This is a genomic window from Streptomyces sp. NPDC025273 (assembly GCF_040638585.1).
Classification (GTDB): Bacteria; Actinomycetota; Actinomycetes; order Streptomycetales; family Streptomycetaceae; genus Streptomyces; species Streptomyces cinereorectus.
This window is the reverse complement of sequence record NZ_JBEZYP010000020.1, coordinates 1-113,698: the sequence shown is the minus strand read 5'-3', so window position 1 is coordinate 113,698 and position 113,698 is coordinate 1. Positions and strand designations below refer to the sequence as shown.

Sequence of the window (113,698 nt, the reverse complement as noted above, 5' to 3'; positions counted from 1 at the left end):
TTGTCCCCGGTATGGGTCAGGTCGTCGATGCCCGCGGACGCGGACGTCATCACGGCTTCGGTGCGCAGCGGATTGATCTCCGAAACGGCACCGACGAACGTGGTCTTGCCCACGCCGAAGCCGCCCGCCACGACGATCTTCGCCGAAGTGGTGGCGCGGCCCGTGCCGCCACTAGAGCTTGCGAAGTCCACTGAGCACCCTTTCGAGCAGTGTCACATCCGGCGCGCCGCCGGCCTCTCCGTTGCCCGGCTGGTGGATGGCCACCATGCCGGCTTCCGCCAGGTCCGCCACGAGGATCCTGGCCACGCCCAGGGGCATGGACAGCAGGGCGGAGACCTCGGCCACCGACTTCACCTCGCGGCAGAGGTGGCAGATCCGCTGATGCTCCGGGAGCAGGGTCCCGAGGTGAGCGGGGTCCGCTGTTGTGCTGACCAGCGCCTCTATCGCGAGCTGGTAACGCGGCCGGGTCCGGCCGCCGGTCATGGCGTACGGACGGACCAGCGGCTGGTCGCCTTCACCGTCGTACGACGCGTGGTGCAGTGCGCCGTACGGATCAGGTGAGGCGGGTGGCGGGGTCATGAATCCTCCGGGCGTGACAGCAGGGTGTCGCCTTGCCGTCGAAAGGGGCCGGTGAGGGGGCTGAAGCGGCCGGACGGGTGAGGGTTTTGAGTGGTACCTGGGGGGATCGTGTCGGGTGTCTGCTGCATGGCCGCCTAGTGGAGCAGACTGCCTTGTAGTTCAGCGCGGAGGTCGGGGGTGAGCACGGTCCCCGCACGGTCGACGAGGAGTGCCATCTCGTATCCGACCAGACCGATGTCCGCGTCCGGGTGGGACAGGACGGCCAGCGACGAACCGTCCGAGATGGACATGAGGAAGAGGAACCCGCGCTCCATCTCCACAACGGTCTGGCTCACGGCGCCGCCCTCGAAGATCCGGGAGGCACCCGCCGTCAGCGACGTCAGACCGGAGGCGACCGCCGCCAGCTGATCGGCGCGGTCGCGCGGGAAACCTTCGGACATCGCCAGCAGCAGGCCATCAGCGGAGACCACCACCGTGTGCGACACCCCTGGGGTGTTGTCCACGAAGTTGGTGATCAGCCAGTTCAGATTCTGCGCGGCCTGACTCATGGGGCTCAACTAACGCTCCTGCTGGTGAGTGGGGCCGAGTTGGAAACTGCCGGTAGACGGACCGTTGTTGGCCTGTCGTCCCTGCTGGATGCCCCGGCGGAGATTGGTCAGACGGCCGCGTACGTCATCGGGCGCACGCGAAACCTGGGGTCCGGACTGATGATTCTGCTGCTGAGCAGTGCCCGGCACCAAATTGGCACGTGGAACACGGCGGGGGAGTCCGGACGTGGTGATCCCGCCCGCAGCGGGCTTCTTGACGCGCTCCGCCTGCCGGACGAGTTCGTCGTTGGGCGAGGCGCGCCAGGAACTGGTGGCGGCGGTGTCGGCCGCACCGCGCCCTGGCAAGGACGGAGCGGTGGTGTCCGTCTCCTCCGGGGCACCCGGCGCCTGCGGCTCGGCAGCGGGCTGCTGCTGGGCGCCCTGCTGCACGCCGTGGAACCAGTTCGTCTCCAGCGTGTCGTACAGCGGCGTCCGCCCGTCGCCCGGACCGGCCGGCGGCAGCGCCTCGGGCTGCTGCGGCAGCGCCGGGCGGTACGGCGGCTCACCCGCGGCCGGAGCCGGCGGGCGCGGTGCGCCGAAGTCCGCGTCGTCGCGCTGCCGCGGTGCGGGCATCTGCTGGTGCTGGGAGCCGAAGCCCTGGTCCGGCGGCAGCGGGGAGTCGAAGTCGGGGCGGGCGAACTGCGCGGTGCTCACCGCGTCCGGCACCTGCGGTGCCGAGAAGTCCGGGCGGGCGAACTCGGCCGTCGCACCGGGGCCCTGACGGTCGTCCATCGGCGGACGCCGGGCGGGCGGCGCGTCGAAGGACTGGTGCGGAGCGGAGGTACCCGGGCGGGCGAACCTGCCGGAGTCCGGCTCCTCGTGACCGCGCGGGGCGTCCAGCGGCGTACGCCGGGGCGCACCCTGCTCCTCGACGCCCCAGCTCGTGCTCTGGGGACGCTGCGGCTGGGGGGCGCCGCCGGGCAGCTCGGCCCGCGGCGAGCCGGGCGCCGGCAGCTGGCGGCCGGGACCGCCAGGCTGCTGGAAGCCGCCCTGGTCACCCTGGCCGTGCTGGGCCTGCTGCGGCTGCGGAGCCTGCCGTGCGGGCGGACCGCTCTGCTGGCCCGGCCGGCCGGGCTGGCCCGTACCGGAGTGACCGAACAGGTTGGGCCGGTTCGGGTCCGTACCGGCGGGGTCCTGCTGACCGCGTGCGCCCAGCCGGGCGGCGCCGCCGAAGGCACCGGCGAGTCCGCCGCCCTGACGCGGGCCCTCGGGCCTGCCCTGGTTCGGCAGACCGGGAGCCTGCTGGCCCTGACCGCCCGGGCCGGGGAAGCCGGCACCCGGCTGCTGCGGCTGACGGGGGCCGCCGTCGCGCGAGGGCAGTGCCGCCCGCGGACCGGAGCCCGCACCGACCTGACCGCGCGGACCGGGGCCCAGGCCCTTGGCGGGGGCCGCCGGGCCACCGGAGAGGCCGGGACGCTGGCCGCCGCCCGCGCCGGGGGCGCCGCCGCCGGCGAGGAGCCCGCCGGGAGCACCGGCCTGCTGGCCCTGGCCCTGCTTGGACGGCGGCTGCTTGCCGCCGTGCGCGACCTCCATGGGCAGCATGACCAGTGCGGTCGTACCCCCGGAGTCGGAGGGGCGCAGCTGGATCCGGATGCCGTGACGCAGGGACAGGCGGCCGACCACGAACAGACCCATGCGGCGGGACACCGAGACGTCCACGGTGGGCGGCGAGGCGAGCCGCTCGTTGATCGCCGCCAGGTCCTCGGGGGAGAGGCCGATGCCGGTGTCGTGGATCTCGACGAGCACACGTCCGTCGGGCAGGGCGTGACCGGTGACCCGGACCTTCGTCTGCGGGGAGGAGAACGACGTGGCGTTCTCCAGCAGCTCGGCGAGGAGGTGCACGAGGTCGTTGACGACGCGGCCGGCCACTTCGGTGGCGGGCACCGCGGCCAGTTCGATGCGCTCGTACTGCTCCACCTCGGAGGCGGCGGCACGGAGCACGTCGACGAGCGGGACCGGACGGGTCCAGCGGCGGCCCGGCTCCTCGCCCGCGAGGACGAGGAGGTTCTCGCCGTTACGGCGCATGCGGGTCGCGAGGTGGTCGAGCTTGAAGAGAGAGGACAGCTGGTCCGGGTCGGCCTCGCGTGACTCCAGCTCGGAGATGAGCGAGAGCTGGCGCTGGATGAGGCCCTGGCTGCGACGCGAGAGGTTGGTGAACATCGCGTTGACGTTGCCTCGCAGCAGCGCCTGCTCGGCGGCCAGTCGGACCGCCTCGCGGTGCACGTCGTCGAAGGCCGCGGCCACCTGGCCGATCTCGTCCCGGGAGTGCACACCGACCGACTCGACGGAGGTGTCGACGTCCTGCGGGTCGGTCTCGGAGAGCTGCCGGACGAGCTCGGGCAGCCGGTCCTGGGCGACCCGGGTCGCGGTGTCCTGCAGCCGCCGCAGCGAGCGGATCATGGACCGCGCCACCACGAAGGCGCCGACCAGGGACACGCCGAGGACGATGAGGATGACCGCACCGTTGAGGAGGGCGTCGCGCTGCGACTCGTCGCGCAGCTCGCGGGCCTTGGTCTCCATCTCACCGAGGAGGGTCTCCTCGATGGTCTTCATGGCCTGGATCTTGTTGGAGCTCTGGTCGTACCAGTCCATGTAGGTACGGGCACTGCTGCCCTGCATGCCCAGCGGGCTGTCGAGCACCTTCTTCGCGTACATGTCCGCGGAGGTGATCTCGGGGTTGCCGTTGTCGAGCGAGGCCAGCAGCTCCGTGGCGTCGGCCCCGGTGCTCGCGTAGGTCGCCTCGAACGTCTTGCGCGTCAGGTCTTCCTTGTTGAGCGCGTTGCGTCCGAAGGTCTTGTCGTTCTCGTCGAGGTCCGTCTTGTCGCTGTCGCCGCCCGGCAGGGCCGCGGCGATGATCGCGCGCTGGACCGACGCGTACTCCTTGGAGGCCGAGAAGGCCGCCAGGGCGCGGGTGCGCTTGATCATGTCCGGGTTGCTGGTCGCCTGCGCCATGTCCTGCGAGAGGCTCAGCAGCGAGTTGATCAGCTGGCTGTACCGGTCGACGGTGTTGAGGCTGGGCGCGCCCTCGGCGTAGGCGTCCTTACGGATGCTGACGATGTCGCCCAGCTGGTTGCCGATCTGGCTGACGCTCGCGTGGATGCTGTCCAGCGCCTCGTCACCAGGCGTGTTGCCGATCTCGTCGGTGGCCTCGAAGAAGGCGTCCTTGGCCCGGTCCGTCCGCTTCCGGGGCTCGGTGACCTTGAAGTCGGTGGCCTTCACGCCGTTCGACAGGGGGCCCGCCGACTTGTCGCGCTCCTCCTGGAGCGCGTTAGCGAGGGCCGTCGCCTGCTTCGTCATGTCGGTGAGGATCCGCATGTGCTCCAACTGGTCCATGTCGTTCATGGACTCGTTGATGCGCATGCCGCCCAGGGTGGTCGCCGCGACCACGGGAAGGGCGAGCAGGGAGACCAGACGCGTGCTGATGCGCCAGTTGCGCAGGGCCAGACGTGAGCCGGTGCTGGTCGGACCGGAGGCATCGGCGGGCGCGGGGGTCTCCGCGCCGTTGCCGCTCGTGCCGCCCGATCGGTGTGCGCGGTCGCCGTTGTCGCCGGCCGCGGCCGGCCCGGGGTTCTGGGCGTGCTGGGGCGAGGAACCGCGGTCGGTCCCGCCGCGCGGCTCCTGTTCCGCCGGAGCGGTGCCATCCCTCTTGAAACGTCCCTGCACTAGCGTCGCAACCTCTGGACCAGGCGTCCCTCCGCGTACTGCGGGCGGGACGGTGTCGGCGTCGTGGGGCACTGGACGTGCCCCATGGTGGTCGTGAGTGACCGGCGTACTTCCCCCTCCCGCCGCCACTCGGCGCTGCGTTGCGCCCTGCGCGCCGGGCCTGAAACCCGCGGCGGTGCGTGGAATTCCAGCACAGTGGAGGATCTCCAACAAGGCCCACGTACCGGGCTGTGACCTGGATGACACGGTGTGATGGGCGAGTGACAAGCAGTGGAGCGTGTTCAGGGGTAAATCGGATGAATAGGGGCGGGTGTCCGGGGGGTGCCAGGTGTCCCAGACGGCATGATCGGGAGCGGAATAAGGGATTCAGTGCTGCATTGTCCGTTTTGCTTCACGTGCTCGACTGCCCGATATAGCGCATTTGTCGGCAACTTCGTGAGCAAACTCACATCATGATCGCCGTCTCTTCCCGGCTTGTACGGGGAAGCGGATGTTTAGCCTGACGCTTTACAGGGATAGCGAATCCGACCACCGGTGCCCCTCCGGGCGGCGCCCCAGCGACAAGGGTCCATACGGCAGATGAAGACGACGATGACGTTCCGCAACATTGCCAACCCCCGGCGCACCACCCTGGCACACCTCGAGAACGCCGAAACGCTGCAGAAGCCGGAGCAGCCGGAACACGCCGTCGACCTGCCCACCCAGACGGCCAATCCCCGCCGCACGATCCTCATGGAAGCCCCCGCCACGGCCGGGAGCTGATGCGCGAGGCTGTCCCCCTCCACCCGCGCTAGCCTGGAGCGTCAGTCTTCAGCCAGCCAGCAAGTGAGGGGCGACAGCATCCCGTGCGCATCGCCAGGTTCTCCATCGACGGCAATGTCGCCTTCGGCGCGGTCGAGGGCGACAGCCCTGACAGCCTCGTCCTCGACATCATCAAGGGCATCCCGTACGCCGACTTCGAACTCTCCGGTACCAAGGTCCCGCTGAGGAAGGTCCGGCTGCTGCCGCCCGTGCTTCCCAACAAGGTCGTGGCCATCGGCCGCAACTACGCGGAACACGCCGCCGAACTCGGCAACGAGGTCCCGGATGTCCCCATCACCTTCTTCAAGCCCACCACCTCGGTGATCGGCTCGGGCGACGCCATCGAGTACCCGTCCTTCTCCGACGACCTGCACCACGAGGCAGAGCTGGCCGTGGTGATCGGCCGCATGTGCCGCGAAGTCCCGCGTGAGCGTGTCAAGGACGTCATCTTCGGCTACACCTGCGCCAACGACGTGACCGCCCGCGACGTCCAGCAGCGCGAGAAGCAGTGGGCCAGGGCGAAAGGCTTCGACACCTCCTGCCCGCTCGGCCCCTGGGTGGAGACCGACCTCGACCCCGGCAACCTGGCGATCCAGGCCACGGTCAACGGCGAGCAGCGCCAGCTGGGCCGTACGAGCGACATGATCCGCTCCGTCGAGGACCTGGTCGTGCACATCACGGAAGCCATGACGCTGCTCCCGGGCGACGTGATCCTCACCGGAACCCCCGCAGGGGTCGGACCCCTGCACGTCGGCGACGAAGTCGCCGTCACCATCGAAGGCATCGGCACTCTCACCAACAAGGTGATCAAGCGTGGTTAACGGTCCTGTCCGTGTACGTTTCTGTCCCTCCCCGACCGGCAACCCCCACGTGGGCCTGGTCCGGACCGCTCTCTTCAACTGGGCCTTCGCCCGGCATCACCAGGGCACCCTGGTCTTCCGCATCGAGGACACCGACGCGGCCCGCGACTCCGAGGAGTCCTACGCGCAGCTGCTCGACTCGATGCGCTGGCTCGGCCTCGACTGGGACGAGGGTCCGGAGACCGGCGGCCCGCACGCCCCGTACCGCCAGTCGCAGCGGATGGACCTCTACAAGGACGTCGCCGAGAAGCTCCTGGCCGCGGGTCACGCGTACCACTGCTACTGCACCACCGAGGAGCTCGACGCCCGCCGCGACGCCGCCCGCGCGGCCGGCAAGCCGTCGGGCTACGACGGCCACTGCCGCGCGCTGAGCGCCGAGCAGACCGCGGCGTACGAGGCCGAGGGCCGGACCTCCATCGTCCGCTTCCGGATGCCCGACGAGGCGATCACCTTCACCGACCTCGTCCGCGGCGACATCACCGTCCAGCCGGAGAACGTCCCGGACTACGGCATCGTCCGCGCCAACGGAGCCCCGCTCTACACGCTCGTCAACCCGGTCGACGACGCGCTGATGGAGATCACCCACGTCCTGCGCGGCGAGGACCTGCTCTCCTCCACCCCGCGCCAGATCGCCCTCTACAAGGCGCTCATCGAGCTGGGCATCGCCAAGGACACCCCCGCCTTCGGTCACCTCCCCTATGTCATGGGGGAGGGCAACAAGAAGCTCTCCAAGCGTGACCCGCAGGCCTCGCTCAACCTGTACCGCGAGCGCGGATTCCTGGCCGAGGGGCTGGTCAACTACCTGTCCCTCCTGGGCTGGTCCATCGCCGAGGACCGCGACATCTTCAACCGGGACGAGCTGGTCGCCGCGTTCGACATCGCGGACGTCAACGCCAACCCGGCGCGCTTCGACCTGAAGAAGGCCGAGCACGTCAACGCCGAGCACCTGCGGATGCTCGACGTGAAGACCTTCACCGAGGCCTGTGGTCCCTGGCTGAAGGCCCCCTTCGCCCCCTGGGCGCCCGAGGCGTTCGACGCGGCGCAGTTCGCGGAGATCGCCCCGCACGCCCAGACCCGCGTCACGGTCCTCTCGGACATCACGGCCAACGTGGACTTCCTCTTCCTGGACGAGCCCGTCGAGGACGAGGCGTCCTGGGCCAAGGCCATGAAGGCGGGCTCCGACGCCCTGCTCGTCACGGCCCGGGCGAAGCTGATCGCCGCCGAGTGGAACGCCGAGGCGCTCAAGGCCGCCGTCCTCGCCGCCGGCGAGGAGCACGGTCTGAAGCTCGGCAAGGCCCAGGCCCCGGTCCGTGTCGCCGTCACCGGCCGCACGGTCGGCCTGCCGCTCTTCGAGTCCCTGGAGATCCTGGGCCGCGAGAAGACGATCGCCCGCATCGACGCGGCGCTCGCGAAGCTCGCCGCGTAACGGACGTACGTACGCCGGAGGCCGGATTCCCGCAGGGGAGCCCGGCCTCCGGCGGTTCACGGCACCGGAATGCGGACCATCGACATCCAGGCGCCCCGCAATGGGTAAGTTCTGGAGCATGGCGATTCGCGCGGTCCTCTGGGACGTGGACGACACGATCTTCGACTACGCGGGGTCGGACCGCACCGGTCTGCTGCGGCATCTGCGGGCGGAAGGGCTGGCCGACAGCGACGAGGACCACCACGACCGCTGGATGCGCATCGCCTCCGTCCACTGGGCGCGGGTCGCCGCCGGGGAGTCCGACTGGTACGCGCACTGCCGGGACCGGGTCAGGGAGTTCCTGGACGCGGACCTGAGCGACGCGGACGCCGACGCGTGGTTCACCCGGTACGTAGGGCACTACGAGAGCTCCTGGGAGCTCTTCCCGGACACCGTGCCGGCGCTCGACGCGCTGGCCGGCACGCACCGGCACGCGATCCTGTCGAACTCCTCCGTCGACCACCAGGAGCGCAAGCTGCGGGCCCTGGGGGTGCGCGACCGCTTCGAGGTCCTGCTGTGCGCGCGGGAGCTCGGGGTCTACAAGCCGGACGCCAGGGCTTTCCGCGCGGCCTGCGAAGCGCTGGAGCTCGATCCGCACGAGGTGGTCTACGTCGGGGACGAGCCGGACATCGACGCCGCCGGAGCCGTGGCCGCCGGACTCACCGGGGTCTGGCTGGACCGGCGCGGGCGGGGCGGACGGCCCGAACTCGTCCGGATCACGGGCCTCGCCGAGCTCCCCGGGCTGCTGGCGGGCCATACCCGTTTTGGAGCGCCGGACACCTTCGGGTAATGTTCTTCCTGCGCCGCCCGAGCGGGCCGAAAGATCCGGTCGGGAAGCGCAGACAGAAACAAACCCCCTAGGGGTTGCGTTTCAGTGGGCTATGGTGTAATTGGCAACACTACGGTTTCTGGTACCGTCATTCTAGGTTCGAGTCCTGGTAGCCCAGCGCAAGACCGAAGTAACAAGCCCCCGTTGTGTAGCGGCCTAGCACGCTGCCCTCTCACGGCAGTAGCGCCGGTTCGAATCCGGTCGGGGGTACAGATCCTTCTCGCGAGAACATCCGGGTCGCACCCACGTTCTTGACGCAGGATCGCTAGGGCCCCCGTTGTGTAGCGGCCTAGCACGCTGCCCTCTCACGGCAGTAGCGCCGGTTCGAATCCGGTCGGGGGTACTTGTCACACCATGGGCTATGGTGTAATTGGCAACACTACGGTTTCTGGTACCGTCATTCTAGGTTCGAGTCCTGGTAGCCCAGCGCAAGACCGAAGTAACAAGCCCCCGTTGTGTAGCGGCCTAGCACGCTGCCCTCTCACGGCAGTAGCGCCGGTTCGAATCCGGTCGGGGGTACAACAGATCGGTACGGAAAGGCCCTTCACCCCGGTGAAGGGCCTTCTTCGTGTCCCGCCTCACAGTCCGTCACCAATGAGCGGTGCACGGGGGAGTTCGCGGGCGCCTTCGCCGTTGACCGGCCCAATTCCGTCGGTTTCGCGGTCACTTCGCGCGTGCGGCGGCTGTTCGGTACGCGTACGCCGCGGCTCCCGCGAGGTTCCACCGCGGGGCGTGGGCGGTGATCGAACCGCAGGGCGCCGCGCGTCCTGGGAGCGGTCACCGGGACATCAGGGGCGGCGGAAGGGGCGTGCGTCGGGAGTAGGGGTAGGGGGCCGCCACGGCGCTGGGGCAGCCTTCGGGGAGGGTTGGGTGGGAGCGGTCCTCAGCCCGTGCGGCGCAGGGCCTCGCTCAGGCGGGCGGCCGAGTCGATGACCGCCTGGGCGTGCATCCGGCCCGGATGGCGGGTCAGCCGCTCGATCGGTCCGGAGACGGAGACGGCGGCGACCACCCGGTTCGACGGCCCGCGCACCGGCGCCGAGACCGAGGCGACGCCCGGCTCGCGCTCACCGATCGACTGGGCCCAGCCCCGCCGCCGTACGCCAGAGAGCGCCGTCGCCGTGAAGCGGGCGCCCTGCAGGCCGCGGTGCAGGCGCTCCGGCTCCTCCCAGGCCATCAGGATCTGGGCGGAGGACCCCGCCTTCATGGTGAGCGTGGAGCCGACCGGCACGGTGTCCCGCAGTCCGGACAGCCGCTCCGCCGCCGCCACGCAGATCCGCATGTCGCCCTGCCGGCGGTAGAGCTGCGCGCTCTCGCCGGTGATGTCGCGGAGGTGGGTGAGTACGGGCCCGGCCGTCGCCAGGAGGCGGTCCTCGCCGGCCGCGGCCGCGAGCTCCGCCAGCCGGGGACCGAGAATGAAGCGGCCCTGCATGTCCCTCGCCACCATGCGGTGGTGTTCGAGTGCCACGGCCAGTCGATGTGCCGTGGGCCGTGCGAGCCCTGTCGCCGCGACCAGTCCGGCGAGGGTGGCCGGACCGGACTCCAGGGCGCTCAATACCAGAGCTGCCTTGTCGAGAACGCCGACGCCACTAGAGTTGTCCATACGACGATACTCGCGTCTCACTCTGTGAAACGCAAGTTCAATTTTCCCCGGAAGTTGCGAACCTGTACGTGCGGCCACACAACGGCCCGTAGCCACCGCCCCGCTCGGGGGTCCGGACGGCGGCGCACCGAATCTCTAGTTGGGCCGGCGAAGACGCCGGCCGGAGGGAAAGCGATGGGTAGGACACTCGCGGAAAAGGTCTGGGACGACCACGTCGTCCGGCGCGCGGAGGGCGAGCCCGACCTTCTCTTCATCGATCTGCACCTGCTGCACGAGGTGACCAGCCCCCAGGCGTTCGACGGCCTGCGGCAGGCAGGGCGCCCCGTCCGGCGCCTCGACCTCACCATCGCCACCGAGGACCACAACACCCCGACCCTCGACATCGACAAGCCGATCGCCGACCCCGTCTCCCGCGCCCAGCTGGAGACCCTGCGCAAGAACTGCGCGGACTTCGGTGTCCGGCTGCACTCGCTGGGCGACGTCGAGCAGGGCGTCGTGCACGTGGTCGGCCCCCAGCTGGGCCTGACCCAGCCCGGCACCACGGTCGTCTGCGGCGACTCGCACACCTCCACCCACGGCGCGTTCGGCGCGCTGGCCTTCGGCATCGGCACCAGCCAGGTCGAGCACGTCCTGGCCACGCAGACGCTGCCCCTGGCCCGCCCCAGGACCATGGCGATCACCGTCGAGGGCGAACTCCCCGACAGCGTCACCGCCAAGGACCTCATCCTGGCGGTCATCGCCCGGATCGGCACCGGCGGCGGCCAGGGCTACATCCTCGAATACCGCGGCTCCGCCATCGAGAAGCTCTCGATGGAGGCCCGGATGACCATCTGCAACATGTCGATCGAGGCCGGTGCCCGCGCGGGCATGATCGCCCCGGACCGCACCACCTTCGACTACCTGCGGGGCCGCGACCACGCACCGCAGGGCGAGGACTGGGACGCCGCCGTGGCGTACTGGGAGACGCTGCGCACCGACGACGACGCCGTCTTCGACGCCGAGGTCGTCATCGACGCCGCCGAACTCGCGCCGTTCGTCACCTGGGGCACCAACCCCGGCCAGGGCGCGCCGCTGTCGGCCAACGTCCCCGACCCGGCTTCGTACGAGGACGCCTCGGAGCGCAACGCCGCCGAAAAGGCCCTGGAGTACATGGGGTTGACCGCCGGCCAGCCGCTGCGCGAGATCAGCGTGGACACGGTCTTCGTAGGTTCCTGCACCAACGGCCGCATCGAGGACCTGCGCAACGCGGCCTCGATCCTGGACGGCCGCAAAGTCGCCGACGGCGTACGGATGCTGGTCGTGCCGGGCTCCGTCCGGGTCGCACTGCAGGCCGTGGAGGAGGGCCTGGACAAGGTCTTCACCGCCGCCGGCGCCGAATGGCGGCACGCGGGCTGCTCGATGTGTCTCGGCATGAATCCCGACCAGCTGGCCCCCGGTGAGCGCTCCGCCTCCACCTCGAACCGCAACTTCGAGGGCAGGCAGGGCAAGGGTGGACGCACCCACCTGGTCTCCCCGCAGGTCGCCGCCGCCACCGCCGTGCTGGGCCATCTGGCCTCGCCCGCCGATCTGTCCGACGCCCGTACGCCCGCCGGAGTCTGAGAGCCATGGAAGCATTCACCGCACACACCGGCCGGGCCGTCCCGCTGCGCCGCAGCAACGTCGACACCGACCAGATCATCCCCGCGCACTGGCTGAAGAAGGTCACCCGCGACGGCTTCGAGGACGGGCTCTTCGAGGCATGGCGCAAGGACGAGAACTTCGTCCTCAACCGCCCGGAGCGCAAGGGTGCCTCGGTGCTGGTCGCCGGTCCCGACTTCGGCACGGGCTCGTCCCGTGAGCACGCGGTCTGGGCCCTGCAGAACTTCGGCTTCAAGACGGTCATCTCCTCCCGGTTCGCCGACATCTTCCGCGGCAACTCGCTGAAGAACGGTCTGTTGACCGTCGTCCTCGACCAGCAGGTCGTCGACGCGCTGTGGGACCTGACGGAAGCCGATCCGAAGGCCGAGATCACCGTCGACCTGGAGAAGCGGCAGGTTCTCGCCGAGGGAATCACGGCCGACTTCGAGCTCGACGAGAACGCCCGCTGGCGGCTGCTGAACGGGCTCGACGACATCAGCCTCACCCTTCAGAACGAAGCGGACATTGCGACTTACGAGGCGGCCCGGCCCTCTCACAAGCCGCGCACGATCAACGCCTGAACAGCGCTTTTCCCGAACTGCGCCCCCTGCCTCCCGGCAGGGGGCGCAGTCGCTTGTTGAGACCCCCTCGGGCGACAACTCGCCCCAGATGGCACAATCGGTGCATGGAACGCGACAGCCAACTCGAGCTCTATGGCCTCGTCGCCGACCGATTGAAGGAAGCGCACGCAAGGGTGCGCGCACTGCAAGTCCCGGAGGGCGTAAGGATGGCGCTGTCCCGGAAGCTGCTGGTCGTCACGGCCGCGGCTAAGCACGATCTCCCTGACGCGGCAAGGCGTCTGGACCGGTTGGTGAAGGACCTCGATGAGGGTCGATTCCCCGAAGGTGACTGACTCTGCGGAACAGCGCAGCGGTCGACTTCGTTGCGGCACTAGGGTGATTAGCCCGTTTCGTGTTTGATTTGCGGTATATATCTGCCTAACGTGCGAAAAGGCCTGAACAGTATCGTTCCGGCAATGTCTCCGAAGGGGAAGACGTGAACAAGGCGCAGCTCGTAGAAGCGATTGCCGACAAGGTCGGTGGCCGCCAGCAGGCCGCAGACGCTGTCGATGTGGTGCTCGACGCGATCGTCCGTGCGGTTGTCGCGGGGGATCGTGTCTCGGTCACCGGCTTCGGCTCGTTCGAGAAGGTCGACCGCCCCGCCCGGTACGCCCGCAACCCGCAGACGGGTGAGCGCGTCCGGGTCAAGAAGACGTCCGTGCCCCGCTTCCGTGCGGGACAGGGCTTCAAGGACCTGGTGAGCGGCTCGAAGAAGCTCCCCAAGAACGATGTCGCGGTGAAGAAGGCGCCCAAGGGCAGCCTCTCGGGCGGATCTTCCACGCGTACGACGGCGAAGGCGGCCGCCAAGAAGGCCACCGCCAAGAAGGCCACGGCGCGCAGGACCACGGCGGCGAAGACCACGGCCGCGGCCAAGAAGACCACGGCGAAGAAGACCACCGCCACGGCGAAGAAGACCACGGCGGCGGCGAAGAAGGCGGCGCCGGCGAAGAAGGCGGCGACCGCCAAGAAGGCCGTCGCCACCAAGACGGCGCCCGCCAAGAAGGCCACGGCGAAGAAGGCGCCCGCGAAGAAGACCACGGCACGCACGACCACAGCCAAGAAGGTCACCGCACGTAAGAAGTGAGACCGGGCACCGCTCGTTCCTCACACGCGCCGGGCCGGGCTCCCCGAGGGGAGCCCGGCCCGCGGGCTGTCAGGACACGGGGAAGCGGCTCAGAACGTCTGCAGCGTCACCAGGGTGATCCGCAGCGACGCGCCCTTACCCTCGGTCTCGATCCGCACCCGCTGCCCAGGACGCAGCAGCCGCAGACCACCCGCGTCGAAGGCGGGGGCGTCGAAGTCCACCGGGGTGCCGTCGTCGAGCAGGACACTGCCGGTGCGGGTCTCGGAGTCGTACGTGAACGAGGTCGCCTGCATGGGCGGAACCCTATCGGTCCGCGGCGGGCGCCATCGAAGCGCTCAGCCCCGCGGTGTACCGTCCCACGCCCAGCGCCAGTGCCACCCGCAGATCGTCGCCCGTGTCCACGTCCCTGCGTACCGAGTCGAGGCCGGAATGCGGGATCTCCACCGCGCCCGACGCCAGATGCCTGGCCCGGGACGGACCGCCGAAAGCCGGCCGCAATTCCGTACCCGGCGCCGCCGAAAGAAATGTGGTGCCGATTCCCTGTGCGTCGGTGACAAATGCGCGCGGAAATGTGGACGAGAAATCGAGCACACGCGCCAGTTCCTCGGGGCGCAGCGCGGGCAGATCGGCGTTGAGCGCGGCCACCGCGGCACCGGGACGCCGTGCGCGCACCGACCGCGCGCCGTGCTCCAGGGCCGCGTTGAGCCCTGCCGCCGGCGCGTCCGGCACCGTGCGCGCGCCGAGCGCGGCCAGCGCCGCACCGGCTGCCGGGTCGTCCGTGACGACCACCACATCCCGCACCGCCCGGCAGCACAGCGCGGCGTACACCGTGTCCTGGGCGAACGCCAGGGCCAGCCGCGGACGCAGATCCTGGCCCGCCGCCCGCCCCAACCTGCTCTTGGCACGAGCGAGCGGTTTCAGCGGGACGACCAGGGACCAGGAGCCGGTCGGGTCGGTGTTCGTGGAGATCTCCCCCCTCCGTACGCATCAGGACTCATTCTCGCCTGCCGGCGGACAACCCGGAGGTCCGCCCCCGCAGGTGAGGCGTACGGTGTTCTCCACACAGCAGGGCCTGGGGGCGCGACATCACCGCCGTAAGCCGGGCAGCAGGTCAGGTCCTAGAGAAAGGCGTCCGAGTGTCCCGCCGTAGAATCGGCTTCTGGTACCGGCTGGCGGCCGTCATCGCAAAACCGCCCCTGGTGGTTCTGTTCAAGCGGGACTGGCGGGGAATGGAACACATTCCGGCCGACGGCGGATTCATCACCGCGGTCAATCACAACTCGTACCTGGACCCGCTTTCGTATGCGCATTTCCAGTACAACACCGGCCGGGTGCCGCGGCTCCTCGCGAAGGCCGGACTGTTCAGGACGCCCTTTGTCGGAATGATGCTGCGTGGCACCGGGCAGATCCCCGTCTACCGTGAGACGACCGATGCCCTGGACGCTTTCCGGGCCGCCGTCGCCGCCATCGAACGGGGTGAATGCGTCGCCTTCTACCCGGAGGGCACCCTCACCCGCGACCCCGACATGTGGCCGATGGCAGGCAAGACCGGCGCCGCCCGTGTCGCGCTGATCACCAAGGCCCCCGTCATCCCCGTCGCGCAGTGGGGCGCCAACCTCGCGATGCCGCCCTACGCCAAGGAGAACAGGCTCCGGCTGTTCCCGCGCAAGACCCTCCAGGTGCAGGCGGGACCGCCGGTCGACCTCTCCCGTTTCCACGGGACCGAGCCGACGCCGGAGGTGCTGCGCGAGGCGACCGAGGTCATCATGGCCGCGATCACCGCCCAGCTCGAAGAGGTACGCGGTGAGAAGGCACCCGCGGAGCTCTACGATCACCGCAAGGCCCGTGCTGAACAGCGGCGCAAGGCAGAGGGAAAGGGACCCACGTGACGCACCCCGTAAAAGCGGCCGTCTTCGGAACCGGCTCATGGGGTACGGCCTTCGCCATGATCCTCGCCGACGCCGGCTGCGAGGTCATCCTCTGGGGCCGCCGTGCCGAGGTCGCCGAGGCCGTCAACACGACCCGTACCAACCCGGATTACCTGCCGGGAATCGAACTCCCCGCCTCGGTCCGGGCCACCACCGACGCCGCCGAGGCGCTGCGCGGCGCCGACTTCGCCGTCCTGGCCGTACCCTCGCAGACGCTGCGCGCCAACCTCGCCGACTGGGCCCCGCACCTGGAGCCCCGCACCGTGCTCGTCTCCCTGATGAAGGGCGTCGAACTCGGCACGGCCAAGCGGATGAGCGAGGTCATCGAGGACGTCACCAAGGTCACCCCCGACCGCATCGCCGTCGTCACCGGTCCCAACCTGGCCAAGGAGATCGCCGAGCGCCGCCCCGCCGCGGCCGTCGTGGCCTGCTCGGACGAGTCCGTGGCCCAGCGCCTGCAGGCCGCCTGCCACACCCCGTACTTCCGGCCCTACACCAACACCGACGTGGTCGGCTGCGAACTCGGCGGCGCCGTGAAGAACGTCATCGGCCTCGCCGTGGGCATCGCCGACGGCATGGGCCTCGGCGACAACACCAAGGGCTCGCTCATCACCCGCGGCCTCGCCGAGACGACCCGCCTGGGCGTCGCCATGGGCGCCGACCCGCTGACCTTCGCCGGACTCGCCGGTCTCGGCGACCTGGTGGCGACCTGCTCGTCCCCGTTGTCGCGCAACCACACCTTCGGCACCAACCTCGGCCGCGGGATGACGCTCCAGGAGACCGTCGCCGTCACCAAACAGACCGCCGAGGGCGTCAAGTCCTGCGAATCCGTACTGGATCTGGCGCGCAGGCACGGTGTCGACATGCCCCTCACCGAGACGGTCGTCGGCATCGTCCACGAGGGCAAGCCGCCCATGGTCGCGCTCAAGGAGCTGATGTCTCGCAGCGCCAAGCCCGAGCGGCGCTGACTCAGTCCTTACCAGCAGGTACGCTCATCGCGATATGAGCAGCCAGAACCTCCCCCAGAGCCCTGAGAGCTCCGAGCAGAGCTCCGAGCAGCGCCGCAAGCCGCGTGTGGCGGTCGTGTTCGGCGGCCGGAGCTCCGAACACGGAATCTCGGTCGTCACCGCCGGCGCCGTGATGAGCGCCATCGACCGGACGAAGTACGACGTCCTGCCGATCGGCATCACCACGGACGGCCGTTGGGTCCTCACGGCCGACGACCCGGCCCGCATGGCCATCACGGACCGCCGCGTACCGAACGTGGACCAGCTGGCCGGGTCCGCGCGGGGAGCCGTGGCGCTCTCGGTCGACCCCGGCAACCGTGAGCTCGTGTCGAGCGAACCGGGTGCGGTTCCCACGGTGCTCGGCGAGGTCGACGTCGTGTTCCCCGTGCTCCACGGCCCGTACGGCGAGGACGGCACGCTCCAGGGTCTTCTGGAGCTCTCCGGCGTGCCGTACGTCGGCGCCGGGGTCCTCGCCTCGGCGGTCGGCCAGGACAAGGAGTACATGAAGCGGGTGTTCACCTCCTTCGGGCTGCCGGTCGGCCCGTACGAGGTCGTCCGCCCCCGCGAGTGGGAGTCGGACCGCCCCGTCGCACGCAAGCGCATCATGGAGTTCGCGGCCGACCACGGCTGGCCGCTCTTCGTCAAGCCCGCCCGCGGCGGCTCCTCCATGGGGATCACCAAGGTCGACGACCCCTCCGGGCTCGACGAGGCGATCGAGGAGGCCCGCCGGCACGACCCCAAGTTCCTCGTGGAGTCCCTGCTGCGCGGCCGGGAGATCGAGTGCGGCGTGCTGGAGTTCGAGGACGGACCGCGCGCCAGCGTGCCCGCCGAGATCCCGCCGGTCACCGCGCACGACTTCTACGACTTCGAGGCCAAGTACATCGACTCGGCGGCCGGTCTGGTCCCCGCGCCGCTCACCGAGGAGGAGACCGCCGAGGTCCAGCGGCTCGCCGTCGCCGCCTTCGAGGCCACCTCCTGCGAGGGCCTGGTGCGCGCCGACTTCTTCCTCACCGAGGACGGCACGTTCGTCATCAACGAGATCAACACCATGCCCGGCTTCACGCCCATCTCCATGTTCCCGCGCATGTGGCAGGAGAGCGGAGTGGACTACCCGGAGCTGGTGGACCGGCTGATCCAGGCGGCCCTGGGCCGCTCCACCGGACTGCGCTGACCCCGACGCCCGCGCCCCTTCCCGCACAGCCCGCGGGGAGGGGCGACTAGAGGCTCTCGGGAACCGTCTCCTTGACGGGTACGGCGAACGCGGACAGCGGGGTGATGTCATGGGCGTACTCCACCCCGAGCGTCACCTCGACGTACGCCTTGCGATATGTGGTCGTGAACCGCGGACCGGCGTCATCCCGCTGCTCCAGCAGCCAGTTGACGCCGTCCGCGTCGATCCCCTCGGACTGGGCATCGTCCATCTTCGCGGGCCGGGGGACGCCGCAGCGCAGTACGATCGCCCCGTCCCCCCAGCCGGCGGTCAGCACCGAATCCGGTCCGGGATCACTCCGTTCCAGACCGGTGACCGACTTCGGCAGCTCCTTGTGAAGCTCCCGGCAGTACGCGGCGGCCTCCGACGACGGCGTGGGAACCGCGACCGGGGGCTGCGCGCCACTGGAGGAACAGCCCGCCGCGGCCAGGGCGGCCAGGGCGGCGGACGGACCGAGAAGTGCGGGGCGGCGGGACCGGCGGCGGGTGTGCGTCACCGGACCAGCGTAGACGGGGGTCAGAGGTGAACGACCGGGCAGGTCAGGGTTCGTGTGATGCCGTCCACCTGCTGGACCTTGGCGACCACCATGCGGCCGAGCGCGTCGACCGTGTCGGCCTGCGCGCGCACGATCACGTCGTAGGGGCCTGTGACGTCCTCTGCCTGGATCACTCCCGGAAGCTTGGCGATGGTCTCGGCGACGATCGACGCCTTGCCCACCTCGGTCTGGATAAGGATGTACGCCTGTACCACGGAACCTCCAGGGCGGCCACGAGGATCATGTGGGGGAAAGGGACGCCACGTTATCGCGTCGTCGAGGGCGGCGGGGAGACCTGCGGGCCGGTTGACGCCCCCAGCGTGGCGTCCGCACCACAGAAGTTGACGTATCTCTTGACGGTACCGACAGCAGTGAGGGCTCGCGACCGCAAGCCCGCCGGAGCAGAAGAGGGACCGTCCCGGGGCTGCCGGCTCCTGTCGTCAGCCCGTCCACGGTCCGGACCTCCGGCCGCTGAAGCAGCCCGGACAGCCGTCCGGTGCGATAGATGAGAGGTGTGACTCGGTGAAGGGAACCGTGGGCGAGTTGGGGGAGTTCGGGCTCATCAGAGAGCTCACCTCCCGGCTCACCACCACTCCGGCGGTGCGGCTCGGACCCGGCGACGACGCCGCGGTCGTGACCGCTCCCGACCGCAGGGTCGTGGCCAGTACGGACATCCTGCTGGAAGGGCGGCACTTCCGCCGCGACTGGTCGACGGCGTACGACGTCGGCCGCAAGGCGGCCGCACAGAACCTCGCCGACATCGCGGCCATGGGTGCCGTGCCCACCGCGCTGCTCCTCGGCCTCGTCGTCCCCGCCGATCTCCCGGTCACCTGGGCCGCCGAGCTGATGGACGGGCTGCGCGACGAGTGCCAGGTCGCCGGTGCGGCCGTGGTCGGCGGCGACGTCGTCGGCGGCGACACCATCACCGTGGCGATCACCGCACTCGGCGACCTGCGCAACCGCGAGCCGGTCACCCGGGGCGGCGCACGGCCCGGCGACGTCGTGGCCGTCACCGGCTGGCTCGGCTGGTCCGCCGCCGGATTCGCCGTACTCTCCCGCGGCTTCCGCTCGCCGCGCGCCTTCGTGGAGGCCCACCGGCGTCCCGAACCGCCGTACCACGCAGGCCCCGCGGCGGCCGGGCTCGGCGCCACGGCCATGACCGACGTCAGCGACGGGCTCGTCGCCGACCTCGGGCACATCGCCGAGGCCAGCCAGGTCCGGATCGATCTGCGCTCCGGGCTGATCGACATCCCCTCGCAGATGTCCGACATCGGGCAGGCCGTCGGCGTCGACCCGCTGCAGTGGGTGCTCACCGGGGGAGAGGACCACGCGATCGTGGCGACGTTCCCGCCGGACGTGAAGCTCCCGGCCCGCTGGAAGGTGATCGGTGAGGTCCTGAACCCGTCCGCGCTGCCCCAGGTCACCGTCGACGGGGCGCCCTGGACGAGCAAGGGCGGCTGGGACCATTTCGGCTCCATCGAGGACCCCCAGTAGATTCCGGGGCATGACCGCACCCACCGCCTCACCGCCCCGCGTGCTCACCGTCGCCGGATCCGATTCCGGCGGCGGTGCGGGCATCCAGGCCGACCTGAAGACGATGCTGGCGCTCGGCGCCCACGGAATGAGCGTGCTGACCGCGGTGACCGCCCAGAACTCACTGGGTGTGCAGGGCGCGTGGGAGCTCCCCGCCGAAGCCGTACGCGCCCAGTACCGCAGCGTCGTCGACGACATCGGCGTCCAGGCCGTGAAGACCGGGATGCTGGCGTCGGCCGTGCTCGTCGACACCGTCGCCGGACTCCTCGCGGAGACGGACGCACCCGTGGTCGTCGATCCCGTCGGGATCTCCAAGCACGGGGACGCGCTGCTCGCCGCCGAGGCCCTCGACCACGTACGCACACGACTGCTGCCCGTCGCCACCGTGGCCACCCCGAACCTCGACGAGGTGACCCAGCTCACCGGTCTCACGGTCACCGACGAGCGGGACATGCGGCGGGCCGCCGCCGGGATGCTCTCCTACGGACCGCGCTGGGTGGTCATCAAGGGCGGCCATCTGCCGGGCGAGGCCGTGGACCTGCTGACGGACGGCAGCGAGGAGCACTGGCTCCGCGCCCCGAGGCACGACAACCGGCACACCCACGGCACGGGCTGCACCCTCGCCTCCGCGATCGCCTGCGGACTCGCCGCCGGCCATGACGTACCGGCCGCGGTGCGGGCCGCGAAGGCCTACGTCACCGGCGCGATCGCGGCGGGATTCGCCCTGGGCGGCGGGATCGGCCCCGTGGACCACGGCTGGACGGCCCGCACCCGCTGACCGCGCAGGGCACAGCAAAAAGCCGGTCCACCGAGGTGGACCGGCTTTTTGGGCAACCGGAAGGCTGCGCTACGACGGGGACGTCAGCGCGCGACCTTGCCGGCCTTGATGCACGAGGTGCAGACGTTGAGCCGCTTCGGCGTCCGACCGACCACGGCACGCACGCGCTGGATGTTGGGATTCCAGCGACGGGACGTACGGCGGTGCGAGTGCGAAATGCTGTTGCCGAAGCTCGGCCCCTTGCCGCAAACGTCGCAGTTGGCAGCCACGGGTCACTCCAAAGACTTCAGATGCACTTACAGTGAATTCCGGCGCGCCTGAATCATTTTACTGAAGTGGCGACACCGGAGGAATGGCCCGACTCTCGCCGGGCAACCGAAGCAGCATACAACGCCTGCGTCGGGGATACGAAACTACCACGGGTCGCCGGTCCGCCCGTCCCACCCCTGTCCCCGCCCGGGGCACCGCGCGAGGACTACTCTGCGGTGCAGCCAGCCCCCCACGGCCGTCCCAAGGAGGACCAACGGTGCCGCAGCCCCCCGACGACCTGGATGCCGTCGTGGTGCGCACCTGGTGCTCACTGGCGCTGGAGGCCCTGGGCCGTGAGCGCGAGGCGATCGATGCGATCAACGTCTATCCCGTCGCCGACGGGGACACCGGAACCAACCTCTATCTGACCGTGGAGTCCGCGGCGGCGGCCGTCGAAGCCGTCTTCGCGGCCCACGAGACAGGCTCCACCGTGCCCGCCCCCGCCGATGCCGTACGCGCCATGGCGCACGGCGCCCTGATCGGCGCCCGCGGCAACTCCGGCACCATCCTGGCCCAGCTGCTGCGCGGCATGGCGGGCGTGCTGGCAGAGGCGGGTGACGCCGATCACCTGCGCACCGCCCTGGCCGAGGCCGCCGCCGCCGCCCGGCTGGCCGTCGCCCACCCCGTCGAGGGCACGGTGCTGACCGTGGCCACCGCGGCCGCCGAAGCAGCCGGGGCCACCGCCGCGACCGCCGGTCTCACGGCCGTGCTCGACGCCGCCTGCGAAGGCGCGCGCACGGCGCTGGCCGCGACCCCCGGCCAGCTCGCCGTCCTCGGCCGCGCGGGCGTCGTGGACGCGGGCGGACAAGGACTGGTGACCGTGCTCGGCGCGCTGCTGGAAGCGGTCGGCGGGCAGGCCCCGCCGCGCACGCCGCAGGTGACCCCCGACGTCCTGCCGCCGGCCGGTGACTGCGCCCCGGAAGGACCGGGCAGTGGCCCCGCCTTCGAGGTGATCTACCTGCTGGAGGCCGGCGACGACGCAGTCGACCGGCTGAAGAGCCGGCTGGACGCGCTGGGCGACTCCCTCGTCGTGGTCGGCGGTGACGGCCTGTGGAACGTCCACGTCCACGTCGACGACGCCGGGGCTGCGGTGGAGGCCGGGGTCGAGGCGGGCCGGCCCTACCGGATCCGGATCACCCACTTCGCCGCCGACCGCGTCCGGGCGCACCGGGAACCCGCCCAGCGCGCGGTCGTCGTGGTGGTCCCGGGCGACGGGCTCTCCGTCCTCTGCGCGGAGGCCGGGGCGACCACCGTGCTGGCCCGCCCCGGGGAGCCGCCCGCCAGCGGCGAGCTGGTCGACGCGATCCGCCGGGCCCACGCCCGCGAGGTGGTCCTGCTGCCCAACGACGCGGACCTGCGCCACACCGCCGCCGCGGCCGCGGAGCAGGCCAGGACCGAGGGCGTCCGCGTGGCCCTGGTCCCCACCCGCGCCGCCGTCCAGGGCATCGCCGCGCTCGCCGTACACGAACCGGACCGCAGCTTCGACGAGGACGTGGTCGCGATGACGGCGGCGGCCGGCGCCACCCGGTACGCCGAACTGGCCGTCGCCGAACGGCAGTCGTGGACCATGGCCGGCATCTGCCAGGCCGGCGACATCCTCGGCCTGATCGACGGGGACGTCGCCGTCATCGGTGAGGACGTCCCCGGCACCGCCCGCACGGTCCTGGACCGCATGCTGTCGGCGGGCGGCGAACTCGTCACCCTCGTCCTGGGCGAGGACGTCCCCGACGCCCTGGCCGACGCCCTGCGCGAACACGTCCGCGAGGGCTACCTGGCCGTGGACACCGTGGTCTACCGGGGCGGCCACCAGGCGGCACCCCTGCTGATCGGCGTCGAGTAGCCGGTGCCCGGTGCGGCGCCCGGCGACAGTGTCAGTGGCGTGGTGTGCAATGGACCACGTGTCCGCGTTCGATGAACCCCTCAAGAAACTGCTCGGCGGTGCCACCGCGAAGGTGATGGCCGAGCACCTCGGCCTGCACACGGTCGGTGACCTGCTGCACCACTACCCCCGGCGCTACGAGGAGCGGGGCCGCCTCACGGCCCTCACCGACCTTCCGACGGACGAGCACGTGACGGTCGTCGCCCAGGTCGCCGACGCGCGGATCATGATGTTCAACAACGGCCGCGGCAAACGCCTCGAAGTCACCCTCACCGACGGCACCGGCAGACTCCAGCTGGTCTTCTTCGGACACGGGGTCCACAAACCGCACAAGGAGCTGCTTCCCGGGCGGCGCGCGATGTTCGCGGGCAAGGTCTCCGTCTTCAACCGGAAGACACAGCTCGCGCACCCCACGTACCAACTCCTCGACGCGCACGACGAGGACGAGACCACCGAGGCCGTCGACGCCTTCGCCGGGCAGCTCCTGCCGATCTACCCCGCCTGCAAGCAGCTCGACTCCTGGCGGATCGCCAAGGCCGTCGACACGGTCCTGCCCAGTGCGCGGGACGCCGTCGACCCGTTGCCCGGGACGCTCCGGGAAGGGCGCGGATTCGTCCCGCTGCCCGAGGCCCTGCTCAAGATCCACCGCCCGCAGACCAGGGCGGACGTCACGGCCGCGCGGGAGCGGCTGAGGTGGGACGAGGCATTCGTCCTCCAGGTCGCGCTCGCCCGCCGCCGCTACGCCGACACCCAGCTGCCCGCGGTGGCCCGCGGACCCGTCCCCGGCGGACTGCTCGACGCCTTCGACGCCAAGCTGCCCTTCACGCTCACCGAAGGCCAGCTGAAGGTGACCGGAGAGATCTTCGGCGACCTCGCGACGGAACACCCGATGCACCGGCTGCTGCAGGGCGAGGTGGGGTCGGGCAAGGCGCAGCCGCTGGACGCGCTGGTTCTGACCCCCGAGGGCTTCAAGCCCATGGGGACCGTCGTGCGGGGCGACGAGGTGGTGGTTCCCACGGGGGAGTTCGCCGCAGTCGACGGGGTCTTTCCCCAGGGAGAGCGGGATGTCTGGCGGCTCGTCCTGACCGACGACACGGTGGTGGAAGCCGATGACGAGCATCTGTGGATCGTCGGGACCGGCCGTGCCTGGGCCCGGGGGGAAACACCCCAGGTGATGACGACCCGCGAGATCAGGATGGACACGTGCGAGGCCGACGGGTCGTCCAGGTGGTATCTCCCGTCCGCCGCACCGGCGGATCTCACCTCGGGGTCGGAACCGCCCTTCGACCCCTATGTGTTCGGACTGCTGCTCGGGGACGGCTCGTTCGGTCACGACCTGCGTCTGTCCACGGCCGACGACGAGATCCTGACGGCGGTGCGGTCGGCACTGGGACCGGACCGGGAGCTGGTACCCGCGCCAGGTCCGACGTGTGGCCACACCATCCGGACGACGGGGCCGAGGAGCGGATCGCGAAGGAACCCGGTCATCGGCGTGCCGCGTGCGCCGGATCCGTGGGGGGCTGCCTCGCACCACACATGCGTCCCACCGGTATTCAAGAACACGACGATCAAGCATCGGCTCGCTGTCCTGCAAGGGCTCATGGACACGGCCGGGACCGTGGACGCCCGAGGGACGTGTGTGTCGTTCCGCTCGGCCTCGCGGCGGCTGGCCGACGACGTGGCCTGGCTCGTCCGTTCACTCGGTGGGCGTGCCAGGGTGCATCCGGGACAGGCGGCCTTCGACGTGGCGATCGCCATGCCCGCCGAGTACGTGCCGTTCCGGCTCACCCGCAAGGCCTCACGCATGCGGACCGGGCCGCAGGACAACACGTTCCGGCGCGGAATCCGCTCGGTCGAGTACGCCGGGCGAAAGCCGGTCCAGTGCATCAGCGTCGCCCACCCGAGTCACGCGTACGTCACCGATCACTTCACGGTCACCCACAACACGATGGTGGCCCTGCGCGCGATGCTCACCGTCGTCGACGCGGGTGGCCAGGCCGCCATGCTCGCCCCCACCGAGGTGCTCGCCCAGCAGCACCACCGGTCCGTCACCGAGATGATGGGCGAGCTCGCGGAAGGCGGAATGCTGGGCGGCTCCGACCGGGGCACCAAAGTGGTGCTGCTCACCGGGTCGATGGGCGTCCCGGCCCGCCGCCGGGCGCTGCTCGACCTGGTCACCGGCGAGGCCGGGATCGTCATCGGCACGCACGCGCTGATCGAGGACAAGGTGCGGTTCCACGACCTCGGCCTGGTCGTCGTCGACGAACAGCACCGCTTCGGCGTCGAACAGCGCGACGCCCTGCGCTCGAAGGGCGAGCAGCCGCCGCACCTGCTCGTCATGACGGCCACGCCCATTCCCCGAACGGTCGCGATGACCGTCTTCGGGGACCTGGAGACCTCCGTCCTGGACCAGCTCCCGGCCGGCCGGTCGCCCATCGCCAGCCATGTCGTACCCGCCAAGGACAAGCCGCACTTCCTCAGCCGCGCCTGGGAACGCGTCCGCGAGGAGGTGGAGAACGGCCACCAGGCGTACGTGGTCTGCCCCCGCATCGGGGACGACGCCGACGAGGCCGCGGGGAAGAAGGGGAAGAAGCAGGCCACCCCCGGCGACGACGCCGAGAGGCGTCCGCCGCTCGCCGTGCTGGAGATCGCCGAAGAGCTCCGCAAGGGAGCGCTCGCCGGCCTCCGGACCGAGGTGCTGCACGGCAGGATGCACCCCGACGACAAGGACGACGTGATGCGCCGGTTCGCCGCCGGCCAGGTCGACGTCCTGGTCGCCACCACCGTGATCGAGGTCGGGGTCAACGTTCCGAACGCCACCGTGATGGTGATCATGGACGCCGACCGCTTCGGCGTCTCCCAGCTGCACCAGCTGCGAGGCCGTGTGGGACGCGGCTCGGCCCCGGGCCTCTGTCTGCTGGTCAGCGAAGCCCACGAGGCGAGCCCCGCCCGGGCCCGGCTCTCCGCCGTCGCCGCCACACTCGACGGCTTCGAGCTGTCCCGGATCGACCTCGAACAGCGCCGTGAGGGCGATGTCCTCGGCCAGGCGCAGTCCGGCGTCCGCTCCTCCCTGCGGGTGCTCAGCGTCATCGACGACGAGGAGGTCATCGCGGCGGCCCGCGAGGAGGCCGTCCGTGTCGTCGCGGACGACCCCGCGCTGGAGCGGCTCCCCGAGCTGCGCACCGCGCTGGACGCGCTCCTGGACAAGGACCGGGAGGAGTACCTCGACAAGGGGTGACCAGGGCCGGATCCGTGCCGACGCCATATCGTGGGGAGCACGGCACGCGTCCCGTCCTGTGTGCCGCCCACGACCCGAGGACCAGACACCCATGACCCGCGTGATCGCCGGCTCGGCCGGCGGACGCCGCCTGGCCGTACCGCCCGGCACCGGCACCCGCCCCACCTCCGACCGGGCGCGCGAGGGCCTCTTCTCGACCTGGGAGGCGCTCCTGGGCACCCTCGACGGCGTCCGTGTCGCCGACCTGTACGCGGGCTCCGGCGCCGTCGGCCTGGAGGCGCTCTCCCGCGGGGCGGCCCACGCGCTGCTCGTCGAGTCCGACGCCAAGGCCGTGCGCACCGTCCGTGACAACGCCCGCACCCTGGGTCTGCCCGGTGCCGAGGTCCGTGCGGGCAAAGCCGAGCAGATCGTCACAGGACCGGCTCCCGCGGACCCCTACGGAGTGGTGTTCCTCGACCCGCCGTACGCCGTCACCGATGGCGATCTTGGCGAGATACTGCTCACACTCCGTGCCCAGGGGTGGCTCACGGACGATGCCCTCGTCACGGTGGAACGGAGCACCAGAGGCGGAGAATTCAACTGGCCCGAGGGATTCGAGCCGCTGCGGGCCCGTCGCTACGGCGAGGGGACGCTTTGGTACGGTCGCGCCGCCTCTACGTGCGAAGACGCACGATGACCGCATCGGAGAGCGAGGGAACCACGTTGCGCCGCGCCGTCTGTCCGGGGTCGTTCGACCCCATCACCAATGGACATCTCGACATCATCGGACGAGCCTCGAAGCTGTACGACGTCGTGCACGTCGCCGTGATGATCAACCAGTCCAAGAAGGGGCTGTTCACGGTCGACGAGCGGATGGAGCTGATCCGCCAGGTCACCGCCGACTTCGGCAACGTCGAGGTCGAGTCCTTCCACGGCCTGCTGGTCGACTTCTGCAAGCAGCGTGACATCCCGGCGATCGTGAAGGGCCTGCGCGCCGTGAGCGACTTCGACTACGAGCTGCAGATGGCCCAGATGAACAACGGGCTCTCCGGGGTCGAGACGCTCTTCGTGCCGACGAACCCGACCTACAGCTTCCTGTCGTCCTCGCTGGTCAAGGAGGTCGCCACCTGGGGCGGCGACGTGTCGCACCTGCTGCCGCCGCCGGTCCACGCCGCCCTCGTGGAGCGCCTCGGCCGGAAGTGAGGTGCTGACCGTCCGTCACCAGGTGTCGGGCGGAAGGCGACTGGCCTTACAGTCGTCCCGTCCGTCTCCAACAGCAGCAGAGAGTGGCGAGCACACGGTGGACGTGCAGAAGAAGCTCGACGAGATCGTCGAAACGGTCGGGAACGCCCGTTCCATGCCCATGTCGGCGTCCTGCGTGGTCAACCGCGCCGAGCTGCTGGCGATGCTCGAGGAGGTCCGGGAGGCACTGCCCGGCTCGCTCGCCCACGCCCAGGAGCTCATCGGCGGCCGTGAGCAGCTCGTCGAGCAGGCCCGGCAGGAGGCCGAGCGGATCGTCGAGTCCGCACGGGCCCAGCGCGGTTCGCTGATCTCCGACACCGAGATCGCCCGGCAGTCCCAGGCGGAGGCCGAGCGGATCCTGTCCGAGGCCCGCAGGGAGGCCGAGGAGGTCCGTGGCGAGGCCGACGAATACGTGGACAGCAAGCTCGCCAACTTCGAGGTCGTCCTCACCAAGACCATCGGCTCCGTCGACCGCGGCCGGGAGAAGCTCCTGGGCCGCAGTGAGGGGCTCGACGCGCAGGGCTACGAGGACCCGGACTTCGCCGAGGCACCCGAGCGCAGCGCGGATCCCGAGACGCTCAAGCGGCGCGCGGACGACTACGTCGACACCAAGCTCGGCGCCTTCGAGGCCGTACTGGCCAAGACCCTGGAAGCCGTCGGCCGCGGCCGGCAGAAGCTGCACGGCCGGGTCGCCACCGACGACCTGGGCGCGCACATGGCGGCCCAGGACGCCGCGGGCGGGCACCTGCGCACCAGCGACGAGGACCACTGGGCGGGTCTGGCCGAGCTCTCCGCCCCGGAGCAGCGGCAGGCTCCCCGGCAGCCCCTGTACGCGGAGCCCGCGCAGCCGGACTACGCACCGGTGGCGGATTACCAGGACCCCGCGCAGGCAGGTTTCCCGGTGCGGACCGAGCAGGAGCCGCAGTACGCGCAGACGTACGCCTACCAGGACCGGCCGCTCCAGGCCGATCCCTATGCCGGCTACCAGCAGCAGCCCGACCCGTACGCCGGCTACCAGCAGCAGGGCTACGACCCGAACCAGTCGCAGGGGCAGCCCCAGCAGGAGTACTGGGGCCAGCAGGGCCAGGCACCCGCACAGCAGGGCGAGAGCGCCCTCGACGAGACCAGTCTGTTCGACACCAGCATGATCGATCTGGAACAGCTCCGCCGGTACGAACAGGAGCGCTGACGAGGCGGTCCGGAGGGCGGCAGGACCGGATTGGGTGCTGGGCGGTACGTCCAGTATCCTGGATCCTCGGTCGCGCGTATGTCCGCGATCCCGGCTGCCCGCTTTCCCTCAGGATCGGGGGCGGTCCCTCCGGAAGCCGCACATTGCACATGAGTTCGAAAGCAGGAAAAGCCCTGAACGGTCACCTCGACCACCGCAACCCCCTCGTGTTCGATACGCGCGAGCTGGGTCGGCGTCCCGGTGCCCTGAAGCGGCTCACCCGCTCGGTGGAAGCGCCGAAGGACCTCGGTATAGACGGGGTCATCGGTGTGCCGGAGAACGCGCCCCTGGCGCTGGACCTCCGCCTCGAATCGGTCATGGAAGGGGTGCTTGTCACAGGCACCGCCCGTGCAGCGGCCGAGGGGGAGTGCGTAAGGTGTCTGGAGCCGCTGCGCCTTGAGGTCGAAGCGGACTTCCAGGAGATGTTCTCGTACCCTGACGCCGATGACCGGAACCGCAGCAGGACCGCGGATCCGGTCGACGACGCCGAGGACGACGAGGACAGGTTCTTCCTCGAGGACGGCTTGTTCGACCTCGAGTCTGTGCTGCGTGACGCGGTGGTGCTCGCACTTCCGCTGCAGCCGGTGTGCAAGGAGACCTGTGCCGGTCTGTGTTCCGAGTGCGGAATCAGGCTGGACGAGAATCCGGGCCACCACCACGACGCCGTCGACATTCGTTGGGCGGCACTGCAAGGACTCGCCGATACCGTTCAGGCCGGCGAGAAGGACAACATGGGCGGCGCCGAACCTGGCGTCGACGAGAAGCAGGAGAAGTAGCCGTGGCTGTTCCGAAGCGGAAGATGTCGCGCAGCAACACGCGCCACCGCCGGTCGCAGTGGAAGGCTGCGGTCCCCACCCTGGTTTCGTGCGAGCGTTGCCAGGAGCCGAAGCTCCAGCACATTGCGTGCCCGAGCTGCGGCACCTACAACAAGCGCCAGGTCCTCGAGGTCTGAGCGGCTGGTGAGAGGCACGATGTCTGAGTTGTCCAGCGCCAAGAAGCAGGCAGACAACGTCAACACAGCCTCGTCCCACACGCTTCTGGAAGGGCGGCTCGGGTATCACCTCGAGTCCGCCCTTCTGGTGCGTGCGCTGACCCATCGTTCGTACGCATACGAGAACGGCGGTCTGCCCACCAACGAGCGGCTCGAATTCCTCGGGGATTCGGTGCTCGGCCTGGTGGTCACGGACACGCTGTACCGTACCCACCCCGACCTGCCCGAAGGCCAGCTGGCCAAGTTGCGGGCCGCGGTGGTCAACTCACGTGCACTTGCGGAAGTGGGCCGCGGCCTCGAACTCGGCTCCTTCATCCGGCTCGGCCGCGGTGAAGAGGGCACGGGTGGCCGGGACAAGGCTTCCATCCTCGCCGACACCCTTGAAGCGGTGATCGGCGCCGTCTATCTCGACCAGGGCCTCGGCGCGGCCTCGGAGCTGGTGCACCGGCTCTTCGACCCGCTGATCGACAGGTCCTCGAGCCTCGGTGCCGGCCTGGACTGGAAGACCAGTCTCCAGGAGCTCACCGCGAGCGAGAGCCTCGGAGTCCCCGAGTACCTCGTCACGGAGACCGGCCCGGACCACGAGAAGACCTTCACTGCTGCTGCTCGCGTCGGTGGTGTCTCGTACGGCACCGGCACCGGCCGTAGCAAGAAGGAAGCGGAGCAGCAGGCGGCGGAATCCGCCTGGCGCGAGATCAGCGCCGCCGCGGAAGCACGGGAGGCCACGGCGAGTGCCGCTGCCGACGGAGGGGCCGCCGACACCCCTGCCGACCCGTCGCCGCACGCGGACGCGGCTCCCGCCTGAACCACCCGAGAGCCCCCCGGCGCCTTGTGCACCGGGGGGCTCTCGCTGTCCTCCCCCCGTGCCCGAAGGAGTCACCGTGCCCGAACTGCCCGAGGTCGAAGTCGTACGGCGGGGGCTGGAGCGCTGGGTCGCCGGGCGCACCGTCGACGACGTCGAGGTCCTGCACCCGCGTGCGGTCCGGCGCCACCTCGCGGGCGGCGTGGATTTCGCGGCCCGGCTGCGCGGCCTGCGCTTCGGCACGGCGATGCGCCGCGGGAAGTACCTCTGGGTGCCGTTGGACGAGGCGGAGTCCTCACTGCTCGGGCACCTCGGCATGAGCGGCCAGCTGCTCGTGCAGAGCGCGGAGACCCCCGACGAGAAGCACCTGCGGATCCGGATCCGCTTCGACGACACCCTCGGCACCGAACTGCGTTTCGTGGACCAGCGGACCTTCGGCGGGCTGTCGCTCCACGAGAACACCCCCGACGGCCTGCCCGACGTCATCGCGCACATCGCCCGCGACCCGCTCGACCCGGACTTCGACGACGCCGCGTTCCACACGGCGCTGCGCCTGCGCCGTACGACGGTCAAGCGCGCCCTGCTCGACCAGTCCCTGATCAGCGGTGTCGGCAACATCTACGCGGACGAGGCGCTCTGGCGCAGCAGACTGCACTACGAGCGGCCGACCGGGACGCTGACCCGCCCGAGGACGGCGGAGCTGCTCGGTCACGTCCGGGACGTGATGCGCGAGGCCCTCGACCAGGGCGGCACCAGCTTCGACAGCCTGTACGTGAATGTGAACGGTGAGTCCGGCTATTTCGACCGGTCGCTCGACGCCTACGGCCGGGAGGACGAACCCTGTCACCGCTGCGGGACGCCGATGCGCCGGAGGCCGTGGATGAACCGGTCCAGCTACTTCTGCCCGCGCTGCCAGCGTCCGCCGCGCACGGGCTGACGGCTCCGGGGTGTGCGCGGGCTGTACGGGCTCAGGCCCCGCGGGCCCCGTCGTACCGCCCGCGGGCGTCGAGCACCTCGGGCATCCGGCCCTCCACCAGCCGGATGAGCCCCGCCAGCCGGCCGGCGACCTCGTGGCCCAGGGACGTCAGCTCGTAGTCGACGCGCGGCGGATTGGTGGGCTGGGCCTCGCGGTGCACCAGACCGTCGCGCTCCAGCGCGTGCAGGGTCTGGGAGAGCATCTTCTCGCTGACCCCGTCGACCCGTCGGCGCAGCTCGTTGAAGCGGAGCCTGTTCCCGTACAGCGCCCCCAGGGTCAGGCTGCCCCAGCGGCCGGTGAGGTGCTCCAGCGTTCCCCGGGAAGGACACAGCCGGGAGAAGACGTCGAAGGGTGGACCGCTGCCGTCGCGCTCCGCCGGTGCCTCGCTCATACGCGTCAGCTTACGCCTGTGCAGCGCTCACTTCGGGTGAGCGCTGCACAGGCGTAAGCGGGGGCGGCGGGAGGGGTCAGAAGCCGAAGTCCTGCGTCCACCAGGGGCCGCCGGAACCCATGTGCACACCCACGCCGAGCGTCGTGTAGTCGCAATTGAGAATGTTCGCGCGGTGGCCGTCGCTGTTCATCCAGGCGTCCATGACCGCCTGCGCGTCGGCCTGGCCCCGGGCTATGTTCTCGCCGCCGAGACCCTGCACGCCGGCCTTCGCGGCGCGGTCCCAGGGGGTCGCCCCGTCGGGGTCGGTGTGGTCGAAGAAGCCGCGGGCGGCCATGTCCTCGCTGAAGGCCTGGGCGAGCGCGGTCAGCGAGGCCCGGGCGGTGACCGGGCTGCAGCCGGCCTTCGCGCGCTCCTGGTTGACCAGGGCGAGCACGGCCGCCTGCGCGGAGGTGCCGGCCGGGGCCTCGGGCGTACGGCTCGGCGAGGGGGACGAGGTCTTCTTCAAAGGGGCCGGGGCCTTCGTGGCCGGACGCGAGCTCTTCCGCGCCCCGGTGGCCGGTGCCTTCGTCCGCTCCGGTGCCTCGGTCCGCTTCCCGGCCCGCTTCGAGGCGGTGGCTGAGGGCTTCTTTTCCGGGCCGGCCGAGGCGGACTTCGAGGGCGCCGCGGAACGCTCGCCACCCCGTGCGGCCTGCGCGGAGGCGGACGCGGAGGCCGAGGCGGACGCGGAGGCCGAGGCCCGGTCGGTCGGTTCGGCGGAGGAGCCGCCCTGGGTCAGCAGGTCGGGGGCGCCGCCGGCGCGGACCTGTTCGGCGGCGGTGCCGCCGCTGACGCTGTAGGTGTCGCCGCCGGGCAGCAGACCCGATGCGACAGCGACCGCGCCCACGGCCACCGCCGCGGACACGCCGAGAAGACCGGTGCGCAGGGGAGCGCCGGCCCGCTTCTTGCGGCGGACACCGCGGTGCCAGCCTGCCGCGCCCGCGGTCTGCTGCTCAGCGGCGGGGGCTGCGCCTGCGCGTCGATGGCGTCCCATGCGCTGTGCCTTCCTCGTGCTCGGCGGCGCCGCTGCGACGTCACCGTAATCCCGTCGATCTCACCCGTTCGGGTGAGGCTATTGCGACGGGACTGTACGCCATGACGTATTGGGCCGACGTGCTCCTCGAGCAATAGGCCCGTTAGCGTTCGAGCATGAACGAAGACGCACGACTCGTCGTATGGGTACGCGGCCGAGTACAGCAAGTAGGGTTCCGCTGGTTCACCAGGGCAAATGCTTTGGAGATCGGAGGCCTCACCGGCTTCGCCCTCAATCTCGACGACGGCAGGGTGCAGGTGGTCGCCGAGGGACCGCGTGAGAATTGCCACCGTCTGCTCGACTGGCTCGCATCCGATGACACACCCGGCCGCGTGGACGGCGTGACTGAGATCTGGGACACGCCGCGCAGGGTTTACGAGGGATTCGCGATCCGCTGAGGCCTGCCGGGAAATGGGGCGCGGATCCGCTCCGTATCCGGGGTGCCGCGAGGGGTGACGGAGAAGGTTCCGAGGGCCACGCACCCAAAATGACCTGCGAAAGGACCCGGCAGAGGGGCATGGTTGCCAAGAGGCGGATGTCGTGCCAGGCTGCGGAATTGACGAAGATCTCCACGCCCTCCGGGACCCCGCAGGAGAGTCGCGCCGCATGATCATCCGGCCGCGCGCCCCGGGACACCCGCCTCCACGGCGTGTGATCGTGTTGACCGTCAAACTTTTTGGTGAGACGCTGAAAACCCCGCGCACCCTAGCTGTTTGGCAGAGCTGGTTGGCAGCAGAACCGCAGTGGTGAAGAGCACTGCCGAGCACGCGGGTGCGATTCCCTCACGACCCACACCGCATCGGTCGGTCACTCAGTGTGGAGGACCATCCATCATGGCAAAGGCGCTTCTCGGTTACGTCGGCGGTTCCGACCCGCGACTCCTCGCCGAGATGCGACGGCTCCAGAAGCGCGTCCAGGACCTGGAATCCGAGCTCGTACGGATCCAGGACGAGAACGACGCGCTCAACGCCGCCGCTCAGCACCAGGAGTCGCTGCTCGACAGCATCGACATCGACGTACCTCAGGCGGAGCCCGCGCTGACCTGACCCATTGCCCCACCGGGGCCGGTCGGGCTGCTCGTGTCAGCCGCTCGGGATCACCACCGGAATGTCTTCGTCACGGATCGCTGTCCTTGAACACGCCGCCGCCCTCGAAAGCCGGGGACTGCTCGTGATCAGGTCCGTTCGCGATCCGTCACGCAGGACTGTGTGAGATTCAACTGTGCGAGAACCCAAGGGACGCTTCGGCGTCCCTTTTTCTTTCCCCCGGCCCGCCCCCGATGTATCGCTCTTCGCTTACCGTCTGATGTGCCCTGCGCCTTCATCAGCGAAACCGAGAGTGAAAGGTAGAGTCCGGCGGCGTGCACCTCAAGGCCCTGACCCTGCGTGGTTTCAAATCATTCGCCTCCGCCACGACCCTGCGGTTCGAACCGGGGATCACCTGCGTCGTCGGTCCCAATGGGTCCGGAAAATCCAATGTGGTGGACGCGCTCTCCTGGGTCATGGGCGAGCAGGGAGCCAAAAGCCTGCGCGGCGGCAAGATGGAAGACGTGATCTTCGCCGGCACCACCGGCAGACCACCGCTCGGCCGGGCGGAAGTGTCGCTGACCATCGACAATTCCGACGGCGCGCTGCCCATCGAGTACGCCGAGGTGACGATCACCCGGATCATGTTCCGCAACGGTGGCAGCGAATACCAGATCAATGGCGACACCTGCCGGCTGCTCGACATCCAGGAACTCCTCTCGGACTCCGGTATCGGCCGCGAGATGCACGTCATCGTCGGCCAGGGCCGGCTGGACTCCGTACTGCACGCCGATCCGATGGGGCGCCGCGCGTTCATCGAAGAGGCCGCGGGCGTGCTCAAGCACCGCAAGCGCAAGGAGAAGGCGCTGCGGAAGCTGGAGGCGATGGGGGCCAACCTCGCCCGCGTCCAGGACCTCACCGACGAACTCCGGCGCCAGCTCAAGCCCCTGGGCCGGCAGGCGGCCGTGGCCCGCCGGGCCGCCGTCATCCAGGCCGATCTGCGGGACGCCCGGCTGCGGCTGCTCGCCGACGACCTGGTGCGGCTGAGGGAGGCGCTGCGCAGCGAGATCGCCGACGAGGCTGCCCTCAAGCAGCGCAGGGAGGCGGCGGAGGGCGACCTCAAGGCGGCGCTCGCCCGTGAGGCGGACCTGGAGGAGGAGGTACGGCGGCTGGCGCCGCGGCTGCAGCGCGCCCAGCAGACCTGGTACGAACTCTCGCAGCTGGCCGAGCGCGTGCGGGGCACGATCTCACTCGCCGACGCCCGGGTGAAGAGCGCCACCGCCGCGCCGGAGGAGGAGCGGCGCGGACGGGACCCCGAGGACATGGAGCGCGAGGCCGCCCGGATCCGCGAGCAGGAGGCGGAGCTTGCGGCAGCGCTGGAGGCGGCGGAGCACGCGCTGGAGGACACCACCGCGCACCGGTCAGATCTGGAAAGGGAGTTGGCGGCGGAGGAGCGCAGGCTCAGGGACGCCGCCCGTGCCATCGCGGACCGGCGCGAAGGGCTCGCCCGGTTGAACGGGCAGGTCAACGCGGCCCGCAGCCGCGCCGGTTCGGCACAGGCCGAGATCGACCGGCTGGCCGCGTCCCGGGACGAGGCGCGGGAGCGGGCGTTCGCGGCGCAGGAGGAGTACGAGCAGCTCAAGGCCGAGGTCGAGGGACTGGACGCGGGCGACGCGGAGCTGGCGGAGCGGCACGACGCGGCCAGGCGGGAGCTCGCGGAGGCGGAGTCGGCGCTCGGCGCCGCGCGGGAGGCCGTCACCACCGCGGAACGCAAGCGCGCCGCGGTCGCCGCCCGCCATGAGGCTCTCTCCCTGGGACTGCGTCGCAAGGACGGCACAGGCGTACTGCTCGGTGCGCGGGACCGGCTGCCGGGGCTGCTCGGGCCGGCGGCCGGACTGATCACGGTGGCTCCCGGGTACGAGGTCGCGGTGGCGGCGGCGCTGGGAGCGGCTGCCGACGCGATCGCGGTACGGGATCCCGCCACGGCTGCCGACGCGATCCGCCTGCTGCGCAAGCAGGACGCGGGGCGTGCGTCGCTGCTGCCGGCGGGCCCGGGCGGCGGTCAGGTCCCCGCACAGGGCGCCGAGCCGGATCCCGCGCCCGCCGTGGGCCAGGTGCCGGTGCCGGGCTCGATCGCCCCGCACGGTGCCACGGACGGGGAGGCGCCGCCGCAGCGACCGGTGCCCGCCGTGGCCGCTCCGGCTGTCGCCGCCGAAGGACCCCGGGCCCCCGCGGTCTCCTCCCTGGTGCGGGGTCCCGCCGAACTGATGCGGGCCGTACGGCTGCTGGTGCGCGACATGGTCGTCGTCGGCACCCTGGAGGACGCCGAGGACCTGGTCGCCGCCCATCCGGCGCTGACCGCGGTGACCGGCGAGGGTGACGTGCTGGGCGCGCACTTCGCGCACGGCGGATCCGCCGGGGCGCCCAGCCTGCTGGAGGTGCGGGCCTCCGTCGAGGAGGCCGCCGCCGAGCTGGCCGAGCTCGCCGTACGGTGCGAGGAGCTCGCCGGGGCCCAGCAGCTCGCCGCCGCGCGGCGCCGTGAGGGGGCCGCCCGCGTGGAGGAACTGGGGGACCGGCGCAGGGCCGCGGAGCGGGAGAAGTCCGCAGTGGCCCAGCAGCTCGGCAGGCTGGCCGGGCAGGCCCGGGGCGCCGCCGGGGAGGCCGAGCGGACGACCGCCTCCGCGGCCAGGGCCCAGGAGGCCCTGGAGCGGGCCACCGAGGAGGCCGAGGAGCTCGCGGAGCGGCTGCTGGTCGCGGAGGAGACCCCGGTCGAGGAGGAACCCGACACCTCCGTACGGGACCGGCTCGCCGCCGACGGCGCCAACGCGCGCCAGACCGAGATGGAGGCGCGCCTCCAGCTCCGTACCCATGAGGAACGCGTCAAGGGGCTCGCCGGGCGGGCCGACGCTCTCGACCGCGGGGCCCGCGCGGAGCGCGAGGCCCGCACCCGCGCCGAGCAGCGCCGCGCCCGGTTGCGTCACGAGGCGGCCGTGGCCGCCGCCGTGGCGTCCGGCGCCCGTCAGCTGCTCGCCCATGTGGAGGTCTCCGTCGTACGGGCCGGGGAGGAACGGGCCACGGCCGAGGCCGCGAAGGCCGCACGCGAACGGGAGCTGGCGGCCGAACGAGGCCGGGGCCGCGACCTCAAGAGCGAGCTCGACCGGCTGACCGACTCGGTGCACCGCGGTGAGGTGCTCGGCGCCGAGAAGCGGCTCCGTGTGGAGCAGCTGGAGACGAAGGCGCTGGAGGAGTTCGGTGTCGAGCCGGCCGGTCTGGCCGCCGAGTACGGCCCCGGCCGGCCGGTGCCTCCGTCCCCGGCGGTGGAGGGGGAGGAGCTGCCGGAGGCTCCGGAGCACCCGCGCAACCAGCCGACGCCCTTCGTCAGGGCTGAGCAGGAGAAGCGGCTCAAGGCGGCCGAACGGGCGTATCAGCAACTCGGGAAGGTGAATCCGCTCGCCCTCGAGGAGTTCTCGGCGCTGGAGGAACGGCACAAGTTCCTCTCCGAGCAGCTCGAAGACCTGAAGAAGACCCGGGCCGACCTGATGCAGGTGATCAAGGAAGTCGACGAGCGGGTGGAGCAGGTGTTCACCGAGGCCTTCCGGGACACCGCCCGTGAGTTCGAAGGCGTCTTCTCACGGCTCTTCCCCGGAGGCGAGGGCCGGCTCATCCTCACCGATCCGGACAACATGCTGACGACGGGGCTGGACGTCGAGGCCAGGCCGCCCGGCAAGAAGGTCAAGCGGCTCTCGCTGCTGTCGGGCGGCGAGAGATCCCTTACGGCCGTTGCCCTCCTGGTCGCCATCTTCAAGGCCAGACCGAGCCCGTTCTACGTCATGGACGAGGTCGAGGCGGCGCTCGACGACACCAATCTGCAGCGCCTGATCCGGATCATGGAGGAGCTCCAGGAGAGCTCCCAGCTCATCGTGATCACCCATCAGAAGCGGACGATGGAGGTCGCGGACGCGTTGTACGGCGTCTCGATGCAGGGCGACGGGGTCTCCAAGGTGATCAGCCAGCGGCTGCGCTGAGGGCCGGCCGTGCCCAGTGAGGCGTGGTCACTTACCTTTCACAAAATCTTCAACACTTAAACGCACCTGCTGGGCGACCCCGGGTACACGTGAGTCCGGTCCCACTCCGCCCCGAGTGTTGACTTCGAAACTTGAACGCATAACCTCAGCAATGTTGTTTTTACCTTCAAGTGGTGGTCGGCCTTGAGTTGTGCGCCACTGGGAGGGCTCACCCCCCACGCCTGACGTGCGGCCAGGCATCAGGAGTTTCATGTGACCAGCACACCGCGCGGACCGGAGTCCGGAGCCCGGGAGGCCCACCCGGACCATCTCGGCCATGTCATCTTCATCACGGCAGCCGCGGCCATGGGCGGCTTCCTCTTCGGCTACGACAGTTCCGTGATCAACGGTGCTGTCGAGGCCATCCGTGACCGGTACGACATCGGCTCCGGAACGCTGGCCCAGGTGATCGCCATCGCTCTGATCGGCTGTGCGATCGGGGCGGCCACGGCGGGACGCATCGCCGACCGGATCGGCCGCATCCGCTGCATGCAGATCGCCTCGGTGCTGTTCACCATCAGCGCCGTCGGTTCCGCACTGCCGTTCGCCCTGTGGGACCTCGCCATGTGGCGGATCATCGGCGGCTTCGCGATCGGCATGGCCTCGGTCATCGGCCCGGCCTACATCGCCGAGGTCTCGCCGCCCGCCTACCGAGGCCGCCTCGGATCCTTCCAGCAGGCCGCCATCGTCATCGGCATCGCGATCTCGCAGCTGGTCAACTACGGCATCCTGCAGATCGCCGACGGCGACCAGCGCGGCGACATCGGCGGCTTCGAGGCCTGGCAGTGGATGCTCGGCGTCATGGTCGTGCCCGCCATCCTGTACGGGCTGCTGTCCTTCGCGATCCCCGAGTCGCCGCGCTTCCTCATCTCCGTCGGCAAGAAGGACCGGGCCCGGAAGATCCTGGAAGAGGTCGAGGGCAAGAACGTCGACCTCGACGCGCGGGTGAACGAGATCGAAACGGCCATGCGCCGCGAGCACAAGTCGAAGTTCAGCGACCTGCTCGGGAGCCGCCTCGGCTTCCTGCCGATCGTCTGGGTCGGTATCGGTCTGTCCGTGTTCCAGCAGCTCGTCGGCATCAACGTCGCGTTCTACTACTCGGCGACGCTGTGGCAGTCCGTCGGCATCGACCCGACCGACTCCTTCTTCTATTCCTTCACCACGTCGATCATCAACATCATCGGCACGGTGATCGCCATGATCCTCGTGGACCGGGTGGGCCGCCGGCCGCTCGCGCTCGTCGGTTCGGTCGGTATGGCCGTGGCGCTGGCCTTCGAGGCCTGGGCCTTCTCCGCGGACCTGGTGGACGGCAAGCTCCCCAGCACCGAGGGCACCGTCGCCCTGATCGCCGCCCACGTCTTCGTCCTCTTCTTCGCGCTGTCGTGGGGTGTCGTCGTCTGGGTCTTCCTCGGCGAGATGTTCCCGAACCGCATCCGCGCAGCCGCCCTCGGCGTCGCCGCGTCGGCGCAGTGGATCGCCAACTGGGCGATCACCGCGAGCTTCCCGAGCCTGGCCGACTGGAACCTGTCGGCCACCTACATCATCTACACCTGCTTCGCCGTGCTCTCGATCCCCTTCGTGCTCAAGTTCGTGAAGGAGACCAAGGGCAAGGCGTTGGAGGAGATGGGCTGATCCCCGCTGCCCCTCTCCTCGGCACCGGGTGCTGCCCCGGTCCGGCCCGTGCCGGACCGGGGCAGCACCGCGTCGTGGCCCGTGCGGTGTCAGAAGCCGGCGAGTCGGCCGCCCGTGACGTCGGCCGCGCCGTCGGCCGGGCGCGGCAGCAGCGTTGAGCGTCCCGGCGGGCCACCCGCGGCAGGGCGCCGGGGAAGAGGTGGTCGTGCTGGCCGTGCTGTCCGGAAACCGGCCGGGAGAGCGCCATGCCCGGGCGCCGGCACGCTTCCAGGTGGCCGGCGTGTGGGCCCCGGACCGAACGACAGCACGGGTGCCGGGGCCCCGCCTGCCGGAAGTTCGGCCCGTCGAGGACGGTGAGCCCGGCGCCCACCCCCGGCAGCGGCACCGTCATGCCGGCTGTCACCCCTGATGGGGAAGAGGCCGCGGACCCGGCGGTGCGCTCGGCCTCGGGAACGAGATCCAGGCCGTGGTCCTCCAGGCACGGAAGCGTATCCCTACCCCCAAAAGGCGCATTACGCCCTCATGTCCGTCCGTACGGTCCTCCGGAACCGCGCCCGGACCACGGCCGTGGCCGATACTGGACGGGTTATGGAAATCGTCATCCTTGCTGTCATCATCGCCCTGGTCGCGGTCGGCCTGATCAGCGGGCTCGTGGTCAGCAGCCGCAAGAAGAAGCAGCTGCCGCCCTCGGCGCCGTCGAGCACGCCGACCATCACTCCTCCCGCGGAACCCCGCGCCGGCGAGGAAGCCGAGGCGCCGCGCGACGAAACGCGGCGCACCATCGAGGAGGTCGGTCCCCCCACCGACGGGACCCCCGTCGGCGAAGCCCCGGTCGTCATCGAGCCGGAGACCCCCGCGCTCGAAGTCCCCGAGCCCACCGCGGGCCGTCTGGTGCGGCTCCGCGCCCGGCTCGCCCGCTCGCAGAACTCGCTGGGCAAGGGGCTGCTCACGCTCCTGTCGCGCGACAACCTCGACGAGGACACCTGGGAGGAGATCGAGGACACGCTCCTCACCGCCGACGTCGGTGTCGCCCCCACCCAGGAGCTGGTGGAACGGCTCCGTGAGCGGGTCCGTGTCCTCGGCACCCGTACACCCGAAGGGCTGCGCGCGCTGCTGCGCGAGGAGCTCATCGCCCTGCTCGGCCCCGACTTCGACCGTGCGGTCAGGACGGAGGGCGGCGCCGAGACGCCCGGCGTCGTGATGGTCGTCGGGGTCAACGGCACCGGCAAGACGACCACGACGGGCAAGCTCGCCCGGGTGCTCGTCGCCGACGGCCGCAGCGTCGTGCTCGGCGCCGCGGACACGTTCCGGGCCGCGGCGGCCGACCAGCTCCAGACCTGGGGCGAGCGCGTCGGCGCCCGTACGGTCCGCGGGCCCGAGGGCGGCGACCCCGCCTCGATCGCCTTCGACGCCGTCAAGGAGGGCATCGCCGAGGGCGCCGACGTGGTGCTCATCGACACCGCCGGCCGGCTGCACACCAAGACGGGGCTCATGGACGAGCTCGGCAAGGTCAAGCGGGTCGTCGAGAAGCACGGGCCGCTCGATGAGATCCTCCTCGTCCTGGACGCCACGACCGGGCAGAACGGACTTGTCCAGGCGCGGGTGTTCGCCGAGGTCGTCGACATCACCGGCATCGTCCTCACCAAGCTGGACGGCACCGCCAAGGGCGGCATCGTCATCGCCGTCCAGCGTGAGCTGGGCGTACCGGTGAAGCTCATCGGCCTCGGTGAGGGACCGGACGATCTGGCGCCGTTCGAGCCCGAGGCCTTCGTCGACGCGCTGATCGGCGACTGACGGCACCTGCTCCCGTGTACGGGGGAAGGGCGGCGGACCCGGAGAGGGTTTGCCGCCCTTCCCCCGTCACGAGCGGTGGCATATGTAGGCCAGGGTGCCGAGCAGCAGCCGCGCCTGCGGGGGAGTCACCGCCGTGCCCGGAACCGGCGGACGCAACCAGCGGACCGGGCCGAGGCCGCCGAGGTCGGAGGGGGGAGCGGTGATGTACGCGCCCGCGCCGAACGCCCGGAGATCCAGGTCCGCGTCGTCCCAGCCCATCCGGTAGAGCAGCCCGGGCAGACCACTCGCGGCCCCGGGGGCGACGAAGAACTGCGTCCGGCCCGTCGGCGTCACCGTCACCGGTCCCACCGGCAGGCCCATCCGCTCCATCCGGACCAGCGCGTGCCGGCCGGCGGCCTCGGCGACGTCGAGCACGTCGAAGGTCCGGCCCGCCGGCAGCAGCATCGAGGCGCCCGGCACCTCCTCCCAGGCGTCCTCGGCGATGTCGGGGGAAGCGCCCGCCGGCACCTCACGGGCGAAGTCCAGCGGATGCGCGCCGGGGGCGACGCACCGGGCGTCGCCGCACGAACAGGATCCGGCCGTGGCTCGCGCACCCGGTGCCACCGCCCAGCCCCAGAGTCCTGTGTACTGCGCCACCGCGGTCGCCCCGGCCGCCGCACGGCCGCGCCGCCGCGAGCCGGAACGCATCTCGCGGATGCCGCCGATCGTGAAGCCCATGCCCCCTCCAACGGGTCCGACTCACCGGTGGTTACGACCCGGAGTCCCCGAGCGTCCCCCGTCGTCGCCGCGGACCGGCGGCGCACGGAGCGGGCCTCGTGGGAGTGCGCGACTCGCTCGCGCGCCCCTGAATGCTTCACTCCGCTCACCCCTGACCGCGGCATGTCAAGTGAATCGCGCGCCGCGCCGAGCGGGTTCATCCGAAGGGGTGGCGAATGGTGGCGTTTCCGCGATCGCCCTCGCCGGAGCGGTGATCGTAGGATTACCGTCGGTACCCGAACCCTGCAATTGCATGTGCGCCCACGGGTATGCCCCAGGCAATCCGTTTCTCTGTTCGATGGCGCGCAACGTCCGTTCGGGCAGCACCGATGCACGGCATTCTGATAAAGGTTCGCGCGACAGGTTTCAGCGGGATGGGGGCGTTCCAGTGAGTGGCAGCGGCGCAGGGACGAGTGCCGGGAAGCGCCCCAACGGGCCATTGGGATCCTGGTTCGTGCGCAGCGGCTGGTCCAAGGGCGAGCTCGCACGCCAGGTGAACCGGCGGGCGCGCCAGTTGGGCGCCCACCACATCAGCACCGACACCTCACGGGTGCGGCGCTGGCTCGACGGCGAACAGCCCCGCGAACCGATCCCGCGCATCCTGTCCGAACTCTTCTCCGAACGCTTCGGAGCCGTCGTCGCCGTGGAGGACCTCGGGCTGCGCGCCGTCCACCAGTCGCCGTCGGTGGCCGGGGTCGACCTGCCCTGGGCGGGCCCGCAGACCGTCGCACTCCTCAGCGAGTTCTCGCGCAGCGACCTCATGCTGGCCCGGCGGGGTTTCCTCGGCAGCTCCCTCGCCCTGGCCGCGGGCCCCACCCTCATCGAGCCGATGCAGCGCTGGCTGGTGCCCGTCGCCCCCTCGGGGCAGTCCGAGCCGGCACAGGCGTCCGCCGGGAACCGGCCCTCGCGGCTCTCCCGGCCCGAGCTCGACCTGCTGGAGTCCACCACGGCGATGTTCCGCCAGTGGGACGCCCAGTGCGGCGGCGGGCTGCGCCGCAAGGCCGTCGTCGGCCAACTCCACGAGGTCACCGACCTGTTGCAGGAGCCCCAGCCCGGGCAGACCGCCCGGCGGCTGTTCCGGTGCGCGGCCGAACTGGCCGAACTGGCGGGCTGGATGAGCTACGACGTGGGCCTCCAGCCCACCGCCCAGAAGTACTTCGTGCTCGCCCTGCACGCCTCCAAGGAGGCCGGGGACAAGCCGCTGGGTTCCTACATCCTGTCCAGCATGAGCCGCCAGATGATTCACCTCGGGCGGCCCGACGACGCGCTCGAGCTCATCCATCTCGCCCAGTACGGAAGCCGGGACTGCGCCACCGCGCGCACCCAGGCCATGCTGTATGCGATGGAGGCCCGCGCCTACGCCAACATGGGCCAGCCGAGCAAGTGCAAGCGAGCGGTCCGGATGGCCGAGGACACCTTCGCCGACGCCGTCCTCGACGACGGGCCCGAGCCCGACTGGATCCGCTTCTTCTCCGACGCCGAACTGCACGGCGAGAACGCCCACTCCTACCGTGACCTGGCCTACGTCGCGGGCCGCAGTCCCACGTACGCCTCGCTCGCCGAGCCCGTCATGGCCCGTGCCGTCGAGCTCTTCGGCGACGACGAGGTGCACCAGAGGTCCTACGCGCTCAATCTGATCGGCATGGCGACCGTGCACCTCCTCAAGCGTGAGCCCGAGGAGTCGACCGTGCCGGCCGCCCGGGCCCTGAGGATCGCCAAGAAGATCAGGTCGGAGCGTGTCAACACCCGGCTCCGCAAGACCGTCGACACCGCTGCCAGGGACTTCGGCGACATTCCCGAGGTCGCGCGGCTCACCGACCTGCTCACCGAGCAGCTCCCGGAGACCGCCCAGGCGGTCTGACCGGCACCCCTGTCACCGGCCACGACAGCCATCCCGTACATCCCGACTCGGCTCCCCCATCGCCAGGTCAGCGGGTGGCTGTCGTGGCCGGTTCACGTTTTCGGGGTCCCGAACCGCGCCGTATGCGGCGCAGGCAGCAGGGTAGGCAGCACACCGGGTCCGACACCCGTGGTTCATTCGGACGTAACACGTCACGCCCCTTCGTCACTGCGGCGAAACATCGTGCGGCATTCGTGGAAACCGCGCTGCGCGAATCTCATGGCGCATAACCGGCCCGCACCTTTTCACCGTGGTCCCGCACCCCCGCACGTGGCCGCACCGACGACGAGGAGACGCCGATGCCCCCAGGCATCACGACGCTTGCCGCAGACGCCCCCGAGCTGTCTGCCGCCAACACAGGGTTCATGCTCATCTGCTCCGCGCTGGTGATGCTCATGACCCCGGGTCTGGCCTTCTTCTACGGAGGCATGGTCCGCGTCAAGAGCACCCTGAACATGCTGATGATGAGCTTCATCAGCCTCGGGATCGTCACGGTCCTGTGGGTGCTCTACGGATTCAGCCTCGCCTTCGGCACCGACGTCGGCTCCGTCATCGGCTGGAGCTCGGACTTCGTCGGTCTCAGCGGGATCGGCGTGACCGAGCTCTGGGACGGTTACACCATCCCGACCTATGTCTTCGCGGTCTTCCAGCTGATGTTCGCCGTGCTCACCCCGGCTCTCATCAGCGGTGCCCTCGCCGACCGGGTCAAGTTCACCTCGTGGGCCCTGTTCATCACCCTGTGGGTCACGGTCGTCTACTTCCCCGTCGCCCACTGGGTGTGGGGCGCGGGCGGCTGGCTCTTCGAGCTGGGTGTCATCGACTTCGCCGGCGGTACGGCCGTCCACATCAACGCGGGCGCGGCGGCCCTCGGCGTGATCCTCGTCATCGGCAAGCGGGTCGGCTTCAAGAAGGACCCGATGCGGCCGCACAGCCTGCCGCTCGTCATGCTCGGCGCCGCCCTCCTGTGGTTCGGCTGGTTCGGCTTCAACGCCGGCTCGTGGCTCGGCAACGACGACGGTGTCGGCGCCGTCATGTTCGTGAACACGCAGGTCGCCACCGGTGCGGCCGTCCTGGGATGGCTCGCCTACGAGAAGATCCGCCACGGTTCCTTCACCACCCTGGGTGCCGCCTCCGGCGCCGTCGCCGGTCTCGTCGCCATCACCCCCGCGGGCGGTGCGGTCAGCCCGCTGGGCGCCATCGCGGTCGGCGTCGTCGCCGGTGTCCTGTGCGCCATGGCGGTCGGCCTGAAGTACAAGCTCGGCTACGACGACTCCCTGGACGTCGTCGGCGTCCACCTCGTCGGCGGCATCATCGGCTCCCTCCTCGTGGGCTTCTTCGCCACCGGCGGAGTGCAGTCCGACGCCAAGGGCCTCTTCTACGGCGGCGGCCTCGACCAGCTCGGCAAGCAGGCCGTCGGAGTGTTCGCGGTCCTCGCGTACTCTCTGGTCGTCTCCGCGGCCCTCGCCTTCGTCCTGGACAGGACGATCGGGATGCGCGTCCCGGAGGACGACGAGATCTCCGGTATCGACCAGGTCGAGCACGCCGAGACGGCCTACGACTTCAGCGGCGCCGGCGGCGGCGCGGTTACGCGCACCGCACCTCCGGCGCCCGGCGCCACGGCAGCCCCGACGAACAAGAAGGTGGACGCATGAAGCTCATCACCGCAGTCGTGAAGCCGCACAGGCTGGACGAGATCAAGGAGGCACTCCAGGCCTTCGGCGTCCAGGGCCTCACGGTCACGGAAGCCAGCGGCTACGGGCGTCAGCGCGGACACACCGAGGTCTACCGGGGCGCCGAGTACACCGTCGACCTCGTACCGAAGATCCGCATCGAGGTCCTCGTCGAGGACGAGGACGCCGAACAGCTCATCGACGTGGTCGTCAAGGCCGCCCGGACGGGCAAGATCGGTGACGGCAAGGTCTGGAGCGTCCCGGTGGAGACCGCGATCCGTGTACGGACCGGCGAACGCGGTCCCGACGCACTCTGACCGACGGTTCCCGCGAACGGAAAGGCAGCTGGGTGACGAGCACCGAAGTGACCACCGAATCCGAGGACTCGGGACCCAGCGGCTACGCGGCGGCCCGGCTGCGTCTCCTCCAGGAGGAGACGCGGTCCGGGCCGCCGCGCCGTGCGGCCCTGGCCCGCCTCACCGACGACTGGCTGAGCGCGCTGTTCACGGCGGCCTCCGAGGAGTCGGGCGTCCGGGGCGCGGCCCTCGTGGCGGTCGGCGGGTACGGCCGCGGGGAACTCTCCCCGCGCAGCGACCTCGACCTCCTGCTCCTGCACGACGGCAGCGCCGACGCCGGCGCGCTCGCCGCGCTCGCCGACCGCATCTGGTACCCGGTCTGGGACCTCGGCCTGGCCCTCGACCACTCCGTACGCACCCCCGGCGAAGCACGCGGGACCGCGGGGGAGGACCTCAAGGTGCAGCTCGGACTGCTCGACGCACGCCCCGTCGCCGGAGACCTCGGCATGGTCGCGGGACTGCGCACCGCGATCCTCGCCGACTGGCGCAACCAGGCCCCCGCACGCCTCCCCGCCCTCGACGAACTCTGCCGGGAACGGGCCGAACGCATGGGCGAGCTCCAGTTCCTCCTGGAGCCCGACCTCAAGGAGGCCCGCGGCGGCCTCCGCGACGCCACCGCGCTGCGCGCCGTCGCCGCCTCCTGGGTCGCCGACGCCCCCCGCGAAGGACTCGCCGAAGCCCGGCGCACCCTCCTCGACGCGCGCGACGCCCTCCACCTCACCACCGGCCGGGCCACCGACCGCCTCGCCCTGCAGGAACAGGACCAGGTCGCCGGAGCCCTCGGTCTCCTCGACTCCGACGCGCTGCTGCGCCAGGTGTACGAGGCCGCCCGGACCGTCTCGTACGCCACCGACGTCACCTGGCGCGAGGTCAATCGCGTCCTGCGCGCCCGCTCCGTACGACCCCGGCTGCGGGCGATCCTCGGCGGCGGCGCCAAGGCCGCCCCGGAACGCACCCCGCTCGCCGAAGGCGTCGTCGAGGCCGACGGCGAAGTCGTCCTCGCACGCACCGCCCGCCCCGAGAAGGACCCCGTCCTCACCCTCAGGGCCGCCGCCGCTGCGGCGGAGTCCGGACTGCCGCTCTCCCGCCACCTGGTACGCCACCTCAGGACCGCCGCCCAGCCGCTGCCCGTGCCGTGGCCCGCGGAGGCCCGCGAGGAGCTCGTCACCCTGCTCGGTGCCGGCGAGTCCACCGTCGGCGTCTGGGAAGCGCTGGAAGCGGAAGGCATCATCACCCGGCTGCTGCCCGACTGGGAGCGGGTCCACTGCCGTCCGCAGCGCAACCCCGTCCACACCTGGACCGTCGACCGGCACCTCGTCGAGACGGCCGTACGCGCCGCCTCCCTCACCCGCCGCGTCGGCCGCCCCGACCTGCTCCTGGTCGCGGCCCTGCTCCATGACATCGGCAAGGGCTGGCCCGGGGACCACTCCGTCGCCGGTGAGGTCATCGCCCGCGACATGGCCGCCCGTATCGGCTTCGACAAGCAGGACGTGGGGACCGTCGCCACCCTCGTACGCCACCACCTGCTGCTCATCGAGACCGCCACCCGGCGTGACCTGGACGACCCCGCGACCGTGCGGTCCGTCGCCGACGCCGTGGGCAGCGCCTCCACCCTGGAACTCCTGCACGCCCTCACCGAGGCCGACGCGCTGGCCACCGGCCCCGCCGCGTGGAGCTCCTGGCGTGCCTCCCTCGTCACGGACCTGGTCAGGCGGGTCGCCGCGCTCCTCGCGGGCGAGGAGCCCGCCGAACCGGAACCGCTCGCGCCCAGCGCCGAGCAGGAACGCCTGGCCGTCGAGTCGCTGCGCACCGGTGAACCCGTCCTGTCCCTGCACACCCAGCCGGAACCCGTCCCCGAGGACGGCGAACCGGAACCCGTCGGTGTGGAACTCCTCATCGCGCTGCCCGACCGCCCCGGGGTGCTGCCCGCTGCGGCCGGGGTCCTCGCCCTGCACCGCCTCACCGTCCGCGCCGCCGATCTGCGGGCCGTCGAGCTCCCCACCGAGCTGGGCGGTTCGGCCGGCCTGCTGGTGCTCAGCTGGCGGGTCGCCGCCGAGTACGGTTCACTCCCGCAGGCAGCCCGGCTCCGCGCCGACCTCGTACGCGCCCTGGACGGCTCCCTGGACATCCGGGCCCGCCTCGCCGAGCGCGAGGCCGCCTACCCGAGGCGGCGCGGGGTCAAGGCGCCACCGCCCAGGGTCACTGTCGCGGCGGCGGGCTCGCGGCTCGCCACGGTGATCGAGGTGCGCGCCCAGGACGCCCCGGGGTTGCTGCACCGGATCGGCCGGGCGCTGGAACAGACGGCCGTACGGGTCCGCAGCGCCCATGTCTCGACACTGGGAGCGAACGCGGTGGACGCCTTCTACGTCACTGGTCCGGACGGTGAACCGCTGCCCAGGGAGCGGGCGGCGGAGGTGGCCAGGGAGGTGGAGAAGGCGCTGGGGTGACCCCCGGCGCCGGGCCGTTCGTCACGAGCGGTGACGTCCGGCACCCGGTCGTTCGTCACGAGAAACGGGCGAGGTCTTCGCGTTCGGCGGGGTCCGGATACCCTGGAGGGCGATTGACCCGCCACCACCCCCGACCCTGAGGACCGACGAGCGCCGTGTTCGATACTCTCTCCGACCGCCTTGCCGCGACTTTCAAGAACCTCAGGGGCAAGGGCCGCTTGTCCGAGGCGGACATCGACGCCACGGCTCGCGAGATCCGTATCGCCCTGCTCGAGGCCGACGTCGCGCTGCCTGTCGTCCGTTCCTTCATCGCCAACGTCAAGGAGCGCGCGCGGGGGGTCGAGGTCTCCCAGGCACTGAATCCGGCGCAGCAGATGATCAAGATCGTCAACGAGGAGCTCGTCGGCATCCTCGGTGGCGAGACCCGGCGGCTCCGGTTCGCCAAGACCGCGCCGACCGTGATCATGCTCGCGGGTCTGCAGGGTGCCGGTAAGACCACCCTCGCCGGAAAGCTCGGTCTCTGGCTCAAGGGCCAGGGCCACTCCCCGCTGCTCGTCGCCTGTGACCTCCAGCGTCCGAACGCGGTCAACCAGCTGAGCGTCGTCGCCGACCGCGCCGGTGTCTCGGTGTACGCGCCGGAGCCCGGCAACGGCGTGGGCGACCCGGTCAAGGTCGCCAAGGACTCCATCGAGTTCGCCAGGGCCAAGGTCCACGACATCGTCATCGTCGACACCGCCGGCCGCCTCGGCATCGACCAGGAACTGATGCGGCAGGCCGCCGACATCCGCGACGCCGTCAGCCCCGACGAGATCCTCTTCGTCGTCGACGCCATGATCGGCCAGGACGCGGTCAACACCGCGGAGGCCTTCCGCGACGGCGTCGGCTTCGACGGCGTGGTGCTCTCCAAGCTCGACGGCGACGCCCGCGGCGGCGCCGCCCTGTCGATCGCCCATGTCACGGGCAAGCAGATCATGTTCGCGTCGAACGGTGAGAAGCTCGAGGACTTCGACGCCTTCCACCCCGACCGCATGGCGTCCCGCATCCTCGACATGGGTGACCTGCTCACCCTGATCGAGCAGGCGGAGAAGACCTTCAGCCAGGAAGAGGCCGCCAAAATGGCCTCCAAGCTGGCGTCGAGCAAGGGCAAGGACTTCACGCTCGACGACTTCCTGGCGCAGATGGAGCAGGTCAGGAAGATGGGCTCCATCTCCAAGCTGCTCGGGATGCTGCCCGGCATGGGGCAGATCAAGGACCAGATCAGCAACATCGACGAGCGGGACGTGGACCGCACGGCCGCGATCATCAAGTCGATGACCCCGCACGAGCGCGCCGAGCCCACGGTGATCAACGGCTCGCGCCGGGCCCGTATCGCCAAGGGTTCGGGTGTCGAGGTCTCCGCCGTGAAGAACCTCGTCGAGCGGTTCTTCGAGGCCCGCAAGATGATGTCGAAGATGGCTCAGGGCGGCGGGATGCCGGGGATGCCGGGGATGCCGGGCATGGGTGGTGGCCCCGGCCGTCAGAAGAAGCAGGTCAAGCAGGCCAAGGGCAAGCGCAAGAGCGGCAACCCGATGAAGCGCAAGGCCGAGGAGCAGGCCGCCGCGGCCCGTCGCGAGCAGGCGGCGGCGCAGGGCGGGGCCTTCGGGCTGCCGGCCCAGGAGGACAAGAACTTCGAGCTGCCGGACGAGTTCAAGAAGTTCATGGGCTGACCGGCCGGCGAACGGCTGACCAAGGGGCGCCCCGCTCGGCGGGGTGCCCCTTCGTGGCCTCGCGCCGGCCGCGTCAGGTCACGCACACCAGGTAGCGGAAGACGTTCGGCATCCACACCGTGCCGTCGGGCCGCACATGCGGATGCAGCGCCTCCGCGACCTCCTTCTCCGCCTGGGAACGGTCCGTCGCCCGGATCGCCGCGTCGAACAGCCCGGTCGACAGCAGACCGCGCACCGCGCTGTCCACGTCCGCGTAGCCGAACGGGCAGGACACCCGGCCCGAACCGTCCGGTTTCAGCCCGGCCCGCGCCGCCACCTCCTCCAGGTCGTCCCGCAGCGCCGGGCGCCAGCCGCTCCCGGAGCGCGCGGTACGCGACGACCCGGCGAGGCGCGCCGCCACCCGGAGCACCGGGGCGGTGGCGCAGCGCTCCGGTGGGCCCCAGCCGGTCAGGACCACCGTGGCCCCTCGCGCGGCCAGCGGGACGGCGGCGGCGAGGGCGGGCGCGAGCCCTTCGGAGTCACCCTCCGCGCAACCGATCGGACTGAACGCGGTGAGCAGGTTGTACGGCGCCTCCCCGGCCGCGGCCGCCGCCGACGGGGCACCCTCCACGAGTGTCGCCCGTGCGGACGGCGCCCCCGCCCCTTCCCGCCCCGGACCGGACGCGAGGCGCTCACGCGCCAGCGCAAGCCGTTCACGGTCGGTCTCGCAGCCGGTGACGCGCGCCCCGCGGGACGCGGCGATCAGCAGCGCCAGCCCGGAACCGCAGCCGATGGAGAGCATCCGGGTGCCGGCTCCGACTTCGAGCCGCTCGAACACCGCTTCGTAGAGCGGCGCCAGCATGCGCTCCTGGATCTCGGCCCAGTCACGGGCACGGGCACCGGCGTCCACCGTGGCGGACGAGTCCGCATACCTGTGGTGCCGGACGAGCGTTGGTGTCATGGAATGCGCCCCAATCCGCCGAGAGGTCGGTCGTGCCCGAGTGAGGTCCCCCGAGTCTGCAGGTACGCCCTGCTCCGTGCGGCACGTGGTGCGTGTGCCGCGCTCCGCGCGACCACGGCCCCCGTATGTCAGGGAACCCCGCATCCGCGGTCCCGTCCAGGGGCTGGATGGCATTGCTCGCGTGCTCCGGTCGTGCGCCCCCGGCTCAGGTCATGGTGGCGGTGGCCGGGAGCGGCACGCCTGCCGTTCGCTCCTCACAGTCTTACCCGACACGCGGAGCGCAGCACGTCGAGGGCTCGATGCCCGTTCGGGCACGGGTTCGTGGCCCCTCCTTCGTGCCGGGTACTGTCGCTCGCAGCGGCCCCGGACACCGTCTGACGCGTACGACACGCTACGTACCGTCTTGGTGTGAGCTGTGTGACTTCTCCGCAGATCTGCGCACCCGCCCTCGTCCGGCCGCATCAGGGGCAACTGACTGGTACGTGCAAATTAATTGGGATGGCCCGGAATAGGAACACCGGAGCCCTCAGGCTCGTTGTCACGACGTGAGCACGACACCACCTGTACTTGCCGCAGAGCTGGCACAGGCGTGGGCCGACATTCAGCGGTACCACCCCGAGCTGCCCGATCTTGCCGCGCCAGAGTCCCTGATCGGAGAGTCCTCGTCCGCCTGTGGCGCCGAGCTCTCCTTCGAACGACTGCTCCACGAGGCAGTCCACGGCATCGCCGCCGCACGAGGTGTCCGGGACACCTCGCGGGCCGGCCGCTACCACAACCGACGCTTCCTCGCGATCGCCGAGGAGCTGGGCCTCGACCATGCCGAGGAGCCCCACCCCAGCAGCGGATTCTCGTTGGTGACGCTGAATCCCGAGGCCAAACGCAGATACCGCCCGACGATGGAACGGCTCCAGCGTGCGCTCAAGGCGCACACCGTGGCCACCGCCGCCGACACCAAGCGCTCCTTCCGCGGCCCCGCCGCCCGGCACGGCTCCTCCGGGGGAGGTGTGCGGGTCAAGGCCGTCTGCGACTGCGGACGGAACGTTCGCGTCGTCCCCTCGGTCCTCGCCCAGGCGCCGATCGTCTGCGGCGGCTGCGGCAAGCCGTTCCGTATCCCCGAAGCGGCGGTCGCGGTGGGGTGACCCGATGTGGTGTGGCACAATGGCTAGCTGTACTCGACAGTCGCATAGGACCCCTCTCTCCTCCGGCTGACGCGTCCATCGGGCACTCCGAGTACCGCAACCCCACGTGGCATCTAGTTGTGCCCAACCACGTCAGAGACCAGGAGACACCACTTCCGTGGCAGTCAAGATCAAGCTGAAGCGTCTGGGCAAGATCCGTTCGCCTCACTACCGCATCGTCGTCGCCGACTCCCGTACCCGCCGTGACGGCAGGGCCATCGAGGAGATCGGCCTGTACCACCCGGTGCAGAACCCCTCGCGCATCGAGGTCAACGCAGAGCGCGCGCAGTACTGGCTGTCCGTCGGCGCCCAGCCGACCGAGCCCGTCCTCGCGATCCTGAAGCTCACCGGTGACTGGCAGGCCCACAAGGGTCTTCCGGCCCCCGCGCCGCTGCTGCAGCCGGAGCCCAAGGCTGACAAGCGCGCCCTGTTCGAGGCCCTGACCACGGACGGCGACGAGGCCAAGGGTGAGGCCATCACCCCGAAGGCCAAGAAGTCGGACAAGAAGGCGGACGAGGCGGCCGACGCTGCTGCGTCCACCGAGTCGACCGAGGCCTGAGCATGCTCGAGGAGGCTCTTGAGCACCTCGTGAAGGGCATCGTCGACAACCCCGACGATGTGCAGGTCGCCTCGCGTGACCTGCGCCGTGGACGCGTACTCGAGGTCCGGGTTCACCCCGACGACCTCGGCAAGGTGATCGGCCGCAACGGCCGCACCGCACGCGCCCTGCGTACCGTCGTGGGTGCCATCGGCGGCCGTGGTATCCGTGTCGACCTCGTCGATGTGGACCAGGTTCGCTGAAAGAGTTGAACACCGGCCGGGGCCGGGGAGGGCTTTCGAGCCGTCCCCGGCCTTTGTCGTCCCTACATCACCACCGGGAGAAGTAGCGTGCAGTTGGTAGTTGCGCGGATCGGTCGCGCCCACGGCATCAAGGGCGAGGTCACCGTCGAGGTGCGCACCGACGAGCCCGAGCTCCGGCTCGGGCCCGGGGCCGTCCTGGCCACCGAGCCGGCGGAGACGGGGCCCCTGACGATCGAGGCCGGCCGGGTGCACAGCGGCAGGCTGCTGCTGCGGTTCGCGGGCGTACGGGACCGTACGGCGGCCGAGGCACTCCGCAACACCCTGCTGATCGCCGACGTGGACCCGGCGGAACTCCCCGAGGACCCCGAGGAGTTCTACGACCACCAGCTGATGGACCTCGACGTGGTCCTCGCGGACGGTACGGAGATCGGCCGGATCACCGAGATCACGCACCTGCCCTCCCAGGACCTGTTCATCGTGGAGCGCCCGGACGGCAGCGAGGTGATGATCCCGTTCGTCGAGGAGATCGTCAGCGAGATCGATCTGGAGGAGCAGCGGGCCGTCATCACACCGCCGCCCGGCCTGATCGACGAGAGCGAGGCCGTCGTCGTGTCCGCGCGCGACACGGAGGACGGCGACGGGACCGCCGGGACGCCGGACGACGCCGCCGGCGACGGGGCGACGAAGGGCGACGCGTGATGCGGCTCGACGTCGTCACGATCTTCCCCGAGTACCTGGAACCGCTGAACGTCTCGCTCGTGGGCAAGGCGCGCTCCCGTGGCCGTCTGGACGTGCACGTCCACGACCTGCGCGACTGGACGCACGACCGGCACAACACGGTGGACGACACCCCGTACGGCGGCGGCCCCGGGATGGTCATGAAGACCGGGCCGTGGGGCGAGGCCCTGGACGAGGCGCTGGCCGACGGCTACGAGGCGGGGGCGCGTTCCCCCGTGCTCGTGGTGCCCACCCCGAGCGGGAGGCCGTTCACCCAGGAGCTGGCCGTCGAGCTCTCGGAGCGGCCGTGGCTGATCTTCGCCCCCGCGCGGTACGAGGGTATCGACCGCCGGGTGACGGAGGAGTACGCCACCCGGATGCCGGTCGTGGAGGTGTCCATCGGGGACTACGTCCTGGCCGGCGGGGAAGCCGCCGTCCTGGTGATCACGGAGGCGGTGGCCCGGCTGCTGCCCGGCGTGCTCGGCAACGCCGAATCACACCGGGACGACTCCTTCGCGCCCGGAGCCATGGCCGACCTGCTCGAAGGACCGGTGTACACGAAGCCGCCCGAGTGGCGTGGGCGCGGTATTCCGGACGTCCTGCTCAGCGGCCACCACGGCAGGATCGCCCGCTGGCGCAGGGACGAGGCCTTCCGCCGGACCGCGCTGAACCGGCCGGATCTCATTGAACGTTGCGACGCGGCAGGCTTCGACAAGAAGGACCGCGAGATCCTCTCCATCCTCGGCTGGTCCCCGGAGCCCGACGGACGATTTTGGCGCAGGCCCGAGGCCGTGGAAGAATAGGTCCGCTGTACGTCCGGCGTGCGCCCCTGCCACAGGGGGAAAGACGCCCGCCCGATGTGATCAGCATCCGAACTTCACCCTCTCCCGTCGATGACCTGTGGCATCGGCGAAGAAAGCAGACAACATGGCTTCCCTGCTCGATGGCGTCAACGCCGCCTCGCTCCGTACCGACCTCCCGGCGTTCCGCCCCGGTGACACGGTCAACGTCCACGTGCGCGTGATCGAGGGCAACCGCTCCCGTATCCAGCAGTTCAAGGGCATCGTCATCCGCCGTCAGGGCTCTGGCGTCAGCGAGACCTTCACGGTCCGCAAGGTCTCCTTCAGCGTCGGCGTCGAGCGCACCTTCCCGGTGCACAGCCCGATCTTCGAGAAGATCGAGCTCGTCACCCGCGGTGACGTCCGTCGCGCCAAGCTGTACTTCCTCCGTGAGCTGCGCGGCAAGGCCGCGAAGATCAAGGAGAAGCGCGACCGCTGATTCACCTCCGGCGTTCACAGCGGGGCCGGATAGAATCCGGCTCCGATGGACACGGAAGCACAGCACATGGAGCGCGATCGCTCCTCCGCCCCCGCAGACGGGACGGAGGAGGGGTCGCGCTTCACGCATGTCACGGACCGTTCCGCCGACTCGATGTCCTGGGGGCGGGCCGTCTCCCTCGGGATGCTCTGCACGGTCGCCCTGCTGCTGTTCAGCGCGTTCGTGCTGCAGCCCTTCCTCATACCCAGCGGCTCGATGGAACCCACGCTGAAGGTGGGGGACCGGGTGCTCGTCAACAAACTGGCGTACCGTTTCGGCTCCGAGCCACGGCGGGGCGACGTGGTGGTCTTCGACGGCACCGGCTCCTTCGTGCAGGAGACGCCCGGGGAGAACGCCGTGACCGCGCTCCTGCGCGGGGCTGCCGCCTCCCTGGGGCTGGCCGAACCCGCCGAGACCGACTTCGTGAAGCGGGTGGTGGGCGTGGGGGGCGATCGCGTGGTCTGCTGCGACAAGCAGCGGAGGCTCGAGGTGAACGGCAGTCCGGTGGACGAGGATTACCTGCATCCGGGCGACAGACCGTCCGAGGTCGCCTTCGACATCGTGGTGCCCGACGGCACGCTGTGGGTGATGGGCGACCACCGCAGCAACTCCCGTGATTCCCGCGACCACCTGGGGCAGCCCGGGGGCGGCATGGTGCCCGTCGACCGGGTGATCGGACGCGTGGACTGGCTGGGCTGGCCGCTCGGCAGGCTCGGCTCCCTGGAGGGCACCGGCGCCTTCACCGGCATCCGGCCGGCGGGCGCCTCGCATGGGTAACCGGGGGCGCAGGCGCGGAGATCCGGACACGGACGTTCCGCTGCCCACCGGGAGCCGGCCGGCCGCGGCCCGCTCGCTGCCGACCCGGGCCGAACGCCGGAAACTGGCCCGCAAGGTGAAGCGCCGCCGGCGCAGGTCCGTGATCAAGGAGATACCGCTCCTCGTCCTGGTGGCGCTGCTGATCGCGCTGGTGCTCAAGACCTTCCTCGTCCAGGCCTTCGTGATCCCGTCCGGATCGATGGAGCAGACCATCCGGATCGGCGACCGGGTCCTGGTGGACAAGCTGACACCGTGGTTCGGCTCCGAACCGCAGCGCGGTGACGTCGTCGTCTTCAAGGACCCCGGCGGCTGGCTGCAGCAGGAGAACGCCGACACCCAGGACCCGCCGGTCGGCGTCAAACAGGTCAAGGAACTCCTGACGTTCATCGGGCTGCTGCCCTCCGACGACGAGCAGGATCTGATCAAGCGTGTGGTGGCCGTCGGGGGCGACACCGTGAAGTGCTGCGGTACGGACGGCAAGGTCACGGTCAACGGCACGGCGCTCGACGAGCCCTACCTGCATCCCGGCAACGAGCCGTCCACGCTCCCGTTCGAGGTGAAGGTTCCGCAGGGCCGCATCTTCGTGATGGGCGATCACCGGTCCAATTCCGCGGACTCCCGTTTCCACCTCGACGAACCGGGCAAGGGCACGGTCTCGCAGGACGAGGTCGTGGGACGGGCCGTCGTGATCGCCTGGCCGTTGGGTCACTGGCGGGGACTGGAGGAACCCGGGACGTTCGCCTCGGTCCCCGACAGGAGCGCCGGGACGACGGCGGAGGCCGTCCCGTCGAATAGTGTGTCCTCCCAGGATCGCAACGGAATGGTCCTGCTCCCGACCCCTGCGGAACTCCCGCTCGTTATGGGAGTGGTGGGCCTGCGCCGAATCACGCGCGGGCGGTGGCACGGAGTGAGGAGTGGATGTGGGGGATTTGGCGGTCGGCGCACGATCCGGACACGACGAACCCGAGGACCGGCCTTCGAGCGGCGGGATCCCGGTGGCGGCGGAGGGTGACGACGACTCCCGGGGCGGTAGTACGGCGCAGAAGAAGCCGCGCTCCTTCTGGAAGGAATTGCCGATCCTCGTCGGCATCGCGCTCATTCTCGCGCTGCTGATCAAGACGTTCCTGGTGCAGGCGTTCTCGATTCCCTCGGACTCCATGCAGAACACGTTGCAGCGGGGCGACCGGGTGCTGGTCGACAAGCTGACGCCGTGGTTCGGCTCGGAGCCGGAGCGCGGCGAGGTCGTCGTCTTCCACGACCCGGGCGGCTGGCTCGAGGACACCGCGACGCCCGAGCCGAACGCGGTGCAGAAGTTCCTGAGCTTCATCGGACTGATGCCGTCCGCCGAGGAGAAGGACCTGATCAAGCGCGTGATCGCGGTCGGCGGCGACACGGTCCAGTGCAAGAAGAACGGGCCGGTGACGGTCAACGGCAAGGCGCTGGACGACAAGTCGTTCATCTTCGCGGGCAACAGCGCCTGCGACGACGAGCCCTTCGGGCCGATCCACGTGCCCGAGGGCCGGATCTGGGTGATGGGCGACCACCGTCAGAATTCGCTGGACTCCCGCTACCACCAGGAACTGCCCGGGCAGGGAACGGTGTCCACGGACGAGGTCGTCGGACGGGCCATCGTCATCGCCTGGCCGGTCAACCGCTGGTCGACCCTGCCGGTCCCCGGCACCTTCGACCAGCCGGGGCTGAACGCCGCGGCCGCCGTGGCGCCGGGAGCACTGGGTGTAGCCGGAGCGCTGCCCCTCGTGTTCTGGCGTCGCCGGAGGCTGACCAGCGGGCGTACCGCCGGGTAGGGTGCCGACTCGGATCAGCGATTGTCGATCTCCGATGGGGGAGCGCTGGGATGAGCGGAACAGGACGTACGGATGGCGGCCGCGGCCGGTTCGGCAACGCGTTGTCGAACCTGGCCGTGGCCGTCGGCTGTGTGCTCTTCCTCGGCGGCTTCGCCTGGGGAGCGGTGGTGTACAAGCCGTACACCGTGCCGACCGACTCGATGTCCCCGACGGTGAACGCCGGTGAACGGGTGCTCGCGCAACGGATAGAGGGCGCCGACGTACGGCGCGGTGATGTGGTCGTCTTCACGGATTCGGCCTGGGGCGACGTGCCGATGGTGAAGCGGGTCGTCGGAGTGGGCGGCGACGAGGTCGCGTGCTGCGACGAGGACGGTCGGCTGACCATCGACGGCAAGCCCATCGAGGAACCGTATCTGCAGGCGAAGGGGGCCACGCTCGCTCCGGCCGACGGCGGAGGTCCGGCCTCCGTCCAGGACTTCACGGCCGCCGTGCCCGAGGGACAGATCTTCCTGCTCGGGGACGAGCGCGCGACCTCGTTGGACTCCCGGGTCCACCTGGAGGACCCGGGGCAGGGGTCGGTTCCGCGCGGTGCCGTGGAGGCACGGGTGGATGCCGTGGCATGGCCCATGAAGGGCATGCTCGACCGGCCGGCGGCCTTCGCGGCCCTGCCCGGCGGGGTGTCGTCCAGCGGGCCGCTGCCGCTGCAGATCGGGGCTCTGGTGGCGGGTGTGCTCCTGATCCTCGGAGGGGCCGCCTACGGGCCGCTCGCGGCCCGCTCCGCCCGCAGGACCCCGCCGAGGGTGCCCTCCGGTGACCGCTGAGACACGCAAGGTCGCACGGATCGTGCTCCTGGACCCGGACGACCGGATCCTGCTGCTCCACGGATTCGAGCCCGCGGACCCGGCGACGAGTTGGTGGTTCACGCCGGGCGGCGGTCTGGAGGGCTGCGAGAGCCGGGAGGAAGCGGCACTGCGCGAGCTCGCCGAGGAAACGGGGATCACGGACGTCCGGCTCGGCCCCGTGCTGTGGACGCGGATCTGCTCCTTCCCGTTCGACGGGCGGCGCTGGGACCAGGACGAGTGGTACTTCCTGGCTCGAACGGCACAGACCGTCACGGACCAGAAGGGCCTCACGGAACTGGAGCGGCGCAGTGTTGCCGGTCTGAGGTGGTGGACTTCCGCCGAACTTCTCACGACGCGTGAGACGGTGTACCCGACCAGGCTCGCCGGGCTGCTGCGCACGCTGCTCGACGAGGGTCCCCCACGCGTTCCGCTGGTTCTCGCCCCCGAAATCGTCTAATCGGCCAGGGGTGCGGGCGGTTGACGCACAATGGGGGGACGCACGGCTGAAGGGGAACATGCCATGAGCGCCGAGGACCTCGAGAAGTACGAGACCGAGATGGAGCTGAAGCTCTACCGGGAGTACCGCGATGTCGTCGGTCTGTTCAAATACGTGATCGAGACCGAGCGGCGCTTCTACCTCACGAACGACTACGAGATGCAGGTGCACTCGGTGCAGGGCGAGGTCTTCTTCGAGGTCTCCATGGCGGACGCGTGGGTCTGGGACATGTACCGGCCCGCCAGGTTCGTCAAGCAGGTTCGCGTGCTGACCTTCAAGGACGTGAACATCGAGGAGCTCAACAAGAGCGATCTCGAACTTCCGGGCAGCTGATCGCCCTCCCCCGGTCGGGGCCGTTTCGCTCGTCCGGGTGGCCGGGTTATCCACAACGGCCGGGTTATCCACCAAGATCCAACAGATCGGGCGGGGCGCGTCAGAGTCGGTGCCGGAGGTGGTGCCGATATGAACGCACGGGGCGCACTCGGGCGGTACGGCGAGGACGTGGCGGCGCGGCTGCTGGCCGACGCCGGCATGTCCGTACTGCAGCGCAACTGGCGCTGTCGCACGGGAGAGATCGACATCGTGGCCAGGGACGGCGACGCGGTGGTCGTCTGCGAGGTGAAGACCCGCAGGACGGGCTCCTTCGAGCATCCGATGGAGGCCGTCACCCCTGCCAAGGCGGACCGGCTGCGCCGGCTCGCCGAGGTCTGGCTCGACCGGCACGGCGGGCCGCCGCCGGGCGGGGTCCGGATCGATCTGGTCGGCGTGATCCTGCCCCGGCGCGGGGCGCCGGTCGTCGAGCATGTGCGGGGCGTGGCCTGATGGGGTTCGCGCGGGCGTGTTCGGTGGCGCTGGTGGGCGTCGAGGGCGTGGTGGTGGAGGTCCAGGCCGACCTGGAGCCGGGCGTGGCGGCGTTCACGCTGGTCGGGCTGCCGGACAAGAGCCTGGTGGAGAGCCGGGACCGGGTCAGGGCTGCTGTGGTGAATTCCGGGGCGGAGTGGCCGCAGAAGAAGCTCACGGTGGGGCTGTCCCCGGCCTCCGTGCCCAAGGCCGGCTCGGGTTTCGATCTCGCTGTCGCGTGTGCGGTGCTCGGCGCGGCGGAGCGGATCGACCCGGCGGCGATCGCCGACGTGGTGATGATCGGGGAGCTGGGCCTCGACGGCCGGGTGCACCCGGTGCGCGGGGTGCTGCCGGCGGTGCTCGCGGCGGCGGAGGCGGGCTACCGCCAGGTCGTCGTTCCCGAGCACACCGCGGGGGAGGCGGCCCTGGTGCCAGGCGTCTCCGTGCTGGGCGTGCGGAGTCTGCGCCAGCTCATCGCCGTGCTCGGCGACGAACCCGTGCCGGACGAGCCGGCCGCCGACCGGGGCCGTCCCGACGCCGTACCGTCCGGGCTGATGGTGCCCGGTGCGGGAGTCGGCGCAGGACTGGCTGCGCTGGGTGCCGCGGGCACGGGACACCGGCCCGATCTGGCGGACGTCGCGGGCCAGGCCAGGGCGCGCAAGGCACTGGAGGTCGCGGCGGCGGGCGGTCACCATCTGCTGCTCTCGGGGCCGCCCGGTGCGGGGAAGACCATGCTGGCCGAACGGCTCACGGCGATCCTGCCACCGCTGACCCGGCAGGAGTCCCTCGAAGTGACGGCGGTGCACTCCGTGGCGGGAATCCTCCCGCAGGGCGAACCCCTGGTGACCAGGGCGCCGTACTGCGCACCGCACCACTCGGCGACGATGCAGTCGCTCGTGGGCGGCGGCAACGGCCTGCCGAGGCCCGGAGCGGTCTCCTTGGCCCACAGGGGTGTGCTCTTCCTGGACGAGGCGCCGGAATTCTCGGGGCGGGCGCTGGACGCGCTGCGCCAGCCCCTGGAATCCGGGCACGTGGTGGTCGCCCGGGCTGCTGGGGTGGTGCGGCTGCCCGCCCGCTTCCTGATGATCCTGGCCGCGAACCCCTGCCCGTGCGGTCGGCACACACTGGCCGGTGCGGGCTGCGAATGCCCGCCCTCGGTGGTCCGCCGGTACCAGGCCCGGCTCTCCGGCCCGCTGCTGGACCGGGTGGACCTGCGGGTCGAGGTCGAGCCGGTCGGCCGGGCGGACCTGATGGGACGCGGGGGCCGGGGGGAGTCCTCCGACGAGGTCGCCGCCCGGGTGCGGCAGGCCAGGGTACGGGCCGCGGACCGGCTGGCAGGCACTCCGTGGACCACCAACAGCGAAGTGCCGGGCCACGAGCTGCGCACCCGGCTGCTCGCGGCGCCCGGAGCGCTGATCGCGGCCGAGCGGGACATGGAGCGGGGCGTCCTCACCGCCAGGGGCCTGGACCGGGTCCTGCGCGTGGCATGGACGGTGGCCGACCTACGAGCCGCCGACCGCCCGGACGCCTCCGACATCGCGGTGGCCCTGGAGCTGCGGACCGGCATCCACCGAGGCGTCCCGATGCAAGCGGGTGCCCGGTGAACGGCCCGCCGGCCGACGACGGCGGGCCGGCCGTCGGCGACGGCGAGCGGATGGCGCGGGCCGCCCTGACCCGGGTGTTCGAGCCGGGGGACGAACGAGGAGGCCGCTGGCTCCGCGAGATCGGCCCCGTCGAGCTGATACGGCGTCTCACCAGCGGGGACGGCACGGCGCGGACGCTGGGGGGAATGACCGCCGCACGTCTCGCCGGCTACCGGTTGCGGGCCGCGACGGCCGACCCCGGCCGGGACCTGGCGGACGCGGCCGCGATCGGCGGGCGGTTCGTCTGTCCCGGCGACCGGGAATGGCCCACCCAGCTCGACGACCTGGGTGACGCGCGGCCCATCGGGCTCTGGGTGCGCGGGCGGCCCGACCTGCGGCGGTGGGCGCTGCGTTCGGTCGCCGTGGTGGGTGCCCGGGCCTGCACACCGTACGGGGCGCACATGGCGGCGACCCTCGGTGCCGGATTGGCCGAGCGGGGCTGGGTGGTGGTCTCCGGCGCGGCGTTCGGGGTCGACGGCGCCGCCCACCGTGGGGCGCTGGCCGCAGGCGGGGCGACCCTGGCGGTGCTGGCCTGCGGGGTGGACGTCCCCTATCCCCGGGGGCACGCCGAGCTCATCGGACGGATGGTGGAACAGGGTCTGGTCATCGGCGAGTTGCCGCCTTCGGAACATCCGACACGCAGCAGATTCATCCTCCGGAACCGGGTGATCGCCGCGCTCACGCGAGGCACGGTCGTGGTGGAGGCCGAATATCGCAGCGGTTCGCTGGTCACGGCCAGGAACGCGCAGCGGCTGGGCCGTTTCACCATGGGGGTGCCGGGGCCCGCCACCAGCGGACTGTCGGCCGGAGTCCATGAACTCCTGCGGGGCGAGGGTGTCCTCGTCACCGACGCCGCCGAAATCTCCGAACTGGTGGGAGAGATGGGAGACCTCGCCCCCGCGGGCAGGGGCCCCGTGCTGCCCCGGGACCTGCTCGACGACGCCTGCGCACGGGTCCTGGAGGCGCTGCCCGGGAAGGGGACGATGTGCGGGCGGGACGTGGCCCGCGCCGCGGGGACGTCGACGGATGAAGCGCTCGGACGGTTGTACGAACTGCACTCACTGGGGTTCGTCGAACGTGAGGGCGACGGATGGCGGTTGACGCCGGGGCCGACACGCGATGAGGACGCGCGGCGAGGCGGTACTTGACCCGGGGCATTCGGGTGAAAAGGTGATGCAGACGACCTCGGCGGTGCCTGGTCGTGCCTCCGGAGCCGGTGAACGGCGAGCGACCGGGGGCCGGCCATGTCCGACGACGCGGGAAATGAAACGGAATCACACAGCGCGGATCCATTGTCCAGCGCGCACCGCAACACTTCGGTCACGCTACGCTCACAAGGAATCCGCCCCAGAGACACGTCCCAGCACTTCACGGCAGAACGGCTCAAGGCACCACATGCCCCAGCACACCTCCGGGTCTGACCGCGCGGCAGTACCACCGGCTGCGCGTGGCACTGTGCGCCCTCCAGCCCCTTCCTCGCTCGACGAGTTGTGGCGTTCCTACAAGTCCACGGGGGACGAGCGGCTGCGGGAGCAGCTGATCCTGCACTACTCACCGCTGGTCAAGTACGTGGCGGGGCGGGTCAGTGTGGGTCTGCCGTCCAATGTGGAGCAGGCGGACTTCGTCTCCTCGGGGGTCTTCGGACTGATCGACGCCATCGAGAAGTTCGACATCGAGCGCGCCATCAAGTTCGAGACCTACGCGATCACCAGGATCCGCGGCGCGATGATCGACGAACTCCGGGCACTGGACTGGATCCCGAGGTCCGTGCGGCAGAAGGCGCGCAACGTCGAACGCGCCTACGCCACCCTGGAGGCACAGCTGCGGCGTACACCCTCGGAGGCCGAGGTCGCCGCCGAGATGGGCATCGCGCTGGAGGAACTGCACGCTGTTTTCAGCCAGTTGTCGCTTGCCAATGTGGTGGCACTGGAGGAGCTGCTGCATGCCGGCGGCGAGGGCGGCGACCGGCTGAGCCTGATGGACACCCTTGAGGACACCGCGGCCGACAACCCGGTCGAGGTCGCCGAGGACCGCGAGCTGAGACGGCTGCTCGCCCGCGCCATCAACACACTTCCGGAGCGGGAGAAGACCGTGGTCACCCTCTACTACTACGAGGGCCTCACCCTCGCCGAGATCGGAAACGTCCTCGGGGTCACCGAGAGCCGCGTCAGCCAGATCCACACGAAGTCGGTGCTGCAGCTCCGGGCGAAACTGGCCGACGCCGGACGCTGATCCGGGGCGGCTTCGGCCACCCGGCCGCAGACACGCACATCCCGTCGGACACCCGCCGCCGTAGAGTGGAGGCGTGCCCAGGATTCGAGCGGCCTCCGTGGCCGAGCACCGGACCATGCAGCGCGGCGCCCTCCTGGACGCCGCGCGCTCCCTGCTGTCCGAGGGCGGTACGGAGGCGCTCACCTTCCCCGCCCTCGCCGAGCGCACGGGCCTCGCCAGGTCCTCCGTCTACGAGTACTTCCGCTCCCGCGCGGCCGTGGTCGAGGAACTCTGCGCCGTCGACTTCCCCCTCTGGGCGGCCGAGGTCGAGAACGCCATGGACCGGGCCGGTACACCCGAGGAGAAGATCGAGGCGTACGTGCGCCGGCAGCTCGGTCTGGTCGGGGACCGGCGGCACCGTGCCGTCGTCGCGATCTCGGCGAGCGAGCTGGACGCGGGCGCGCGGGAGAAGATCCGGGCGGCGCACGGCGGACTGATCACCATGATCGTCGAGGCCCTGGGCGATCTGGGCCACACCGAGCCCCGGCTCGCCGCGATGCTGCTGCAGGGCTCCGTGGACGCGGCGGTGCGCCGCATCGAGCTGGGCGCGGAGGAGCCGGGCGTGGTCGCCGACGCCGCCGTGGCCATGGTCCTGCGCGGCGTACGGGGCTGAGCAGGCCACCACGCCACGCGGCCGTGGCCACGAGCAGCGCCGCGAGTGGTCCGTACGCCGCCCGTCCGTACCCTGTCACGTCGTACCCCGCCGTTCCGTATCCCCTCGCGCCGTACTCCGCCGTGCCCTGACCGGCCGTCCGCCGGGCCGGAGCTGCCCGCGGCAGCGGAACGCCGAACACCGGGAGCAGCCGGGACGGCCCCCTGCGCAGCAGTGACGGCGGGAGCATCGACAGCGGATCCAGGTAGACGTCGCCGCGCCGCAGTCCCCAGTGCAGACAGCCGGACGCGCAGTGGGACGGGCCCGGACCGGCCACTCCCACCGCCTGTCCCGCCACCACCTCGTCGCCCTCTTCGACCCGCGCCCGGACCGGCTCGTACGTGAAGCGCAGTGCGGGCTCCCCGCTCCCGGCCACCTCGACGGAGAGCACCCCACGTCCTGCCACCTGCCCCGCGAACGCGACCCGGCCCGAGGCCGCCGCCCGCACCGGAGTCCCCGGCGGGGCGGCGAGGTCGACGCCGCGGTGGCCCGGCCCGTACGGACCGGCGGGCGGCTCCCAGCCCCGGACGACGAGGGGCCGGCCGGCGAGCGGCCACGCCCGGTCTCCGGCCGGTGCCTCGATCCGCGGTGCGGCCCCGGCGCAGTGTCCTCCCAGGAACACCGTGAGCAGTGTCGCCAGCACGGTCATCAGTGCCGTCGAGACCTGCCGCGCAGGCGGGACGGCGCGGGGCCGGTGCGGGGTCGCTCCAGGTGTGCGGTGCATGACGCAACGATCTCCCGGCGGCCCGTCCTGCGGGGATCATGGTCCCGATCTGTGGAAAGCCGACCGGTTGTGGATATCGCCGTCACCCGGCACCCGACGGGTCCCGTACACTTCTTCTGGCGATCCGGGTCACCGGGTCGACTTCGCACGCCCCGCCACCTCCCTCTCTGCGGAGGTGGCCGCGCTCCTCGGTCCCTCGTGGCACGGCGCGTCGGGGCGTCAGGCGCGACAGCAATCCTGCGGTCGCGATAACCGAGCACCTCAAGGAGTACGGCCATGGCCGTCGTCACGATGCGGGAGCTGCTGGAAAGCGGCGTCCACTTCGGTCACCAGACCCGTCGCTGGAACCCGAAGATGAAGCGCTTCATCTTCACCGAGCGCAACGGCATCTACATCATCGACCTGCTCCAGTCGCTGTCGTACATCGACCGCGCCTACGAGTTCGTCAAGGAGACCGTCGCCCACGGCGGCTCCATCATGTTCGTGGGTACGAAGAAGCAGGCCCAGGAGGCCATCGCCGAGCAGGCGACGCGCGTCGGCATGCCGTACGTCAACCAGCGTTGGCTCGGTGGCATGCTCACCAACTTCTCCACCGTCTACAAGCGCCTTCAGCGTCTGAAGGAGCTCGAGCTCATCGACTTCGAGGACGTGGCCGCCTCCGGCCTCACCAAGAAGGAGCTCCTGGTCCTCTCCCGCGAGAAGGCCAAGCTGGAGAAGACCCTCGGTGGTATCCGCGAGATGCAGAAGGTGCCGAGCGCCGTCTGGATCGTCGACACCAAGAAGGAGCACATCGCCGTCGGTGAGGCGCGCAAGCTCCACATCCCGGTCGTCGCGATCCTCGACACCAACTGCGACCCCGACGAGGTCGACTACAAGATTCCGGGCAACGACGACGCGATCCGCTCCGTCACCCTGCTCACCCGCGTGATCGCCGACGCCGTCGCCGAGGGCCTCATCGCCCGTTCCGGTGCCGCCACCGGTGACTCGAAGCCGGGCGAGAAGGCCGCCGGCGAGCCGCTCGCCGAGTGGGAGCGTGACCTGCTCGAGGGCGAGAAGAAGGACGACGCCGAGGTTCAGTCCTCCGCCGAGACCGAGAAGGCCGCCGACGCCGAGCCGGCCACCGCCGCTGCCGAGCAGGACGAGGCCCCGGCCGCCGAGGCCCCCGCCGCCGAGGCCGAGGCTCCGGCCGCGGACGGCGAGCAGGCCTGACCCCGTCAGTCACGGCTGAAGACGGCGGGGGCCGGTGCGCAGGCACCGCCCCCGCCGTTCACCCGTAGATCTTTCAGACTTCGAGAGAGAAAACAGACTCATGGCGAACTACACCGCCGCTGACGTCAAGAAGCTCCGCGAGCTCACCGGCGCCGGCATGATGGACTGCAAGAAGGCGCTCGACGAGGCCGACGGCAACGTCGACGGCGCCGTCGAGGCGCTCCGTATCAAGGGCCAGAAGGGCGTCGCCAAGCGCGAAGGCCGTTCTGCCGAGAACGGTGCCGTCGTCTCCCTCATCTCCGAGGACAAGACGTCCGGCGTCCTGCTCGAGCTGAAGTGCGAGACGGACTTCGTCGCCAAGGGCGAGAAGTTCCAGACCGTCGCCAACACGCTCGCCGCGCACGTCGCCGCGACCTCCCCGGCCGACATCGAGGCGCTCCTCGCCTCGGAGATCGAGGCCGGCAAGACCGTCCAGGCGTACGTGGACGAGGCCAACGCCAACCTCGGCGAGAAGATCGTCCTGGACCGCTTCGCGCAGTTCACCGGCGGTTACGTGGCTGCGTACATGCACCGCACGATGCCCGACCTCCCGCCGCAGGTCGGCGTCCTCGTCCAGCTGGACAAGGAGAACGCCGAGGTCGCCAAGGACGTCGCGCAGCACATCGCCGCCTTCGCCCCGAAGTACCTCAACCGCGACGAGGTCCCGGCCGAGACGGTCGAGAACGAGCGTCGTGTCGCCGAGGCCACCTCGCGCGAGGAGGGCAAGCCCGAGGCCGCCCTCCCGAAGATCGTCGAGGGTCGCGTCAACGGCTTCTTCAAGGAGGTCGTCGTCCTCGAGCAGGCCTTCGCCAAGGACAACAAGAAGTCGGTCCAGAAGGTCCTGGACGAGGCCGGTGTCAGCCTGACGCGCTTCGCGCGCATCAAGGTCGGCATCTGAGTCCGTCCGCGAACAACGGTGGACCCCGATAGGGTCTGGTGCAGTCGTCGGCCGCACTCAGCCGGACGACCGCAGAACTGACGAGGAGGCCATTGCCGCTGAGGGACAGCAGACCCACGGCAATGGCCTTCTTCGTATGTGCACGAGGAGAATCTCCATGAACAAGGGCGCGGACGCCACACACGGTGACCACAAGCGCGACGACGGCACGATTTCCGGACGCTTCATGCTGAAGCTGTCCGGCGAGGCGTTCGCCGGCGGCGGGGGTCTCGGTGTCGACCCCGATGTCGTGCACGCCATCGCCCGCGAGATCGCCGCGGTCGTACGCGACGGCGCGGAGATCGCGGTCGTCATCGGCGGCGGCAACTTCTTCCGTGGCGCCGAGCTCCAGCAGCGGGGCATGGACCGGGCGCGGTCCGACTACATGGGCATGCTCGGCACGGTCATGAACTGCCTGGCGCTGCAGGACTTCCTGGAGAAGGAGGGCATCGACTCGCGCGTCCAGACCGCCATCACCATGGGCCAGGTCGCGGAGCCCTACATCCCGCTCCGTGCCGTACGGCACCTGGAGAAGGGGCGAGTCGTGATCTTCGGTGCCGGTATGGGCATGCCGTACTTCTCCACCGACACGACGGCCGCCCAGCGTGCCCTGGAGATCGACGCCGAGGCGCTCCTGATGGGCAAGAACGGGGTGGACGGGGTCTACGACTCCGACCCGAGGACCAACCCCGGCGCGGTGAAGTTCGACGCACTGGAGTACGGCGAGGTGATCGCCCGCGACCTCAAGGTCGCCGACGCCACCGCGATCACGCTCTGCCGCGACAACCAGCTCCCGATCCTTGTCTTCGAGCTGACCACGGAAGGCAATATCGCCCGCGCGGTCAAGGGTGAGAAGATCGGCACGCTCGTGAGCGACGAGAGCACCCGGGCCTGACGGCCCAAAGGATGGACAACGGCCTGCCGGTCGGACACCGTGCAGGTGAGGACGCGACGCAGGATCCGCAGGGCCCGACGACGCCGGGCCCACTCAAGACACGCAGGAGCACGTGGTGATCGAAGAAATCCTCCTCGAGGCCGAGGAGAAGATGGAGAAGACCGTCGTGGTCGCCAAAGAGGACTTTGCCGCGATCCGTACCGGCCGTGCGCACCCGGCGATGTTCAACAAGATCGTCGCCGACTACTACGGCGCGCTGACCCCGATCAACCAGCTGGCCTCGTTCTCGGTTCCCGAGCCGCGGATGGCCGTGGTGACTCCGTTCGACAAGACCGCACTGCGCAACATCGAGCAGGCGATCCGCGACTCCGACCTCGGCGTCAACCCGAGCAACGACGGCAACATCATCCGAGTGACGTTCCCGGAGCTCACGCAGGACCGCCGCAAGGAGTACATCAAGGTCGCGAGGACCAAGGCCGAGGACTCCAAGATCTCGATCCGGGCCATCCGCCGCAAGGCCAAGGAGACGCTCGACAAGCTCGTCAAGGACAAGGAGTCCGGCGAGGACGAGGTCCGCCGCGCGGAGAAGGAGCTCGACGACACCACCGCGAAGTACGTCGCGCAGGTGGACGAGCTGCTCAAGCACAAGGAAGCCGAGCTGCTCGAGGTCTGATGAACGACTCTTCCTGGGGCGCCCCGCAGGGAGCCGGTTACTGGGGCGCGCCCGAGATGGGGGCCGCTCCGGCGGGTCCTGCTCACGATGTGTACGGCGCCCAGCAGACTCGGCCCATGCCCATCGTGCCGGACGTTCCCGACGCAGGTAGAGACGCTGACGACCGGAACAGGGACGCCGCGGCGCGTGTCAGCGGCCCCCTGTTCCGTGACGAGAAGCCGCAGGAGCCCATGTCCACCCCGTTGCCGTCGCCCCCGCCGCACAAGAAGCGTGCGGGGCGTGATCTGCGTGCTGCCATAGGGGTAGGCCTCGGGCTCGGCGCGGTCGTCGCCGGGTCGCTCTTCATCGTGAAGGCCGTCTTCGTCGGCGTGGTCGTGCTCGCGGTGGTGGTGGGGCTCTGGGAGCTCACCTCCCGCCTCGAGGAGCGCAAGGGGATCAACGCCCCCCTCGTGCCGCTCGCCGTCGGCGGCGCCGCCATGGTGGTCGCCGGCTACGTGCGGGACGCGGAGGGCGCCTGGGTCGCCATGGCGCTCACAGCTCTCGCGGTCCTCGTCTGGCGGATGACGGAGTCACCGGAGGGCTACCTCAAGGACGTCACGGCCGGTGTCTTCGCCGTGTTCTACGTGCCGTTCCTGGCGACGTTCGTCAGCATGATGCTCACCGCGGACGACGGTTCGTGGCGGGTGCTGACCTTCCTGCTGCTCACGGTGGTCGCCGACACGGGTGCGTACGCCGTCGGCTGGCGCTTCGGCACGCACAAGCTGGCACCTCGCATCAGTCCCGGGAAGACCCGCGAGGGCCTGTTCGGCGCGATCGGCTTCGCGATGGCCGCCGGTGCGCTGTGCATGCAGTTCCTGATCGACGACGGCAGCTGGTGGCAGGGACTGCTGCTGGGCCTCGCCGTAGCCGCCAGCGCCACGCTCGGCGACCTGGGCGAGTCCATGATCAAGCGGGATCTCGGCATCAAGGACATGGGCACGCTGCTGCCGGGCCACGGCGGCATCATGGACCGGCTCGACTCACTGCTGCCGACCGCGCCGGTCGTCTGGCTGCTGCTGGTGCTGTTCGTCGGATCCGGCTGAACAGGTTCCGTGGGCATGCTGCCTGACCTGCGGTTTTTCGAGTGAGGGTCCGTTGTCCACAGGGCGGCGGGCCCTCACTCGTATGTCTGCGACACTTGAAGAACCATGCCTAAGCCCGGAGAACTCCAGTTTGTCGCGCCCCGCGGAGCCAAGCAGCCGCCGCGGCACCTCGCCGACCTCACCCCCGACGAGCGCAAGGAAGCAGTCGCCGCGACCGGCGAGAAGCCCTTCCGCGCCAAGCAGCTGTCGCAGCACTACTTCGCGCGGTACGCGCACCGGCCGGCCGAGTGGAGCAACATCCCGGCCGGTTCACGGGACAAGCTCGCCGAGGCGCTGTTCCCCGACCTGATGTCCGTGGTGCGCCACATCAGCTGTGACGAGGACACCACCCGTAAGACGCTCTGGAAGCTGCACGACGGGACGCTCGTCGAGTCCGTCCTCATGCGCTATCCGGACCGGGTGACGATGTGCATCTCGTCGCAGGCCGGGTGCGGGATGAACTGCCCGTTCTGCGCGACCGGGCAGGCCGGCCTCGACCGCAATCTGTCGACCGCCGAGATCGTGCACCAGATCGTGGACGGGATGCGGGCGCTGCGCGACGGCGAGGTCCCGGGCGGACCCGCGCGGCTGTCCAACATCGTCTTCATGGGCATGGGCGAGCCCCTGGCCAACTACAAGCGGGTGGTCGGGGCGATCCGACGGCTGACGGATCCGGAGCCGGACGGCCTCGGACTCTCGCAGCGCGGGATCACCGTCTCCACGGTGGGCCTGGTGCCGGCCATGCTGCGCTTCGCCGACGAGGGCTTCAAGTGCCGCCTCGCCGTCTCGCTGCACGCCCCGGACGACGAGCTGCGCGACACCCTCGTCCCCGTCAACACCCGCTGGAACGTCCGTGAGGTCCTGGACGCGGCGTGGGAGTACGCGGACAAGTCCGGCCGCCGCATCTCCATCGAGTACGCGCTGATCCGCGACATCAACGACCAGGCCTGGCGGGGTGACCGGCTGGGCCGGCTGCTCAAGGGCAAGCGGGTCCATGTCAACTTGATCCCGCTGAACCCGACGCCCGGCTCCAAGTGGACCGCCTCGCGGCCCGAGGACGAGAAGGCGTTCGTCGAGGCGATCGCCGCCCACGGTGTGCCCGTCACGGTCCGGGACACCCGCGGCCAGGAGATCGACGGAGCCTGCGGCCAGCTCGCCGCCTCCGAGCGTTGAGACTCCGGTCCGGCCCGGTGGGCCCGGGCCGTACCGGCCGGGCGGAGCCCGGTGCGCGGGGCCGGTACGGCCGGTGCACCGGGCTGATCCGGCCGGTGTAGCCTGGTCCGAAAATCAACTTCATATTCCGACAGGGGAGCGCCACAGCGCTGAGAGTGCGGCACCGAGGACAGGTCGGCCGCAGACCCTCTGAACCTCGCCCGGGTCATTCCGGGTAGGAAGTTCGGACCTTACTCAAGCTGTTGCGCCCTGCCCGCTCACCGAGTGGGCGGGGCCGCGTCTCTTCCTGGTCACGCCCAGGAGGAATCACACATGAACACCACCACGAAGTACGCCGCGACGGCGCTCGCCGCCGCGCTCGGCGTCACCGTGCTCGCCGGCTGCGGCGGCTCCGACGACGAGCCCGAAGGCTCCGGGCGCTCCCGGACCGTCACCCTGGTCAGCCATGACTCCTTCAACGCCTCGGACTCCGTCCTGAAGGCGTTCACGAAGGAGACCGGTTACAAGATCAAGGTGCTGAAGAGCGGCGACGCGGGCGCCGCGCTCAACCAGGAGATCCTGACCAAGGGCTCCCCGCGCGGTGACGTCTTCTTCGGCGTCGACAACACGCTGCTCTCCCGCGCGCTGGACAACGGTCTGTTCACGCCGTACGAGGCGAAGGGCCTCGACCGTGTCGCGGCCGACGCCCAGCTCGATGCCACCGGGCACCGGGTCACGCCCGTGGACACCGGCGACATCTGCGTCAACTATGACAAGAAGTATTTCGCGGACAAGAAGCTCGACCCGCCGCAGTCCTTCGAGGACCTGCTGAAGCCCGCGTACAAGAACCTCCTCGTCACCGAGAACGCCGCGACCTCCTCGCCCGGCCTCGGCTTCCTCCTCGGCACGGTCGCCACCTACGGCGAGACCGGCTACCAGGACTACTGGAAGAAGCTGAAGGACAACGGGGTCAAGGTCGTCGACGGCTGGGAGCAGGCGTACAACGAGGAGTTCTCCGGCTCCGCGGGCGGCAGGAAGACCAAGGCGGACCGGCCGCTCGTCGTCTCCTACGCCTCCAGCCCGCCCGTCGAGGTGCTGTACGCCGAACCGCAGCCCACCGAGGCCCCCACCGGGGTCTCCACCGGCACCTGCTTCCGTCAGATCGAGTTCGCCGGCCTGCTGGACGGCGCGAAGAACGAGGCGGGCGGCAAGGCGCTGCTGGACTTCCTGATCAGCAAGCAGTTCCAGGAGGACATGCCGCTCAACATGTTCGTGAACCCGGTCGCGAAGGACGCCGAGCTGCCCGAGCTCTTCACGAAGTTCGGTGAGACCGTCGGCAAGCCGGCGACGGTGGCGCCGGAGAAGATCGCCAAGAACCGTGAGCAGTGGGTCCAGTCATGGTCCTCGCTCGTCGTGAAGTAGCCACCCCGCCCGCGGTCAGGGGCAGGGGCGACGCGCGTGGGAACGCGGTGCGGTTCGGCCTGATGGCCGTGCCCGTCGCGTTCTTCGCGCTGTTCTTCGCCTACCCCGTCGTCGCGATCGTCGGCCGGGGTCTCAGGACGGACGGCGTCTGGCAGTCCGGCCGGATCGGCGAGGTGCTGAGCCGGCCGGACATCCTGGACGTCCTCTGGTTCACGACCTGGCAGGCCCTCGCCTCGACCGGGCTCACCCTGCTGATCGCGTTGCCCGGCGCCTACGTCCTCGCCCGGTTCGACTTCCCCGGCAAACACCTGCTGCGTGCCGTCGTGACCGTGCCGTTCGTCCTGCCGACGGTCGTCGTGGGTACGGCGTTCCTGGCGGTGCTGGGGCGCGGCGGGTTCCTCGACGAGCTATGGGGCGTCCGGCTCGACACGACGGTGTGGGCGATCCTGCTCGCCCACGTGTTCTTCAACTACGCGGTCGTCGTACGGACCGTCGGCGGCCTGTGGGCGCAGCTCGACCCCCGCCAGGAAGAGGCCGCCCGGGTGCTCGGAGCCGGACGCCTCACCGCCTGGCGGCGGGTGACCCTGCCCGCTCTGGCCCCGGCCGTGGCAGCCGCGGCCCTGATGGTCTTCCTCTTCACCTTCACCTCCTTCGGAGTCGTCCAGATCCTCGGCGGCCCCGCGTACTCCACGCTGGAGGTGGAGATCTACCGGCAGACCGCCCAACTGCTGGACCTGCCGACGGCCGCCGTGCTGACCCTGGTGCAGTTCGCCGCGGTCGGCGGGGTCCTCGCCGCACACGCGTGGACCGTGCGGCGCAGGGAGACGGCGCTCAAGCTGGTCGACCCGGCACAGACCGCCCGCCCGCCGCGCGGCGCAGGGCAGCGGGTGCTGGTCGGCGGGGTGCTGCTGACCGTCCTGCTGTTGATCGTGGTGCCGCTCGGCGTGCTGGTGGAACGCTCCCTGGACACCTCCGGCGGCCACGGGTTCGGCTTCTACCGCGCCCTGCAGTCCGCCGAGGCGAGCGGCTCCACCTTCCTGGTCCCGCCGCTCGATGCCATCGGGAACTCGCTGCGGTACGCCGTCGTCGCCACCCTCATCGCCCTCGTGATCGGCGGTCTCGCCGCAGCGGCCCTGACCCGGCGGGCGGGACCTCTGGTGCGCGGCTTCGACGCGCTGCTGATGCTGCCGCTCGGGGTGTCCGCGGTCACCGTCGGCTTCGGCTTCCTGATCACGCTCGACGAACCGCCGCTCGATCTGCGCACGTCCTGGATCCTCGTACCGCTCGCACAGGCGCTCGTGGGCGTCCCCTTCGTCGTACGCATCATGCTGCCCGTCCTGCGGGCGGTCGACGGCCGGCTGCGGGAGGCGGCGGCGGTGCTCGGTGCCTCGCCGCTGCGGGCCTGGCGCGAGGTCGACCTGCCGCTGGTGCGCCGTGCGCTGCTGGTGGCCGCCGGCTTCGCGTTCGCCGTGTCGCTCGGCGAGTTCGGCGCGACCGTGTTCATCGCACGTCCCGACAACCCCACCCTGCCGGTGGCGGTCGCGAGACTGCTGGGACGGTCCGGCGAGCTCAACTACGGACAGGCGATGGCCCTCAGCACGATCCTGATGATCGTCTGCGCGGTGTCGCTGCTCCTGCTCGAACGTATCCGCACCGACCGATCCGGGGAGTTCTAGAGATGCTGGCACTGGAGTCGGTCACCGTCCGCTTCGGGGAGCGGACCGCCCTGGACTCGGTGGACCTGGAGGTCGCCGACCACGAGATCGTCTGTGTCCTGGGACCGAGCGGCAGCGGCAAGTCGACACTGCTTCGGGTCGTCGCCGGGCTCCGGCGGCCGGACGGCGGACGGGTGCTCCTGGACGGTGCCGACCAGGCCGCGGTGCCCGTGCACCGGCGCGGGCTCGGCCTGATGTTCCAGGACCATCAGCTCTTCCCGCACCGGGACGCCGGCGCGAATGTCGCGTTCGGACTGCGGATGCGCGGGGTCTCCCGCGCGGAGCGCGACCGCAGGGCCGACGAACTCCTCGACCTGGTCGGCCTGCCCGGCGCCGGACGGCGGGCGGTCGCCGCCCTGTCCGGCGGCGAGCAGCAGCGCGTGGCCCTCGCCCGGGCGCTGGCACCCCGCCCGAGACTGCTGATGCTGGACGAACCGCTGGGACAGCTGGACCGGAGCCTGCGCGAACGGCTCGTCGTCGAACTCCGCACCCTCTTCGGCCGGCTGGGTACGACGGTGCTCGCCGTCACCCACGACCAGGGCGAGGCCTTCGCCCTCGCCGACCGGGTGGTGGTGATGCGGGAGGGCCGGATCGCCCAGGCGGGCACCCCGCTGGAGGTCTGGCAGCGGCCCGCGTCCGCTTTCGTCGCCCGTTTCCTCGGCTTCGACAACGTGGTGGAGGCGACGGTGACCGGCACGGCCGCCGACACCGTCTGGGGCAAGGTGCCGGTGCCGGACGGTTCGCCCGGGGGCCGGTGCGAGCTGCTGGTGCGGCCCGCCGGGGTGCGGATCGGCGGGCCGGAGGACGGGCTGCGCTGCACCGTGGGCCCGCGCGTCTTCCGGGGCCACCATGTCGCCGTGACCCTGTACCCCGGCGGCGGGCCCGCCCTGGAGGCGGAGTGCGGACTGCGAGAGACCCCGCAGGAGGGCGCCGTGGTCGGCGTGACGTTCGACGCGGCGGAGACCGTGGTCCTGCCCCCGGCCGGCCCGCGCTGACACGACGCCGGGTGCGCACGCGTGGTCCACGCGGCCCTGGGGCGCATCGGCCGACAGGGCCGTCACCTCGTCAGCGGCAGCGCCGCCAGCTCCGCGATCACCCAGGTCAGCGGGGCGAACACGATCAGCAGCACTGCCGCGCGCAGGGCCGTGGCGGTGCGCAGGGCGGAGGCGGGAGCGCCCATACGCCACAGGGTCTCGGCCGTGCGGGCCCGGGCCTGCTTGGCCTCCAGCGCGGAGGTCAGCAGCGTCGCCGTGGTGCAGCCGAGGACGAGTACGGCGCCGAGCGCGGTGAGCGGGCCGAAGGGACGCGGGCCGCCGGTGTACAGCACCGAGGCCGCGATCACCCCGGACACCACCGCGCAGACCACTCCGAGCGGGCGCCCGACCCGGGACGCCTCGTCCATCAGGACCCGGCCAGCCAGCAGCCGCACGCCCCCGGGGCGCACGGCCTGGAGCAGCCGCCCGCACAGGTGGGTGAGGCCGGGACCGGCCATGGCCAGACCGATCGCGGTGAGGGTCCAACCGGCCAGCACGCTCGCCGGGGTGGAGTCGAGCCGCCCGGGCAGCGGGAAGGGGCTGCCCGCCGAGCCGCGGCTCGCGTACGCCTCGACCGCCAGGCCGGCCGCGGTGAGAGCCACGCCCCACGGCAGTCCCGTGGGCGAGGGAGCCGGGGCGAGCAGGTCCTCGGTCTCCTGGGTCGCGGAGGGCGCGGCCGGCCGGGAGCGCAGCGCGAACGCACTGGCCGCCGCCGAGACCAGCGGTACGAGGGCGAGCAGGGTGAGCGCCGCGGCGAGCGGCAACGGCGTCCCCGCGCCGAGGAATTCGGCCGCGCCGCCGTCGAAGGGCAGTCCGGTCAGATCGCCGCGGAGGTGGAGGAAGAAGAGCAGCGCCACCATCGAACCCAGCGTGGTGGACACCGCGGTGGACGCCGCGGCGAGCGCGGTCAGCCGGACCGGCCCGAGGCCGGCGGCGAAGAGTCCTGGGCGCGGTCGGGTGCTCGGGTCCGTACGTGCCACCGCGACCGCGAACTGTACGGTCGCGGCCAGCGGCACGGCGCACCACAGCAGCCGCAGGACGGAACCGGTGGCGTGCGCCGGGTGCCCGGAGGCGTATCCCAGGGTGCACAGCAGCAGGAAACCGACGCCGGCCGACGCCGCGGCGAGCAGCAGCCGCCGCATCAGGACCAGGGGATGGGATCCGCGGGTCAGACGGAGAGCGAGCACGCCGAGCGGCCTTCCGGATCGGACGCGGCGGGCAGGGCGACGGTGGTGACACGGCGGCCGTCGAGCAGCGGGACAGCACGGTCGGCGAGGGCGGCGACCTCCGCGTCATGGGTGGCGAGCACGACCGTGATGCCGTGGGACCGGGCCGCCGTGGTGAGGGTACGCAGCAGCTGTGAGCGCTCCGCCCGGTGCAGCGTCGCCGTCGGCTCGTCCGCGAAGAGCACGGTCGGCGCGGCGGTCAGGGCCCGGGCCACGGAGACCCGCTGACGCTGCTCCTGGAGCAGGGTGTGCGGCCGTTTCCTGGCGAGCGCGCCGATGTCCAGACGCTCCAGCCACTGCGTCGCCGCCTTCTTCGCCGCCCGGTGCGAGACGCCCCGCAGCAGCAGCGGCAGGGCGGCGTTCTCCCAGGTGGTCAGCTCCGGCACGAGCTGGGGCTCGGCGGCGATCCAGGCGAACCGGTCGCGGCGCAGGCGTTCGCGCAGCCGGGGGCCCATGGTGTGCACGGGGACACTGTTGAACCAGACCTCGCCCTGCTGGGGCACCAGCTGGCCGGAGAGGCAGTGGAGCAGCGTCGTCTTGCCGCTCCCGCGCGGACCGGTCACGGCGAGGACCTCGCCGTCGCGGACACCGAGGGAGACTCCGCCGAGCCCCGGGGATCCGTTGTGGGAGTGGTGCAGGGAACGAGCCCAGATCACGTCGTTGTCCGGCGGGGCCACCATGGCGTACACCTCGGTTCAGATCAGATTTCCCGTCCCCCGAACGGGGGAACCAGGACAGGGCCGATCGGTCACTCGGCACGCTAGGGAGTCGGACCGGGGTGTCGGGACAGCACGCGGCCCGGAGCCGCCCCTTCTCACTCGAACGGGTGGATCCGGGCCGTGTGGACCGTATGAAATGACTGCTGGAAGCGCTACCGGCGGTGGCCGGAGCGCCGGTCAGAGCTTGGTCCAGGCCTCTGTCAGGACGGCCCGCAGGATGCCCTCGATCTCGTCGAACGTCGACTGGTCGGAGATCAGCGGCGGCGCCAGCTGGACGACCGGGTCGCCGCGGTCGTCGGCCCGGCAGTAGAGGCCGTTGTCGTAGAGCGCCTTGGAGAGGAAGCCGTACAGGACGCGCTCGGTCTCCTCGTCGGTGAAGGTCTCCTTGGTGGCCTTGTCCTTCACCAGCTCGATCCCGTAGAAGAAGCCGTTGCCGCGGACGTCGCCGACGATCGGCAGGTCGTGCAGCTTCCGCAGCGTGGTGAGGAAGGCGTTCTCGTTGTCCAGGACGTGCTGGTTGAGGCCCTCGCGCTCGAAGATGTCGAGGTTGGCGAGACCGACCGCGGCGGACACCGGGTGGCCGCCGAAGGTGTAGCCGTGCAGGAAGGTGTTGCCGCCCTCGTAGAACGGTTCGGCCAGCCGGTCGGAGATGATGCAGGCGCCGATGGGGGAGTAGCCCGACGTCATGCCCTTCGCGCAGGTGATCATGTCCGGTACGTAGCCGAACTTGTCACACGCGAACATGGTGCCGAGGCGGCCGAAGGCGCAGATGACCTCGTCGGAGACGAGCAGCACGTCGTACTTGTCGCATATCTCGCGCACCCGCTGGAAGTAGCCGGGCGGCGGCGGGAAGCAGCCGCCGGCGTTCTGCACGGGCTCCAGGAAGACGGCCGCCACGGTGTCGGCGCCCTCGAAGAGGATCTCCTGCTCGATCTGGTCGGCGGCCCAGCGGCCGAAGGCCTCCGGGTCGTCGCCGAAGAGCGGCGCGCGGTAGATGTTGGTGTTCGGCACCTTGTGCGCGCCGGGCACCAGCGGCTCGAACGGGGCCTTGAGCGCGGGCAGTCCGGTGATCGACAGGGCTCCCTGGGGGGTGCCGTGATAGGCGACCGCACGCGAGATGACCTTGTACTTGGTCGGCTTGCCCGTGAGCTTGAAGTACTGCTTGGCCAGCTTCCAGGCCGTCTCCACGGCCTCGCCGCCGCCCGTGGTGAAGAAGACCTTGTTGAGGTCGCCCGGGGCGTGGCCCGCGAGCCGCTCGGCGAGCTCGACGGCCTTGGGGTGCGCATAGGACCAGACCGGGAAGAAGGCCAGCTCCTGCGCCTGCTTGTACGCCGCCTCGGCGAGCTCGTGGCGGCCGTGTCCGGCGTTGACGACGAACAGGCCGGAGAGGCCGTCGAGGTAGCGCTTGCCCTTGTCGTCGTAGATGTAGGTGCCCTCGCCACGCACGATGGTGGGAACGGGCGCGTTCTCGTAGTCCGACATGCGGGTGAAGTGCATCCACAGGTGGTCGTACGCGGTCCGGCTGAGGTCCTTGCTCACGGCTATCGGGTTCCCCACATATAGGTCTGCTTCTTGAGCTTGAGGTAGACGAAGCTCTCGGTGGAGCGCACACCGGGTACGGCCCGGATGCGTCTGTTGATCGTCTCCAGCAGGTGGTCGTCGTCCTCGCAGACGATCTCCACCATCAGGTCGAAGGAGCCCGCGGTCATCACCACGTACTCGCACTCGGTCATCGCCGACAGGGCATCGGCGACGGGTTCGACGTCGCCCTCGACGTTGACGCCGACCATGGCCTGGCGCCGGAACCCCACCGTCAGGGGGTCCGTGACGGCGACGATCTGCATCACGCCCTGGTCGAGCAGCTTCTGTACGCGCTGGCGCACAGCGGCCTCGGACAGGCCCACCGCCTTGCCTATCGCGGCGTACGGCCGGCGGCCGTCCTCCTGGAGCTGCTCGATGATCGCTAGGGAGACGGCATCGACCGCTGGTGACGATCCGTTCCCGGTCCTGGAGTCTGCGCTACGACTGGCCACGCGCCCACTCTGCACCGCGACTCGTCTGTCTGGCAAGCCTGAATCAATGAAATTCGTTGTCTGGGCACCTCTATGTCACTGAATCCGAAGGTGGCGTCAAGTGGGTATGTCGAAAGCGTCACCGGAGCGTCTAGGGTGGACGTCTCACCCATCGGACAGCTGACAGGAGGGGTGGTTGTGACCACCGAGGTGCGCCGTCTGCGCAACTACATCAACGGAGAGTTCCGGGACGCCGCGGACGGGCGGACCATCGACGTGGTCAACCCGGTGACGGAGGAGGTCTACGCGACCTCGCCGCTCTCCGGGCGGGCCGACGTCGACGCCGCCATGGAGGCCGCCGCGGCCGCGTTCCCCGCATGGCGTGACGTGACGCCCGCCGAGCGTCAGAAGGCACTGCTGAAGATCGCGGACGCCTTCGAGGAGCGGGCCGAGGACCTCATCGCGGCCGAGTCGGAGAACACCGGCAAGCCGCTGGAGCTCACCCGCACCGAAGAGATCCCGCCGATGGTGGACCAGATCCGCTTCTTCGCGGGTGCCGCCCGGCTGCTCGAAGGACGCTCGGCCGGCGAGTACATGGAGGGCCTGACCTCGATCGTGCGCCGGGAGCCGGTGGGCGTCTGCGCGCAGGTCGCCCCGTGGAACTACCCCATGATGATGGCCGTCTGGAAGTTCGCCCCGGCGCTCGCCGCGGGCAACACCGTCGTCCTCAAGCCGTCCGACACCACCCCGGCGTCGACCGTGCTGATCGCCGAGATCATCGGACAGATCCTGCCCAAGGGCGTCTTCAACGTCATCTGTGGCGACCGGGAGACCGGCCGCGCGATGGTCGAGCACCCGACCCCGGCGATGGCTTCCATCACCGGCTCGGTGCGGGCCGGCATGCAGGTGGCCGAGTCCGCCGCCAAGGACGTCAAGCGTGTTCACCTGGAGCTCGGGGGCAAGGCGCCCGTCGTCGTGTTCGGTGACACCGACATCGCGAAGGCCGTCGAGGGCATCTCCGTCGCCGGCTACTTCAACGCCGGCCAGGACTGTACGGCCGCGACCCGTGTCCTGGTCCACGAGTCCATCCACGACGAGTTCGTCACGGCGCTCGCCAAGGCGGCGGCCGACACGAAGACCGGCCTTCCGGACGACGAGGACGTGCTGTATGGCCCGCTCAACAACGCCAACCAGCTGGCGCAGGTGAGCGGGTTCATCGAGCGGCTCCCCGCGCACGCCAAGGTGGAGGCGGGCGGTCACCGGGTCGGCGACAAGGGGTACTTCTACGCTCCGACGGTCGTCTCCGGCCTCAAGCAGGACGACGAGATCGTCCAGCACGAGGTCTTCGGCCCCGTCATCACCGTCCAGTCCTTCACGGACGAGGCCCAGGCGCTCGCGTACGCCAACGGCGTCGAGTACGCCCTCGCCTCCTCGGTGTGGACCAAGGACCACGCCCGCGCGATGCGGATGTCCAAGAACCTCGACTTCGGCTGTGTGTGGATCAACACCCACATCCCGCTCGTCGCGGAGATGCCGCACGGCGGTTTCAAGAAGTCCGGCTACGGCAAGGACCTCTCGGCGTACGGCTTCGAGGACTACACGCGGATCAAGCACGTCATGACGTCGCTCGACGACTGACCGGCGCGCAGCCCGTGAGAGGCCCCGGGCTCACGCCCGGGGCCTCTCGTGTTCCCGGAGCTCGTGCCGCCGCAGGTCATGGACGGACCGTGCGGGGCAGGGCACTTCCGCTCGCTGGAGTGGTGAGGCACGTCGCCGGCCCATGGGCCGGCGAGGAGCCGGCCCGAGCCGCCGACGCGTGTCACCCCCAGCTTTTGAACGTGTTCATGATGGGCGTACGCTGCGGACATGAGCGAGCGAGCCCTCTTGCGGCGCATACGCGTGTGGTTGGTCGTCTTCATCGTCTGCCTGGTGCTGAGCGGTCTGACCGCCTTCCCGCTGGTGCACGAACTCCGCTGGACGGAGGGCCTGTTGCAGTCCTCCGCCTCGCCCGTCCCCGAGCACTTCCCGGCCCTGATGGAGTGGATCACCAGGGTGCGGACCGGCCTCGACGAGGCCGACGCGAGGTACCCCTTCGTGCTCTACGGAACCGACTGGCTGGCCTTCGCCCACCTGGTCATCGCGGTCGCCTTCTACGGCCCCTACCGTGATCCGGTCCGCAACATCTGGGTCGTCGAATTCGGCATGATCGCCTGTGCCGGGATCATCCCGCTGGCCCTGATCTGCGGGCCGATCCGGGACATCCCCTTCTGGTGGACCGTCATCGACATGTCCTTCGGGGTCTTCGGCGTCATCCCGCTGCTCCTCGTCCGCCGCATGATCAAGCGGCTGGAAGCGGTGCAGGGGACGCCGCTCCCGGTGCCGGCGTGATGCTCATCCGCCCTGCCTGCGCGGGCCGCCGTCACGCCGCCGCCGACGGCCCGGGCCCGGTGCGGAGACCGCCGGCTGCCCGGTATCCGCGTCAGGGCTTCCGGCCCACCGCACCGAACTGGGCGACCGGGGCCGGCCGGAGGCCGCCGTCGGGGCGCCACCGCGCGCACGACACGATGCCCGGGTCCAGGATGTCGAGTCCGTCGAGGAACGAGGCGAACTCGGAGCGGCCGCGGGCGGTGATCGGCGGGGTGGCGTTCCTGTTCCAGAAGCGCATCGCGGCCTCGTTGCCCTCGCCGCCCAGCTCCAGCGTGGGGTGGGTGAGCACCAGATGGCTGCCGGACGGCAGCGCGTCCATCAGCCCGCTCACGACGGACCGCGCCTCGTCCGTGTCCAGGACGAAGTTGAGGATGCCGAGCATCATCACCGCGACGGGGCGCCTCAGGTCCAGGGTCCGTTCCACGGCCCGCAGGATGCGCTCGGGATCGCGGGCGTCCGCGTCGAGGTACTCGGTGGCTCCTTCGGGGGAGCTGGTGAGCAGGGAACGTGCGTGCGCGAGCACGGTCGGGTCGTTGTCGACGTAGACGACGCGGGCATCGGGCGCCGTGTGCTGGGCGACCTCGTGGGTGTTGTTCGCGGTCGGCAGGCCGGTGCCTATGTCCAGGAACTGGCCGATGCCCACGTCCCCGGCCAGATGGTGCACCACCCGGCCGAGGAACGCGCGGTCGGCGCGCGCCACTTCGCCGATGCCGGGGTACATGCCGGTGACCCGGTCACCGACCACCCGGTCCACGGGGTAGTTGTCCCGGCCGCCCAGCCAGTAGTTCCACACCCGGGCGTTGTGGGCGATATCGGAACGGATGCGGGTGGGTTCCGTGCGGGGGCCGGTCACATCTGCTCCTGGCGCCGGTCCGGACATCACGTGTGATGCGGTACCCATGATGCCGGACCGATCAAGAGGAGCCGCGGGACGGTGACTTGGCCAGCTGGGCGCGCAGGGTGTCGATCCGGTTGGTGGTGATCGAGTCGACGCCGCACGCGACCAGCCGGCGCATCGTGCGCCCGGTGTCGGCCGTCCAGGCGGAGACGAGCAGGCCGTCCCGGTGGATACGGTCCGTCAGTTCGCGGCTCACCAGGCCGAACCGGTAGTTCAGCCAGTGCGGCCGCACCGCGTCGAGCAGGACGGGCCGGGGCGGGGCGAGCGTCGTCCAGGTCAGCGCGATCTCGGCGGACGGGTCCGCCGCGCGCACCCGCAGCATCGCGTCCGTGTCCGCGCAGTAGTACACGCGCCCGCCCGCCCCGCACTCGCGGACCACGCCCGTGACCGCCCGGACGGACGCGTCCGTCGAGCCCGGGAGGTCGATCATGAGCCGTCGGGCACCGGCGGCGGCCAGAGCCTCCCGCAGGGTGGGAACCCCGCCGGCGGTCATCTCCACCAGGTCGCGGTGGTCGACGCGGTCCAGACGCACCTCATGGCCCCACAGGCGCTCCAGGGTGGAGTCGTGGAGCAGGACGGGCACCTTGTCACGGGTGACGCGGACATCGATCTCGACCGCGTCCGCCCCCCGCTCCACGGCGGACCGGATCGAGGGGAGCGTGTTCTCGCGGGCACGGTACGGATCGCCGCGGTGGGCCACGGCGGTGACGGTGAGGGCCATGGGTTCATTGTGACCGCGGGGTCACCGGGCGGGGGGAGTCTCCAGCCAGTTCGTCGTGTACGTGTCGATCTCGGCGGCGAGCATCCGCTTCCCGGCCGGATCGAGGAAGGACGCCTCGACGGCGTTCTTCGCGAGGCCGGCCAGACCGCGCTCGTCCAGACCGAGGAGCCGGGCCGCCACCGCGTACTCGTTGTTGAGGTCGGTACCGAACATGGGCGGGTCGTCGCTGTTGATCGTGACGAGGACGCCCGCCCCGGCCATCTCCCTGAGCGGGTGCCGCTCGATGTCGGCGACGGCGCGGGTGGCGATGTTCGAGGTCGGGCACACCTCCAGCGCGATGCGGTGCTCGGCGAGATGCTCCAGCAGCCTCGGGTCCTGGACGGAGCTCGTGCCGTGGCCGATCCGCTCGGCGCGCAGTGCGGTCAGCGCGTCCCAGACGGTCTGGGGGCCCGTGGTCTCCCCGGCGTGCGGGACGGAGTGCAGACCCTCGGCGAGGGCCCGGTCGAAGTAGGGCTTGAACTGCGGGCGGTCCACCCCGACCTCGGGTCCGCCGAGGCCGAAGGAGACGAGCCCCTCGGGCCGCAGGTCCACCGCGAGCCGGGTGGTCTCCTCGGCGGCTTCGAGACCGGCCTCGCCCGGGATGTCGAAGCACCAGCGCAGGACGACGCCCAGCTCGGCCTCGGCGGCCTTGCGGGCGTCCTCGACGGCCTCCATGAAGCCCTGCTCGGGGATGCCCCGGCGGGTGGAGCTGAACGGGGTGAGGGTCAGCTCCGCGTACCGGATGTTCTGGCGCGCCATGTCCCGGGCCACCTCGAACGTCAGCAGCCGGACGTCCTCGGGGGTGCGGATCAGGTCCACCACCGAGAGGTAGACGTCGATGAAGTGCCCGAAGTCGGTGAAGGTGAAGAAGTCCGAGAGCGCCTCCGGGTCCGTGGGGACCCTGGAGTCGGGGTGGCGGGCCGCGAGTTCGGCCACGATGCGGGGCGAGGCGGAACCGACGTGGTGGACGTGGAGCTCGGCCTTGGGCAGCCCCGCGATGAAGGGGTGCAGATCGTTCATCGGATTCTCCCGGATCTCGGATACAGGCCGGGCACACCGGCTGCACCGGTCATCGTAGGCGGGGCCGGGCGACCCGAGGGCGGGCCGTAGCATGGCGGGACCACGATGGGGGAGGCCCATGTCAGACAACACGCAGCACACCGGGGGCGGGGCCGCGCCACGCGATCCATGGGCGCCGCCGGACAGCAGGGTGGAGCTCGGCAAGCAGTCCGGGACCCGCCCGCCGACCGTGCACGACCAGCCGACGGTCACGTCCATGCCCAGCGCCGAACCGGGCACCGGGCCGATACCGGGGGCGTCCGGTGGGTTCGGCCCGCCGCAGGCGGACGTGCCGCCGCCGCCCGTCGCGCCGAACGGACCGGGCATGCCCGCCGCTCCGCCCGCCGGCCAGTACGGCTACCCGGCGCCCGCCCCGCCCGCAGCCCCGTACGGCGGGTACCCGGGGTACCCCGGCTACGGCGGCCAGCCCGCCTGGGGCAATCCGGCGCCCGCCAACGGTCTCGGGACCGCGGCGATGGTGCTCGGCATCATCGCGGTGGTCGGCTTCTGCATGTGGGGCGTCGGCGTCGTGCTGGGCCTCCTCGCGCTGATCTTCGGCATCATCGGCCGTGGCCGGGCGAAGCGGGGCGAGGCGACCAACGCCGGCATGGCGCTCGCCGGGATCATCCTGGGCTCGATCGCGATGGTGATCAGCGCCGTGTTCCTCGGATTCCTCATCTGGGCCGTCGCCAACGAGGAGTCGGGAAGCGACTACGACTACGACGACCCGTACTCCACCTCGCTGGTGGCCGACGCCACGCGCTGACCGCAGGGGAACCGTCGCCCGTGGCGGGGCCGGGACACCGTCCCGGCCCCGCCACGGGCCGCTTCACGGCGCGCGCAGCCGCGTACGCGCCTCCATGAGCGCGAAGCCCAGCAGGTTCCGCCCCCGCCAGGCAGCGGGGTCCGCGGTCCGCGGATCGTCCTTCGCCAGCCCGATGCCCCAGATCCGGTCCATCGGGCTCGCCTCCACGAGCACCCGCTCCCCCGTGCCCAGCAGGTACGCCCGCAGCGCCGGGTCCTGCCCGAACTTGTGGACGCTGCCCGCCACCACCAGGCCGAACCGTTCACGCGTCCACACGGCGTCGTCGAAGCCCCGGACCAGCCGGCCCACCTTCTTCGCCACCGCCGGGCTGCTCGCGGCCACAGCCTGCGCCTCGGCCTCCGTGTCGCCGAAGAGGCGGGCCTTGCCGGCCATCATCCAGTGCTCGGCCGACGCGTAGGTCACCGAGTCCACCGTGAACGGCGCCGGCCACCACTGGCTGAGACAGCTCTCCCCGAGCCGCCCGTCCGCGCGGGGCCTGTGCCCCCAGAACGGCAGGTACTTCAGGCTCTCGCCGCGGGCCGCCCGAGCGAGAAGTTCGTCCATGCAACGCTGCTCCATGGCAGCCGAGTCTGGCATCCACCACGGACGGTCCGTCCGGGGATTTCCGTGACCGCCCGACACATCGTCGACAGATTTCGTCGCGTAACCAAAAGGAAACAACGGAATCACTTGTTGGTAGAGGTCCTCTCTGTCAGGATCGGCACTCAATTCGAGAAGAAGCTACGCCGCCCCGGTCTGCGGGAACGGCGGAGGAGAGTGTCATGGGCAACGGCTTCCAGGTGCGGGACCGCTTCGCCGACGGTGCGCAGTACATCGGCGGACGGCTGCGGCCCGGCACGTCGGGGCGCCACCAGGAGGTGGTGAACCCCGCCACGGGCGAGACGGTGTACCGCTACGAACTGGCCGGAACCGATGAGGTGGACGCGGCCGTCGCCGCCGCCCGCGAGGCGTTCCCCGGCTGGTCCGGCGCCACCCCGGCCGAGCGGTCGGAGCTGCTGCACCGCTTCGCCGCCGTACTCGCCGGGCAGGCCGAGGACTTCGCGTACGCCGAGTCCCTGCAGTGCGGCAAGCCCCTCAAGCTCTCCACCGAGTTCGACGTGCCCGGCACCGTCGACAACACCGCGTTCTTCGCGGGCGCCGCCCGTCACCTGGAAGGGAAGTCGGCCGCCGAGTACAGCGGCGACCACACCTCCTACGTACGCCGCGAGCCCCTCGGGGTCGTCGGTTCCGTCGCACCCTGGAACTACCCGCTCCAGATGGCGGCCTGGAAGATCCTGCCGGCCGTCGCGGCGGGCAACACCGTCGTGCTGAAGCCCGCCGAGATCACCCCGCTGACCGCGCTGATGTTCGCGCAGGCAGCCACGGAGGCCGGCCTTCCCGACGGCGTGATCAACATCGTCTGCGGAGCGGGCAAGGACGCGGGGGAACACCTCGTCGGACACCCCGACGTCGTGATGACCTCCTTCACGGGGTCGACCGCGGTCGGCAAGCGGGTCGCCGAGATCGCCGCCACCACCGTCAAGCGCCTCCACCTCGAACTCGGCGGCAAGGCGCCGTTCCTCGTGTTCGACGACGCCGACCTCGACGCAGCGGTCAACGGAGCGGTGGCCGGAGCCCTCATCAACACCGGCCAGGACTGCACGGCCGCCACCCGTGCCTATGTGCAGCGCCCGCTGTACGACGCGTTCGTCGCGGGCGTCGCCGGTCTCATGGAGACCGTGCGCCTGGGCGACCCCTTCGACCCGTCCACCGACCTCGGTCCGCTGATCAGCCGTCGGCAGCGCGACCGGGTAGCCGGATTCGTCGAGCGCGCCCGGGCGTACGCCACCGTCGTCACCGGCGGCGAGGCGCCCGGCGGCGACCTCGCGGACGGGGCGTACTACCGGCCGACCCTGATCACGGGCGCCGCCCAGGACAGCGAGATCGTGACCTCGGAGATCTTCGGCCCGGTCCTGGTCGTCCTGCCCTTCGACACCGACGACGAGGGAATCCGCCTCGCCAACGACACCCCCTACGGGCTCGCCGCCTCCGCGTGGAGCCGCGACCTGTACCGGGCGAACCGCGCCACCCGTGAGCTGAGAGCGGGCTGCGTGTGGATCAACGACCACATCCCGATCATCAGCGAGATGCCGCACGGCGGGTACAAGGCCAGCGGCTTCGGCAAGGACATGTCGTCGTACTCGTTCGAGGAGTACACGCAGGTCAAGCACGTCATGTACGACAACACCGCGGTGGCCGCGAAGGACTGGCACCGCACCGTCTTCGGGGACCGATAGCAGGCTGCCGCCCGGCGGCCCCACCCACCCGGAAGGGCAACGCGTATGCAGGAGTACGAGGCCGAGAGCCTCTCCGCGCCACAGCTGGCCGCCATGAGGCGCAGCCTGGCGGGCGGCAGGGGTGCCCTCACCCGCCGTTCACTTCTCCGTGCTTCGGGCATGGGCGCGCTCGCGCTCGGCGGCCTCGGCACGCTCGGCGCGTGCGGCATCCCGCCCGCGAAGCGGGACGGGGGCGCCGCGGCGGCCTCGGACGACCACTCGGCCGAGGAGAAACGCGTCACCTTCTCCAACTGGACCGAGTACATGGACGTCAGCGAGGACGAGAAGAGCCGTCCGACCCTGGAGGCGTTCACCGGACGCACCGGGATCACGGTCAAGTACACCGAGGACATCAACGACAACGTCGAGTTCTTCGGGAAGATCAAACCGCAGCTCGCCGCGGGCCAGGACACCGGACGGGACCTGATCATCGTCACCGACTGGCTCGCCGCGCGCATCATCCGGCTCGGCTGGGCGCAGAAGCTCGACCCGGCGAACCTGCCGCACGCGTTCGCCAACCTCTCGGCCCAGTTCCGCAGCCCGGACTGGGACCCCGGACGCGCCTACTCCTACCCCTGGACCGGCATACCCACCGTCATCGCCTACAACGAGAAGGCGACCGGCGGCCGGAAGGTCGACTCCGTCACCCAGCTGCTCGACGACCCGAAGCTCAAGGGCAGGGTCTCCTTCCTCTCCGAGATGCGCGACTCGGTCGGCATGACGCTCCTCGACATGGGCAAGGACCCCGGCTCGTTCACCGACGCCGACTACGACGCGGCGATAGGCAGGATCCAGAAGGGCGTCGACAAGAAGCAGATCCGCCGCTTCACCGGCAACGACTACACCGCCGACCTCAGCAAGGGCGACATCGCGGCCTGCGTCGCCTGGGCCGGCGACATCATCCAGCTCCAGGCCGACAACCCGGACATCAAGTTCAGCATCCCGGCCGCCGGCTACATCACCTCGAGCGACAACATGCTGGTCCCGGCCAGGGCCCGGCACAAGACCAACGCCGAGAAGCTCATGGACTACTACTACGAGCCCCCGGTCGCCGCCCAGCTCGCCGCGTACATCAACTACGTCTGTCCGGTGGACGGGGTCGCCGCGGAACTCGCGAAGATCGACGAGTCGATGGCCTCGAACACACTGATCCTCCCGGACAGGGAGATGGCAGCGAAGTCGCGCTCCTTCCGCTCGCTCAGCTCCGAGGAAGAAACCGCGTACGAGGAGAAGTTCGCCAAGCTCATCGGCGCCTGACCGGCCCGTCCCCTCCCCGAACTCCCCCGACACCACTGGGACTGCGACCCATGACACAGCAGCAGACAGCGAGCGGCGACGTCCGACTCACCGGGATCAGCAAGACCTACGGCTCCTTCACCGCCGTACAGCCACTCGATCTGACCGTCCCGCAGGGCTCCTTCTTCGCCCTGCTCGGCGCCTCCGGCTGCGGCAAGACCACGACCCTGCGGATGATCGCGGGGCTGGAGGAGGCCACCACAGGCACGGTCTCGCTCGGTGGCACGGACATCACCGGCCTGCCCCCGTACAAACGGCCCGTCAACACCGTCTTCCAGAGCTACGCGCTCTTCCCGCACCTCGATGTCACCGAGAACATCGCCTTCGGGCTGCGCCGCCGCGGCATCAAGTCCGTGAAGAAGCAGGTCGGCGAGATGCTGGAGCTCGTCCAGCTCGGCGACTTCGCCCACCGCAAACCGCATCAGCTCTCCGGCGGCCAGCAGCAGCGCGTCGCCGTGGCCCGCGCCCTCATCAACCACCCCCAGGTGCTCCTCCTCGACGAGCCGCTCGGCGCCCTCGACCTCAAGCTGCGCCGCCAGATGCAACTCGAACTCAAGCGGATCCAGACCGAGGTCGGCATCACGTTCATCCATGTCACCCACGACCAGGAGGAGGCCATGACCATGGCCGACACCGTCGCGGTGATGAACGGCGGCCGGGTCGAACAACTCGGCGCCCCCGCCGATCTGTACGAGAACCCGCAGACCACCTTCGTGGCGAACTTCCTGGGGACGTCCAACCTCATCGAGGGCGAGGTCGTCACCGCGGGCACGGGCAGCACGGGCACCGACATCGTCGTCGCCGCCGGCGGCGGGAGGATACGGCTGCCCGCCGGGCGATGTCCCGCCCCGGTGACGCACGGCGGCAAGCTGCTCCTCGGCGTCCGCCCCGAGAAGATCTCCCTCGCCCACGCCGACGAGGCGGGGTCCGTGGACGACGGCCGCAACCGCGTCACCGGAAGGATCGTCGACTCCAGCTTCATCGGTGTCTCCACCCAGTACGTCGTGGAGAGCCCCGCGGGCAAGGCGCTGCAGGTGTACGAGCAGAACATCGAGAGGGACACCCGGCTCGTCCCCGGCGCCGAGGTCGTCCTGCACTGGAATCCGGCCCACACCTTCGGCCTGGACGCCGGCCAGCCGATGGACGCCGGTGTGGAGAGCGTGGAGGACGCCGCGTGAGCGTCACCGGCGCGCCGTCGGCGCCGCCCACCGGACCGGAGGTCCGCAAGCGGTCAGCCCGCAGGCGGCTCGTCCCGTACTGGCTGCTGCTTCCCGGCATCCTGTGGCTGCTCGTCTTCTTCGCGCTGCCGATGGTCTACCAGGCGTCGACCTCGGTGCAGACCGGATCCCTGGAGAAGGGCTTCGAGGTCACCTGGCACTTCCGGACGTACTGGGACGCCTTCGCCGACTACCACCCGCAGTTCGTCCGGTCCCTGCTCTACGCCGGCTCCGCCACGCTCCTGTGCCTGCTGCTGGGATACCCGCTCGCGTACCTGATCGCGTTCAAGGCCGGCCGCTGGCGCAACCTGGTGCTCGTGCTGGTCATCGCACCGTTCTTCACCAGCTTCCTGATCCGGACGCTGGCCTGGAAGACGATCCTCGCGGACGGCGGGGCGGTGGTCGACGTGCTGGACACCCTGCACGTCCTGGACGTCACCAGCTGGCTCGGCTGGACCGAGAACAACCGGGTCCTGGCCACCCCGATGGCCGTCGTCTGCGGTCTGACGTACAACTTCCTGCCGTTCATGATCCTGCCGCTCTACACCTCGCTGGAGCGGATCGACGGCCGGCTGCACGAGGCGGCGGGCGACCTGTACGCGACCCCCGCCACCACCTTCCGCAAGGTGACGTTCCCGCTGTCCATGCCCGGGGTGGTCTCCGGCACCCTGCTGACCTTCATCCCGGCCAGCGGCGACTACGTCAACGCGGAGCTGCTCGGCTCCACCGACACCAAAATGGTCGGCAGCGTCATCCAGACGCAGTTCCTGCGCGTCCTGGACTACCCGACAGCGGCCGCGCTCTCGTTCATCCTCATGGCGGTCGTCCTGCTCGTGGTCACCGTCTACATCCGCCGCTCCGGGACGGAGGACCTGGTCTGATGCCCGTACTCCGCTGGATTCGCCGGAACCTGGTCGTGATCGCGGGTCTGCTGACCCTCGCGTACATGATCGTGCCGAACGTCGTCGTGATGGTGTTCTCCTTCAACAAGCCGAACGGGCGCTTCAACTACGCCTGGCAGCGGTTCTCGCTGGACGCCTGGAAGGACCCCTGCGGCGTCGCCGACCTCTGCGGTTCGCTCTCGCTCTCGCTGCGGATCGCCTTCTGGGCGACCCTCGGCGCGACGGCGCTCGGCACGATGATCGCCTTCGCGCTGGTCCGCTACCGCTTCCGGGCGCGCGGCGCGATCAACTCGCTGATCTTCCTTCCGATGGCGATGCCCGAGGTCGTCATGGCCGCCTCGCTGCTCACGCTCTTCCTCAACATGGGCGCCGAGCTCGGCTTCTGGACCGTGCTCATCGCACACGTCATGTTCTGCCTCAGCTTCGTGGTGACGGCGGTCAAGGCGCGCGTGATGTCGATGGACCCGAGGCTGGAGGAGGCCGCCCGCGATCTCTACGCGGGGCCGGTGCAGACCTTCCTCCGGGTGACGCTGCCCATCGCGGCCCCCGGCATCGCCGCGGGAGCCCTGCTCGCCTTCGCGCTCTCCTTCGACGATTTCATCATCACCAATTTCAACGCGGGTTCCACGGTCACGTTCCCCATGTTCGTCTGGGGATCGGCGCAGCGCGGAACACCCGTGCAGATCAACGTCATCGGTACGGCCATGTTCGTCATCGCCGTGGCGGTGGTGCTCCTCGGCCAGCTCATAGCGAACCGGCGGAAGAGCAGAGCAGGAAAATAGGCACCTCTAAGGAGTTGGAAACCATGGCCCCGGACGCCATGCGTACTGCCGCACACGCACTCTCCGACGCACGTCCCCTCTCCTACTGGCTCGACGACCCGGGAAAGCCCGGAGCGCTCCCCGCGCTCACGGGGGACGAACGGTGCGACCTCCTCGTCGTGGGCGGCGGCTACAGCGGTCTGTGGACCGCGCTGCTCGCCAAGGAACGGGATCCCGGGCGTGATGTCGTCCTCGTCGAGGGACACGAGGTGGGCTGGGCCGCCTCGGGCCGCAACGGCGGATTCTGCGCCGCCTCGCTGACCCACGGCCTGGCCAACGGACTGGAACGCTGGCCGGACGAGATCGGGTACCTGGAGGAGCTGGGCGGTCAGAACCTCGACGCCATCGAGTCGGCCGTCGCCCGCTACTCCATCGACTGCGACTTCGAGCGCACCGGTGAGATCGATGTCGCCACCGCGCCGCACCAGCTCGACGAGCTGCGGGAATGGCACCGCCGGACCCAGGAGCTCGGCTTCTCGGGAGTGGAGCTCCTGGACCGGGAGCAGGTGCGCGCCGAGGTCGACTCGCCGACGTTCCTGGGCGGCCTGTGGGACCGGCGCGGGGTCGCCATGCTGCACCCCGCGAAGCTCGCCTGGGGTCTGAAGCGGGCCTGCCTGGGGCTGGGTGTGAGGATCTTCGAGCACACCCGGGCCCTCGGACTCGCCCGGTCGGGCGCGGGCGTGGCGGTGCGCACCCCCTACGGCAGGGTCTTCGCCCGTGACGTGGCCCTCGGGACGAACATCTTCCCCTCGCTGGTCAGGCGGGTGCGCCCGTACACCGTCCCGGTGTACGACTACGCGCTGATGACGGAACCCCTCGGTGCGGGCCAACTCGCCTCGATCGGCTGGGGAAATCGCCAGGGCCTGGGCGACAGCGCGAATCAGTTCCACTATTTCCGGCTCTCCGCGGACAACCGGATCCTGTGGGGCGGATACGACGCGATCTACCCCTACGGTGGCCGGCTGGATTCCTCGCTCGACCAGCGTCCGGAGACCTTCCTGAAACTCGCGGGGCAGTTCTTCGAGTGTTTCCCGCAGCTTTCCGGAGTGCGGTTCAGCCATGCCTGGGGTGGTGCGATCGACACCTGTTCACGCTTCTCCGCGTTCTTCGGGACGGCCTTTCGCGGGCGGGTCGCCTACGCCGCCGGATACACCGGCCTGGGTGTCGGAGCCACGCGTTTCGGGGCGGACGTGATGCTCGATCTGCTCTCCGGCGGGGAGACGGAGCGCACGGCGCTCAGAATGGTCCGCACGAAGCCGATGCCGTTCCCGCCCGAGCCGTTCGCCTGGACGGGGATCGAGCTCACCAAGAGGTCGCTCGCCCGCGCGGACAGCCACGGCGGGCACCGGAACCTGTGGCTGCGCACCATGGACCGGATGGGGCTCGGTTTCGACAGCTGACCACGGACTACGGCGTGACGCGGTTCACTGCCGCCGGGTGGCCGAGCCCGCGTCATGAGCCGGGCCCGCCCCTCTCTCTCCCCCCCCGTGAACGCACCGGCGGAACCCCGCCGGTGCCCACGGGCGGGTCGTGACGAGGGGTGACGTCCTTCCAGAGGTCTCGACAACCGGACCGGGTCCGGACCGCGTGGTGCGCGGCCCCGCTCGGTTCCCCCTCGTGCGGCGGCCGTTGTGGTACCTGAGGGAGGCCTCCATCCGGCGGGCAACGGCCACACCTCGCCCGCCGAGGTCGCCGAAGCGCTGAACCGCCCCACGAGAAGACCGATTGCTGTTCGTGCCGGACCCACGGCACCTGCTCCGGGTTCCGGGGGCCGATGACCCGGTCCGTCAGCCGGGACCGCTCCGACACCCGGGAGTTCCCGGAGAACTTCGACGCCTACTCCGGGAGCTGACCGCCCGCGGCACCGCTCGTCCGGCGAGCGCCGGTCCTCGGCAGCGCCGCTCGCAGGACGAGCAGCAGCACCGCGCCCAGGCACCAGCTGGCGAGTACGTCCAGCGGCCAGTGGTAGCCGCGCAGCACCAGACCGATGCTCGTGGCCGCCGTCAGCAGGACGGCGGTGACGAGCGTCATCCATGACCGCCGTACGTACGGCGCCAGCAGCAGGGCCGCGGCCCCGTACGCCACCGCCGCGGTGGCCGTGTGACCCGAGGGGTAGTAGCCGGTCGCCTCCGTCAGCGGGCCCTGCCGGTCCGTCCACAGCTTGAGAGGCACGACCAGCGCGGGTACGGCCGCCATGGCCGCGACGGCGTACAGCGCCGCCCGGCGGGCACCGCGGAACCACGCGACGAGGACCCCGCACGCCAGCACCGGGACGGCGACCTGCGGGTTGCCGAGATCGGCGAAGAGATCGGCGAGCCGGGCCGGACCGCGCCCGGCCAGCTCCAGACCGAGCCGCTCGTCGGGCCCGAGCAGGGGACCGTCGGCCACGACCTGCCAGGTGACCACCGCGAAGACCGCCAGCAGCGCCGACACCTGGAGAACGAGAAGAACCGGCCACCGGGGAACAGGGGGGATTGTTCCGGGGTGGCCGGTCGGACCGGTGTGCCGCGCGCCCCGGGGGGTGTGGGGCGAGCGGCCATCCGATCGGTGAGGAGTTCCGGAGCCCGAAGCTCCAGCGGTGTGCGCGAAGGCACTGCCGGGACGGTGCGGGGGGAGCCCCGGCCCGGCATCGCCCGCAGTCTCCTGCGAGCGGGGTGTTTCTCTCATCTGCGGAAACCGTACGTCAGAGGGAGCAAGGACCGATAGCGCCCACGGTATCCCGCCATTGCCCCCGCACACCTTCTTCACAGGCCGTCACCGGGGCACCGGTCATTGCCGCCGAAAACGGCTCGCGCACCGGTCGCGGACGGCCTCCCACGGATCAGATCCGGGCGAAGGCCTGCTCGATGATGTCCAGACCCTCGTTCAGCAGGTCCTCGCCGATGACCAGCGGCGGCAGGAAGCGCAGGACGTTGCCGTAGGTGCCGCAGGTCAGCACCAGCAGGCCCTCCGCGTGACAGGCCTTGGCCAGCGCCGCCGTGGCCGCCGGGTCCGGGTCCTTCGTGCCGGACTTCACCAGCTCGATCGCGATCATGGCGCCGCGGCCGCGGATGTCACCGATGATGTCGCCGTTCGGGAGCTTCGCCCGCATCTCGGAGAGGCGGCCCTTCATGACCTCCTCGATGCGCCTGGCCTTGCCGTTCAGATCCAGCTCGCGCATCGTCTCGATGGCACCGAGCGCACCGGCGCAGGCCACCGGGTTGCCGCCGTACGTGCCGCCCAGGCCACCGGCGTGGGCGGCGTCCATGATCTCGGCGCGGCCGGTCACCGCGGAGAGCGGGAGGCCGCCCGCGATGCCCTTGGCCGTGGTGATGAGGTCGGGCACGATGCCCTCGTCCTCGCAGGCGAACCACTGGCCGGTGCGGCAGAAGCCGGACTGGATCTCGTCGGCGACGAAGACGATGCCGTTGTCCTTCGCGAACCGCGCGATCGCGGGGAGGAAGCCCTTGGCCGGCTCGATGAACCCGCCCTCGCCGAGGACCGGCTCGATGATGATCGCGGCGACGTTGTCCGCGCCGATCTGCTTGGTGATCTCGTCGATGGCCTGGGCGGACGCCTCGGCACCGGCGTTCTCGGCACCGGTCGGCCAGCGGTAGCCGTACGCGACGGGCACGCGGTAGACCTCGGGGGCGAACGGACCGAAGCCCTGCTTGTACGGCATGTTCTTCGCGGTCAGCGCCATCGTGAGGTTCGTCCGGCCGTGGTAGCCGTGGTCGAAGACGACGACCGCGGTGCGCTTGGTCCAGGCGCGGGCGATCTTCACGGCGTTCTCGACGGCCTCGGCGCCCGAGTTGAACAGCGCCGACTTCTTCGTGTGGTCGCCCGGCGTCAGCTCGGCGAGCTGCTCGCAGACCTCGACGTACCCCTCGTACGGCGTGACCATGAAACAGGTGTGGGTGAAGTCGGCGAGCTGCGCGGACGCGCGGCGTACGACCGCCTCGGCCGAGGCGCCCACCGACGTCACGGCGATGCCGGAACCGAAGTCGATCAGGCGGTTGCCGTCCACGTCCTCGATGATCCCGCCGCCCGCCCGGGCGGTGAACACCGGCAGCGTGGAACCCACGCCCGCGGCGACGGCCGCGACACGGCGAGCCTGCAGCTCGACCGACTTCGGGCCGGGAATGGCGGTGACGACGCGGCGCTCCTGCGGAATGTCGGACATGCGGGGCTCCTGGGGGTGTTTCGGACGCGCTTCTCTTTCTGCAGGCTAGGGGCGGGTACGGGCCGCGGTCATGCTCCGATCGGGAGTGGTGGGGGCGTGTCCTTGTCCGCCACGGACAGATGGCCGGACGGGGGCACCGCGCGGCAGCCACCGGCGCCATCCGGCCGATTGCCGAACTCCCCGCGTCCTGGCACTAGATTGGCCGGTGCAGAAGGCGGGACCTGGCTGGTCAGGGGGCGGCGGTTCATGGACACCGAAGGAACGTACGAGGCACGCGGCACGGGTGCGGCGGTGCCCCGCCCGGCGGGACGACCGCCGTCCGCACCGCCACGTCCCGCAGCGCCGCCCCCCGGGCACGCCCCGGCGGCGGGCCCGGGCCTGGCGGAGTGGCTGCGCACCCCGCGCCCCGTGCGGGAACCCGGTGTCTGGCGGTACGGACACACCCCGCGCCCGCCGGAGAAGCCCGAAGGCGTCTCCGACCGCTCGCTGCTGGTGGGCGTGCTGATCTCCGCACTCTGCGGGCTGCTCCTGTGGTCCCTGTGGCGCAACGGCTACATCCCCTACCGCCTCGTCCCGGTGAAGCTCTTCACCCCGGGCGACTGGTGGTACGCGGGTACCTTCGGCGGCCCCAGGACGATCGAGGGCGCCGACGCCCTCACGGTCTACGAGGCCGTCCTCTTCGGGCTCCTCGTCTACGGGTGCGGACGCCTGGGCAACTGGACCGAGATCTTCCGGCGCCACGTCGCCGTGCGCGGGCAGCCCTTCCTCGCCCTGGCGACGGCCGCCGCCGGCGCCCTGGCCCAGCTCCTCGTCTGGAAGGACGCCGTGCCCGTCGTCAGGCCGGTGCTGATCCTCGTCGCCTCGGTCGCCGGCGGGGAGGTCTTCCAGAGCCAGACCGTGGTCAACGTGATCTACGCGCTGATCGCCCTCGGGGTGCTCTGGCCGTTCGCCCGCCTCGGCCGGTGGCGCGAGCTGACCGGCGAGCGCCGGCGCGGCTCCGCCGCAGCCCCTCCGCCCCCTTCCGGGCCCCCGGACACCGCCACCCCCGAACAATGGCCGGAACTGCGCGCGGCAGGGCTGACGGACGCCGCCGAAGCCCTCACCGCCGAGGTGCGCACCGGCCGGATGAACGACGTCGACGTCGCACGCCTGCGCCACGCCTGGACCGTGGGCCGGGCGCACCCGGACCGTCTGGCGGCGCTCACCGAGGCCGTGCTCCGCACCGGCGGCGCCGCCGCCGCACTGCACCCGTCCGGCGCCCGCGACCTGCCGCGGCGCACCGCCCGCCACGACGTGCTCACCGGCCAGGTCCGCATCGGCGACTGCGCCGAGGACCCGCACAACCCGTACGCCCGCCGCGGCTCGGGCGTCGCCCTGGAACCCGCCCTGCTCGGCACCTCGCTGCTTGCGGTCGGACCGCCGGGGGCCGGGAAGTCCGACCGCCTGGTGCGGCCGGTCGTCGAGTCCCTCGCCCTGCAGGCCCTCGCCGGGCGGGCGGCGGTGCTCGCCGTCGGCGGCGCCGGGGGACAGCTGGGCCCCGACGACGCCTACGACGTCGTGGTACGGATCGGCGACCCGGCCTCCGTGCACGACTTCGACCTGTACGGCGGTACGACCGACCCCGACGAGGCCGCGGGCGTGCTCGCGGAAGGGCTCGTCGGGGATGTGACCAACCTGGACAGCCGGCGCGCCGCCACCGTGCTCGCCCAGCTGCTCGGCCCCTACCGCGCGGTCCACGGCCACTTCCCCGGGGTGCCCGCGCTCCGGGAGCTCCTGGACGGGGACCAGGACGCGATCGGCGCGCTGCGGGAGGCCCTGGGAGCGGGCGGCCACCAGGCGATGCTGCGCGAGCTGGAGGCCCGCACCCGGCAGAAGGGCGGATCCGGTGACCCCGGTCCGGTGCTCGCCGACCGGATCGCCCTGCTCGACCGCCCCGCGTTCGCGTCGTTCTTCGCCACCGGGCCCCAGGCCCGCCCCTTCTCGCTGCGGTCCCTGGAGCACCTGCCCCTGCGGGTCAGGATCGACCTCCCGGAACGTGCGCACGCCGAGGCGTCCCGGCTGCTGGCCCGGCTCGTCCTCGCCCAGTTCACCGCGATCGCCGCCGCCCGTACCGACCGGTCGCTCTTCGTCTGCCTGGTCCTGGACGACGCCACGCACACCGTCACCGCCGAGACCGTCCGGGGCGTCCGGCGGCTGCGCTCCGTCAACGCGGGAGCCCTCCTCACCCTGCGCACGGTCGACGACGTACCCGAGGGACTGCACACCGCGCTGCTCGGCGCGGTCGGCTGCTGCATGGCCTTCTCCGGGGTCACCACCTGGGACGGCAAGCGTTTCGCGGAGGTGTGGGGCAAGGAGTGGGTGGAGACCCGCGAGGTCGCCCAGCACGCGGTCTTCGCGGACCAGCCGTTCACCCGCGCCCTGCACGGCCTGCGCAAACTCGTCACCGGCAAGGCCGTGACCAGGGACGCCGTGACCGTACGGCGGGTCGAACGGGAGCGCTGGTCGGCCTCCGAGCTCGCGTACTCGCTGCCCGCCGGACACGCGGTGCTGTCGCTGACGACGGTGGACGGCGAGCACGCACCCCCGCTCCTGGTCGAGCTGGGCGGCTGACGGCGGCGCCGGTGACGAGGACCCTGCCGCCCTGGCAGAATTGAATGCGGCCGTCTGTACGGGACGGCGCAATCGACTCCCACAGGTCCGGCGGTCCCATGCCCCCCACTCTCGCCTCGCTCGTCCAGCACTCGGTGCTCAAGCTCACGGTCCGGGCCGGGGCGGACCGGCTCGGCACACCGGTCCGCTGGGCGCACGCCAGCGAGCTCGCCGACCCCGTCCCGTACATGGAGGGCGGTGAGCTGCTCCTCGTCACCGCGACCAACCTCGACGCCGAGGACCCCGCCACGATGCGCCGGTACGTGCGGCGGCTGGTGGGCGCCGGAGTCGCCGGGCTCGGCTTCGCCGTCGGCGTCACCTACGAGGACATCCCGCCGGCCCTCGTCGACGCGGCCGAGGAGGCCGGGCTGCCGCTCCTCGAAGTGCCCCGGCGCACGCCCTTCCTCGCCATCAGCAAGGCGGTGTCCGCGGCGATCGCCGCCGACCAGTACCGGGCCGTCACCGCGGGCTTCGAGGCCCAGCGCGAGCTGACCCGGGCCGCACTCGCCGGGGACGGCCCCGCCGAACTCCTCGTCCGCCTCGCCGCGCACATCGACGGATGGGCCGCGTTGTACGACACCTCGGGCGCCGTCGTCGCCGCCGCGCCCGACTGGGCGGCCCGCCGCGCAGCCCGGCTCACCCCCGACGTGGAACGCCTGCGCGACCGCCCCGCCCCGGCCAGCGTCGTCGTCGGCGACGCCGACGACCGGGTCGAGCTCCAGTCCCTGGGCACCGGCCGCCGTGCCCGTGGTGCCCTGGCCGTCGGTACGGGGGCGGCGCTGGGCACGGCCGAGCGGTACGCGGTGCACTCGGCGGTCGCCCTGCTGACCCTGACCACGGCCCGCTCCCGCGCGCTCCAGGGCGCCGAGCAGCGACTGGGCGCGGCGGTCCTGCGGATGCTGCTGGCCGGGCAGTCCGACCACGCCAGGGCCGTCGCCGGGGATCTGTACGGGGACCTGCTCGACGCCCCCTTCCGGCTGCTGATCGCGGAGGCGCCGGAGCCCGCCGTCCCCGAACTGCTCGCCGAGACGATGGAGGCCGCGGCGGCCCGGTCCGGCGAGACGCTGCTGATGGTGCCCGAGGGTGAGCGGATCGTGGTGCTGGCCGCGGACGGCGGCGCGGCGGTCGCTGCCTGCACGGCGTACGCCCAGGCGCAGGACGACCGCCCGGCGCGCGAGGCGGGGAGCGAGGACGGCGACGTGGTCGTCGGCCTGTCCGCCCCCTCGGGCCCGATCGCCGTCTCCGCCGCCTACAAGCAGGCCGAGCAGGCCCTCTCGGTGGCCCGCCGCCGGGGCAGGGCGCTGGTCGAGCACGAGGAGCTCGCGGCAGGCTCGGTCCTGCCGCTGCTCGCCGACGACGCCGTACGGGCCTTCGCCGACGGGACTCTGCGGCCCCTGCACGAACACGACGCGAAGGGCCGCGGCGACCTGGTCGCGTCGCTGCGCGCCTGGCTCTCCCGGCACGGCCAGTGGGACGCGGCAGCCGCCGACCTGGGCGTCCACCGCCACACCCTGCGCTACCGGATGCGCCGGGTGGAGGAGATCCTGGGCCGCTCCCTGGACGACCCGGACGTCCGGATGGAGCTGTGGCTCGCCCTGAAGACGACGGCGGCGTCGTCGGGGACGCCGTGAGCCGACCGCGTCACCGCTGACGCGAGCTGGTCCGTCTGATGCGCCTGTCTGCGGCGCCCATCGGCGCGCCCGCGCTCCCGCCCCCGACAAACCGGCGCATCGCAGTCCCCCTCCGCTCCACGCCGGACAAACGCCATCGGCACCCGGTCGTCCTACGGTGGGGGCCAGGAGGGTGCCGCCGCGGTGCCCGCGATCTTCGTTCACCACCCCCCCCGAAGGGCCGGAACCGCCATGACTTCCACCCACGCCTTCTGGCTGGCCGGCCGACGGGCCACCGGCGAGGACAGCTTCGACGTCACCAACCCGTGGGACGGCCGTCTCGTCGGCACGGTCGGCGTGCCGACCGACGCCCAGGTCGAGGAGGCCGTCGCCGCGGCGTACGCCGTCCGCGAGGAGTTCGCCGCGACCCCCGCCCATGTGCGCGCCGGGGCCCTCGACCACGTCGTCCGGCGCCTCACCGAGCGCACCGAGGAGATCGCCCAGCTGATCTCCGCCGAGAACGGCAAGCCGATCAAGTGGGCGCGGGGCGAGGTCGGCCGTGCCGTCTCGGTCTTCCGGTTCGCCTCCGAGGAGGCCCGCCGCTTCAACGGCGGCGACGCCCAGCGGCTGGACACGGACGCCGGCGGCACGGGCCGCCTCGCGCTGACCCGGCGCTTCCCGCGCGGCCCCGTCCTCGGCATCGCGCCCTTCAACTTCCCGCTCAACCTGAGCGCCCACAAGGTCGCCCCGGCCATCGCCGTCGGCGCGCCGATCATCCTCAAGCCGGCCCCGGCCACGCCCCTGTCGTCCCTGGTCCTGGGCGAGCTGCTCGCCGAGACCGACCTCCCGGCCGGATCCTGGTCCGTCCTGACCGTGCCCAACGACCGGATGCCCGCCCTGGTCAAGGACGAGCGGCTGCCCGTCATCTCCTTCACCGGATCCGGACCGGTCGGCTACTCGATCATGGAGTCGGTGCCCCGCAAGCACTGCACCCTGGAGCTCGGCGGGAACGGCGCGGCCGTCGTCCTCGCCGACTTCGCCTCCGAGGAGGACCTGGAATGGGCCGCGACCCGCATCGCGACCTTCTCCAACTACCAGGGCGGCCAGTCCTGCATCTCGGTGCAGCGCGTCATCGCCGACACCTCGGTGTACGACCGGCTCGTCCCGAAGATCGTCGCGGCCGTCGAGGCCCTGGTGACCGGCGACCCCTCCGACGCGGCCACCGACGTCGGCCCGCTGGTCGACGAGAACGCTGCCCGCCGCGTCGAGTCCTGGGTGGACGAGGCCGTCGCGGCCGGCGCCCACCTGCTCACCGGCGGCGAGCGCGACGGTGCCACCTACGCACCGACGGTCCTCACCGACCTTCCCGCCGACTCCAGGATCGCCTGCGAAGAGGTCTTCGGCCCGGTCCTGTCCGTCCAGCGCACCGACGGCGAGGCCGAGGCCTTCGCCGCCGTCAACTCCTCCAGGTACGGGCTGCAGGCCGGCGTCTTCACGCACGACCTGCAGACCGCGTTCCGCGCCCATCGCGCCCTGGAGGTCGGCGGCGTGGTCATCGGCGACGTCCCCTCGTACCGCGCCGACCAGATGCCGTACGGCGGTGCCAAGCAGTCCGGTGTGGGCCGCGAGGGCGTGCGCTACGCGATGGACGACTACACCTACGAGCGGGTGCTGGTCCTCACTGGCCTGGCCCTGTAGCCGAACCCGCGGAAAGGAACCGGCCGGAGCCCGCTGTGCGGGGGCTCCGGCCGGTTCTGTACCCCGCCGGGGTGTGCCACAGGGTGGTGGGGGTGACGCAGATCGGGTACATACGGACGAGTGGTACCGATCGGTACGCGTACGGCCCGACCAACGACCCGACTCGCGGCGAGGTGAGCTCCTCATGTCCGCCCCATCCGACACCCCCCAGGCCCCCAAAGTCACCGAGCGTGAAGCACGGCAGGTGGCCGAGGCCGCCCGCGAACAGGACTGGCGCAAGCCGAGTTTCGCCAAGGAACTCTTCCTCGGACGCTTCCGGCTCGACCTGATCCACCCGCACCCCGTGCCACCCGCCGACGACGTACGGCGCGGCGAGGCCTTCCTCGCCCGGCTGCGCGCATTCTGCGAGACCCGCATCGACGGGGCGCTCATCGAGCGCGAGGCCAGGATTCCCGACGAGGTCGTCAACGGCCTCAAGGAACTCGGCGCCCTCGGCATGAAGATCGAGACCAGGTACGGAGGCCTGGGGCTGACCCAGGTCTACTACAACAAGGCGCTGGCCCTGGTCGGTTCGGCCAGCCCCTCGCTCGGCGCGCTGCTCTCCGCCCACCAGTCCATCGGCGTACCGCAGCCGCTGAAGATGTTCGGCACCCAGGAGCAGAAGGACGCCTTCCTGCCCCGCCTGGCCCGTACGGACATCTCGGCCTTCCTCCTCACCGAACCCGACGTCGGCTCCGACCCGGCCAGGCTCGCGACCTCGGCCGTCCCCGACGGCGACGACTACGTCCTGGACGGGGTGAAGCTCTGGACGACCAACGGCGTCGTCGCCGATCTGCTCGTCGTCATGGCCCGCGTCCCGCGGTCCGAGGGCCACCACGGCGGCATCACGGCCTTCGTCGTCGAGGCGGACTCCCCGGGCATCACCGTGGAGCACCGCAACGCCTTCATGGGGCTGCGCGGCATCGAGAACGGGGTGACGCGCTTCCACGGTGTCCGGGTGCCGTCAGGCAACCGGATCGGACCCGAGGGCGCCGGTCTCAAGATCGCCCTCACCACACTCAACACCGGCCGCCTCTCGCTGCCCGCCATGTGCGTCGGCGTCGGGAAGTGGTCCTTGAAGATCGCCCGCGAATGGTCGGCGGTCCGCGAGCAGTGGGGCAGGGCGGTCGCCCGCCACGAGGCGGTCGGCGCGAAGATCTCCTTCATCGCCGCCACCACCTTCGCGCTGGAGGCCGTGGTCGACCTCTCCTCGCAGATGGCCGACGAGAACCGCAACGACATCCGCATCGAGGCCGCGCTGGCCAAGCTGTACGGCTCCGAGATGGGCTGGCTGATCTCCGACGAGCTGGTCCAGATCCGCGGCGGACGAGGCTTCGAGACCGCCGACTCGCTCGCCGCCCGGGGCGAACGCGCCGTCCCCGCCGAGCAGATGCTCCGCGACATGCGGATCAACCGGATCTTCGAAGGCTCCACGGAGATCATGCACCTGTTGATCGCCCGCGAGGCCGTCGACGCCCACCTCAAGGTCGCCGGGGACATCATCGACCCCGACAAGCCGTTCGCCGACAAGGCGAGGGCGGGCGCCAACGCCGCCGGGTTCTACGCACGCTGGCTTCCCAAGCTGGTCAGCGGGCCCGGACAACTCCCGGGCGCGTACGCCCAGTTCCGCATCCCGGGCCACCCCGACCTCTCCGCCCACCTGCGGTACGTCGAACGGTCCGCCCGCCGGCTGGCCCGCTCGACCTTCTACGCCATGTCCCGCTGGCAGGGCCGCATGGAGACCAAGCAGGGCTTCCTCGGCAGGATCGTCGACATCGGCGCCGAACTCTTCGCGATGAGCGCCGCCTGCGTCCGCGCCGAACACCTGCGGGTCGACGACGACCACGGCCGCGAGGCGTACCAGCTCGCCGACGTGTTCTGCCGTCAGTCCCGCATCAGGGTGGAGGAGCTCTTCCGCCGGCTCTGGTCCAACACCGACGACATCGACCGGCGCGTGGTCGACGGAGTCCTCTCCGGTACGTACACCTGGCTGGAGGAGGGCGTCATCGACCCCAGCGGGGACGGCCCCTGGATCGCCGACGCCACCCCGGGCCCGGCCACCGGGGACGACGTCCACCGACCCATCCGCTGACACCCGGCCCGCGGGGCACGTCCAGTGCCTGGACGTGCCCCGCGGGCATGCCCGGCGCGCGGCAGGATGAGGGCCCGTGACCGTCATCCACATCCCCGGCTCCAAGTCCGTCACCGCCCGCGCCCTGTTCCTGGCCGCCGCGGCGGACGGCACCACCACCCTCCTGAGGCCCCTGCACTCGGACGACACCGAAGGGTTCGCCGAAGGGCTGACCCGCCTCGGATACGGGGTGACGCGCGAACCGGACCGCTGGCACATCGAGGGCCGCCCCTCCGGCCCCGCCGTCACCGACGCCGAGGTGCAGTGCCGCGACGGGGCCACCACCGCGCGCTTCCTGCCGACGCTGGTGTCCGCCGCGGCCACCGGCACCTACCGCTTCGACGCCTCCGCGCAGATGCGCCGGCGCCCCCTCGCCCCGCTCACCGAGGCCCTGCGGACCCTCGGCGTCGGTCTGCGCCACGAGGGCGCCGAGGGCCACCACCCGCTGCGGATCGAGGCCTCGGGCGTCAGGGGAGGCGAACTGACCCTGGACGCGGGGGAGTCGTCCCAGTACCTCACCGCCCTGCTCATGCTCGGACCGCTCACCGCCGAGGGGCTCCGGATCGACGTCACGGAGCTCGTGTCGGCGCCGTACATCGAGATCACCCTGTCGATGATGCGCAGCTTCGGTGCCGAGGCCGTCCGGGACGGGAACACCTTCACCGTCCCTCCGGGCGGCTACCGCGCCACCACGTACGCGGTCGAGCCCGACGCCTCCACCGCGAGCTACTTCTTCGCCGCGGCGGCCCTCACCGGCCGCGAGGTCACCGTCCCCGGCCTCGGCGCGGACGCGCTCCAGGGCGACCTGCGCTTCACCGACGTCCTGCGCCGCATGGGCGCCGAGGTGCGCACCACGGCCGACGCGACGACGGTCCGGTCCACCGGCGCCCTGCGTGGCCTGACCGTCAACATGCGCGACATCTCCGACACGATGCCCACCCTCGCCGCGATCGCGCCGTACGCCACCTCACCCGTACGGATCGAGGACGTCGCCAACACCCGGGTGAAGGAGTGCGACCGGCTCGAGGCGTGCGCGGAGAACCTGCGGCGGATGGGGATCACCGTGCACACCGGGCCCGACTGGATCGAGATCCACCCCGGCGCACCCCGCCCCGTCGAGATCGCCACGCACGGAGACCACCGCATCGTGATGTCGTTCGCGGTCGCCGGACTGCGCGCGCCGGGAATGACGTACGACGACCCTGGCTGCGTACGCAAGACGTTCCCCGGATTCCACGAGGCGTTCGCGCGATTCGCCGGCTGACGGGAGGCCCTGTGGGTCTTCCGGCCCCGGATGCCGCACAATCGAGCCTCGGTCGCGACCGGGTACCGGGACGCGGCGGTCGACGGGAGACAGGGGCAGGGATGTTCGGGGTTGGTGACCGGCCGGTGTGGCACAGGGCCGCGGTCGTGGGATGCGCGGTGACGACGCTCCTGGGCGTCACCGGATGTGGTGACGGCGGCGACGGCGAAGGAGGGAAGGCGGGGAGGAGCCCGGCGCCCTCGGCCTCCGCGGCTCCGGCCGGCGGACTCACCGAGGCACAGCTCGCCGCCGTCGCGTTCGCCGACGGGGAGCGGGTCGGCGCCTACACCGCCTCCGAATACACCTTGGACGGACCGCTCGGCGACGCCTACACCGCGACCCCCGCCGTCTGCCAGCCGCTCGTCAGCCTCGCCGGTGACGTCAGCGACCACGAGCCCACCGCCCAGGTGCAGCGCAAGGTCGACGTCCCCGAGGAGATGCTCGGGGTCACCGTCGACGTGACCCTGCGCTCGTACGCGAACGGCGGGGCCGCCGAGGTCATGAAGTCGCTCGACCGGGCGGGCCGGGAGTGCGCCGGAGGCCTGACCGAGGAGCGGGCCGTCGCGCGGGCCACGTACGAGAAGGCCGAACCCACCGAACTGCCCGCCTTCGCCGGCGAGGCCGACGAGGCGAAGGCGTACCGCTTCACCGTCCTCGACGTGAAGGGGAAGCTGAAGCTGTACGAGTACCTCACCGTCGTACGCGCCGGCTCGACCACGCTCGCCTTCCGCGGGGAGATCCTGGGCACGAAGGACATCGGAGGGATCCCGCAGGACGTCATGGCGGCCCAGTGGAGGAAATTCCGTGCCGCACGGACCTGAGGCACGCTCCGGCGGGGACGCACTGTCACAGCGCACAGCCGATGCGGCAACAATGGGGTCCATGAGCGAAAGCCCCGTACCCCTCGCCGATCCGCACCTCGTATTCGACTCCGCGGACGGACGCCGGGACCTTGTGATCCTCGGCTCCACCGGGTCCATCGGCACCCAGGCCATCGACCTGGTGCTGCGCAACCCCGACCGCTTCCGCGTCACGGCGCTGTCCGCCGCGGGCGGCCGGGTCGAGCTCCTCGCCGAGCAGGCACGCCGGCTGCGGGTGCGTACGGTCGCGGTGGCCGCCGGGGACAAGGTCCCCGCGCTGCGCGAGGCCCTGAGCGCGCTGTACGGCACGGGAGAGCCGCTGCCCGAGATCCTGGCCGGGCCCGACGCCGCCACCGAACTCGCCGCGAGCGACTGCCACACCGTGCTCAACGGGATCACCGGTTCGATCGGCCTGGCCCCCACGCTCGCCGCGCTCCGGGCGGGCCGCACACTCGCCCTCGCCAACAAGGAGTCGCTGATCGTCGGCGGCCCGCTGGTCAAGGCCCTCGCGGCCCCCGGCCAGATCATCCCGGTCGACTCCGAGCACGCCGCGCTCTTCCAGGCCCTCGCCGCCGGTAAGCGCGCCGATGTGCGCAAGCTCGTCGTGACCGCGTCCGGCGGGCCGTTCCGCGGCCGGACGCGGAGCGAACTGGCCGACGTCACCCGCGAACAGGCCCTGGCGCACCCGACCTGGGCCATGGGCCCGGTCATCACCGTCAATTCGGCGACCCTGGTCAACAAGGGACTGGAAGTCATCGAGGCGCATCTTCTCTACGACATTCCGTTCGACCGGATCGACGTCGTGGTCCACCCCCAGTCGTACGTTCACTCGATGGTGGAGTTCACCGACGGTTCCACCCTCGCCCAGGCGACCCCGCCCGACATGCGGGGCCCGATCGCCATCGGGCTCGGCTGGCCCGAGCGCGTCCCCGACGCGGCCCCCGCCTTCGACTGGACGAAGGCCTCCAGCTGGGAGTTCTTCCCGCTGGACACCGAGGCGTTCCCGTCCGTGGGGCTCGCCCGTCACGTGGGCACGCTCGGCGGCACGGCACCCGCGGTGTTCAACGCGGCGAACGAGGAGTGTGTCGACGCGTTCCTGGCGGGACGGCTGCCCTTCAACGGAATCATGGATACGGTCACCGCGGTGGTGGCCGAACACGGCACCCCCGCCACGGGAACTCCACTGAGTGTCGCGGACGTCCTCGAAGCGGAGACCTGGGCCCGGTCCCGGGCCCGGGCACTCTCGGCGGAAGCGACAGCGGAGGCGCGCGCATGAGTATGACGACGATCCTGATGACGGTCCTGGGGATCGCCATCTTCGCCGTGGGCCTGCTGTTCTCGATCGCCTGGCACGAGCTGGGCCACCTGTCGACCGCCAAGCTCTTCGGCATCCGGGTGCCGCAGTACATGGTCGGCTTCGGCCCGACGATCTGGTCGCGCAGGAAGGGCGACACCGAGTACGGCATCAAGGCCATCCCCGCGGGCGGCTACATCCGGATGATCGGCATGTTCCCCCCCGGAGCCGACGGACGGCTCGAAGCGCGCTCCACCTCCCCCTGGCGCGGCATGATCGAGGACGCCAGGTCCGCCGCCTTCGAGGAGCTCCGGCCGGGCGACGAGAGCCGGCTCTTCTACACGCGCAAGCCGTGGAAGCGCGTGATCGTGATGTTCGCCGGACCGTTCATGAACCTGGTCCTGGCCGTCGTGATCTTCATGGGCGTGGCCATGACCTTCGGCTTCCAGACCCAGACCACCGAGGTGGCCGGCGTCCAGCAGTGCGTGATCGAGCAGAGCGAGGACCGCGACACCTGCAAGGACTCCGACCCGGTCTCGCCCGCCAAGGCCGCCGGGCTGAAGGAGGGCGACAGGATCGTCGCCTTCGACGGGCAGAGGATCGACGACTGGACGATGCTCTCGGACCGCATCCGGCAGACCATCGGTCCGGCCACGATCACCGTGGAGCGCGACGGCCGGGAGCAGACCCTGCACGCCGTGCTCCAGAAGAACACCGTCGCGAAGAAGGACGCCGACGGCCAGGTGGTCCCCGATGACTTCATCGAGGCCGGCTACCTGGGCTTCGCCGCCAGGACGGAGATCCTGCCGCTCTCCTTCGGCGACTCCGTCGTCCGCATGGGCGACATGATCGAGAACGGTGTCGATTCGATCATCGCCCTGCCCTCCAAGATCCCCGACCTGTGGAACGCGGCCTTCAGCGACGGTGAGCGTGCCGACGACTCGCCGGTCGGCGTGGTCGGCGCCGCCCGGATCGGCGGCGAGGTGATGAACCTCGACATCCCGGCGCAGAACCAGGTCGCGATGATGCTGTTCCTGCTCGCCGGCTTCAACCTCTCGCTGTTCCTCTTCAACATGCTGCCCCTGCTGCCGCTGGACGGCGGGCACATCGCGGGCGCGCTCTGGGAATCTCTGCGCCGCAACGTGGCGCGGGTGTTCAGGCGGCCCGACCCGGGTCCGTTCGACGTGGCCAAGCTGATGCCGGTCGCCTATGTCGTCGCCGGGATCTTCATCTGCTTCACCCTGCTGGTGCTGGTCGCCGACATCGTGAATCCCGTCAAGATCAGCTGATACCTCTCATGTCCCACCGGTGGCGGCCGGGCACACAGGCGGTGTCCGGCCACCCACCGTCCGGTGGACTCGCCGACGGGGTGCGCCCGGTATTCCTCCGGTGCCGTAACCTCGAAGGCCGGAGCCCGCCGTCTCGGGACCTCGATCCACACTGATCCACACCTTGGGGATGCTCAGCGCATGACTGCGATTTCTCTCGGAATGCCGGCCGTTCCGACCAAGCTCGCCGACCGACGGGTCAGCCGTCAGATCCAGGTCGGGTCGGTGGCGGTCGGTGGGGACGCACCGGTGTCGGTGCAGTCGATGACGACGACGCGTACGTCGGACATCGGTGCGACGTTGCAGCAGATCGCTGAGCTGACGGCGTCGGGCTGCCAGATCGTGCGGGTGGCGTGTCCCACGCAGGACGATGCGGACGCGTTGTCGACGATTGCCCGCAAGTCGCAGATCCCGGTGATCGCGGACATTCATTTCCAGCCGAAGTACGTGTTCGCGGCGATCGACGCGGGGTGTGCGGCGGTCCGGGTGAATCCGGGGAACATCAAGCAGTTCGACGACAAGGTCAAGGAGATCGCGAAGGCGGCCGGGGACGCGGGGACGCCGATCCGTATCGGTGTGAACGCGGGTTCGCTGGACGCGCGGCTGCTGAGGAAGTACGGGAAGGCGACGCCGGAGGCTCTGGTGGAGTCGGCGCTGTGGGAGGCGTCGCTGTTCGAGGAGCACGGGTTCCGGGACATCAAGATCTCGGTGAAGCACAACGACCCGGTCGTGATGGTGAACGCCTACCGTCAGCTGGCGGCGCGGTCCGACTACCCGCTGCACCTGGGTGTGACGGAGGCGGGTCCGGCGTTCCAGGGGACGATCAAGTCCGCGGTGGCGTTCGGTGCGCTGCTCTCGGAGGGGATCGGGGACACGATCCGGGTGTCGTTGTCGGCTCCTCCGGCGGAGGAGGTCAAGGTCGGTCTGCAGATCCTCGAGGCGCTGAATCTGAAGCAGCGGCGGCTGGAGATCGTGTCGTGTCCGTCGTGCGGGCGCGCGCAGGTGGATGTGTACAAGCTGGCGGACCAGGTCAGTGCGGGGCTGGAGGGCATGGAGGTTCCGCTGCGGGTCGCCGTGATGGGCTGTGTGGTCAACGGTCCCGGCGAGGCGCGTGAGGCGGATCTGGGTGTGGCGTCCGGGAACGGCAAGGGCCAGATCTTCGTGAAGGGCGAGGTCATCAAGACCGTCCCCGAGTCGAAGATCGTGGAGACCCTCATCGAGGAAGCCATGAAGATCGCGGAGCAGATGGAGAAGGACGGCATCGCCTCGGGCGAGCCCCAGGTCTCCATCGCCGGCTGACCCCACCCGACACCGTGCCCCGCAGGCCCGCCCTGCGGGGCACAGCCGTGTCCACGGCCGGTTGCGCGCCCGCGCCCGCCCAGCCCCGCCTCCCGCGCGGGCGGCGCCTCCCAGCCTTGTTGGGTACAGTGCGGAAATCAGCAGACCGTATGGTGAGGCCCCCAGTGTTGACGCAGACCACCACCCGGGTCCTCGACCCGAGCGAGCTCCCCGCCGCGCTCGCGATCCTCGAGAGCGAACCCGTGGACAACGCGTTCGTGACCTCCCGCGTCCAGGTCGCGGGACTCGATCCCTGGCGTCTCGGCGGCGAGATGTGGGGCTGGTACGCCGACGGCAGGCTGCGTTCGCTCTGCTACTCCGGCGCCAATCTCGTACCCGTCTGCGCCACCCCCGAGGCCGTCAGGGCCTTCGCCGACCGCGCCCGGCGGGCCGGACGCCGCTGCTCGTCCATCGTGGGACCCGCGGGTCCCACCACCCAGCTGTGGCGGCTCCTCGAACCGAGCTGGGGACCCGCCCGCGAGGTCCGGCCCAACCAGCCGCTCATGGTCACCGAGAGCCCGTCCGCCGAGGTCGCTCCCGACCCCCTCGTGCGCCGCATCCGCAAGGACGAGGTGGAGGTGCTCATGCCGGCGTGCGTGGCCATGTTCACCGAGGAGGTCGGCATCTCCCCGCTCGCCGGTGACGGCGGGCTCCTCTACCAGGCGCGGGTCGCCGAGCTGATCGGCACCGGCCGGTCCTTCGCCCGGATCGAGGACGGCAAGGTCGTCTTCAAGGCGGAGATCGGCGCGGCCACCCCTCGGGCCTGCCAGATCCAGGGCGTCTGGGTCGCCCCCGAATTCCGCGGACGCGGCCTCTCCGAGACGGGCATGGCGGCCGTCGTGCGCCACGCGCTGGCCGATGTGGCACCGGTCGTCAGCCTGTACGTCAACGACTACAACACCGCGGCACGCAGGGCCTACAGCCGCGTCGGCTTCCGCGAGACCGGGGCGTTCATGAGCGTGCTGTTCTGACCGGGCGGCCCGGCCAGTAGGGTTCCGGCATGGCAGCAGCGACCCCCGCATCCCCCCGGGACCCCGGGGCCCCCGACATCCTGGTCGGACCGCTCGACCTCGCCGAGCACGTCGACGAGGCACTCGCCGTGCAGGCCGTCGCCTTCGGCCTCTCCCAGGACGAGATCGACGTACGCCGTCATATCGTGCTCAGGCACCTCGACCACCCGCAGGCCCGCGCCCTCGGCGCGACCACCCCCGCCGGACGGCTCGTCGGATTCGTCTACGGGCTGCCGAACAACCGCGCCCACTGGTGGTCCACCGTCGTCGAGCCCTATCTGCGCGCCACCGGATCCGAGCGGTGGCTCGACGACTCGTTCGTGATCACCGAACTCCACGTCCACCCGGAGTTCCAGCAGCGCGGCATCGGCCGCAGCCTGATCACCACCCTCACGGACGCCGTCGGCCAGCCCCGCTCGATCCTCTCCGCCATCGACACGGAGAGCCCCGCCCGCGGTCTGTACCGCGCCCTCGGCTATCAGGACCTGGCCCGGCAGGTGCTCTTCCCCAGCGCCCCCATGCCCTACGTGGTGATGGGCGCACCCCTTCCGCTGCGCCGCCGCTGACGAATCGATTTCCGCCCGCGCGGGGCGCCCGGCTAATCTCGGGCTCACCACCCTTGCGAGCAGGAGTTCATCATGGCCCAGGTCCAGCGCATGTCCCGATTGATGATCAAGACACTGCGCGACGACCCTGCGGACGCCGAGACGCTCAACCACAAGCTCCTCGTCCGCGCCGGTTACGTACGCCGCACAGCGGCCGGTATCTGGTCCTGGCTGCCGCTCGGCAAGAAGGTCCTGGAGAACATCACCCGCGTCGTCCGCGAGGAGATGGACGCCATCGGCGGCCAGGAGGTCCTGCTCCCCGCGCTGCTGCCCAAGGAGGCGTACGAGGCGAGCGGCCGGTACGACGAGTACGGCGACCTGCTGTTCCGGCTCAGGGACCGCAAGGGCGCCGACTACCTCCTCGGCCCGACCCACGAGGAGATCTTCACCCAGGTCGTCAAGGACATGTGCTCGTCCTACAAGGACCTGCCCGTGATCCTCTACCAGATCCAGACCAAGTACCGCGACGAGGCCCGCCCCCGCGCCGGTGTGCTGCGCGGCCGTGAGTTCCAGATGAAGGACTCGTACTCCTTCGACACCACCGACGAGGGACTCGCCGAGGCGTACCAGCTCCACCGTGCCGCCTACATCCGGATCTTCGAGCGCCTCGGTCTCGACCACCGCATCGTCTCCGCCGTCTCCGGTGCCATGGGCGGTTCGGCGTCCGAGGAGTTCCTGGCGCCCGCGCCGGCCGGCGAGGACACCTTCGTCGACTGCCCCCACTGCGACTACGCCGCCAACACCGAGGCCGTGACCTTCAGGGCCACCCCGGCCGACGCCTCGGCGACCGGCCCCGTCGAGGAGCTGGACACCCCCGACACCCCCACGATCGAGACCCTCGCCGCCCACCTCGGCGTCCCGGCCTCCGCCACCCTGAAGAACCTCCTGGTCAAGGTCGACGGGGAGATCGTCGCCGTGGGCGTGCCCGGCGACCGCGAGGTCGACCTCGGCAAGCTCGGCGAGCACCTCGCCCCGGCCGTCGTCGAGCTCGTCACGGCCGAGGACTTCGTGGGCCGCCCCGACCTGGTGCGCGGCTACGTCGGCCCGCAGGGCCTGGAGAAGGTCCGCTACATCGCCGACCCGCGCATCGCCCCCGGCACCGCCTGGATCACGGGCGCCAACAAGGAGGGTACGCACGCGAAGAACGTCGTCGCGGGCCGCGACTTCGAGGTCGACGACCAGCTCGACGTCGTCGTCGTCCAGCCGGGCGACCCCTGCCCCAAGTGCGGTACCGGCCTCCAGGTGGACCGCGCCATCGAGATCGGCCACATCTTCCAGCTGGGCCGCAAGTACGCCGACATCTTCTCCCTCGACGTCCTCGGCCAGCAGGGCAAGCCCGTCCGCGTCACGATGGGCTCGTACGGCATCGGCGTCTCCCGCGCGGTGGCCGCGCTCGCCGAGCAGACCGCCGACGACAAGGGCCTGTGCTGGCCCCGTGAGATCGCCCCGGCCGATGTGCACGTCGTCGCGGCGGGCAAGGCACTCCAGACCGAGCTGGCCCTCGACGTCTCCGAGAAGCTGGGCGCCGCGGGCCTGCGCGTCCTGGTCGACGACCGTCCGGGCATCTCGCCCGGCGTCAAGTTCACCGACTCCGAGCTCATCGGCGTCCCGAAGATCCTTGTCGCCGGCCGCCGTTCGGCCGAGGGCGTCGTGGAGCTGAAGGACCGCCGTACGGGCGAGCGCGAGGAGCTCACCGTCGACGAGGCGATCGCCCGCCTGACCGACCGGGGCTGACCCGCTGCGGCGGAAGCGGGGGGGGCGGGCCCCCCCCGGGCGGGGGGCCGGCCGGGGGCGGGGGGGAGGC

General features: G+C 70.9%; 101 protein-coding genes, 5 tRNA genes, 3 pseudogenes and 1 riboswitch. Of the genes and pseudogenes, 84 read left to right on the top strand and 25 right to left on the bottom strand.

Going from position 1 to position 113,698, the window contains the following annotated elements:
- From AB0F38_RS27120 to AB0F38_RS27105, 4 genes and pseudogenes are all read right to left on the bottom strand, one after another.
- Positions 1 to 191 (bottom strand): annotated as a pseudogene (locus AB0F38_RS27120) (ATP-binding protein); the annotation flags it as partial.
- A complete protein-coding gene (locus tag AB0F38_RS27115) occupies positions 172 to 579 on the bottom strand; it encodes a DUF742 domain-containing protein (protein ID WP_003966010.1) in 408 nt (135 codons plus the stop codon). The pseudogene AB0F38_RS27120 and the gene AB0F38_RS27115, both read right to left, overlap by 20 nt.
- A 134-nt stretch (positions 580 to 713) precedes the next feature.
- Positions 714 to 1,127 (bottom strand): roadblock/LC7 domain-containing protein, encoded by a 414-nt coding sequence (locus AB0F38_RS27110; protein ID WP_275537293.1) that lies wholly within the window; start codon positions 1,125 to 1,127, stop codon positions 714 to 716.
- Between the two features lie 9 nt (positions 1,128 to 1,136).
- Entirely contained in the window at positions 1,137 to 4,829 is a 3,693-nt protein-coding gene (locus tag AB0F38_RS27105) for a nitrate- and nitrite sensing domain-containing protein (protein ID WP_361898560.1), read from the bottom strand.
- A 579-nt stretch (positions 4,830 to 5,408) separates the two neighbouring features.
- Here AB0F38_RS27105 and AB0F38_RS27100 point away from each other — a divergent pair.
- The 9 genes from AB0F38_RS27100 (at position 5,409) to AB0F38_RS27060 (ending at position 9,303) form a co-directional block, all read left to right on the top strand.
- On the top strand, positions 5,409 to 5,591 hold the full coding sequence (locus tag AB0F38_RS27100; protein ID WP_361898557.1) for a hypothetical protein: 183 nt from the start codon (positions 5,409 to 5,411) through the stop codon (positions 5,589 to 5,591).
- Positions 5,592 to 5,674: 83 nt separating this feature from the next.
- Complete coding sequence (locus tag AB0F38_RS27095; protein WP_361898554.1) at positions 5,675 to 6,451, top strand: fumarylacetoacetate hydrolase family protein; 777 nt, start codon at positions 5,675 to 5,677, stop codon at positions 6,449 to 6,451.
- Positions 6,444 to 7,916 carry a glutamate--tRNA ligase gene (gene gltX / locus AB0F38_RS27090; protein ID WP_361898551.1) on the top strand — a complete coding sequence of 491 codons (1,473 nt, stop codon included), beginning with the start codon at positions 6,444 to 6,446 and terminating at the stop codon, positions 7,914 to 7,916. The genes AB0F38_RS27095 and gltX overlap by 8 nt, the downstream gene beginning before the upstream one ends.
- Before the next feature lie 118 nt (positions 7,917 to 8,034).
- Entirely contained in the window at positions 8,035 to 8,745 is a 711-nt protein-coding gene (locus AB0F38_RS27085; protein WP_361898548.1) for an HAD family hydrolase, read from the top strand.
- A gap of 85 nt (positions 8,746 to 8,830) precedes the next feature.
- Positions 8,831 to 8,902 (top strand) — tRNA-Gln (locus AB0F38_RS27080).
- Positions 8,903 to 8,921: 19 nt separating this feature from the next.
- Positions 8,922 to 8,994 (top strand) — tRNA-Glu (locus AB0F38_RS27075).
- 60 nt (positions 8,995 to 9,054) lie between these two features.
- Positions 9,055 to 9,127, top strand: a tRNA-Glu gene (locus tag AB0F38_RS27070).
- 12 nt (positions 9,128 to 9,139) lie between these two features.
- A tRNA-Gln gene (locus AB0F38_RS27065) sits at positions 9,140 to 9,211 on the top strand.
- A 19-nt stretch (positions 9,212 to 9,230) separates the two neighbouring features.
- Positions 9,231 to 9,303: transfer RNA gene (locus AB0F38_RS27060), tRNA-Glu, on the top strand.
- 364 nt (positions 9,304 to 9,667) lie between these two features.
- Here AB0F38_RS27060 and ndgR read toward each other — a convergent pair.
- Positions 9,668 to 10,384 (bottom strand): IclR family transcriptional regulator NdgR, encoded by a 717-nt coding sequence (gene ndgR, locus AB0F38_RS27055; RefSeq protein ID WP_014048551.1) that lies wholly within the window; start codon positions 10,382 to 10,384, stop codon positions 9,668 to 9,670.
- Positions 10,385 to 10,558: 174 nt separating this feature from the next.
- Between ndgR and leuC the strand changes: the two genes are divergently transcribed.
- From leuC to AB0F38_RS27035, 4 genes are all read left to right on the top strand, one after another.
- Positions 10,559 to 11,983: a 3-isopropylmalate dehydratase large subunit gene (leuC, locus tag AB0F38_RS27050; RefSeq protein WP_361898545.1), complete on the top strand. Its 1,425-nt coding sequence runs from the start codon at positions 10,559 to 10,561 to the stop codon at positions 11,981 to 11,983.
- 5 nt (positions 11,984 to 11,988) lie between these two features.
- On the top strand, positions 11,989 to 12,582 hold the full coding sequence (gene leuD / locus AB0F38_RS27045) for a 3-isopropylmalate dehydratase small subunit (RefSeq protein ID WP_361898542.1): 594 nt from the start codon (positions 11,989 to 11,991) through the stop codon (positions 12,580 to 12,582).
- A 104-nt stretch (positions 12,583 to 12,686) separates the two neighbouring features.
- Positions 12,687 to 12,914, top strand: a complete 228-nt coding sequence (locus AB0F38_RS27040) for a hypothetical protein (RefSeq protein ID WP_361898539.1) — start codon at positions 12,687 to 12,689, stop codon at positions 12,912 to 12,914.
- 143 nt (positions 12,915 to 13,057) lie between these two features.
- Positions 13,058 to 13,705 carry an HU family DNA-binding protein gene (locus AB0F38_RS27035; protein WP_361898536.1) on the top strand — a complete coding sequence of 216 codons (648 nt, stop codon included), beginning with the start codon at positions 13,058 to 13,060 and terminating at the stop codon, positions 13,703 to 13,705.
- Positions 13,706 to 13,794: 89 nt separating this feature from the next.
- Here the strand turns inward: AB0F38_RS27035 and AB0F38_RS27030 are convergent, their stop codons facing one another.
- Positions 13,795 to 13,998 carry a hypothetical protein gene (locus AB0F38_RS27030; protein WP_361898533.1) on the bottom strand — a complete coding sequence of 68 codons (204 nt, stop codon included), beginning with the start codon at positions 13,996 to 13,998 and terminating at the stop codon, positions 13,795 to 13,797.
- A gap of 10 nt (positions 13,999 to 14,008) precedes the next feature.
- Positions 14,009 to 14,674 (bottom strand): 2-phospho-L-lactate guanylyltransferase, encoded by a 666-nt coding sequence (gene cofC, locus AB0F38_RS27025; protein WP_361898581.1) that lies wholly within the window; start codon positions 14,672 to 14,674, stop codon positions 14,009 to 14,011.
- A gap of 167 nt (positions 14,675 to 14,841) precedes the next feature.
- On the opposite strand from cofC, the gene AB0F38_RS27020 reads away from it, so the two are divergent.
- The 3 genes from AB0F38_RS27020 to AB0F38_RS27010 are packed head-to-tail and all read left to right on the top strand — an operon-like array spanning position 14,842 to position 17,811.
- Complete coding sequence (locus AB0F38_RS27020; RefSeq protein WP_361898530.1) at positions 14,842 to 15,594, top strand: lysophospholipid acyltransferase family protein; 753 nt, start codon at positions 14,842 to 14,844, stop codon at positions 15,592 to 15,594.
- Positions 15,591 to 16,601, top strand: coding sequence for an NAD(P)H-dependent glycerol-3-phosphate dehydrogenase (locus AB0F38_RS27015; protein ID WP_361898527.1), 1,011 nt, complete (start codon positions 15,591 to 15,593; stop codon positions 16,599 to 16,601). The genes AB0F38_RS27020 and AB0F38_RS27015 overlap by 4 nt, the downstream gene beginning before the upstream one ends.
- Before the next feature lie 34 nt (positions 16,602 to 16,635).
- The gene (locus AB0F38_RS27010; RefSeq protein WP_361898525.1) at positions 16,636 to 17,811 is read left to right on the top strand and encodes a D-alanine--D-alanine ligase family protein; all 1,176 of its coding nucleotides are present in this window, start codon (positions 16,636 to 16,638) and stop codon (positions 17,809 to 17,811) included.
- Between the two features lie 46 nt (positions 17,812 to 17,857).
- On the opposite strand, the gene AB0F38_RS27005 is transcribed toward AB0F38_RS27010, so the two are convergent.
- Together AB0F38_RS27005 and AB0F38_RS27000 are read right to left on the bottom strand one after the other, a co-directional pair.
- Positions 17,858 to 18,346, bottom strand: coding sequence for a DUF3515 domain-containing protein (locus AB0F38_RS27005; RefSeq protein WP_361898522.1), 489 nt, complete (start codon positions 18,344 to 18,346; stop codon positions 17,858 to 17,860).
- Between the two features lie 20 nt (positions 18,347 to 18,366).
- Positions 18,367 to 18,600: an Lrp/AsnC ligand binding domain-containing protein gene (locus AB0F38_RS27000; RefSeq protein ID WP_056791028.1), complete on the bottom strand. Its 234-nt coding sequence runs from the start codon at positions 18,598 to 18,600 to the stop codon at positions 18,367 to 18,369.
- A 307-nt stretch (positions 18,601 to 18,907) separates the two neighbouring features.
- Here AB0F38_RS27000 and AB0F38_RS26995 point away from each other — a divergent pair, with 307 nt between their 5' ends.
- Together AB0F38_RS26995 and thiD are read left to right on the top strand one after the other, a co-directional pair.
- Positions 18,908 to 19,879, top strand: a complete 972-nt coding sequence (locus tag AB0F38_RS26995; RefSeq protein ID WP_361898519.1) for a thiamine-phosphate kinase — start codon at positions 18,908 to 18,910, stop codon at positions 19,877 to 19,879.
- A 10-nt stretch (positions 19,880 to 19,889) separates the two neighbouring features.
- Complete coding sequence (gene thiD, locus AB0F38_RS26990; protein ID WP_361898516.1) at positions 19,890 to 20,696, top strand: bifunctional hydroxymethylpyrimidine kinase/phosphomethylpyrimidine kinase; 807 nt, start codon at positions 19,890 to 19,892, stop codon at positions 20,694 to 20,696.
- 83 nt (positions 20,697 to 20,779) lie between these two features.
- On the opposite strand, the gene rpmB is transcribed toward thiD, so the two are convergent.
- The gene (gene rpmB, locus AB0F38_RS26985; protein ID WP_003965989.1) at positions 20,780 to 20,965 is read right to left on the bottom strand and encodes a 50S ribosomal protein L28; all 186 of its coding nucleotides are present in this window, start codon (positions 20,963 to 20,965) and stop codon (positions 20,780 to 20,782) included.
- A gap of 257 nt (positions 20,966 to 21,222) precedes the next feature.
- Here rpmB and AB0F38_RS26980 point away from each other — a divergent pair, with 257 nt between their 5' ends.
- The 9 genes from AB0F38_RS26980 (at position 21,223) to mutM (ending at position 31,301) form a co-directional block, all read left to right on the top strand.
- The gene (locus tag AB0F38_RS26980; protein WP_361898513.1) at positions 21,223 to 22,845 is read left to right on the top strand and encodes a DAK2 domain-containing protein; all 1,623 of its coding nucleotides are present in this window, start codon (positions 21,223 to 21,225) and stop codon (positions 22,843 to 22,845) included.
- 49 nt (positions 22,846 to 22,894) lie between these two features.
- Positions 22,895 to 26,122: a helicase-related protein gene (locus AB0F38_RS26975; RefSeq protein WP_361898510.1), complete on the top strand. Its 3,228-nt coding sequence runs from the start codon at positions 22,895 to 22,897 to the stop codon at positions 26,120 to 26,122.
- Positions 26,123 to 26,213: 91 nt separating this feature from the next.
- Positions 26,214 to 26,798 carry a 16S rRNA (guanine(966)-N(2))-methyltransferase RsmD gene (rsmD, locus tag AB0F38_RS26970; RefSeq protein WP_361898507.1) on the top strand — a complete coding sequence of 195 codons (585 nt, stop codon included), beginning with the start codon at positions 26,214 to 26,216 and terminating at the stop codon, positions 26,796 to 26,798.
- A gap of 26 nt (positions 26,799 to 26,824) precedes the next feature.
- Complete coding sequence (gene coaD / locus AB0F38_RS26965) at positions 26,825 to 27,304, top strand: pantetheine-phosphate adenylyltransferase (protein WP_361898578.1); 480 nt, start codon at positions 26,825 to 26,827, stop codon at positions 27,302 to 27,304.
- A gap of 97 nt (positions 27,305 to 27,401) precedes the next feature.
- On the top strand, positions 27,402 to 28,532 hold the full coding sequence (locus tag AB0F38_RS26960) for a cell division initiation protein (protein WP_361898504.1): 1,131 nt from the start codon (positions 27,402 to 27,404) through the stop codon (positions 28,530 to 28,532).
- A 149-nt stretch (positions 28,533 to 28,681) separates the two neighbouring features.
- Entirely contained in the window at positions 28,682 to 29,347 is a 666-nt protein-coding gene (locus tag AB0F38_RS26955; protein WP_361898501.1) for a DUF177 domain-containing protein, read from the top strand.
- A gap of 2 nt (positions 29,348 to 29,349) precedes the next feature.
- Positions 29,350 to 29,523: a 50S ribosomal protein L32 gene (gene rpmF, locus AB0F38_RS26950; protein WP_003965982.1), complete on the top strand. Its 174-nt coding sequence runs from the start codon at positions 29,350 to 29,352 to the stop codon at positions 29,521 to 29,523.
- A 19-nt stretch (positions 29,524 to 29,542) separates the two neighbouring features.
- Entirely contained in the window at positions 29,543 to 30,367 is an 825-nt protein-coding gene (rnc, locus tag AB0F38_RS26945; protein WP_361898498.1) for a ribonuclease III, read from the top strand.
- A gap of 76 nt (positions 30,368 to 30,443) precedes the next feature.
- Positions 30,444 to 31,301 carry a bifunctional DNA-formamidopyrimidine glycosylase/DNA-(apurinic or apyrimidinic site) lyase gene (gene mutM / locus AB0F38_RS26940; protein WP_361898495.1) on the top strand — a complete coding sequence of 286 codons (858 nt, stop codon included), beginning with the start codon at positions 30,444 to 30,446 and terminating at the stop codon, positions 31,299 to 31,301.
- Positions 31,302 to 31,332: 31 nt separating this feature from the next.
- On the opposite strand, the gene AB0F38_RS26935 is transcribed toward mutM, so the two are convergent.
- Together AB0F38_RS26935 and AB0F38_RS26930 are read right to left on the bottom strand one after the other, a co-directional pair.
- Positions 31,333 to 31,731, bottom strand: a complete 399-nt coding sequence (locus AB0F38_RS26935) for a helix-turn-helix domain-containing protein (RefSeq protein ID WP_361898493.1) — start codon at positions 31,729 to 31,731, stop codon at positions 31,333 to 31,335.
- Positions 31,732 to 31,807: 76 nt separating this feature from the next.
- Entirely contained in the window at positions 31,808 to 32,761 is a 954-nt protein-coding gene (locus AB0F38_RS26930; protein WP_361898490.1) for a CAP domain-containing protein, read from the bottom strand.
- A gap of 155 nt (positions 32,762 to 32,916) precedes the next feature.
- Here AB0F38_RS26930 and AB0F38_RS26925 point away from each other — a divergent pair, with 155 nt between their 5' ends.
- The 5 genes from AB0F38_RS26925 to ftsY all read left to right on the top strand — a co-directional run bounded on the left by AB0F38_RS26925 (position 32,917) and on the right by ftsY (position 41,315).
- Positions 32,917 to 33,198, top strand: a complete 282-nt coding sequence (locus AB0F38_RS26925; protein WP_361898487.1) for an acylphosphatase — start codon at positions 32,917 to 32,919, stop codon at positions 33,196 to 33,198.
- A 435-nt stretch (positions 33,199 to 33,633) separates the two neighbouring features.
- A complete protein-coding gene (locus AB0F38_RS26920) occupies positions 33,634 to 33,846 on the top strand; it encodes a hypothetical protein (RefSeq protein ID WP_033304037.1) in 213 nt (70 codons plus the stop codon).
- A gap of 314 nt (positions 33,847 to 34,160) precedes the next feature.
- Positions 34,161 to 37,850 (top strand): AAA family ATPase, encoded by a 3,690-nt coding sequence (locus AB0F38_RS26915; protein WP_361898484.1) that lies wholly within the window; start codon positions 34,161 to 34,163, stop codon positions 37,848 to 37,850.
- 252 nt (positions 37,851 to 38,102) lie between these two features.
- Entirely contained in the window at positions 38,103 to 39,521 is a 1,419-nt protein-coding gene (locus AB0F38_RS26910; RefSeq protein WP_361898481.1) for a sugar porter family MFS transporter, read from the top strand.
- Positions 39,522 to 40,109: 588 nt separating this feature from the next.
- On the top strand, positions 40,110 to 41,315 hold the full coding sequence (gene ftsY / locus AB0F38_RS26905) for a signal recognition particle-docking protein FtsY (protein WP_361898478.1): 1,206 nt from the start codon (positions 40,110 to 40,112) through the stop codon (positions 41,313 to 41,315).
- 66 nt (positions 41,316 to 41,381) lie between these two features.
- On the opposite strand, the gene AB0F38_RS26900 is transcribed toward ftsY, so the two are convergent.
- Positions 41,382 to 42,032, bottom strand: a complete 651-nt coding sequence (locus tag AB0F38_RS26900) for a bifunctional DNA primase/polymerase (protein WP_361898475.1) — start codon at positions 42,030 to 42,032, stop codon at positions 41,382 to 41,384.
- A gap of 427 nt (positions 42,033 to 42,459) precedes the next feature.
- Between AB0F38_RS26900 and AB0F38_RS26895 the strand changes: the two genes are divergently transcribed.
- From AB0F38_RS26895 to ffh, 5 genes are all read left to right on the top strand, one after another.
- On the top strand, positions 42,460 to 43,932 hold the full coding sequence (locus AB0F38_RS26895; RefSeq protein WP_361898472.1) for a hypothetical protein: 1,473 nt from the start codon (positions 42,460 to 42,462) through the stop codon (positions 43,930 to 43,932).
- Positions 43,933 to 44,270: 338 nt separating this feature from the next.
- Complete coding sequence (locus AB0F38_RS26890; RefSeq protein ID WP_361898469.1) at positions 44,271 to 45,623, top strand: ammonium transporter; 1,353 nt, start codon at positions 44,271 to 44,273, stop codon at positions 45,621 to 45,623.
- Entirely contained in the window at positions 45,620 to 45,958 is a 339-nt protein-coding gene (locus AB0F38_RS26885; protein WP_014048583.1) for a P-II family nitrogen regulator, read from the top strand. The genes AB0F38_RS26890 and AB0F38_RS26885 overlap by 4 nt, the downstream gene beginning before the upstream one ends.
- A gap of 32 nt (positions 45,959 to 45,990) precedes the next feature.
- The gene (locus AB0F38_RS26880) at positions 45,991 to 48,444 is read left to right on the top strand and encodes a [protein-PII] uridylyltransferase (RefSeq protein WP_361898466.1); all 2,454 of its coding nucleotides are present in this window, start codon (positions 45,991 to 45,993) and stop codon (positions 48,442 to 48,444) included.
- Positions 48,445 to 48,599: 155 nt separating this feature from the next.
- Positions 48,600 to 50,150, top strand: a complete 1,551-nt coding sequence (gene ffh / locus AB0F38_RS26875) for a signal recognition particle protein (RefSeq protein ID WP_361898463.1) — start codon at positions 48,600 to 48,602, stop codon at positions 50,148 to 50,150.
- 73 nt (positions 50,151 to 50,223) lie between these two features.
- On the opposite strand, the gene AB0F38_RS26870 is transcribed toward ffh, so the two are convergent.
- On the bottom strand, positions 50,224 to 51,090 hold the full coding sequence (locus AB0F38_RS26870; protein ID WP_361898460.1) for a methyltransferase domain-containing protein: 867 nt from the start codon (positions 51,088 to 51,090) through the stop codon (positions 50,224 to 50,226).
- 545 nt (positions 51,091 to 51,635) lie between these two features.
- On the opposite strand from AB0F38_RS26870, the gene AB0F38_RS26865 reads away from it, so the two are divergent.
- The 17 genes from AB0F38_RS26865 (at position 51,636) to AB0F38_RS26785 (ending at position 64,429) form a co-directional block, all read left to right on the top strand.
- Complete coding sequence (locus AB0F38_RS26865; RefSeq protein ID WP_097867061.1) at positions 51,636 to 52,229, top strand: hypothetical protein; 594 nt, start codon at positions 51,636 to 51,638, stop codon at positions 52,227 to 52,229.
- Between the two features lie 157 nt (positions 52,230 to 52,386).
- Positions 52,387 to 52,827, top strand: a complete 441-nt coding sequence (gene rpsP / locus AB0F38_RS26860) for a 30S ribosomal protein S16 (protein ID WP_361898457.1) — start codon at positions 52,387 to 52,389, stop codon at positions 52,825 to 52,827.
- Between the two features lie 2 nt (positions 52,828 to 52,829).
- Positions 52,830 to 53,069, top strand: coding sequence for an RNA-binding protein (locus AB0F38_RS26855; RefSeq protein ID WP_014153811.1), 240 nt, complete (start codon positions 52,830 to 52,832; stop codon positions 53,067 to 53,069).
- 87 nt (positions 53,070 to 53,156) lie between these two features.
- Positions 53,157 to 53,768 carry a ribosome maturation factor RimM gene (gene rimM / locus AB0F38_RS26850; RefSeq protein ID WP_361898454.1) on the top strand — a complete coding sequence of 204 codons (612 nt, stop codon included), beginning with the start codon at positions 53,157 to 53,159 and terminating at the stop codon, positions 53,766 to 53,768.
- Positions 53,768 to 54,589: a tRNA (guanosine(37)-N1)-methyltransferase TrmD gene (gene trmD / locus AB0F38_RS26845; protein ID WP_361898575.1), complete on the top strand. Its 822-nt coding sequence runs from the start codon at positions 53,768 to 53,770 to the stop codon at positions 54,587 to 54,589. The genes rimM and trmD overlap by 1 nt, the downstream gene beginning before the upstream one ends.
- A 124-nt stretch (positions 54,590 to 54,713) precedes the next feature.
- Entirely contained in the window at positions 54,714 to 55,064 is a 351-nt protein-coding gene (rplS, locus tag AB0F38_RS26840) for a 50S ribosomal protein L19 (RefSeq protein ID WP_014048592.1), read from the top strand.
- Between the two features lie 45 nt (positions 55,065 to 55,109).
- Positions 55,110 to 55,880 (top strand): signal peptidase I, encoded by a 771-nt coding sequence (lepB, locus tag AB0F38_RS26835; RefSeq protein ID WP_361898451.1) that lies wholly within the window; start codon positions 55,110 to 55,112, stop codon positions 55,878 to 55,880.
- Positions 55,873 to 56,931, top strand: a complete 1,059-nt coding sequence (gene lepB / locus AB0F38_RS26830) for a signal peptidase I (RefSeq protein WP_361898448.1) — start codon at positions 55,873 to 55,875, stop codon at positions 56,929 to 56,931. Before lepB (AB0F38_RS26835) ends, lepB (AB0F38_RS26830) begins: the two co-directional genes overlap by 8 nt.
- On the top strand, positions 56,849 to 57,724 hold the full coding sequence (gene lepB / locus AB0F38_RS26825; RefSeq protein ID WP_361898572.1) for a signal peptidase I: 876 nt from the start codon (positions 56,849 to 56,851) through the stop codon (positions 57,722 to 57,724). Before lepB (AB0F38_RS26830) ends, lepB (AB0F38_RS26825) begins: the two co-directional genes overlap by 83 nt.
- A 50-nt stretch (positions 57,725 to 57,774) precedes the next feature.
- Positions 57,775 to 58,545: a signal peptidase I gene (gene lepB, locus AB0F38_RS26820; RefSeq protein ID WP_361898445.1), complete on the top strand. Its 771-nt coding sequence runs from the start codon at positions 57,775 to 57,777 to the stop codon at positions 58,543 to 58,545.
- Positions 58,535 to 59,023 carry an NUDIX hydrolase gene (locus AB0F38_RS26815; RefSeq protein ID WP_361898443.1) on the top strand — a complete coding sequence of 163 codons (489 nt, stop codon included), beginning with the start codon at positions 58,535 to 58,537 and terminating at the stop codon, positions 59,021 to 59,023. The genes lepB (AB0F38_RS26820) and AB0F38_RS26815 overlap by 11 nt, the downstream gene beginning before the upstream one ends.
- 63 nt (positions 59,024 to 59,086) lie before the next feature.
- Positions 59,087 to 59,395: a DUF2469 domain-containing protein gene (locus AB0F38_RS26810; RefSeq protein WP_005311352.1), complete on the top strand. Its 309-nt coding sequence runs from the start codon at positions 59,087 to 59,089 to the stop codon at positions 59,393 to 59,395.
- Positions 59,396 to 59,524: 129 nt separating this feature from the next.
- The gene (locus AB0F38_RS26805) at positions 59,525 to 59,884 is read left to right on the top strand and encodes a YraN family protein (RefSeq protein ID WP_361898440.1); all 360 of its coding nucleotides are present in this window, start codon (positions 59,525 to 59,527) and stop codon (positions 59,882 to 59,884) included.
- Positions 59,884 to 61,506 carry a YifB family Mg chelatase-like AAA ATPase gene (locus tag AB0F38_RS26800; protein WP_361898437.1) on the top strand — a complete coding sequence of 541 codons (1,623 nt, stop codon included), beginning with the start codon at positions 59,884 to 59,886 and terminating at the stop codon, positions 61,504 to 61,506. Before AB0F38_RS26805 ends, AB0F38_RS26800 begins: the two co-directional genes overlap by 1 nt.
- A 50-nt stretch (positions 61,507 to 61,556) precedes the next feature.
- Positions 61,557 to 62,693, top strand: a complete 1,137-nt coding sequence (gene dprA, locus AB0F38_RS26795; RefSeq protein ID WP_361898569.1) for a DNA-processing protein DprA — start codon at positions 61,557 to 61,559, stop codon at positions 62,691 to 62,693.
- A gap of 247 nt (positions 62,694 to 62,940) precedes the next feature.
- On the top strand, positions 62,941 to 63,777 hold the full coding sequence (gene whiG, locus AB0F38_RS26790; protein ID WP_361898434.1) for an RNA polymerase sigma factor WhiG: 837 nt from the start codon (positions 62,941 to 62,943) through the stop codon (positions 63,775 to 63,777).
- Between the two features lie 97 nt (positions 63,778 to 63,874).
- Entirely contained in the window at positions 63,875 to 64,429 is a 555-nt protein-coding gene (locus AB0F38_RS26785; RefSeq protein ID WP_361898566.1) for a helix-turn-helix domain-containing protein, read from the top strand.
- 75 nt (positions 64,430 to 64,504) lie between these two features.
- Here AB0F38_RS26785 and AB0F38_RS26780 read toward each other — a convergent pair.
- Positions 64,505 to 65,192 (bottom strand): annotated as a pseudogene (locus AB0F38_RS26780) (M23 family metallopeptidase).
- Positions 65,193 to 65,468: 276 nt separating this feature from the next.
- Between AB0F38_RS26780 and rpsB the strand changes: the two are divergent.
- The 9 genes from rpsB (at position 65,469) to AB0F38_RS26735 (ending at position 75,350) form a co-directional block, all read left to right on the top strand.
- The gene (rpsB, locus tag AB0F38_RS26775) at positions 65,469 to 66,401 is read left to right on the top strand and encodes a 30S ribosomal protein S2 (protein WP_361898431.1); all 933 of its coding nucleotides are present in this window, start codon (positions 65,469 to 65,471) and stop codon (positions 66,399 to 66,401) included.
- A gap of 100 nt (positions 66,402 to 66,501) precedes the next feature.
- Positions 66,502 to 67,338, top strand: coding sequence for a translation elongation factor Ts (gene tsf, locus AB0F38_RS26770; RefSeq protein WP_361898428.1), 837 nt, complete (start codon positions 66,502 to 66,504; stop codon positions 67,336 to 67,338).
- A gap of 157 nt (positions 67,339 to 67,495) precedes the next feature.
- Positions 67,496 to 68,272, top strand: coding sequence for a UMP kinase (gene pyrH, locus AB0F38_RS26765; protein WP_361898425.1), 777 nt, complete (start codon positions 67,496 to 67,498; stop codon positions 68,270 to 68,272).
- Positions 68,273 to 68,387: 115 nt separating this feature from the next.
- A complete protein-coding gene (frr, locus tag AB0F38_RS26760) occupies positions 68,388 to 68,945 on the top strand; it encodes a ribosome recycling factor (RefSeq protein WP_056791162.1) in 558 nt (185 codons plus the stop codon).
- A complete protein-coding gene (locus tag AB0F38_RS26755) occupies positions 68,945 to 70,027 on the top strand; it encodes a phosphatidate cytidylyltransferase (RefSeq protein WP_361898421.1) in 1,083 nt (360 codons plus the stop codon). The genes frr and AB0F38_RS26755 overlap by 1 nt, the downstream gene beginning before the upstream one ends.
- 105 nt (positions 70,028 to 70,132) lie before the next feature.
- A complete protein-coding gene (gene rlmN / locus AB0F38_RS26750) occupies positions 70,133 to 71,239 on the top strand; it encodes a 23S rRNA (adenine(2503)-C(2))-methyltransferase RlmN (RefSeq protein WP_361898418.1) in 1,107 nt (368 codons plus the stop codon).
- A gap of 122 nt (positions 71,240 to 71,361) precedes the next feature.
- Positions 71,362 to 71,478, top strand: a riboswitch (TPP riboswitch).
- A gap of 73 nt (positions 71,479 to 71,551) precedes the next feature.
- The gene (locus tag AB0F38_RS26745) at positions 71,552 to 72,640 is read left to right on the top strand and encodes a thiamine ABC transporter substrate-binding protein (RefSeq protein ID WP_361898416.1); all 1,089 of its coding nucleotides are present in this window, start codon (positions 71,552 to 71,554) and stop codon (positions 72,638 to 72,640) included.
- Between the two features lie 62 nt (positions 72,641 to 72,702).
- Positions 72,703 to 74,316, top strand: a complete 1,614-nt coding sequence (locus AB0F38_RS26740; RefSeq protein WP_361898563.1) for an iron ABC transporter permease — start codon at positions 72,703 to 72,705, stop codon at positions 74,314 to 74,316.
- A 2-nt stretch (positions 74,317 to 74,318) separates the two neighbouring features.
- The gene (locus tag AB0F38_RS26735) at positions 74,319 to 75,350 is read left to right on the top strand and encodes an ABC transporter ATP-binding protein (RefSeq protein ID WP_361898413.1); all 1,032 of its coding nucleotides are present in this window, start codon (positions 74,319 to 74,321) and stop codon (positions 75,348 to 75,350) included.
- 62 nt (positions 75,351 to 75,412) lie between these two features.
- Here AB0F38_RS26735 and AB0F38_RS26730 read toward each other — a convergent pair whose 3' ends face one another.
- The 4 genes from AB0F38_RS26730 to AB0F38_RS26715 all read right to left on the bottom strand — a co-directional run bounded on the left by AB0F38_RS26730 (position 75,413) and on the right by AB0F38_RS26715 (position 79,367).
- Entirely contained in the window at positions 75,413 to 76,576 is a 1,164-nt protein-coding gene (locus AB0F38_RS26730; protein ID WP_361898410.1) for a hypothetical protein, read from the bottom strand.
- Positions 76,558 to 77,295 (bottom strand): ATP-binding cassette domain-containing protein, encoded by a 738-nt coding sequence (locus tag AB0F38_RS26725; RefSeq protein ID WP_361898407.1) that lies wholly within the window; start codon positions 77,293 to 77,295, stop codon positions 76,558 to 76,560. The genes AB0F38_RS26730 and AB0F38_RS26725 overlap by 19 nt, the downstream gene beginning before the upstream one ends.
- Positions 77,296 to 77,511: 216 nt before the next feature.
- On the bottom strand, positions 77,512 to 78,891 hold the full coding sequence (locus AB0F38_RS26720) for an aspartate aminotransferase family protein (protein ID WP_361898404.1): 1,380 nt from the start codon (positions 78,889 to 78,891) through the stop codon (positions 77,512 to 77,514).
- A complete protein-coding gene (locus AB0F38_RS26715; RefSeq protein ID WP_361898401.1) occupies positions 78,876 to 79,367 on the bottom strand; it encodes an Lrp/AsnC family transcriptional regulator in 492 nt (163 codons plus the stop codon). The genes AB0F38_RS26720 and AB0F38_RS26715 overlap by 16 nt, the downstream gene beginning before the upstream one ends.
- A gap of 177 nt (positions 79,368 to 79,544) precedes the next feature.
- Here AB0F38_RS26715 and AB0F38_RS26710 point away from each other — a divergent pair, with 177 nt between their 5' ends.
- Positions 79,545 to 80,984, top strand: coding sequence for a gamma-aminobutyraldehyde dehydrogenase (locus tag AB0F38_RS26710; protein WP_361898399.1), 1,440 nt, complete (start codon positions 79,545 to 79,547; stop codon positions 80,982 to 80,984).
- Positions 80,985 to 81,212: 228 nt separating this feature from the next.
- Complete coding sequence (locus tag AB0F38_RS26705) at positions 81,213 to 81,734, top strand: hypothetical protein (RefSeq protein WP_361898396.1); 522 nt, start codon at positions 81,213 to 81,215, stop codon at positions 81,732 to 81,734.
- A gap of 91 nt (positions 81,735 to 81,825) precedes the next feature.
- Here the strand turns inward: AB0F38_RS26705 and AB0F38_RS26700 are convergent, their stop codons facing one another.
- From AB0F38_RS26700 to AB0F38_RS26690, 3 genes are all read right to left on the bottom strand, one after another.
- On the bottom strand, positions 81,826 to 82,626 hold the full coding sequence (locus tag AB0F38_RS26700; protein ID WP_361898393.1) for an SAM-dependent methyltransferase: 801 nt from the start codon (positions 82,624 to 82,626) through the stop codon (positions 81,826 to 81,828).
- Between the two features lie 61 nt (positions 82,627 to 82,687).
- Positions 82,688 to 83,392, bottom strand: a complete 705-nt coding sequence (locus tag AB0F38_RS26695) for a glycerophosphodiester phosphodiesterase (protein WP_361898386.1) — start codon at positions 83,390 to 83,392, stop codon at positions 82,688 to 82,690.
- 21 nt (positions 83,393 to 83,413) lie between these two features.
- Positions 83,414 to 84,451: an adenosine deaminase gene (locus AB0F38_RS26690; protein ID WP_361898383.1), complete on the bottom strand. Its 1,038-nt coding sequence runs from the start codon at positions 84,449 to 84,451 to the stop codon at positions 83,414 to 83,416.
- A gap of 118 nt (positions 84,452 to 84,569) precedes the next feature.
- Here AB0F38_RS26690 and AB0F38_RS26685 point away from each other — a divergent pair, with 118 nt between their 5' ends.
- Positions 84,570 to 85,256 carry a DUF4190 domain-containing protein gene (locus tag AB0F38_RS26685; RefSeq protein ID WP_361898381.1) on the top strand — a complete coding sequence of 229 codons (687 nt, stop codon included), beginning with the start codon at positions 84,570 to 84,572 and terminating at the stop codon, positions 85,254 to 85,256.
- Positions 85,257 to 85,319: 63 nt separating this feature from the next.
- On the opposite strand, the gene AB0F38_RS26680 is transcribed toward AB0F38_RS26685, so the two are convergent.
- Positions 85,320 to 85,859, bottom strand: a complete 540-nt coding sequence (locus AB0F38_RS26680; RefSeq protein WP_361898378.1) for an NADAR family protein — start codon at positions 85,857 to 85,859, stop codon at positions 85,320 to 85,322.
- A 218-nt stretch (positions 85,860 to 86,077) separates the two neighbouring features.
- On the opposite strand from AB0F38_RS26680, the gene AB0F38_RS26675 reads away from it, so the two are divergent.
- The 6 genes from AB0F38_RS26675 to AB0F38_RS26650 are packed head-to-tail and all read left to right on the top strand — an operon-like array spanning position 86,078 to position 93,267.
- Positions 86,078 to 87,592 carry a gamma-aminobutyraldehyde dehydrogenase gene (locus AB0F38_RS26675; protein ID WP_361898375.1) on the top strand — a complete coding sequence of 505 codons (1,515 nt, stop codon included), beginning with the start codon at positions 86,078 to 86,080 and terminating at the stop codon, positions 87,590 to 87,592.
- A 45-nt stretch (positions 87,593 to 87,637) separates the two neighbouring features.
- Positions 87,638 to 88,888 carry a spermidine/putrescine ABC transporter substrate-binding protein gene (locus AB0F38_RS26670; RefSeq protein ID WP_361898373.1) on the top strand — a complete coding sequence of 417 codons (1,251 nt, stop codon included), beginning with the start codon at positions 87,638 to 87,640 and terminating at the stop codon, positions 88,886 to 88,888.
- Positions 88,889 to 88,938: 50 nt separating this feature from the next.
- Positions 88,939 to 90,105, top strand: a complete 1,167-nt coding sequence (locus tag AB0F38_RS26665) for an ABC transporter ATP-binding protein (protein ID WP_361898370.1) — start codon at positions 88,939 to 88,941, stop codon at positions 90,103 to 90,105.
- A complete protein-coding gene (locus AB0F38_RS26660) occupies positions 90,102 to 91,025 on the top strand; it encodes an ABC transporter permease (RefSeq protein WP_361898367.1) in 924 nt (307 codons plus the stop codon). Before AB0F38_RS26665 ends, AB0F38_RS26660 begins: the two co-directional genes overlap by 4 nt.
- Positions 91,025 to 91,828, top strand: a complete 804-nt coding sequence (locus AB0F38_RS26655) for an ABC transporter permease (protein ID WP_361898364.1) — start codon at positions 91,025 to 91,027, stop codon at positions 91,826 to 91,828. The genes AB0F38_RS26660 and AB0F38_RS26655 overlap by 1 nt, the downstream gene beginning before the upstream one ends.
- A 23-nt stretch (positions 91,829 to 91,851) precedes the next feature.
- Positions 91,852 to 93,267 carry an FAD-dependent oxidoreductase gene (locus AB0F38_RS26650; RefSeq protein WP_361898362.1) on the top strand — a complete coding sequence of 472 codons (1,416 nt, stop codon included), beginning with the start codon at positions 91,852 to 91,854 and terminating at the stop codon, positions 93,265 to 93,267.
- Between the two features lie 387 nt (positions 93,268 to 93,654).
- Here the strand turns inward: AB0F38_RS26650 and AB0F38_RS26645 are convergent.
- Together AB0F38_RS26645 and gabT are read right to left on the bottom strand one after the other, a co-directional pair.
- Positions 93,655 to 94,534 (bottom strand): annotated as a pseudogene (locus AB0F38_RS26645) (phosphatase PAP2 family protein).
- Positions 94,535 to 94,688: 154 nt separating this feature from the next.
- Entirely contained in the window at positions 94,689 to 96,029 is a 1,341-nt protein-coding gene (gene gabT / locus AB0F38_RS26640) for a 4-aminobutyrate--2-oxoglutarate transaminase (RefSeq protein WP_361898360.1), read from the bottom strand.
- A gap of 246 nt (positions 96,030 to 96,275) precedes the next feature.
- Between gabT and AB0F38_RS26635 the strand changes: the two genes are divergently transcribed.
- The 12 genes from AB0F38_RS26635 to AB0F38_RS26580 all read left to right on the top strand — a co-directional run bounded on the left by AB0F38_RS26635 (position 96,276) and on the right by AB0F38_RS26580 (position 113,628).
- On the top strand, positions 96,276 to 98,639 hold the full coding sequence (locus tag AB0F38_RS26635) for an ATP/GTP-binding protein (RefSeq protein WP_361898357.1): 2,364 nt from the start codon (positions 96,276 to 96,278) through the stop codon (positions 98,637 to 98,639).
- A 98-nt stretch (positions 98,640 to 98,737) separates the two neighbouring features.
- Positions 98,738 to 100,309, top strand: a complete 1,572-nt coding sequence (locus tag AB0F38_RS26630; RefSeq protein WP_361898355.1) for a PucR family transcriptional regulator — start codon at positions 98,738 to 98,740, stop codon at positions 100,307 to 100,309.
- 231 nt (positions 100,310 to 100,540) lie between these two features.
- Positions 100,541 to 101,986, top strand: coding sequence for an aldehyde dehydrogenase family protein (locus tag AB0F38_RS26625; protein ID WP_361898352.1), 1,446 nt, complete (start codon positions 100,541 to 100,543; stop codon positions 101,984 to 101,986).
- Positions 101,987 to 102,170: 184 nt separating this feature from the next.
- Positions 102,171 to 104,117: an acyl-CoA dehydrogenase family protein gene (locus AB0F38_RS26620; protein WP_361898349.1), complete on the top strand. Its 1,947-nt coding sequence runs from the start codon at positions 102,171 to 102,173 to the stop codon at positions 104,115 to 104,117.
- Between the two features lie 76 nt (positions 104,118 to 104,193).
- On the top strand, positions 104,194 to 105,420 hold the full coding sequence (gene aroA / locus AB0F38_RS26615; protein ID WP_361898346.1) for a 3-phosphoshikimate 1-carboxyvinyltransferase: 1,227 nt from the start codon (positions 104,194 to 104,196) through the stop codon (positions 105,418 to 105,420).
- A 158-nt stretch (positions 105,421 to 105,578) separates the two neighbouring features.
- Complete coding sequence (locus tag AB0F38_RS26610; protein ID WP_361898343.1) at positions 105,579 to 106,280, top strand: hypothetical protein; 702 nt, start codon at positions 105,579 to 105,581, stop codon at positions 106,278 to 106,280.
- A gap of 61 nt (positions 106,281 to 106,341) precedes the next feature.
- Positions 106,342 to 107,595: a 1-deoxy-D-xylulose-5-phosphate reductoisomerase gene (dxr, locus tag AB0F38_RS26605; RefSeq protein ID WP_361898341.1), complete on the top strand. Its 1,254-nt coding sequence runs from the start codon at positions 106,342 to 106,344 to the stop codon at positions 107,593 to 107,595.
- The gene (locus AB0F38_RS26600) at positions 107,592 to 108,902 is read left to right on the top strand and encodes a site-2 protease family protein (RefSeq protein WP_361898339.1); all 1,311 of its coding nucleotides are present in this window, start codon (positions 107,592 to 107,594) and stop codon (positions 108,900 to 108,902) included. Before dxr ends, AB0F38_RS26600 begins: the two co-directional genes overlap by 4 nt.
- Before the next feature lie 180 nt (positions 108,903 to 109,082).
- Complete coding sequence (ispG, locus tag AB0F38_RS26595) at positions 109,083 to 110,240, top strand: flavodoxin-dependent (E)-4-hydroxy-3-methylbut-2-enyl-diphosphate synthase (RefSeq protein WP_361898336.1); 1,158 nt, start codon at positions 109,083 to 109,085, stop codon at positions 110,238 to 110,240.
- 149 nt (positions 110,241 to 110,389) lie between these two features.
- Entirely contained in the window at positions 110,390 to 111,250 is an 861-nt protein-coding gene (locus tag AB0F38_RS26590) for a GNAT family N-acetyltransferase (protein WP_361898333.1), read from the top strand.
- A 29-nt stretch (positions 111,251 to 111,279) separates the two neighbouring features.
- Positions 111,280 to 111,855 carry a GNAT family N-acetyltransferase gene (locus AB0F38_RS26585; protein ID WP_361898330.1) on the top strand — a complete coding sequence of 192 codons (576 nt, stop codon included), beginning with the start codon at positions 111,280 to 111,282 and terminating at the stop codon, positions 111,853 to 111,855.
- Positions 111,856 to 111,927: 72 nt separating this feature from the next.
- Positions 111,928 to 113,628 carry a proline--tRNA ligase gene (locus tag AB0F38_RS26580; RefSeq protein WP_361898328.1) on the top strand — a complete coding sequence of 567 codons (1,701 nt, stop codon included), beginning with the start codon at positions 111,928 to 111,930 and terminating at the stop codon, positions 113,626 to 113,628.
- Positions 113,629 to 113,698: the final 70 nt, after the last annotated feature.

Coding starts and splice junctions, on each gene's coding strand:
- AB0F38_RS27115 (WP_003966010.1), bottom strand. CDS start 579: ATGACCCCGCCACCCGCCTCACCTGATCCGTACGGCGCACTGCACCAC.
- AB0F38_RS27110 (WP_275537293.1), bottom strand. CDS start 1,127: ATGAGTCAGGCCGCGCAGAATCTGAACTGGCTGATCACCAACTTCGTG.
- AB0F38_RS27100 (WP_361898557.1), top strand. CDS start 5,409: ATGAAGACGACGATGACGTTCCGCAACATTGCCAACCCCCGGCGCACC.
- AB0F38_RS27085 (WP_361898548.1), top strand. CDS start 8,035: ATGGCGATTCGCGCGGTCCTCTGGGACGTGGACGACACGATCTTCGAC.
- ndgR (WP_014048551.1), bottom strand. CDS start 10,384: ATGGACAACTCTAGTGGCGTCGGCGTTCTCGACAAGGCAGCTCTGGTA.
- leuC (WP_361898545.1), top strand. CDS start 10,559: ATGGGTAGGACACTCGCGGAAAAGGTCTGGGACGACCACGTCGTCCGG.
- leuD (WP_361898542.1), top strand. CDS start 11,989: ATGGAAGCATTCACCGCACACACCGGCCGGGCCGTCCCGCTGCGCCGC.
- AB0F38_RS27040 (WP_361898539.1), top strand. CDS start 12,687: ATGGAACGCGACAGCCAACTCGAGCTCTATGGCCTCGTCGCCGACCGA.
- AB0F38_RS27030 (WP_361898533.1), bottom strand. CDS start 13,998: ATGCAGGCGACCTCGTTCACGTACGACTCCGAGACCCGCACCGGCAGT.
- AB0F38_RS27010 (WP_361898525.1), top strand. CDS start 16,636: ATGAGCAGCCAGAACCTCCCCCAGAGCCCTGAGAGCTCCGAGCAGAGC.
- thiD (WP_361898516.1), top strand. CDS start 19,890: ATGACCGCACCCACCGCCTCACCGCCCCGCGTGCTCACCGTCGCCGGA.
- AB0F38_RS26975 (WP_361898510.1), top strand. CDS start 22,895: ATGGACCACGTGTCCGCGTTCGATGAACCCCTCAAGAAACTGCTCGGC.
- rsmD (WP_361898507.1), top strand. CDS start 26,214: ATGACCCGCGTGATCGCCGGCTCGGCCGGCGGACGCCGCCTGGCCGTA.
- AB0F38_RS26955 (WP_361898501.1), top strand. CDS start 28,682: ATGAGTTCGAAAGCAGGAAAAGCCCTGAACGGTCACCTCGACCACCGC.
- rnc (WP_361898498.1), top strand. CDS start 29,543: ATGTCTGAGTTGTCCAGCGCCAAGAAGCAGGCAGACAACGTCAACACA.
- AB0F38_RS26935 (WP_361898493.1), bottom strand. CDS start 31,731: ATGAGCGAGGCACCGGCGGAGCGCGACGGCAGCGGTCCACCCTTCGAC.
- AB0F38_RS26930 (WP_361898490.1), bottom strand. CDS start 32,761: ATGGGACGCCATCGACGCGCAGGCGCAGCCCCCGCCGCTGAGCAGCAG.
- AB0F38_RS26925 (WP_361898487.1), top strand. CDS start 32,917: ATGAACGAAGACGCACGACTCGTCGTATGGGTACGCGGCCGAGTACAG.
- AB0F38_RS26920 (WP_033304037.1), top strand. CDS start 33,634: ATGGCAAAGGCGCTTCTCGGTTACGTCGGCGGTTCCGACCCGCGACTC.
- ftsY (WP_361898478.1), top strand. CDS start 40,110: ATGGAAATCGTCATCCTTGCTGTCATCATCGCCCTGGTCGCGGTCGGC.
- AB0F38_RS26900 (WP_361898475.1), bottom strand. CDS start 42,032: ATGGGCTTCACGATCGGCGGCATCCGCGAGATGCGTTCCGGCTCGCGG.
- AB0F38_RS26890 (WP_361898469.1), top strand. CDS start 44,271: ATGCCCCCAGGCATCACGACGCTTGCCGCAGACGCCCCCGAGCTGTCT.
- AB0F38_RS26885 (WP_014048583.1), top strand. CDS start 45,620: ATGAAGCTCATCACCGCAGTCGTGAAGCCGCACAGGCTGGACGAGATC.
- AB0F38_RS26870 (WP_361898460.1), bottom strand. CDS start 51,090: ATGACACCAACGCTCGTCCGGCACCACAGGTATGCGGACTCGTCCGCC.
- AB0F38_RS26855 (WP_014153811.1), top strand. CDS start 52,830: ATGCTCGAGGAGGCTCTTGAGCACCTCGTGAAGGGCATCGTCGACAAC.
- trmD (WP_361898575.1), top strand. CDS start 53,768: ATGCGGCTCGACGTCGTCACGATCTTCCCCGAGTACCTGGAACCGCTG.
- rplS (WP_014048592.1), top strand. CDS start 54,714: ATGGCTTCCCTGCTCGATGGCGTCAACGCCGCCTCGCTCCGTACCGAC.
- lepB (WP_361898451.1), top strand. CDS start 55,110: ATGGACACGGAAGCACAGCACATGGAGCGCGATCGCTCCTCCGCCCCC.
- lepB (WP_361898448.1), top strand. CDS start 55,873: ATGGGTAACCGGGGGCGCAGGCGCGGAGATCCGGACACGGACGTTCCG.
- lepB (WP_361898445.1), top strand. CDS start 57,775: ATGAGCGGAACAGGACGTACGGATGGCGGCCGCGGCCGGTTCGGCAAC.
- AB0F38_RS26810 (WP_005311352.1), top strand. CDS start 59,087: ATGAGCGCCGAGGACCTCGAGAAGTACGAGACCGAGATGGAGCTGAAG.
- AB0F38_RS26805 (WP_361898440.1), top strand. CDS start 59,525: ATGAACGCACGGGGCGCACTCGGGCGGTACGGCGAGGACGTGGCGGCG.
- AB0F38_RS26800 (WP_361898437.1), top strand. CDS start 59,884: ATGGGGTTCGCGCGGGCGTGTTCGGTGGCGCTGGTGGGCGTCGAGGGC.
- dprA (WP_361898569.1), top strand. CDS start 61,557: ATGGCGCGGGCCGCCCTGACCCGGGTGTTCGAGCCGGGGGACGAACGA.
- whiG (WP_361898434.1), top strand. CDS start 62,941: ATGCCCCAGCACACCTCCGGGTCTGACCGCGCGGCAGTACCACCGGCT.
- rpsB (WP_361898431.1), top strand. CDS start 65,469: ATGGCCGTCGTCACGATGCGGGAGCTGCTGGAAAGCGGCGTCCACTTC.
- tsf (WP_361898428.1), top strand. CDS start 66,502: ATGGCGAACTACACCGCCGCTGACGTCAAGAAGCTCCGCGAGCTCACC.
- pyrH (WP_361898425.1), top strand. CDS start 67,496: ATGAACAAGGGCGCGGACGCCACACACGGTGACCACAAGCGCGACGAC.
- AB0F38_RS26755 (WP_361898421.1), top strand. CDS start 68,945: ATGAACGACTCTTCCTGGGGCGCCCCGCAGGGAGCCGGTTACTGGGGC.
- rlmN (WP_361898418.1), top strand. CDS start 70,133: ATGCCTAAGCCCGGAGAACTCCAGTTTGTCGCGCCCCGCGGAGCCAAG.
- AB0F38_RS26745 (WP_361898416.1), top strand. CDS start 71,552: ATGAACACCACCACGAAGTACGCCGCGACGGCGCTCGCCGCCGCGCTC.
- AB0F38_RS26740 (WP_361898563.1), top strand. CDS start 72,703: ATGGCCGTGCCCGTCGCGTTCTTCGCGCTGTTCTTCGCCTACCCCGTC.
- AB0F38_RS26735 (WP_361898413.1), top strand. CDS start 74,319: ATGCTGGCACTGGAGTCGGTCACCGTCCGCTTCGGGGAGCGGACCGCC.
- AB0F38_RS26725 (WP_361898407.1), bottom strand. CDS start 77,295: ATGGTGGCCCCGCCGGACAACGACGTGATCTGGGCTCGTTCCCTGCAC.
- AB0F38_RS26705 (WP_361898396.1), top strand. CDS start 81,213: ATGAGCGAGCGAGCCCTCTTGCGGCGCATACGCGTGTGGTTGGTCGTC.
- AB0F38_RS26695 (WP_361898386.1), bottom strand. CDS start 83,392: ATGGCCCTCACCGTCACCGCCGTGGCCCACCGCGGCGATCCGTACCGT.
- AB0F38_RS26690 (WP_361898383.1), bottom strand. CDS start 84,451: ATGAACGATCTGCACCCCTTCATCGCGGGGCTGCCCAAGGCCGAGCTC.
- AB0F38_RS26685 (WP_361898381.1), top strand. CDS start 84,570: ATGTCAGACAACACGCAGCACACCGGGGGCGGGGCCGCGCCACGCGAT.
- AB0F38_RS26680 (WP_361898378.1), bottom strand. CDS start 85,859: ATGGACGAACTTCTCGCTCGGGCGGCCCGCGGCGAGAGCCTGAAGTAC.
- AB0F38_RS26675 (WP_361898375.1), top strand. CDS start 86,078: ATGGGCAACGGCTTCCAGGTGCGGGACCGCTTCGCCGACGGTGCGCAG.
- AB0F38_RS26670 (WP_361898373.1), top strand. CDS start 87,638: ATGCAGGAGTACGAGGCCGAGAGCCTCTCCGCGCCACAGCTGGCCGCC.
- AB0F38_RS26665 (WP_361898370.1), top strand. CDS start 88,939: ATGACACAGCAGCAGACAGCGAGCGGCGACGTCCGACTCACCGGGATC.
- AB0F38_RS26655 (WP_361898364.1), top strand. CDS start 91,025: ATGCCCGTACTCCGCTGGATTCGCCGGAACCTGGTCGTGATCGCGGGT.
- AB0F38_RS26650 (WP_361898362.1), top strand. CDS start 91,852: ATGGCCCCGGACGCCATGCGTACTGCCGCACACGCACTCTCCGACGCA.
- gabT (WP_361898360.1), bottom strand. CDS start 96,029: ATGTCCGACATTCCGCAGGAGCGCCGCGTCGTCACCGCCATTCCCGGC.
- AB0F38_RS26635 (WP_361898357.1), top strand. CDS start 96,276: ATGGACACCGAAGGAACGTACGAGGCACGCGGCACGGGTGCGGCGGTG.
- AB0F38_RS26630 (WP_361898355.1), top strand. CDS start 98,738: ATGCCCCCCACTCTCGCCTCGCTCGTCCAGCACTCGGTGCTCAAGCTC.
- AB0F38_RS26625 (WP_361898352.1), top strand. CDS start 100,541: ATGACTTCCACCCACGCCTTCTGGCTGGCCGGCCGACGGGCCACCGGC.
- AB0F38_RS26620 (WP_361898349.1), top strand. CDS start 102,171: ATGTCCGCCCCATCCGACACCCCCCAGGCCCCCAAAGTCACCGAGCGT.
- dxr (WP_361898341.1), top strand. CDS start 106,342: ATGAGCGAAAGCCCCGTACCCCTCGCCGATCCGCACCTCGTATTCGAC.
- AB0F38_RS26600 (WP_361898339.1), top strand. CDS start 107,592: ATGAGTATGACGACGATCCTGATGACGGTCCTGGGGATCGCCATCTTC.
- ispG (WP_361898336.1), top strand. CDS start 109,083: ATGACTGCGATTTCTCTCGGAATGCCGGCCGTTCCGACCAAGCTCGCC.
- AB0F38_RS26590 (WP_361898333.1), top strand. CDS start 110,390: ATGGTGAGGCCCCCAGTGTTGACGCAGACCACCACCCGGGTCCTCGAC.
- AB0F38_RS26585 (WP_361898330.1), top strand. CDS start 111,280: ATGGCAGCAGCGACCCCCGCATCCCCCCGGGACCCCGGGGCCCCCGAC.
- AB0F38_RS26580 (WP_361898328.1), top strand. CDS start 111,928: ATGGCCCAGGTCCAGCGCATGTCCCGATTGATGATCAAGACACTGCGC.